106 protein-coding genes, 1 tRNA gene, 2 pseudogenes and 2 riboswitches (2 of these 111 cut by a window edge) are annotated in these 114,158 nt (G+C 63.2%); of the genes and pseudogenes, 43 read left to right on the top strand and 66 right to left on the bottom strand.

Features of this window, described 5'->3' with window-relative positions; all coding sequences use genetic code 11:
* On the bottom strand, positions 1-954 hold the 5' portion of the coding sequence (locus MSTE_RS02605) for an acyl-CoA desaturase (protein WP_231897059.1). Its footprint begins 138 nt before the window's first position; 954 of the gene's 1,092 nt are visible here — the first part of the coding sequence; its start codon is at positions 952-954; its stop codon lies off the left edge, out of view.
* A gap of 172 nt (positions 955-1,126) precedes the next feature.
* A complete protein-coding gene (locus MSTE_RS02600) occupies positions 1,127-2,242 on the bottom strand; it encodes a ferredoxin reductase (RefSeq protein ID WP_096498742.1) in 1,116 nt (371 codons plus the stop codon).
* Positions 2,243-2,637: 395 nt separating this feature from the next.
* Here MSTE_RS02600 and radA point away from each other — a divergent pair, with 395 nt between their 5' ends.
* Entirely contained in the window at positions 2,638-4,059 is a 1,422-nt protein-coding gene (gene radA / locus MSTE_RS02595; RefSeq protein WP_096498740.1) for a DNA repair protein RadA, read from the top strand.
* Here radA and MSTE_RS02590 read toward each other — a convergent pair.
* Entirely contained in the window at positions 4,049-4,564 is a 516-nt protein-coding gene (locus MSTE_RS02590) for a PaaI family thioesterase (RefSeq protein ID WP_096498738.1), read from the bottom strand. The two genes, radA and MSTE_RS02590, sit on opposite strands and share 11 nt — an antisense overlap.
* Positions 4,565-4,614: 50 nt before the next feature.
* Between MSTE_RS02590 and disA the strand changes: the two genes are divergently transcribed.
* Positions 4,615-5,700, top strand: a complete 1,086-nt coding sequence (gene disA, locus MSTE_RS02585) for a DNA integrity scanning diadenylate cyclase DisA (RefSeq protein WP_096498736.1) — start codon at positions 4,615-4,617, stop codon at positions 5,698-5,700.
* On the opposite strand, the gene MSTE_RS02580 is transcribed toward disA, so the two are convergent.
* The 3 genes from MSTE_RS02580 to MSTE_RS02570 all read right to left on the bottom strand — a co-directional run bounded on the left by MSTE_RS02580 (position 5,697) and on the right by MSTE_RS02570 (position 8,865).
* Complete coding sequence (locus tag MSTE_RS02580; RefSeq protein WP_162291541.1) at positions 5,697-6,440, bottom strand: hypothetical protein; 744 nt, start codon at positions 6,438-6,440, stop codon at positions 5,697-5,699. The genes disA and MSTE_RS02580 overlap by 4 nt on opposite strands.
* A 126-nt stretch (positions 6,441-6,566) precedes the next feature.
* Positions 6,567-8,099: an LCP family protein gene (locus MSTE_RS02575; RefSeq protein WP_096498733.1), complete on the bottom strand. Its 1,533-nt coding sequence runs from the start codon at positions 8,097-8,099 to the stop codon at positions 6,567-6,569.
* A 151-nt stretch (positions 8,100-8,250) separates the two neighbouring features.
* Positions 8,251-8,865, bottom strand: coding sequence for a carbonic anhydrase (locus MSTE_RS02570; protein WP_070916726.1), 615 nt, complete (start codon positions 8,863-8,865; stop codon positions 8,251-8,253).
* 26 nt (positions 8,866-8,891) lie between these two features.
* Here MSTE_RS02570 and MSTE_RS02565 point away from each other — a divergent pair, with 26 nt between their 5' ends.
* On the top strand, positions 8,892-9,734 hold the full coding sequence (locus MSTE_RS02565) for an HhH-GPD family protein (protein WP_096498731.1): 843 nt from the start codon (positions 8,892-8,894) through the stop codon (positions 9,732-9,734).
* Here the strand turns inward: MSTE_RS02565 and MSTE_RS02560 are convergent.
* Positions 9,731-10,687 (bottom strand): helix-turn-helix domain-containing protein, encoded by a 957-nt coding sequence (locus MSTE_RS02560; protein WP_096498729.1) that lies wholly within the window; start codon positions 10,685-10,687, stop codon positions 9,731-9,733. The two genes, MSTE_RS02565 and MSTE_RS02560, sit on opposite strands and share 4 nt — an antisense overlap.
* Before the next feature lie 71 nt (positions 10,688-10,758).
* Here MSTE_RS02560 and MSTE_RS02555 point away from each other — a divergent pair, with 71 nt between their 5' ends.
* Positions 10,759-10,962, top strand: a complete 204-nt coding sequence (locus MSTE_RS02555; RefSeq protein WP_046252407.1) for a hypothetical protein — start codon at positions 10,759-10,761, stop codon at positions 10,960-10,962.
* Between the two features lie 4 nt (positions 10,963-10,966).
* Here MSTE_RS02555 and MSTE_RS02550 read toward each other — a convergent pair whose 3' ends face one another.
* Positions 10,967-11,749, bottom strand: a complete 783-nt coding sequence (locus MSTE_RS02550) for an alpha/beta fold hydrolase (protein WP_231896974.1) — start codon at positions 11,747-11,749, stop codon at positions 10,967-10,969.
* 54 nt (positions 11,750-11,803) lie between these two features.
* Between MSTE_RS02550 and mhuD the strand changes: the two genes are divergently transcribed.
* A complete protein-coding gene (gene mhuD / locus MSTE_RS02545; RefSeq protein ID WP_046252406.1) occupies positions 11,804-12,121 on the top strand; it encodes a mycobilin-forming heme oxygenase MhuD in 318 nt (105 codons plus the stop codon).
* 41 nt (positions 12,122-12,162) lie between these two features.
* Positions 12,163-13,458, top strand: a complete 1,296-nt coding sequence (locus tag MSTE_RS02540; RefSeq protein ID WP_162291539.1) for a serine hydrolase — start codon at positions 12,163-12,165, stop codon at positions 13,456-13,458.
* A 95-nt stretch (positions 13,459-13,553) separates the two neighbouring features.
* Here the strand turns inward: MSTE_RS02540 and MSTE_RS02535 are convergent, their stop codons facing one another.
* Complete coding sequence (locus MSTE_RS02535; protein WP_096498723.1) at positions 13,554-14,348, bottom strand: CbtA family protein; 795 nt, start codon at positions 14,346-14,348, stop codon at positions 13,554-13,556.
* A 15-nt stretch (positions 14,349-14,363) separates the two neighbouring features.
* Positions 14,364-14,570 carry a CbtB domain-containing protein gene (locus MSTE_RS02530; protein ID WP_030095805.1) on the bottom strand — a complete coding sequence of 69 codons (207 nt, stop codon included), beginning with the start codon at positions 14,568-14,570 and terminating at the stop codon, positions 14,364-14,366.
* A 172-nt stretch (positions 14,571-14,742) separates the two neighbouring features.
* Positions 14,743-14,968, top strand: a riboswitch (cobalamin riboswitch).
* Between the two features lie 105 nt (positions 14,969-15,073).
* Between MSTE_RS02530 and MSTE_RS02525 the strand changes: the two genes are divergently transcribed.
* From MSTE_RS02525 to MSTE_RS02505, 6 genes are read left to right on the top strand one after another with little or no spacing between them, the layout of a single operon-like run.
* Positions 15,074-16,126 (top strand): FecCD family ABC transporter permease, encoded by a 1,053-nt coding sequence (locus MSTE_RS02525; RefSeq protein WP_096498721.1) that lies wholly within the window; start codon positions 15,074-15,076, stop codon positions 16,124-16,126.
* Positions 16,126-16,911 carry an ABC transporter ATP-binding protein gene (locus MSTE_RS02520; protein ID WP_096498719.1) on the top strand — a complete coding sequence of 262 codons (786 nt, stop codon included), beginning with the start codon at positions 16,126-16,128 and terminating at the stop codon, positions 16,909-16,911. The genes MSTE_RS02525 and MSTE_RS02520 overlap by 1 nt, the downstream gene beginning before the upstream one ends.
* Complete coding sequence (locus MSTE_RS02515) at positions 16,908-17,900, top strand: ABC transporter substrate-binding protein (RefSeq protein WP_096498717.1); 993 nt, start codon at positions 16,908-16,910, stop codon at positions 17,898-17,900. The genes MSTE_RS02520 and MSTE_RS02515 overlap by 4 nt, the downstream gene beginning before the upstream one ends.
* A gap of 32 nt (positions 17,901-17,932) precedes the next feature.
* Positions 17,933-18,658, top strand: a complete 726-nt coding sequence (locus tag MSTE_RS02510) for an LLM class flavin-dependent oxidoreductase (protein ID WP_096498715.1) — start codon at positions 17,933-17,935, stop codon at positions 18,656-18,658.
* A complete protein-coding gene (locus MSTE_RS24885; RefSeq protein WP_157997614.1) occupies positions 18,627-18,794 on the top strand; it encodes a hypothetical protein in 168 nt (55 codons plus the stop codon). Before MSTE_RS02510 ends, MSTE_RS24885 begins: the two co-directional genes overlap by 32 nt.
* A 48-nt stretch (positions 18,795-18,842) precedes the next feature.
* Complete coding sequence (locus MSTE_RS02505) at positions 18,843-19,373, top strand: hypothetical protein (RefSeq protein WP_157997613.1); 531 nt, start codon at positions 18,843-18,845, stop codon at positions 19,371-19,373.
* A gap of 27 nt (positions 19,374-19,400) precedes the next feature.
* Here the strand turns inward: MSTE_RS02505 and MSTE_RS02500 are convergent, their stop codons facing one another.
* The 18 genes from MSTE_RS02500 to MSTE_RS02415 all read right to left on the bottom strand — a co-directional run bounded on the left by MSTE_RS02500 (position 19,401) and on the right by MSTE_RS02415 (position 37,643).
* Positions 19,401-20,576, bottom strand: coding sequence for a DUF2306 domain-containing protein (locus MSTE_RS02500; RefSeq protein ID WP_096498711.1), 1,176 nt, complete (start codon positions 20,574-20,576; stop codon positions 19,401-19,403).
* Positions 20,569-21,081, bottom strand: a complete 513-nt coding sequence (locus MSTE_RS02495; protein ID WP_096498709.1) for a nitroreductase/quinone reductase family protein — start codon at positions 21,079-21,081, stop codon at positions 20,569-20,571. Before MSTE_RS02495 ends, MSTE_RS02500 begins: the two co-directional genes overlap by 8 nt.
* 29 nt (positions 21,082-21,110) lie before the next feature.
* On the bottom strand, positions 21,111-21,743 hold the full coding sequence (locus MSTE_RS02490) for a TetR/AcrR family transcriptional regulator (protein ID WP_096498707.1): 633 nt from the start codon (positions 21,741-21,743) through the stop codon (positions 21,111-21,113).
* Positions 21,744-21,827: 84 nt separating this feature from the next.
* Positions 21,828-24,362: an ATP-dependent protease ATP-binding subunit ClpC gene (gene clpC1 / locus MSTE_RS02485; protein WP_096498705.1), complete on the bottom strand. Its 2,535-nt coding sequence runs from the start codon at positions 24,360-24,362 to the stop codon at positions 21,828-21,830.
* Positions 24,363-24,723: 361 nt separating this feature from the next.
* Positions 24,724-25,068 carry a histone-like nucleoid-structuring protein Lsr2 gene (gene lsr2, locus MSTE_RS02480; protein WP_030095813.1) on the bottom strand — a complete coding sequence of 115 codons (345 nt, stop codon included), beginning with the start codon at positions 25,066-25,068 and terminating at the stop codon, positions 24,724-24,726.
* Positions 25,069-25,242: 174 nt separating this feature from the next.
* Entirely contained in the window at positions 25,243-26,745 is a 1,503-nt protein-coding gene (lysS, locus tag MSTE_RS02475; RefSeq protein ID WP_096498703.1) for a lysine--tRNA ligase, read from the bottom strand.
* Positions 26,746-26,809: 64 nt separating this feature from the next.
* A complete protein-coding gene (locus MSTE_RS02470) occupies positions 26,810-27,625 on the bottom strand; it encodes a type III pantothenate kinase (protein WP_096498701.1) in 816 nt (271 codons plus the stop codon).
* 2 nt (positions 27,626-27,627) lie between these two features.
* Entirely contained in the window at positions 27,628-28,050 is a 423-nt protein-coding gene (panD, locus tag MSTE_RS02465) for an aspartate 1-decarboxylase (RefSeq protein WP_046255464.1), read from the bottom strand.
* Positions 28,051-28,063: 13 nt separating this feature from the next.
* Entirely contained in the window at positions 28,064-29,008 is a 945-nt protein-coding gene (panC, locus tag MSTE_RS02460; protein ID WP_096498697.1) for a pantoate--beta-alanine ligase, read from the bottom strand.
* 9 nt (positions 29,009-29,017) lie between these two features.
* On the bottom strand, positions 29,018-29,971 hold the full coding sequence (locus MSTE_RS02455) for a Rossmann-like and DUF2520 domain-containing protein (RefSeq protein ID WP_096498695.1): 954 nt from the start codon (positions 29,969-29,971) through the stop codon (positions 29,018-29,020).
* 154 nt (positions 29,972-30,125) lie between these two features.
* Positions 30,126-31,664 carry a DUF6779 domain-containing protein gene (locus tag MSTE_RS02450; RefSeq protein WP_096498693.1) on the bottom strand — a complete coding sequence of 513 codons (1,539 nt, stop codon included), beginning with the start codon at positions 31,662-31,664 and terminating at the stop codon, positions 30,126-30,128.
* Between the two features lie 70 nt (positions 31,665-31,734).
* Complete coding sequence (locus tag MSTE_RS02445; RefSeq protein WP_096498691.1) at positions 31,735-32,202, bottom strand: DUF3180 domain-containing protein; 468 nt, start codon at positions 32,200-32,202, stop codon at positions 31,735-31,737.
* Positions 32,202-32,738: a 2-amino-4-hydroxy-6-hydroxymethyldihydropteridine diphosphokinase gene (gene folK / locus MSTE_RS02440; RefSeq protein ID WP_096498689.1), complete on the bottom strand. Its 537-nt coding sequence runs from the start codon at positions 32,736-32,738 to the stop codon at positions 32,202-32,204. The genes MSTE_RS02445 and folK overlap by 1 nt, the downstream gene beginning before the upstream one ends.
* On the bottom strand, positions 32,735-33,121 hold the full coding sequence (gene folB / locus MSTE_RS02435; protein ID WP_096498687.1) for a dihydroneopterin aldolase: 387 nt from the start codon (positions 33,119-33,121) through the stop codon (positions 32,735-32,737). Before folB ends, folK begins: the two co-directional genes overlap by 4 nt.
* Positions 33,118-34,170 carry a dihydropteroate synthase gene (gene folP / locus MSTE_RS02430; RefSeq protein ID WP_096498685.1) on the bottom strand — a complete coding sequence of 351 codons (1,053 nt, stop codon included), beginning with the start codon at positions 34,168-34,170 and terminating at the stop codon, positions 33,118-33,120. The genes folB and folP overlap by 4 nt, the downstream gene beginning before the upstream one ends.
* Complete coding sequence (gene folE / locus MSTE_RS02425) at positions 34,167-34,781, bottom strand: GTP cyclohydrolase I FolE (protein WP_030095824.1); 615 nt, start codon at positions 34,779-34,781, stop codon at positions 34,167-34,169. The genes folP and folE overlap by 4 nt, the downstream gene beginning before the upstream one ends.
* Position 34,782: 1 nt before the next feature.
* The gene (gene ftsH, locus MSTE_RS02420) at positions 34,783-37,053 is read right to left on the bottom strand and encodes an ATP-dependent zinc metalloprotease FtsH (protein WP_096498683.1); all 2,271 of its coding nucleotides are present in this window, start codon (positions 37,051-37,053) and stop codon (positions 34,783-34,785) included.
* Positions 37,054-37,214: 161 nt separating this feature from the next.
* Complete coding sequence (locus tag MSTE_RS02415; RefSeq protein WP_096498681.1) at positions 37,215-37,643, bottom strand: hypothetical protein; 429 nt, start codon at positions 37,641-37,643, stop codon at positions 37,215-37,217.
* Positions 37,644-37,848: 205 nt separating this feature from the next.
* Here MSTE_RS02415 and MSTE_RS02410 point away from each other — a divergent pair, with 205 nt between their 5' ends.
* On the top strand, positions 37,849-39,402 hold the full coding sequence (locus MSTE_RS02410) for a substrate-binding domain-containing protein (RefSeq protein WP_096505351.1): 1,554 nt from the start codon (positions 37,849-37,851) through the stop codon (positions 39,400-39,402).
* Here MSTE_RS02410 and MSTE_RS02405 read toward each other — a convergent pair.
* Complete coding sequence (locus MSTE_RS02405) at positions 39,399-40,061, bottom strand: TetR/AcrR family transcriptional regulator (RefSeq protein ID WP_096498679.1); 663 nt, start codon at positions 40,059-40,061, stop codon at positions 39,399-39,401. The two genes, MSTE_RS02410 and MSTE_RS02405, sit on opposite strands and share 4 nt — an antisense overlap.
* A 62-nt stretch (positions 40,062-40,123) precedes the next feature.
* Here MSTE_RS02405 and MSTE_RS02400 point away from each other — a divergent pair, with 62 nt between their 5' ends.
* From MSTE_RS02400 to MSTE_RS02375, 6 genes are all read left to right on the top strand, one after another.
* On the top strand, positions 40,124-40,942 hold the full coding sequence (locus MSTE_RS02400) for a Coq4 family protein (protein ID WP_096498677.1): 819 nt from the start codon (positions 40,124-40,126) through the stop codon (positions 40,940-40,942).
* A gap of 273 nt (positions 40,943-41,215) precedes the next feature.
* Entirely contained in the window at positions 41,216-42,181 is a 966-nt protein-coding gene (locus tag MSTE_RS02395; protein ID WP_096498675.1) for an alpha/beta fold hydrolase, read from the top strand.
* Positions 42,178-43,380: an LLM class flavin-dependent oxidoreductase gene (locus MSTE_RS02390; RefSeq protein WP_096498673.1), complete on the top strand. Its 1,203-nt coding sequence runs from the start codon at positions 42,178-42,180 to the stop codon at positions 43,378-43,380. Before MSTE_RS02395 ends, MSTE_RS02390 begins: the two co-directional genes overlap by 4 nt.
* A 13-nt stretch (positions 43,381-43,393) precedes the next feature.
* Positions 43,394-44,425, top strand: coding sequence for a zinc-binding dehydrogenase (locus tag MSTE_RS02385; protein WP_096505349.1), 1,032 nt, complete (start codon positions 43,394-43,396; stop codon positions 44,423-44,425).
* 24 nt (positions 44,426-44,449) lie between these two features.
* The gene (locus tag MSTE_RS02380; RefSeq protein ID WP_096498671.1) at positions 44,450-45,199 is read left to right on the top strand and encodes an SIMPL domain-containing protein; all 750 of its coding nucleotides are present in this window, start codon (positions 44,450-44,452) and stop codon (positions 45,197-45,199) included.
* Between the two features lie 3 nt (positions 45,200-45,202).
* Positions 45,203-45,811, top strand: coding sequence for an SIMPL domain-containing protein (locus tag MSTE_RS02375; protein WP_096498669.1), 609 nt, complete (start codon positions 45,203-45,205; stop codon positions 45,809-45,811).
* 28 nt (positions 45,812-45,839) lie between these two features.
* Here MSTE_RS02375 and hpt read toward each other — a convergent pair whose 3' ends face one another.
* Positions 45,840-46,421, bottom strand: a complete 582-nt coding sequence (hpt, locus tag MSTE_RS02370) for a hypoxanthine phosphoribosyltransferase (protein ID WP_096498667.1) — start codon at positions 46,419-46,421, stop codon at positions 45,840-45,842.
* A gap of 122 nt (positions 46,422-46,543) precedes the next feature.
* Between hpt and MSTE_RS02365 the strand changes: the two genes are divergently transcribed.
* A complete protein-coding gene (locus MSTE_RS02365; RefSeq protein WP_096498665.1) occupies positions 46,544-48,040 on the top strand; it encodes a flavin-containing monooxygenase in 1,497 nt (498 codons plus the stop codon).
* Here MSTE_RS02365 and tilS read toward each other — a convergent pair.
* Genes tilS through dacB form a run of 3 tightly spaced genes read right to left on the bottom strand, consistent with a single transcriptional unit; the run spans position 48,037 to position 51,436 of the window.
* Positions 48,037-48,966, bottom strand: coding sequence for a tRNA lysidine(34) synthetase TilS (gene tilS, locus MSTE_RS02360; protein WP_096505347.1), 930 nt, complete (start codon positions 48,964-48,966; stop codon positions 48,037-48,039). The genes MSTE_RS02365 and tilS overlap by 4 nt on opposite strands.
* Before the next feature lie 2 nt (positions 48,967-48,968).
* A complete protein-coding gene (locus tag MSTE_RS02355; protein WP_096498663.1) occupies positions 48,969-50,039 on the bottom strand; it encodes a zinc-dependent metalloprotease in 1,071 nt (356 codons plus the stop codon).
* Complete coding sequence (gene dacB, locus MSTE_RS02350) at positions 50,039-51,436, bottom strand: D-alanyl-D-alanine carboxypeptidase/D-alanyl-D-alanine endopeptidase (protein ID WP_096498661.1); 1,398 nt, start codon at positions 51,434-51,436, stop codon at positions 50,039-50,041. The genes MSTE_RS02355 and dacB overlap by 1 nt, the downstream gene beginning before the upstream one ends.
* A 105-nt stretch (positions 51,437-51,541) precedes the next feature.
* On the opposite strand from dacB, the gene MSTE_RS02345 reads away from it, so the two are divergent.
* Positions 51,542-52,030 (top strand): inorganic diphosphatase, encoded by a 489-nt coding sequence (locus MSTE_RS02345; protein ID WP_096498659.1) that lies wholly within the window; start codon positions 51,542-51,544, stop codon positions 52,028-52,030.
* A 6-nt stretch (positions 52,031-52,036) separates the two neighbouring features.
* Here the strand turns inward: MSTE_RS02345 and MSTE_RS02340 are convergent, their stop codons facing one another.
* Entirely contained in the window at positions 52,037-52,723 is a 687-nt protein-coding gene (locus MSTE_RS02340; RefSeq protein ID WP_096505345.1) for a hypothetical protein, read from the bottom strand.
* Positions 52,724-52,837: 114 nt separating this feature from the next.
* On the opposite strand from MSTE_RS02340, the gene MSTE_RS02335 reads away from it, so the two are divergent.
* Positions 52,838-53,359 carry a 2-oxo-4-hydroxy-4-carboxy-5-ureidoimidazoline decarboxylase gene (locus MSTE_RS02335; RefSeq protein WP_030095842.1) on the top strand — a complete coding sequence of 174 codons (522 nt, stop codon included), beginning with the start codon at positions 52,838-52,840 and terminating at the stop codon, positions 53,357-53,359.
* A gap of 12 nt (positions 53,360-53,371) precedes the next feature.
* Here the strand turns inward: MSTE_RS02335 and MSTE_RS02330 are convergent, their stop codons facing one another.
* The 4 genes from MSTE_RS02330 to MSTE_RS02315 all read right to left on the bottom strand — a co-directional run bounded on the left by MSTE_RS02330 (position 53,372) and on the right by MSTE_RS02315 (position 57,815).
* Positions 53,372-53,809, bottom strand: a complete 438-nt coding sequence (locus MSTE_RS02330; protein WP_193442052.1) for a hypothetical protein — start codon at positions 53,807-53,809, stop codon at positions 53,372-53,374.
* A gap of 51 nt (positions 53,810-53,860) precedes the next feature.
* Positions 53,861-54,820: an SDR family NAD(P)-dependent oxidoreductase gene (locus MSTE_RS02325; protein WP_096498657.1), complete on the bottom strand. Its 960-nt coding sequence runs from the start codon at positions 54,818-54,820 to the stop codon at positions 53,861-53,863.
* The gene (locus MSTE_RS02320) at positions 54,817-56,406 is read right to left on the bottom strand and encodes a flavin-containing monooxygenase (RefSeq protein WP_096498655.1); all 1,590 of its coding nucleotides are present in this window, start codon (positions 56,404-56,406) and stop codon (positions 54,817-54,819) included. The genes MSTE_RS02325 and MSTE_RS02320 overlap by 4 nt, the downstream gene beginning before the upstream one ends.
* A gap of 83 nt (positions 56,407-56,489) precedes the next feature.
* Positions 56,490-57,815 carry an aminotransferase class V-fold PLP-dependent enzyme gene (locus MSTE_RS02315; RefSeq protein ID WP_096505341.1) on the bottom strand — a complete coding sequence of 442 codons (1,326 nt, stop codon included), beginning with the start codon at positions 57,813-57,815 and terminating at the stop codon, positions 56,490-56,492.
* 32 nt (positions 57,816-57,847) lie between these two features.
* A riboswitch (SAM riboswitch) is annotated at positions 57,848-57,960 on the bottom strand.
* A 270-nt stretch (positions 57,961-58,230) separates the two neighbouring features.
* Here MSTE_RS02315 and MSTE_RS02310 point away from each other — a divergent pair.
* The 4 genes from MSTE_RS02310 (at position 58,231) to MSTE_RS02290 (ending at position 65,992) form a co-directional block, all read left to right on the top strand.
* Complete coding sequence (locus MSTE_RS02310) at positions 58,231-59,202, top strand: TerC family protein (protein WP_096498653.1); 972 nt, start codon at positions 58,231-58,233, stop codon at positions 59,200-59,202.
* A 180-nt stretch (positions 59,203-59,382) separates the two neighbouring features.
* The gene (locus MSTE_RS02300; RefSeq protein WP_096498649.1) at positions 59,383-63,387 is read left to right on the top strand and encodes a Pls/PosA family non-ribosomal peptide synthetase; all 4,005 of its coding nucleotides are present in this window, start codon (positions 59,383-59,385) and stop codon (positions 63,385-63,387) included.
* Positions 63,384-64,736, top strand: a complete 1,353-nt coding sequence (locus MSTE_RS02295; protein ID WP_096498647.1) for a M1 family metallopeptidase — start codon at positions 63,384-63,386, stop codon at positions 64,734-64,736. Before MSTE_RS02300 ends, MSTE_RS02295 begins: the two co-directional genes overlap by 4 nt.
* On the top strand, positions 64,733-65,992 hold the full coding sequence (locus MSTE_RS02290) for a polysaccharide biosynthesis protein (protein WP_096498645.1): 1,260 nt from the start codon (positions 64,733-64,735) through the stop codon (positions 65,990-65,992). Before MSTE_RS02295 ends, MSTE_RS02290 begins: the two co-directional genes overlap by 4 nt.
* Before the next feature lie 9 nt (positions 65,993-66,001).
* Here the strand turns inward: MSTE_RS02290 and MSTE_RS02285 are convergent, their stop codons facing one another.
* From MSTE_RS02285 to MSTE_RS02275, 3 genes are all read right to left on the bottom strand, one after another.
* Entirely contained in the window at positions 66,002-67,387 is a 1,386-nt protein-coding gene (locus MSTE_RS02285; RefSeq protein WP_096498643.1) for a WS/DGAT/MGAT family O-acyltransferase, read from the bottom strand.
* 352 nt (positions 67,388-67,739) lie between these two features.
* Entirely contained in the window at positions 67,740-68,375 is a 636-nt protein-coding gene (locus tag MSTE_RS02280) for an LpqN/LpqT family lipoprotein (RefSeq protein ID WP_157997612.1), read from the bottom strand.
* Positions 68,376-68,431: 56 nt separating this feature from the next.
* Positions 68,432-72,049, bottom strand: coding sequence for a hypothetical protein (locus tag MSTE_RS02275; RefSeq protein WP_162291350.1), 3,618 nt, complete (start codon positions 72,047-72,049; stop codon positions 68,432-68,434).
* 207 nt (positions 72,050-72,256) lie between these two features.
* On the opposite strand from MSTE_RS02275, the gene MSTE_RS02270 reads away from it, so the two are divergent.
* Positions 72,257-72,955, top strand: coding sequence for a glycosyltransferase family 2 protein (locus tag MSTE_RS02270; protein ID WP_096498637.1), 699 nt, complete (start codon positions 72,257-72,259; stop codon positions 72,953-72,955).
* The gene (locus MSTE_RS02265) at positions 72,955-73,350 is read left to right on the top strand and encodes a DUF2304 domain-containing protein (RefSeq protein ID WP_331712912.1); all 396 of its coding nucleotides are present in this window, start codon (positions 72,955-72,957) and stop codon (positions 73,348-73,350) included. Before MSTE_RS02270 ends, MSTE_RS02265 begins: the two co-directional genes overlap by 1 nt.
* On the opposite strand, the gene MSTE_RS02260 is transcribed toward MSTE_RS02265, so the two are convergent.
* Positions 73,306-74,238, bottom strand: a complete 933-nt coding sequence (locus MSTE_RS02260; protein ID WP_096498633.1) for an NAD-dependent epimerase/dehydratase family protein — start codon at positions 74,236-74,238, stop codon at positions 73,306-73,308. The two genes, MSTE_RS02265 and MSTE_RS02260, sit on opposite strands and share 45 nt — an antisense overlap.
* A gap of 106 nt (positions 74,239-74,344) precedes the next feature.
* Between MSTE_RS02260 and MSTE_RS02255 the strand changes: the two genes are divergently transcribed.
* From MSTE_RS02255 to MSTE_RS02245, 3 genes are read left to right on the top strand one after another with little or no spacing between them, the layout of a single operon-like run.
* Entirely contained in the window at positions 74,345-76,117 is a 1,773-nt protein-coding gene (locus MSTE_RS02255; protein WP_096505339.1) for a hypothetical protein, read from the top strand.
* 10 nt (positions 76,118-76,127) lie between these two features.
* Positions 76,128-77,774: a CocE/NonD family hydrolase gene (locus MSTE_RS02250; RefSeq protein WP_096505337.1), complete on the top strand. Its 1,647-nt coding sequence runs from the start codon at positions 76,128-76,130 to the stop codon at positions 77,772-77,774.
* On the top strand, positions 77,771-78,334 hold the full coding sequence (locus MSTE_RS02245) for a DUF4352 domain-containing protein (protein ID WP_096498631.1): 564 nt from the start codon (positions 77,771-77,773) through the stop codon (positions 78,332-78,334). Before MSTE_RS02250 ends, MSTE_RS02245 begins: the two co-directional genes overlap by 4 nt.
* Here MSTE_RS02245 and MSTE_RS02240 read toward each other — a convergent pair.
* Positions 78,331-78,891, bottom strand: coding sequence for a TetR/AcrR family transcriptional regulator (locus MSTE_RS02240; protein ID WP_096498629.1), 561 nt, complete (start codon positions 78,889-78,891; stop codon positions 78,331-78,333). The two genes, MSTE_RS02245 and MSTE_RS02240, sit on opposite strands and share 4 nt — an antisense overlap.
* A gap of 82 nt (positions 78,892-78,973) precedes the next feature.
* On the opposite strand from MSTE_RS02240, the gene MSTE_RS02235 reads away from it, so the two are divergent.
* A complete protein-coding gene (locus MSTE_RS02235; protein ID WP_096498627.1) occupies positions 78,974-79,408 on the top strand; it encodes a DoxX family protein in 435 nt (144 codons plus the stop codon).
* Here the strand turns inward: MSTE_RS02235 and MSTE_RS02230 are convergent.
* The gene (locus MSTE_RS02230) at positions 79,405-80,100 is read right to left on the bottom strand and encodes a CPBP family intramembrane glutamic endopeptidase (RefSeq protein ID WP_162291536.1); all 696 of its coding nucleotides are present in this window, start codon (positions 80,098-80,100) and stop codon (positions 79,405-79,407) included. The two genes, MSTE_RS02235 and MSTE_RS02230, sit on opposite strands and share 4 nt — an antisense overlap.
* Positions 80,101-80,303: 203 nt before the next feature.
* Between MSTE_RS02230 and MSTE_RS02225 the strand changes: the two genes are divergently transcribed.
* A complete protein-coding gene (locus MSTE_RS02225) occupies positions 80,304-80,996 on the top strand; it encodes a GAP family protein (protein ID WP_096498623.1) in 693 nt (230 codons plus the stop codon).
* Between the two features lie 263 nt (positions 80,997-81,259).
* Entirely contained in the window at positions 81,260-81,682 is a 423-nt protein-coding gene (locus MSTE_RS02220) for a helix-turn-helix transcriptional regulator (RefSeq protein WP_096498621.1), read from the top strand.
* On the opposite strand, the gene MSTE_RS02215 is transcribed toward MSTE_RS02220, so the two are convergent.
* From MSTE_RS02215 to MSTE_RS02190, 7 genes are all read right to left on the bottom strand, one after another.
* Positions 81,622-82,584, bottom strand: coding sequence for a hypothetical protein (locus MSTE_RS02215; RefSeq protein WP_231896973.1), 963 nt, complete (start codon positions 82,582-82,584; stop codon positions 81,622-81,624). The genes MSTE_RS02220 and MSTE_RS02215 overlap by 61 nt on opposite strands.
* A gap of 191 nt (positions 82,585-82,775) precedes the next feature.
* A complete protein-coding gene (locus MSTE_RS25410; RefSeq protein WP_231896972.1) occupies positions 82,776-83,090 on the bottom strand; it encodes a hypothetical protein in 315 nt (104 codons plus the stop codon).
* Between the two features lie 37 nt (positions 83,091-83,127).
* Complete coding sequence (locus tag MSTE_RS02210) at positions 83,128-83,919, bottom strand: hypothetical protein (protein WP_231896971.1); 792 nt, start codon at positions 83,917-83,919, stop codon at positions 83,128-83,130.
* On the bottom strand, positions 83,916-84,434 hold the full coding sequence (locus tag MSTE_RS02205; RefSeq protein WP_096498617.1) for an ImmA/IrrE family metallo-endopeptidase: 519 nt from the start codon (positions 84,432-84,434) through the stop codon (positions 83,916-83,918). The genes MSTE_RS02210 and MSTE_RS02205 overlap by 4 nt, the downstream gene beginning before the upstream one ends.
* A gap of 62 nt (positions 84,435-84,496) precedes the next feature.
* Positions 84,497-85,255 (bottom strand): alpha/beta fold hydrolase, encoded by a 759-nt coding sequence (locus MSTE_RS02200; RefSeq protein WP_197704794.1) that lies wholly within the window; start codon positions 85,253-85,255, stop codon positions 84,497-84,499.
* A 61-nt stretch (positions 85,256-85,316) separates the two neighbouring features.
* A tRNA-Thr gene (locus MSTE_RS02195) sits at positions 85,317-85,392 on the bottom strand.
* A 57-nt stretch (positions 85,393-85,449) separates the two neighbouring features.
* Positions 85,450-86,655: a DNA polymerase III subunit delta' gene (locus MSTE_RS02190; protein WP_096498615.1), complete on the bottom strand. Its 1,206-nt coding sequence runs from the start codon at positions 86,653-86,655 to the stop codon at positions 85,450-85,452.
* 162 nt (positions 86,656-86,817) lie between these two features.
* Between MSTE_RS02190 and MSTE_RS02185 the strand changes: the two genes are divergently transcribed.
* Positions 86,818-88,308, top strand: a complete 1,491-nt coding sequence (locus tag MSTE_RS02185) for an adenylate/guanylate cyclase domain-containing protein (RefSeq protein WP_046252354.1) — start codon at positions 86,818-86,820, stop codon at positions 88,306-88,308.
* Here MSTE_RS02185 and topA read toward each other — a convergent pair.
* The 3 genes from topA to MSTE_RS02170 all read right to left on the bottom strand — a co-directional run bounded on the left by topA (position 88,305) and on the right by MSTE_RS02170 (position 92,166).
* The gene (topA, locus tag MSTE_RS02180) at positions 88,305-91,082 is read right to left on the bottom strand and encodes a type I DNA topoisomerase (RefSeq protein WP_096498611.1); all 2,778 of its coding nucleotides are present in this window, start codon (positions 91,080-91,082) and stop codon (positions 88,305-88,307) included. The two genes, MSTE_RS02185 and topA, sit on opposite strands and share 4 nt — an antisense overlap.
* A gap of 186 nt (positions 91,083-91,268) precedes the next feature.
* Positions 91,269-91,847 (bottom strand): hypothetical protein, encoded by a 579-nt coding sequence (locus MSTE_RS02175; RefSeq protein WP_096498609.1) that lies wholly within the window; start codon positions 91,845-91,847, stop codon positions 91,269-91,271.
* A 115-nt stretch (positions 91,848-91,962) separates the two neighbouring features.
* Complete coding sequence (locus MSTE_RS02170) at positions 91,963-92,166, bottom strand: cold-shock protein (protein WP_005064941.1); 204 nt, start codon at positions 92,164-92,166, stop codon at positions 91,963-91,965.
* A gap of 341 nt (positions 92,167-92,507) precedes the next feature.
* Here MSTE_RS02170 and MSTE_RS02165 point away from each other — a divergent pair, with 341 nt between their 5' ends.
* Positions 92,508-94,817, top strand: coding sequence for a DEAD/DEAH box helicase (locus tag MSTE_RS02165; RefSeq protein ID WP_096505333.1), 2,310 nt, complete (start codon positions 92,508-92,510; stop codon positions 94,815-94,817).
* Here MSTE_RS02165 and MSTE_RS02160 read toward each other — a convergent pair.
* Together MSTE_RS02160 and MSTE_RS02155 are read right to left on the bottom strand one after the other, a co-directional pair.
* Complete coding sequence (locus MSTE_RS02160; RefSeq protein ID WP_096498607.1) at positions 94,814-95,917, bottom strand: NADH:flavin oxidoreductase/NADH oxidase; 1,104 nt, start codon at positions 95,915-95,917, stop codon at positions 94,814-94,816. The two genes, MSTE_RS02165 and MSTE_RS02160, sit on opposite strands and share 4 nt — an antisense overlap.
* 93 nt (positions 95,918-96,010) lie before the next feature.
* Positions 96,011-96,970, bottom strand: coding sequence for an alpha/beta hydrolase (locus MSTE_RS02155; RefSeq protein WP_096498605.1), 960 nt, complete (start codon positions 96,968-96,970; stop codon positions 96,011-96,013).
* Positions 96,971-97,153: 183 nt separating this feature from the next.
* Between MSTE_RS02155 and MSTE_RS02150 the strand changes: the two genes are divergently transcribed.
* The 4 genes from MSTE_RS02150 (at position 97,154) to MSTE_RS02135 (ending at position 99,555) form a co-directional block, all read left to right on the top strand.
* Positions 97,154-97,510 carry a hypothetical protein gene (locus MSTE_RS02150; protein WP_096498603.1) on the top strand — a complete coding sequence of 119 codons (357 nt, stop codon included), beginning with the start codon at positions 97,154-97,156 and terminating at the stop codon, positions 97,508-97,510.
* A gap of 84 nt (positions 97,511-97,594) precedes the next feature.
* Positions 97,595-98,239, top strand: coding sequence for a TetR/AcrR family transcriptional regulator (locus MSTE_RS02145; RefSeq protein ID WP_096498601.1), 645 nt, complete (start codon positions 97,595-97,597; stop codon positions 98,237-98,239).
* A 30-nt stretch (positions 98,240-98,269) separates the two neighbouring features.
* Positions 98,270-99,190 carry a carbon-nitrogen hydrolase family protein gene (locus MSTE_RS02140; protein ID WP_096498599.1) on the top strand — a complete coding sequence of 307 codons (921 nt, stop codon included), beginning with the start codon at positions 98,270-98,272 and terminating at the stop codon, positions 99,188-99,190.
* Complete coding sequence (locus tag MSTE_RS02135; RefSeq protein WP_096498597.1) at positions 99,187-99,555, top strand: hypothetical protein; 369 nt, start codon at positions 99,187-99,189, stop codon at positions 99,553-99,555. The genes MSTE_RS02140 and MSTE_RS02135 overlap by 4 nt, the downstream gene beginning before the upstream one ends.
* A 21-nt stretch (positions 99,556-99,576) precedes the next feature.
* Here the strand turns inward: MSTE_RS02135 and MSTE_RS02130 are convergent, their stop codons facing one another.
* The 3 genes from MSTE_RS02130 to MSTE_RS02120 form a co-directional block, all read right to left on the bottom strand.
* On the bottom strand, positions 99,577-100,416 hold the full coding sequence (locus tag MSTE_RS02130; RefSeq protein WP_096505331.1) for a class I SAM-dependent methyltransferase: 840 nt from the start codon (positions 100,414-100,416) through the stop codon (positions 99,577-99,579).
* A 66-nt stretch (positions 100,417-100,482) separates the two neighbouring features.
* Complete coding sequence (locus MSTE_RS02125; protein WP_096505329.1) at positions 100,483-103,425, bottom strand: MMPL/RND family transporter; 2,943 nt, start codon at positions 103,423-103,425, stop codon at positions 100,483-100,485.
* Entirely contained in the window at positions 103,422-103,883 is a 462-nt protein-coding gene (locus MSTE_RS02120; RefSeq protein ID WP_096498595.1) for an MmpS family transport accessory protein, read from the bottom strand. Before MSTE_RS02120 ends, MSTE_RS02125 begins: the two co-directional genes overlap by 4 nt.
* 130 nt (positions 103,884-104,013) lie before the next feature.
* Here MSTE_RS02120 and MSTE_RS02115 point away from each other — a divergent pair, with 130 nt between their 5' ends.
* Positions 104,014-104,649: a TetR/AcrR family transcriptional regulator gene (locus MSTE_RS02115; RefSeq protein WP_096498593.1), complete on the top strand. Its 636-nt coding sequence runs from the start codon at positions 104,014-104,016 to the stop codon at positions 104,647-104,649.
* 12 nt (positions 104,650-104,661) lie between these two features.
* On the opposite strand, the gene MSTE_RS02110 is transcribed toward MSTE_RS02115, so the two are convergent.
* From MSTE_RS02110 to MSTE_RS02100, 4 genes and pseudogenes are all read right to left on the bottom strand, one after another.
* Entirely contained in the window at positions 104,662-105,108 is a 447-nt protein-coding gene (locus tag MSTE_RS02110; protein WP_096498591.1) for an Rv3654c family TadE-like protein, read from the bottom strand.
* Positions 105,005-105,289 carry a TadE family type IV pilus minor pilin gene (locus MSTE_RS25405; protein WP_269458240.1) on the bottom strand — a complete coding sequence of 95 codons (285 nt, stop codon included), beginning with the start codon at positions 105,287-105,289 and terminating at the stop codon, positions 105,005-105,007. The genes MSTE_RS02110 and MSTE_RS25405 overlap by 104 nt, the downstream gene beginning before the upstream one ends.
* 41 nt (positions 105,290-105,330) lie before the next feature.
* Positions 105,331-105,399, bottom strand: a pseudogene (locus tag MSTE_RS25400) (DUF4244 domain-containing protein); the annotation flags it as partial.
* Positions 105,400-105,921: 522 nt separating this feature from the next.
* Entirely contained in the window at positions 105,922-108,264 is a 2,343-nt protein-coding gene (locus tag MSTE_RS02100; protein ID WP_157997610.1) for a KAP family P-loop NTPase fold protein, read from the bottom strand.
* Between the two features lie 937 nt (positions 108,265-109,201).
* On the opposite strand from MSTE_RS02100, the gene MSTE_RS02090 reads away from it, so the two are divergent.
* Both MSTE_RS02090 and MSTE_RS02085 read left to right on the top strand, forming a co-directional pair.
* A complete protein-coding gene (locus tag MSTE_RS02090; protein WP_096505325.1) occupies positions 109,202-109,591 on the top strand; it encodes an ArsR/SmtB family transcription factor in 390 nt (129 codons plus the stop codon).
* Positions 109,584-111,685: pseudogene (locus MSTE_RS02085) on the top strand (heavy metal translocating P-type ATPase). The gene MSTE_RS02090 and the pseudogene MSTE_RS02085 overlap by 8 nt, the downstream one beginning before the upstream one ends.
* 154 nt (positions 111,686-111,839) lie before the next feature.
* Here MSTE_RS02085 and MSTE_RS02080 read toward each other — a convergent pair.
* From MSTE_RS02080 to MSTE_RS02070, 3 genes are all read right to left on the bottom strand, one after another.
* Positions 111,840-113,084 (bottom strand): IS256 family transposase, encoded by a 1,245-nt coding sequence (locus tag MSTE_RS02080; protein WP_408645843.1) that lies wholly within the window; start codon positions 113,082-113,084, stop codon positions 111,840-111,842.
* 134 nt (positions 113,085-113,218) lie between these two features.
* Positions 113,219-113,500 carry a glutaredoxin domain-containing protein gene (locus MSTE_RS02075; RefSeq protein ID WP_096498583.1) on the bottom strand — a complete coding sequence of 94 codons (282 nt, stop codon included), beginning with the start codon at positions 113,498-113,500 and terminating at the stop codon, positions 113,219-113,221.
* Positions 113,501-113,540: 40 nt separating this feature from the next.
* Positions 113,541-114,158 carry the 3' portion of an MMPL family transporter gene (locus tag MSTE_RS02070; RefSeq protein ID WP_408645842.1) on the bottom strand. Its footprint extends 2,478 nt past the window's final position, so only the last 618 of its 3,096 coding nucleotides appear in the window; the start codon falls outside the window, past its right edge — the gene reads right to left on this strand; its stop codon occupies positions 113,541-113,543.

Here is a 114,158-nt window from a genome sequence, read left to right as displayed (position 1 = left end):
CTTCGCCATCGAAGCCTCGTGGTACGCGATGCCGTACTTGTCGCACATCTTGCGAACCTCGACCGCAATCTCTGCATAGCGGTACGCAGGGAGGTCGGGGAACAGATGATGCTCGATCTGGTAGCTCAGATTGCCCGACAGAATGTCGATGCCCTTCCAACCGGTGAAGTTGGCCGAGCCGAGGATCTGGCGATAGTACCAGGCGGCGTGGCTCTCGTCCTCGGTCTCTTCGATCGAGAAGGTCTGGACCCCTTCGGGGAAGTGGCCGCACCAGATCACCGACGATGCCCACAGGTTGCGGACCAGATTGGCGGCGACGTTTCCAGCGAACGTGAACGGCGCCCCCGGGCCCGACAGCAAAGGGAAGATGACGTAATCCTTGAGCGCCTGCTTACCGGCCTTCGCGCGGAATCGGGCGATACCCGATCGCATGTCGGACCATGACTTCTCGCCGCGGATGAACTTCTCCGTTTCGAGCTCCTGAATCGCGGTTCCCCACTGGAAGAAGATCTGGAGGGTGGCACAGAAGACGGGATTAAGCAGCCAGATCGGGTGCCATGGCTGCTCCTCGGTCATGCGCATCACACCGTAGCCCTCGGCGTCGTGGTCTTTGCCGACGATGTTGGTAAAGGTGTGATGCACGTAGTTGTGCGTGTACAGCCAGCTGTCAGCGGCGATGGTGTTGTCCCAGTCGAAGTTCTTCGACGTGTAAGCCGGGTCCTGCATCCAGTCGTACTGGCCGTGCATGACGTTGTGCCCGATCTCCATGTTGTCGATGATCTTCGATAACGACAGAGCGGCAACACCGGCGAGCCAGGCCGGCGGGAACCAGCCAGCCCACAACAGCACGCGGCCGGCGAGTTCGAGCTTCTTCTGCTTGTTCACGATGCCGCGGATGTACGAGGCATCCTTCTCACCAAGGTCTGCGACGATGCGTGCCCGCAGGGCGTCCATTTCCTTGCCGAACTCCTCGATCTGCTCGGGCGACAGTTTCTTGAGGTCGTTCGGCCTGGCCGGGGGTGCGTAAGTAGTCGGCTTCTTTTGGTTCCTCTGCTTGGCCGCGGGTGCGAAAGTAGTCATTTTCGTGTCTCCTTCAGGGCTGTGGTTGAGGCTGGCTCAGCGTTGATCAGAGGGCGATGACGACATCGCCGACGGGCTTGTTGATGCAGAGCTTGACGTTGGTGTCACCGTCGCTGCAGAGGTCGCCGTTGAGCACGTTCTGGGTCGTTCCGCTGTCCTTCTTGCGAACACACGTGAAGCAGATGCCGATGCGACAGCCGTACTCCGGGGTCAGGCCCGCGGCCTCGGCCTGCTCGAGGATCGTCTGGCCGTTGTTGGCGACGGCCAGATTCGACTCGGAGAAGGTGAGGTCGCCCTCGGCGTCGTCTGTGCCGACGGTGTGGATCGGAGCGGCGAACTGCTCGAGATGAAGCTTGTCAGAGAGACCCTCCGCATCGAAGATCTCGCGGACCGCATTCATGAGCGGCATCGGACCGCACAGATACGTCTCGGCTTCTGCGTAGTGGCGGTCAACGGCGAGCAGGTGCTCCTTGCTGAAGTAGCCCTCGAGGTCTCCGTCGGACGCTTCGGTATACGCACGAAAGATCCTGACGCCTTCGTACTTGGCCTTGATCTCATCGATTTCAGCCTGGTAGATCACGTCGTCCTTGGTGAACGCGTAGTGCAGGAAGGTGATCTTTCCGATGTACGCCTTGTCGGTGAGCGTGCGCAGCATCGACATCACCGGCGTGATTCCCGAACCACCGCTGATCAGCAGGATGCTTCGCGGGTGCGGCAGCGGCAGATAGAACTCGCCTTGCGCGGCGGAGATCTGTACGACCAAGCCAGGCTCGGCGTTGGCCAGCACCCAGGGCGAGACAAGCCCGTTCGGATCTACTTTGATCGTGAGCTCGATCTGGCCGTCACGGCGGAACTGCGAATTCGCCGGCGAGTAGCAACGGGTGCGGCGGATGCCGTCGATCTCAACCGAGAGCTTGACGAACTGTCCGGCCCGGAAGCCTTTCCAGTTGGCGTTGGGCCGCAAAGTCAGAGTGACGCTGTCCTTGGTCTTCCGGACGACGTCGGTCACCTCGGCGCGGATCTCAGTCGTGGACCACAACGGGTCGAGCATTTCGAAGTAGCGGTCAACACCGTGAGGGGTCGTGGCCGCCTTGACGAACGAGGAGGTCAACACCCGACGTGCAAGCCGAGAAGAAGTCCAAGTCTGAATTTTGAGAGACATGCTTGGCTCCATTTCAGTTAACAGTTGTACACCAGTAACAGTATGGCAGGATGCCTTCGGTCGCAAGTTGTGCTGCTGCGACGCTCACGAACTGAGGATATTACGCCCAGTTCAGGGCATATATTTGTCGTAGTTGTGCACTACATTTTCCACTCGGAGCATCGCGGCTTCCCGATCCGCTCGAAGCTCTCTGAAAAAGTGCACAGTTGCATGCAAATCACAGAAACAGCAGGAAACATACGCATCACAAATGCTCGACCAACGCGAAGCACGGGGCGTGACTGACACGGAACCGCGCAGATATCTACCGCGCCCGATTCCGACAGATACAACCGTTCGCCACCCCTGGGCTGTGTTGACTCGGTCTTGTCACACCCGGAGGCTAACGTCGCGGTGTGGCCAAACCCCGCGCGCAGTACCGCTGTTCGGAATGCCAGCACACCACCGCCAAATGGGTGGGCCGCTGCCCCGATTGCGGCACCTGGGGCAGCGTGAGCGAAACCGCCGTGCTGTCGTCCATCGGCGGGCTCGGCGCGGTGCGAGCGGTGGCTCCGGCCTCGGCAGCAGTGCCCATCACCAGCATCCCCACCGACACCACCAAGCACCAGCCCACGGGTGTCTCCGAGCTCGACAGGGTGCTGGGCGGCGGCGTCATCCCGGGCTCGGTCAATCTGCTCGCCGGCGAGCCGGGCGTCGGCAAGTCGACGCTGCTACTGAAGGTTGTCCACCAGTGGGCGGCCTCTGGCAGGCGCGCGCTGTATATCAGCGGCGAGGAGTCGGCGGCCCAGGTTCGGCTTCGGGCCGAACGCACCGGTTGTGCGCACGACGAGGTGTATCTGGCCTCCGAATCTGACCTACACAGCGTGCTGGGGCATATCGAGGCGGTCAAACCCACACTGGCGATTATCGATTCGGTGCAGACCATGTCCACGACCGATGCCGACGGCGTGACCGGCGGTGTCACCCAGGTGCGTGCGGTCACGACGGCGCTGACCATGGCGGCGAAGTCCTCGGGGGTGGCGATGGTGCTGGTCGGCCATGTCACCAAGGACGGCGCGATCGCCGGGCCACGGTCCCTGGAACACCTGGTAGACGTGGTGTTGCACTTCGAGGGCGACAAGCACACGGCGTTGCGCATGGTGCGTGGAGTCAAGAACCGATTCGGCTCCGCCGACGAGGTCGGATGTTTTCAGTTGCGCGACAAAGGGATCGAGTGCGTATCCGATCCGTCCGGGTTGTTCTTGGAACATCGCGAGAAGGCCGCTCCCGGAACGGCGGTGACGGTCACCCTCGACGGTAAGCGCCCCCTACTCGGCGAGGTGCAGTCTCTCGTCACCACTTCGACCAACCCGTCACCGCGGCGCGCAGTGAGCGGGCTCGATCACGCACGTTCGGCGATGGTCACCGCGGTCCTGGAACGCCACGGACGAATTCCATTGGGTAACAACGATATTTACATGGCAACGGTGGGCGGCATGCGGATGACCGACCCGTCGTCGGATTTGGCCATCCTGATGGCGGTGGCCTCGGCCTACACCGACATCGCACTGCCCGCGAACATGGTGTTCATCGGTGAGGTGGGACTGGCGGGCGATATCCGGCGCACCGCCGCCGTGGGCAAGCGCATCGCCGAAGCCGCGCGGCTCGGCTACACCCATGCGGTCATTCCCCCCGAGGGGGACGACCTACATCCGGCCGGTATGCACCTGCTGCGCTGCCCCACGGTCGGCAGGGCCCTTGAAGTACTCTCCGAGGCGCGCCGAATCGAGCCGGAAAAGCGTCCGAGCCTCCGTCTGGCACAAGGACTTACGGACTGATGCCGAGCGTCCGCGAGGCACCTTCACCGTAGTGCGCATCCGGGTCGATGATCACGAAGATGCCCTGCGAACTGGCCACCAGCTCACCGTCGATTCGCGCACCGGCCGTCGTGTACAGCTTGCGTCCGACCCTGCCCTCGACGGCGGCGGCCAGATCTACCGTTGCTCCGACGGGAATGGGCCTGCGATAGTCGACCTCCAAATGCGCCGTGACGGCGATCAACTGCGTCACGATGCCCAAAACACCCTGTAGCTCATCGAAAATGGCCGCCATGACGCCACCGTGGATGACGCCGGGTCCACCCTCGAGCTCGGGGAGAACCTCGAACTGGCCGGTGACGCCGGCGCCCTCACCGGCGAAGAACCGCGTGCCCCACAGGTCCTCCTCGGATCCGGGGTAACTAAATCTCCGGGGCCAACCCGGGTTCAGTGCCGCCCCCGGAGCGGGGGCTTCCGGGCCGCGGCTAACCGGCTCTAGCCCCTCGGGCAACGTCCACGTCGACATGACCACGTAATCTAACTGCGGCGAACCGAGCCTGGAGAGGGAGGGGCGCGATGGACAACGCGGAAGCCAACGCACGAATGCGGGAGACCCTGGCCCGGCTAGCGCCGGGCACACCTCTGCGCGACGGCCTGGAGCGCATTCTTCGTGGTCGCACCGGGGCACTGATAGTCCTAGGCTACGACGACAAGGTCGAGAGCATCTGCGACGGCGGTTTCTCGCTCGATGTCGCTTTCGCCCCGACCCGACTTCGCGAGCTGTCCAAGATGGACGGTGCCGTGGTGCTGTCCACGGACGGATCGCGCATCGTTCGCGCCAATGTGCAACTGGTCCCCGACCCGTCCATCCCGACCGAAGAATCCGGTACCCGGCACCGCTCCGCCGAGCGAACGGCCATTCAGACAGATTATCCCGTTGTGTCGGTGAGCCACTCAATGAACATCGTGAGCGTGTACACCGCCGGCATCCGGCATGTGGTCATGGATTCGGCGACCGTCATGTCCCGGGTCAATCAGGCGGTATCCACCCTCGAGCGCTACAAGACACGACTGGACGAGGTGACCTCGTCGCTGTCCACCGCGGAGATCGAGGACTTCGTGACCCTGCGCGAGGTCATGACCGTGGCGCAGCGGCTGGAACTGGTGCGCCGGATCAGCCAGGACATCGAACTCGATGTCATCGAGCTCGGCACCGATGGACGACAGCTCAAACTGCAGATCGGCGAGCTGGTCGGCGATAACGACACCGAACGCGAACTGCTGGTGCGGGATTATCACGCCAACCCCGAGCCACCGACACAGGCGCAGATCGCGTCGACGCTGGAAGATCTGGACACGCTCTCGGACACCGATCTTCTGGACCTGACGGTGCTGTCACGCACATTCGGGTACCCATCGACCGTCGAAGCCCAGGACACCGCGATGAGTTCCCGCGGTTACCGGGCCATGACGCACATCCCCCGACTTCAGTTCGCACACATCGACAGGCTGGTCAGAGCCTTCGGGTCCCTACAGGGGCTCCTGGCCGCCAGCGCGACAGATCTGCAGTCGGTGGAGGGAATCGGGGCCATGTGGGCCCGGCACATCCGTGAAGGGCTGTCCCGCCTGGCCGAATCGACGCTTACCGAACAAACCGGCTAGGCCGGTGGTCCTGGTGGCGGCGGCGCGTCGGCGGGCTTCTCACCGATGATGAAAGGCACTGGCGCGCTGCGCAGATCTCCCAGCTGAACCACCAGCGAGTAGGTTCCCGGGCCGATGGCCGGGCGAGGCAGTGGGCAGTTGGGCGCGGAACCCATTCCGGTCCAGGTGACCTCGGTGGTCACCTGCTCGCCGGGGTTGAAGGTCTTGATGGAGTTCTCTTGCGACGGAGCGCAATCCAGATTGGCCCAGATCCGCTTGTTGTCGACACTGAACACCGAAGCGGCCAGCACAGCGGCACCCACGTCTCGCTTGCACTGCACCAGGCCGATATTGGTGACCACCATGGTGAACTTGGGCTGCTCGCCGGCCAGATAGCTGGGCTTATCGGTGGAGGCTTTCACCGCGAGCGTCGCATCGGGGCAATCATCGCCGGGGTTCAACGCCACCGGCGGCACCAATTCGGGCTTCGCGATGGGCGGTCCGTCATGAACGGGCGCATCCACGGGCTTGTCGGTCGGCTTCTGGATCTCGTTGGGCGGCAGGATGACCGGCTTACCGGCGGATGCCGCCGCCTCAGCAGGCTGATCCGCGGCCTTGGTGTCGGCTCCTGCACTGCCACCGACCAGCGCAAAGATCACCGCGGCGACGATGGCGACCACAACCACCGCCACACCGATCGCGAGGGCGCGGCGCCGCCAATAGATCTCCGAAGGCAGCGGGCCTGAGGGGTGCATGTCAATCACGATTCAACGGTAAGCGCAGGTCACTACAGGATGGCCGACCTCGCTCGGCGTGTCGGCGAGCTACACAGACTTCACAGTGCTAATTGAGGGCGATTCGGCAGCGCCGTTGCGGCACACCGAGCGCTAGTTGACGCAGGGAATGCCACTGCTGCCAACAACGGGCTTACCCGAGTCCGGTGGTGCGTAGTCCTCCGAACTCAGCGGGCCGGCCATCGAGCTCGCGGTGCCGCTGTCTTCGGCACTCAAGACATCGGACGGCGCAGAGTATCCGTCGCCCAGCATGACCCGAATTCGCCCGGGCGCCAATGTGGGATCCGCGCTGGGCTTCGCATCGATACCCAACATGGCGGACATCGTCTTGGCATCGGCATCAGCGCCCGCACCGTAATCGATGGTGGTACTGGTCGATTCGCCGCTTTCCGGATCCCGTACGTCACCTTTGGTGTAGCCGCGGCTCACCAGTGCCGACGAAATCGTTGATGCCAGACCGGACGTCGAGGTGGCATTCACGACATCGACAGTGCTCGTGGGCGTCGCGGGAGCAGACGCAGGCGCCGAATCCTCTCCCTTGAATGCGGCAGCCACCTTGGCCCGGATCGCCACCGGGTCGACGATGTTCACGTCGGCACCGTTGATGGTGTCGTACCGCACCACGGGCAGCGTCTGAAAGTTCACGTTGCCGTCAGCGATCTGTCCGATGCGCTGGAATTGCTTCTCGGTCCAGCCCTTTGACAGCACAACGTCCTTGTGGACGACATTCATCAGGCCGTTCAGTTTCGTGATGTCGGTGAGGGTCCCGGCATTGCGCAGCTGCTGCATCACCGAGATCAGGAAGGCCTGCTGGCGGTGGGTTCGATCCAGGTCACCGTTCTCCAGGCCATGACGTTGACGCACGAACGCCAAGGCCTGTGAGGCGTTGAGTGTTTGTTCTCCGGCCTGGAAGTTCGCACCCGAATAGCTGTCGTAGACGGCATTGTTCAGGCAGACGGTGACCCCACCCAGCTCGGAGGCCAAGTCGTAGAAGCCGACCAGGTTGACCTCGGCGAAGTAGTCGATGGGCTGACCGGTAAGCCGGTGGACGGCATTGAGGGTGGCACGCCGACCGGCCTCGCGGCTCTGCTGCTCCAGCGTCGCCTGATCGGTAACGCCTTCGTTGACGAGCTTGTCCGCCTCATTGGCCTTGGTCAGGCCATAGGCTTCCTTGATCTTGATGTGCTTGTAACCGGGTATGCCCTCGGCGGGGACCCAGTCGTCACGGGGGATCGAGAACGCGGTGACCTTGTTGTCGGCGCCGACGTGCACGAGGATCAGGGTGTTGGTGTTGTAGCCGCCAGCGTCCGAATCACCGGCATGCAGCTGGCTCAGCACCGCCTTCGGCAGGTCGTTTCCGTCCTGATCCTTCCGCGAGTCCAGACCGATGAGCAGCATGTTCATCGAGCCGTCGCTGGACTTACCGCCTTCGGCCTCGGCGCCGGAGGTGGGTACATGGCTGAACGCCTTGTAAAACACCTGCCAACCGGCGCCGGTTACCACCAGACTGGCGCAGGCCAGCAGGGCGAAGACTACTCGGCCGGCCGCGGTTTTGCTTACTGACCAGCGGTTATTTGATTTGGGTAGTGCGTGCTTTGGCCGCCTGCGACCAGTGTCGCGGCTCATCGGTCGCCACCCCCGTGTGGCAGCAACGTACACACTGAACTACCCATCCCTCCCCCAGAGAAATCTGCATTCCGTCTAATTCTCCCATCACGGGCACCGAGATGCCATGTGACGTTTACCGAATGCACGTTTACCTGGGGTTTTGAGATCTTTACTCGCCGATGTCGCCGACGTGGCCGTGTAAAACGATGCGTCCGTCGGCCAGTTTGTAGGTCAGGTACACGATGGCGAGCTTGTTGGCCTTGACCGCGTCGGCGACCACCTGTGAGCGCTGCAGGAGTTTGGTGCCGGTCTCTTCGACGTGGCGGGCCTCGAATTCATCGATGCGCGACAGTCCGTCCTTGCGGCCCCCCAGGATCGAGGGCATCACCCGCACCACCAGGTCCCGGATGTACCCGCCTGGCACCTCTCCGGTGTCCAGAGCGGCCACCGTGGCCCCCACCGCGCCACAGGAGTCGTGGCCCAGGATCGCGATCAACGGCACACCCAGCACCGCCACCGCGTACTCGATGGAGCCCAGGACAGCCGAGTCGATCACCTGACCGGCGGTGCGCACGATGAACATATCGCCCAGGCCCTGATCGAAAATGATCTCCGCCGCCACCCGACTATCCGAACACCCGAACAACAACACATTGGGGTTCTGGCCATTGGCCAGCTCGGCCCGACGCGTAATGCTCTGACTCGGATGCTGCGGAAAGCCACCCACAAAACGCTGGTTACCCTCTTTGAGTGCCTTCCAGGCGGACCTCGGATCAGCTGTCATACCCGTCATTGTGCCCTGACGAACTTTTGAGCTGGTTTGATGTCGCCGAACGAGACCTTCCGTGGCGCCATCCGGAGGCGACGCCGTGGCACATCCTCATCAGCGAGGTGATGCTCCAGCAGACCCCGGTGTCCCGGGTGGAACCGGTGTGGCGGGAATGGGTAGCACGCTGGCCGGTTCCGTCCGCGATGGCGAAAACCTCTGTGGCAGAAGTGCTACGCGCTTGGGGAAAGCTGGGATACCCGCGCCGCGCCATGCGCTTACACGAGTGCGCCACGGTGCTGGCTCGCGACTATGGCGACCAGGTACCCGACGACGTGGAGACATTGCTGACACTGCCCGGAGTCGGGGCGTACACCGCGCGGGCCATTGCCTGCTTCGGCTATGGACAGCGAGTTCCGGTGGTGGACACCAACGTTCGCCGTGTGATCGCGCGGGTGGTCCACGGCGTCGCCGACTCCGCACCATCGGTGCGAGACCTGCGAGACGCCGAGGCATTACTCCCCGTCGACAACGGGGCACGGTTCTCGGCGGCACTCATGGAGTTGGGCGCGCTGGTGTGCACCGCCCGTGCACCGCAGTGCCCGCTGTGTCCGCTCAGTTCCTGCACGTGGCACGAGGCGGGCCGACCCGAATTGGATACACCCGCGCGGCCGGTGCAGAAATTCGCCGGTACGGATCGCCAGGTACGGGGCCGATTGCTGGATGTGTTACGCGGCAGCAGTATTCCTGTGACGCGGGCACAGCTCGACGTGGTGTGGCTGTCTGACATAGCCCAACGCGACCGCGCGCTGGACTCCTTGCTGGTCGACGGATTGGTTGAGCAGACAACGGACGGTCGCTTCGCCCTGGCCGGCGAGGGCGGCTAGCCGACCGCCACCGCGAAGGTCTTGCGGTAATCGGTGGGTGTGATCCCGACACCGCGGCGGAAATGATGGCGCAACAGGATCGCCGTACCGAAACCGCTGCGCGCCGCGACGGCATCGATATCAAGATCCGTCTCCTCCAACAGTCGCCGGGCCAGGAGTACCCGCTGGTCGATGATCCAGCGCAGCGGCGTCACCCCGGTCTGATCGGTGAACTTTCGGGCGAACGTGCGGGTCGACATATGTACGCGCGCGGCAAGATCGGCGACCGTATGCGTCTGGTCGATGTTTTCGATGAGCCAATCGAACAGTCCGCCAAAGCCGTTGGTATCCACGTCGGGTACTGGCTGGGGGATGAACTGACGCTGACCACCCGCGCGCTGCGGCGGCACCACCATGCGTCGCGCGATCTTGTTGGTGATCTCGCTGCCCAGCTCGCGGCGGACCAGATGCAGGCAGGCATCGATGCCCGCGGCGGTCCCCGCGCTGGTGATCAGGTCACCGTCATCGACGAACAACACATCGCGGTCCACCGTCGCCGTTGGATGCCGGCGGGCCAGCTCATCGGTGTACATCCAGTGCGTGGTGCAGCGACGACCATCCAACAGCCCTGCCGCACCCGCGATAAAGACGCCTGAGCAGACGGTGAGCACTGTGGCGCCGCGGTCTGCCGCGGCGCGCACCGCCTCCAGCGCCTCCGGCGGGTACCCCTCGGTGTAGGTACGCGCCGGCAGTGCCACTAGATCGGCATCGGCGAGCCCGTCGAGCCCGCAATCGGGAATCAGTGAGGCCCCGACCGTCGTGCGCAGCGGAACACCGGGTTCCACGCCGCACACCCGAAAGTCGAAATTGGGAACGCCGTCACTGGTGCGGTCGAGCCCGAAGACCTCGCACAGAACACCGAACTCGAAAACGGCGACCCGATCGAGGACCAGCGTCGCCACCGAACGCAACATGGCTGAATATTATCGAAGGCCGTCAATTCCGCCACTGTTGGCGCGATATTTATCAGAACACAATTATTGCCATGACCATCTTCGCCGCCATTCTCGTCCTGCTATCCCCATTCGCCCTGGCGGTCGCACTGAGCTGGATCGCCCGCCGAAACAAGACGTTCCGAATCCACCTCGATCAGTTCCGGGTCGCCGCACCTCTGGGCGGAACCTTCGCCGACGATCGTGACCTGCAACGGCAGCTGCACGAGATGGAAGTGATCCACTCCCGGCGATAGCGGGTTACCCGGCCGCGATTGTGGCGACGAACTCGCAAACGGCAGCCCGATAGTGCTCGGGCGCGTCGTCGTGAATCAGATGCCCGGCCCCCTCAACCTTCACATAGGTTGATTTCCAGCCTATTTCGGCCATCTTGGTCATCTGCCCGGGCGGCGCCACGGTCACTGACGCCTCCATCAGTAGCGACGGACAACGCACCTGCCGCCACTGATCCCAGAAGTCACGCACTCCCCATTCCGCAGCCGTGGCTATCCATTTGTCGATGGGGCCGTGCAAGCGCCAGCCGCCGGGCACCCGGTCAAACGCCTCCAGGAAATACTGTCCCGCAACGGCTCCGAACCTTTCGGTGACATCCGCGGCCGACGTGAAGACGTCCGGCCAGGAGTACAGCCAGGGTTCCCACGGCCCCGTGGTGCCCCCGACGAAATCGGGGGCCATGTCCTCCACGACCAGTCCCGACACCAGCTCCGGATGCTCGGCGGCCAGGCACCACGAATGCAACCCGCCCATGGAGTGCCCGACGAGCAGAGCCGGACCGTCAAGCTCGCGCACCGCCTTCGCGAGCGCCTGGACATAACGCTCAGTTGAAATCGGTTGGGCATCAACGACGTCCCGCCCTCGATGCCACGGTGCGTCATAGGTGTACACCCGGCCCAGCTCTCGCAGCCAGGGCAATTGCCGCGACCAGGTGCTCCCGCGTCCCATCAGACCGTGCACGAGCACGATCGACGGTGCCCCCGCAGCTCTAGACAGACCGCCTTGATCGAACAGGCGGTCGTGGTCCATGTCTCTCATCATCGCCCTGTCAACATAAGCCCCGCTGCCGGGTAGCCTGAACCCATGTCCGTGGTGAAGATCAACGCAATCGAGATCCCCGAGGGTGCAGGTCCGGAGCTGGAGAAGCGGTTCGCTCACCGCGCCGGAGCAGTGGAGAACCAGCCGGGATTCCTGGGCTTTCAGCTGCTGCGCCCCGTCAAGGGCGAAGACCGCTACTTCGTGGTCACCCAGTGGGAATCCGAAGAGGCCTTCCAGGCCTGGGCCACCGGTCCGGCGGTCGAAGCACATGCCGGCCAGCAGGCCAAGCCCGTGGCCAAGGGCGCCCACCTGTTGGAGTTCGAGGTTGTGCTCGACGTGACCGGGGCCGCCGCCAAGGCGTGAACGGGGGTTTGCTGCGCACGCGCGTGACGCGCGCCGTTTCAGTGTGCACGGTGGCCGTGGTGGCGTTGTCGGTGGGCAGCACAGCGGGGTGTGGCATCAAACTGCGACAGGTGCCGCACGGTGATGTCGATACAAGCACGCCTCCGGGGCTGCGCTCGCAACAGCTCATCGACATGTTGAATTCGAACTGGCCGATCGGCAAGCAAGGCGTGGCGACATTGGCCGCCGCCAACAAGGTCGACGACTACACCGAGATCATGACCAAGCTGTGGGTGGACCGGCCGTACAAGGTGAGCTCGGTGGATCTCGCCGCGAACAGCTCCACCGTCCATCTGATCGCTCCATACGGCGCCAATGTGGACATCGGGCTGCGTACCAATGACAAGGGAGATGTCGACAGGCTGGTCCCGTACCAGCAGCCCCCGACGATCGCCGACTGGTCCGATATCGACACCGCGCTGTCCGCGTCGGGCGGGCGGTACTCCTACCGGGCCTCCAAGATCGTCAACGGACAGTGCGAGCAGGTCGCCGGAACCAACACCTCCGAATCTATGCCACTGGCTTCGGTTTTCAAGCTCTACGTGCTGTTGGCCACCGGTACCGCGATCAACGCGGGCACCCTCACATGGGATGAGCAACTCACCGTCACCGATCGCGGCAAGGCACTCGGAAGCTCGATGGACAAGCTGCCGACGGGCTCGACGGTCTCGGTGCGCACCGCCGCTCAGAAAATGATTTCGGTGAGCGACAACATGGGCACCGACATGCTGATCAACCGCCTGGGTCGCCAAGCGATCGAAAAGGCCCTCGCCGACGGCGGACATCATGACCCGGCGTCGATGACCCCCTTCCCCACCATGCACGAGCTGTTCAACATCGGCTGGGGCATACCGGATGTCCGTCAGCAATGGAAGGACGCCACCACACCCGCACAGCGCGGTCAGATGCTCGCCGAGGCGGACACCCACGACTACAAGCTGGATCCGGACCGGACCACCACGCCCGCATCGAAATTCGGTATCGAGTGGTACGGCAGCGCCGAGGACATCTGCCGTGTGCACGCGGCACTGCAGAAGGTCGCCGTGGGCGCGGCGGCCCCGGTCCGCGACATTCTGTCCGCAGAACCCGGTATCGACCTACACAGCGAGAACTGGCGCTACATCGGCGCCAAGGGCGGCAATCTGCCCGGTGACCTTACGTTCAGCTGGTACGCCGAGGATCGCCACCATCAGCCGTATGTGGTGAGCTTCCAACTCAATTGGGATCGCGCATTCGGTCCTGGCGCGGCCGGGTGGGTGATCGGCCTGGCCAAGGGCGTCTTCAAGAAGCTGGGATGAGCGCCCGCGCGAAGACCGTCACGCTCCGATGAGCGCCCGCGCGAAGACCGTCACGCTCCGATGAGCGCCCGCGCGAAGACCATCGGTTCGGCTGGCTAGCCGGTGACGGCCGCCTCGGCGTTGACGGGCTTGCGCCCGATCACCGTGGCGAATCCGATACCGATCGTCGCCCACATGATGGCCTGCGTCGTGAACGAGTACAGCCTGAACAGATACAGGTCATGCGCCGGGAACCCCGGATAGACGATCTTCCCGTCGGCATCGAGCAGCGGTTGCGGCGCCTCGACAAATCCGGGCGTAACTGCGATGACGAGCCCGACCAGCACGACGAACACCGCGGCGGCGGCGAGCGTGGCCGTCCAGGTATCCACGCGCTGGGAGAGCTTTCGGCCCACCCATAGCGCCACCGCGAGTGCGATCGCCGCGACCACGATCATCAGCACGAAGTACCCGGTGCGCTCCTTGATGGTGCCCTCGGCGCTTGCCGCAGGCGGATTGGCCGGGAACTTCAGGAACGGCACCACATACAACACCAGGAACAGACCACCGGCGACGGCTAGCGCCTGCGCACGCGGACTGAGGTTGCCGACGCGCCCGATCGCCACCACATAGGCCACCGCGAACAGTGCGCCCATCGCGATTCCGAATCCGATGACACCGAGTGCCAAGCCCGCATTTGCCTGCGCGAGACGGCTGAACAGTTCCGCACCCTCATGACGGGCGTGGACACCGGCCGCCTCGTCGAGTGCGGACTGCGCCTCGCCTCGGCCCTCCTCGTAGGAGATGGCCCTGTTGATGACGGGCTCGACGAAGATCCATCCGAAGATGAAGGACAGCAATCCACCCCATGCGCCGAAGCCTAAGCCGCGCAGAATTATTGACTTTTCCATGTATTCGGCCCGCTGCTAGTGGCAGGGGAAGCCGAGCAGATGGCGGGCGTCATGCACGAACTCGTGAACGTGCATATCGCTACCGAAGATCGACACCGCACCCTGGTCGATGCCGATGAAGTAATAGGCGAGCAGCCCGAAGAGGGTGGTCACGCTCAACCACAGCGCAGCCTGGGGAATCGACACCGCAACCGGATGGCTGGCGGACGTTGTGTGTGCCATGTTGCTCCTTTTCGGGATACCGCGTCCCGGGTCCGATCGTCGTCTTCTGGAATCGACAGGTCGGGGTCTGACTTTTACAGTGGCGCGACCGTCCTGGGATCACACCAGGTTCCCGTCCTGTCGAAGGACGAACTGAGCTTAGTCGACGCGGCTGGTCTGCGCGTTCGAGTGATAGTTTTGGCCTCGCGTTGGTTTCTCCACGAGCACAAAGAAGCGCTCCTGGAGATCGCAAGAGGGAATCCGGTGTGAATCCGGAACTGCCCCGCAGCGGTATGTGGAAACGACAGCGGCACTAGAAGCACTGGGTTAAGCCCCGGGAAGCGGCCGCCGGTAGGTGAGGCTCGTAGATGAGCCTCGAGTCCACGAGTCCGAAGACCTGCCAACGCGGCCGCACCTCCTGGTGCGGTCATTCGCCAGTGCCGAGGGCCCGCCTGGTGGGTAATGCCTACGTGGCGTATCCGTCATGCCCGAAGTGTCGGCGACCCGACGACACAGGAAGATCGATGCTCGCAGCACAGCGCGGACGGCCGGTGTTCCTGGCTGCGGTCGGCGGTCTGGCAGCGCTACTGCTGCTGTCGGTGACGGCACTCGCCTTCGGCACCGCCGACGTGCCATGGCGCGACTGTCTGCATTTCCTCTGGGCGGGTGCGACCGGCGGCTCGGTGCCGGCCGCCGACGCCGCGAACTACCGAATCGTTGTCGAGTCCCGGCTGCCGCGGGTGATTCTCGCGATCCTCGTCGGTGCGGGGCTGGCCGTGGTGGGTGTGCTCGTGCAGGCCATGGTCCGCAACGCACTGGCCGATCCGTACGTTCTGGGCATCTCCTCGGGCGCCTCGGTGGGGGCCACCGCGGTCGTGGTCTACGGAGTACTCGGCACCCTCGGCGTGTACGCACTCTCACTTTCGGCCTCATTGGGGGCGCTCGCAGCAACCGCGCTTGTCTACCAAATCGCCCGTACCCCACAGGGTCTGATACCTCTGCGGCTGGTACTGGTGGGCACTGCGGTGGGGTATGGCCTGTCCGCGGTGACAACCGTGCTGGTGTTCTTGGCGCCGAACGGCGAAGCGGCGCGCAGTGTGATGTTCTGGCTGCTCGGCAGCTTGGGGGCGTCGTCATGGGACAAGGTGCCGGTAGCGCTCGCGGCGACCGTGATCGGCTTCCTGTGCGTTGCAGGGCTCGCACGCCAGCTCAACGCCCTCGCCATGGGTGACGAGGTGAGCGCGTCGCTGGGTTTGCACGCCGGCCGCTTCAGGGTGGCGCTGTTCGTGCTGTCCGCCGCCATGACCGGATGTTTTGTATCCATCTGCGGAGCAATCGGATTCGTGGGGCTGGTCATTCCACACGCGGCGCGGTTGCTGGTCGGGGCGGATCATCGGCGGGTCTTGATCGTGGCTCCGGTGCTGGGCGCATGCTTCCTTGTGGCCGCCGACCTCGTTGCACGGACCGCGATTCCGCCGCAAGAACTGCCCCTGGGGGCGATCACGGCGGCAGTCGGAGTACCCGTCTTCGTCGGGTTGATGCGTCGCCGTGCGATGTCCGCAGGAGCGGTGGGCTGATGGACGTCACCTACCGGAATGTCTCGGTCGATATCGGGGGTACTCGGATCGTTTCCGACATCGACCTCGAGATCGGGGCCGGTGGATTTGTCGGCATCGTCGGCCCCAACGGCAGTGGTAAGTCGACGACCCTGCGCTGCCTCTATCGCGCCCTTGCCCCGGCCACCGGTGACGTCACGGTCAGTGGCGTGTCGGTGCGGGCAATCAGCATGCGGGAGAACGCTCGTCAGGTGGCGGCACTCACCCAGGACATGTCCTTGGACTTTGATTTCACGTCCGCCGAAGTCATCGCCACCGGCCGGCTACCGCACGGCACGTCCCTGCGCGGCACCTCCGAACTGGACCGCCGCATCTGCGCGGAGGCCACCGAGACGGCGGACGTGACGGCCCTCGCCCACCGCAAGTTCAGTTCCCTCTCGGGTGGCGAACGTCAGCGAGTTCTCATAGCCCGTGCTCTCGCACAACAGCCGCGCGTCCTGGTGCTAGACGAGCCGACGAATCATCTGGATGTGCGCCATCAATACTCGATACTCAGTTCGGCTCGGACACTGGGTATTACCGTCATCGCCGCACTACACGATCTCAATCTCGCGGCACAGTACTGCGACACGATCCACATCATGGCCAAGGGACACGTGGTGCTGTCGGGATCACCCGACGAGGTGATCACCACCGAGTCCATCGGCCGCTGGTTCGGCATCGGTTGCCACGTCATCGCCCATCCACGAAGCGGCGTCCCACAGATCATCTTCGATGCTCAGCCAGAGAGGCAGGATAAGGAATGAAGGCACTCACCGGTTTGGCGGTCGCGATGTCGTTACTGTCGGCAAGCTGCGCGACCATCGAGGCACAAAGCCCCGGAACGGCGCGGGTGGCCGTCGAGAACTGCGGTGCACCACTGGACGTTTCGGTGCCAGTCACCCGAGCCGTCAGCAATGACACCGGGGTTACCGAACTCCTGTTCGCGCTCGGCCTGCAGGACCGGATGGCCGGCTACTTCATCGACGCCGGACAGGATCGAGACGTCGAAAGCTCGCCATGGAAGGCACAGTTCGAATCCACCACAAATCTGGGCCAAGGATTCACCCGTGAAGCCGTGCAAGCCGCCCGCCCCGACCTCGTGTTCGCCGGGTGGAGCTACGGATTCAACGAAACCTCCGGCCTCACCCCCGATTGGGTGCGTTCCATCGGGTCGGTGCCCTATCAGTTGACCGAGGCATGCCGCCAGCCCGGAACCGTGCGGCGCGGTATCAAGCCTCCCCTCGATGCCCTCTATGAGGACCTGACCAATCTGGGGGTCATCTTCGGGGTACAGGACCGCGCCGCATCGCTGATCACCAACTACCGCAAGAACATCGACGACGTACAGTCCCGTGTTCCGCACGGCCGGCCACCCGCACGCGTCTTTCTGTATGACAGCGGCGAGGCAGAGCCATTCACCTCGGGCAAGAACGCCGCGCCACAACAGATCATCGAGAAGGCCGGCGGTCGCAACGTCTTCGCAGACCTCAACGACAGCTGGACTACCTCCGCGTGGGAAACCGCCGCCCAGCGCGATCCGCAGGTGATCATCATCTGCGACTACGGGGTGGGCCCGAACAACACGGCGAACGCAAAGATCAACCTGCTCAAGACGCAGCCCCTCATGAAGCACACCCAAGCGGTCCGCGACGGGAACTTCCTCGTGCTGCCGTACGCCGCGCTGGTCGAGGGGCCGCGTAACCCGGACGCCATCGTCACTCTTGCGAACTATCTGCGCGACAAGGGATTCTGACGAACGTCGACGGCTGCGGCTGGGGTGACTTCATGAGCTCGCTAGCCTCTCTAGGCCTGATGGTGCCGCCATCGCTCCCACCGGAGCGACTCCCTGACATCGCGCGTGCCGCCGATGCCGCCGGACTCGACCAGCTGTGGGTCTGCGAGGACTGCTTCGCCACCACATCGATCGCATACGCCGCCCTGGCGCTGGCAGCCACCGATCGAATAAGTGTGGGTACCGGCTTCCTGTCGGCGCCGGTGCGCAACGTCGTGACGGCGGCGATGGACTACAGCATCCTGGCCCGCAACTTCCCCGGCAGAGTGTTACCGGGGATCGGGCACGGCTGGCAGCCACATATGGCACAGATCGGCGCCAAGGTCGACTCGCCCCTGACCTTGCTCGAGGAGTACGTGGTCGCATTGCGAGATCTTTTGGCAGGCAAGGAGGTCAATTCCTCCGGACGGTATGTGCGGCTGAATCAGGTCCGGCTGGACTGGCCGCCCGCGGAACCATTGCCCATCATGATCGGCGCGAACGGTCCCCGCTCGCTGCGGCTGGCCAGCCGTCTGGGCGATGGCACGTTGTTGACCAGCATGGTTCCCGCCGAGAGCATCGCCGCGCACCGCGCTCTCATCGATCCCGGCCCAGATCACCGAATCTTTCTGAGCCGCACCATCAGTGTCGGCCCCGGAGCCGCCCAGCTCATCGCCAGCGACCCGGGCCATTATCCCGGGATATCCTTTGACTCCGGGTATCGGCGGCAACGCCGATGAGGTCGCCGGACAGCTGCTCGCGTTACGCGACCTAGGGGTCACAGACTTCATCGCATCCCCCACCGGAAACGAGCCCGATCTTCTCGGATACATCCACAGCCTGGGGCAAGAACTAAGGCCCCTGCTGCGAAACTGATACGTCGAGCAACAGCTTTGCCGAGAGCCTGCATGGGATCGTTGAGGTGTGATGCACATTCATATCGATCGTCAGAGTGTCGCGATGGGCGATGACGTCGAATCACATGCTGAAGTGTGGAAGTTCGGAGACGACGCGCGGCTTGGGGATGTACTGGTTCGCATCATCGATCAACATTTCCTCGCCTCTGTTGCAGGCGAGGTGGCATGGAAGGTATTCGCTCAGAACGGTTCCGCCACCGACTCATTCGACAAGGAGAAGCTGCGACGCCTCGGCTACCGGGCCGGAAAACCGGCCGAGATGGCGATGTTGTTTGTCGCCGAATCTCGCTCGGTTCAAGTCAGCTGGACCAATCACATGACTGGTGCGCGCGCTCTCATCGCCGACGAGGTGATCCCGCATAGTCCCGGCGAATATCACTTCTACGTCGACTATGTGTCGGGAGGGCGGGCCGTTCCCTTCGTGGAGTTCCGCGACTGGATACAGCTGTCCGATGACGAGTACTGGGCCCAGATAAAAGCCACACGGGCGCGGTTGTACCCGCAGTTCTACGACGAGAACGGAGAGCCGCGACAGTGAGGCTGAGCCTGACAGCGCCAGCTGAGGTCACCGCGAGACGGGCTCCCGTACCGATGGAACCGAGTCTTGTGGTTGGGCGGTCGGTCGTGATACCCGGCGCGCGGCGACGTAGACAATGAGCGCGAAGGCGACGGCTATCGGTCCGGGTGCACCCACCATCCCACCCGCGATGACTGCGTCCGGTGCCGTGTACACCGGCGCACTGACCAGGACAGTCAGGCAGGCCGCGACGGGAGCGCTCGCCACACCGCACAGCAGCCAACGCCAGCGCTGTTCGCGCGCACCGTCATCGCGCACGCGAGCGTGCCACACACCGGTAAGAGTGATCACGATGGCGATCCACACCGGTACCACGTGGTAGGCAGCCAGCGAGCGCGGAATGGAATCGGGCAGGCGCGACGCCAGCGCGGCGTAGCCGGCCGACCCCAGTACTGCCACTCCCACGATCCATGCGTATGTCGAAGACGCGGAACTCGGCACACAAACCCTCGCCCTGACAGGCTGCGTCAACACGAAGGCGGCTGCGGCGCCGAAAGGGGCTGCGACGCCAAGCACTATGGCGCTGGCACCGAGGTTGGTCAGCAGATCATGCTGGGGGACGATCGGCTGCAGACCGATCCACAGCACCCTGAGCAGTGGTGCCGTCATCATCAACGCGATGCCGTAACCCATCCACGCGCGGTGGGTGATCACGTCGCGATTCCGGATCGCGTACAACGCGAACCACGAACTACCCAAGGTGCCCAGCGCCAATGCCCACAGCTGCAGATCGAAGGCCCGGCCGATGAAGTGTCCGACATACGGTGCTGCCACCAGGAAGATGATCGCCGTCAACATGCTGACGCTCATCAACGCCAGGTAGGCCCTACCCATCCATCGATGCGCGGCCGGATACCGGGAACGCAGTCCAGTAGAGAATTGAAACATCGCCAACCCCAAGGCGATAGCGCCCAGGGTGGTGTGCACCGCCATCACGGTTCGATGCTGGGCGTAGTCGACGTGGCGGACTGCCTCAACCGAGCCCTCTCCCACGGCGTAGGCGTGGCCATTGATCAGGGTGTTCAACCCGTCCTGCAGCCGGGGCGCCCCGGGAAAAAACAGCGGCCAGGTGTAATTGACGGCCAGCGGGATGTACAGGATGGCCACCGCCGCCGTCGCGACGTAGAACACTCGCGATATCGAGAGCTCTTTTGTTTCAGGCATTTTCACTCAGTCGGATAATCGGGATGGTGCGGCCAGACGCCGCGGCGCGCACCCGGTAGTCGGCGAACAGAGGGTAGATCCGGTCGGCCAAGCTCCACAACCGGATTCGCTCAGACTCCTCCGCTACCTCAGTTGCCGTCATGGACTGCCCATCGCCGACTGTGACCGCCGGGTGCGTCGTGAGGTTGTAGTACCAGGACGGATTGCTCTCCCTGCCGTAACTGGAGGCAATCACGATGACATCCGCGCCGTCGTTGAAATACAGCACCGCGTTGCTCCGCGCCCGCCCAGTCTTAGCTCCCCTGGTGGTGAGCAGTGTGGACGGCAGTATCAAGGCCATACCCACACGTCCACCCGAGATCGTCAGCAGCCACGGGTCCGCCTTCGGTGCGATGTTGATCGCAGTCCAGCGCCCCACACGAGTCCCCAGGAAGGCGACGTAAGCACGCCGCGCCGGCGCGGCGCGTTCGGTGGGATCAACCCGCCGGAGCGTTGTGGACGTCATGGGCGAGAAGTTTAGAGTCAGACTCTAAATTAAGCAATGGGGGCAACACCCCAGGTCAGTAGCTCACGCGCTTGCACCAGACAGTCCTCCACCTCCTGCGCGGTGAGCCGAGCACCGTCCTCTCGCAGCGCCAGCGCGGCCACCCCGTTCCATGCGCCAAACAGAAAGTACGAGAGCAATCGGCTGTCCAGCGGGCGGATCTCACCACTGTCCACCGCAGCTTGGATGCGCTCCTCGAAGGCCGTCCGCAGCGCGGCGACAGGCTCGGCGACCTCCTCGTCGAAGGGGTTGGCCGGTCCACCGATCGCGTTCAAAGACAGATACCGCGTCAAGGCCGGGTGATCGATCAGGAGTCGCATATAGGCCAGCCCTGCCTGCCGCACCTGTTCGAATGCCGTTCCCTCACTTGAGTAAGCGGCGGTTAGCTCAGCCATCGACATCTCGAGCAGGCGCTGTATGACCGCCGACACCAGCGCATCCTTCGTACCGAAATGGACGTATACCGAAGCCGGAGAGATGCCCGCCACCTCGGCAACGTCCTCCATGCGCACAGCATCGGCCGAACGCTGTGACAACAGGCTCTCCGCAGCATTCAACAACGCTGTGCGAGTGCGTATCCGACGACGCTCACCCCGCGCCGACGGCTCAGAACTGATGTCCATTCCCCGACCCTACGCAGCTCACCCGGAAACGCCGAACGCCCGGCCGCCGCGTGATGCGGCAACCGGGCGTTCGAACAGAACCGACTACTCCGAGGCGGAGGCCGCCAAGTCTGCGGCGGGCTCTTCGCCGGTGACCAGTGCGGGCTTCGGACGGCCGACGAAGGTGAACTTCGCGTCCTCGCCGGCACCCTCGCCGTCCCAGCCTTCGACGTCGACCGTGACCAGCTCGCCGGGACCGACCTCGTTGAAGAGGATCTTCTCCGAAAGGGTGTCCTCGATCTCGCGCTGGATGGTCCGACGCAGCGGCCGCGCACCCAACACCGGATCGAACCCACGCTTGGCCAGCAGCGCCTTGGCCTTGTCGGAGAGCTCCATCGCCATGTCCTTGGCCTTGAGCTGCTTGCCCACCCGTCCGATCATCAGATCGACCATCTCGATGATCTGTTCCTGCGTCAGCTGCTCGAAGACGATGATGTCATCGATGCGGTTCAGGAACTCAGGCCGGAAGTGCTTCTTGAGCTCGTCGTTGACCTTCTGCTTCATCCGCTCGTAGTTCGAGCCACCGCCGCCCTCGGAGAACCCGAGACCCACGGCCTTCGAGATGTCCGAAGTGCCCAGGTTAGAGGTGAAGATCAGCACCGTGTTCTTGAAATCGACTGTGCGACCCTGGCCGTCGGTAAGACGTCCGTCCTCGAGGACCTGCAACAGGGTGTTGTAGATCTCCTGGTGAGCCTTCTCGATCTCGTCGAACAGCACGACGCTGAACGGCTTGCGACGCACCTTCTCGGTGAGCTGGCCACCCTCCTCGTATCCGACGTATCCCGGAGGAGCACCGAAAAGCCTTGAAGCGGTGAAACGGTCGTGGAACTCACCCATGTCGATCTGGATGAGCGCGTCGTCGTCGCCGAACAGGAAGTTGGCCAGCGCCTTGGACAGTTCGGTCTTGCCGACACCGGACGGGCCGGCGAAGATGAACGAACCCGAGGGGCGCCGCGGGTCCTTCAGACCTGCACGCGTACGGCGGATAGCCTTCGAGACAGCCTTGACGGCGTCTTCCTGGCCGATGATCCGCTTGTGCAGTTCATCCTCCATGCGCAGCAGCCGAGTGGTTTCCTCCTCGGTCAACTTGAACACCGGGATACCGGTCCAGTTACCCAGCACCTCGGCGATCTGCTCATCATCGACCTCGGCCACAACATCCAGATCACCTGAACGCCACTGCTTTTCGCGATCTGCCCGCTGCGCGACCAGTTGCTTCTCGGAGTCGCGCAGTCGCGCGGCCTTCTCGAAATCCTGGGCGTCGATCGCCGACTCCTTCTCCCGGCGCGCATCGGCGATCTTCTCGTCGAACTCGCGCAGGTCTGGCGGAGCGGTCATCCGGCGGATGCGCATGCGAGCACCGGCCTCATCGATCAGGTCGATCGCCTTGTCCGGCAAGAACCGGTCGTTGATGTACCGGTCGGCCAGAGTGGCCGCCGCGACCAGCGCGCCGTCGGTGATGGACACCCGGTGGTGCGCCTCATAGCGGTCACGCAGACCCTTGAGGATCTCGATGGTGTGCTCAACGGTCGGCTCACCCACCTGCACCGGTTGGAAACGGCGCTCCAGTGCGGCGTCCTTCTCGATGTACTTGCGGTACTCGTCGAGGGTGGTCGCACCGATCGTCTGCAGCTCGCCACGGGCCAGCTTGGGCTTGAGGATGGAGGCCGCATCGATCGCGCCCTCGGCCGCGCCCGCCCCGACCAGCGTGTGCAGCTCATCGATGAACAGGATGATGTCGCCGCGGGTGTTGATCTCCTTGAGCACCTTCTTGAGGCGTTCCTCGAAGTCACCGCGATAGCGGCTGCCGGCCACCAGGGACCCGAGGTCCAGGGTGTACAGCTGCTTGTTCTTCAGGGTCTCGGGCACCTCACCGTGCACGATGGCCTGTGCCAGGCCCTCGACAACGGCGGTCTTGCCGACACCGGGCTCACCGATAAGCACCGGGTTGTTCTTGGTGCGCCGGCTCAGCACCTGCATGACCCGCTCGATTTCCTTTTCCCGGCCGATGACCGGGTCAAGCTTGCCTTCCATGGCGGCGGCGGTCAGGTTGCGGCCGAACTGGTCGAGAACCAGGGAGGTCGACGGAGTTCCAGCCTCGCCACCACGGCCGCCGGTACCGGATTCGGTGGTCTCCTTACCCTGGTAGCCGCTCAGCAACTGGATGACCTGCTGACGCACCCGGGTCAGCTCGGCACCCAGCTTGACGAGCACCTGAGCCGCGACGCCTTCACCTTCACGGATGAGGCCCAGCAGGATGTGCTCGGTGCCGATGTAGTTGTGGCCGAGCTGCAGCGCCTCGCGCAGGCTCAGTTCCAGCACCTTCTTGGCGCGCGGCGTGAAGGGGATGTGCCCGGACGGTGCCTGCTGCCCCTGGCCGATGATTTCCTCGACCTGGCTGCGCACCCCTTCCAGGGAAATACCCAGCGACTCCAGCGACTTGGCGGCGACGCCCTCGCCCTCGTGAATCAGACCCAGCAGGATGTGCTCGGTGCCGATGTAGTTGTGATTGAGCATGCGGGCCTCTTCTTGGGCCAGCACGACCACCCGCCGTGCGCGGTCAGTGAATCTCTCGAACATCGGTCTCCCTCGCTTCCTCGTCCGGCCTTTGCGCAAGCGGTTCATCGTGCCGCTCGGGGCTCCCCCCAAACGGCTCATCCCCGCTGGCACTAGGACCTAATCGCCACTCTAGTGGTCGGCCGTAGTCGGCGCGGTGCTCGCATACCTGGAGATGGCTCCCGGGTACTCAGCGGAACCCGTCGGAACCCGGAGGAACCGTCCCCAAAAATGCGAATCACCGCACCCGGCGGTGCTTGTTAGGCAACCGAACAACGCCAGATGCGGTGAAAACGTTTCCGATTTTGATCCGACTTCGCCGTAAGCGAAATTCCCGGGGGACCCGCAAGTCGACGGGTTTAGGCGGAGGTCTTAGTTGGCGGCCTTAGTTGGCGGCGTTGAACGCGTCGACAACTTCGGCGGGAATGCGGCCACGTGAGGACACATTGTGACCGTTCTTGCGCGCCCACTCACGGATCGCGGCACTCTGCTCACGATCGATGCTCGCGCGACCGCGACCCGACCCCGAACTCCCCCGGCCACGACGGCGCCCACTGACGCGACGAGCATGTTCGACCCATGTAGTGAGCTGATTACGCAGCTTCTCTGCATTCTTAGAAGAAAGGTCGATCTCGTAAGTCACGCCGTCAATACCGAATTCAACGGTCTCGTCGGCTGGCGCCTCGCCATCGACGTCATCGACAAGCGTAACCGTGACCTTCTTAGCCATTCCCTTTGTCCTTCCAAAAGCGGAACCCCCGTTGGTCCACTTCAAACATGCCACGGATTGCCGCAAAGTTCAACATACGCGCAAGGCTGCGCGTGTTCCACTCAAGGCAAGCGATTCACTACACGCATAGTTGACTCATAGTTGAAAAGCGAGACAAAAATTCGAACGTGTAGATCAAAGCGTAGGTCGGACGATCGGAAACAAGATCGTCTCGCGAATTCCCAGTCCGGTAAGTGCCATCAACAACCGGTCGATACCCATGCCGGTTCCCGCCGCCGGAGGCATTGCGTGTTCCATCGCACTGAGGAAATCCTCGTCGAGGCTCATCGCCTCATCATCACCAGCTGCGGCCAAACGAGCCTGGTCAACGAACCTTTCACGCTGAATCACGGGATCGATCAACTCCGAGTATCCAGTTGCCAATTCGAAGCCTCGAACATACAAATCCCACTTCTCGGTCACGCCGGAGATGCTTCGGTGCTGACGAGTCAGTGGCGACGTCTCAACTGGGAAATCTCTGACAAACGTCGGTGCGTACATTTTGTCACCGACCTGGTGCTCCCACAGTTCTTCGATGAGTTTTCCGTGGCCGTAGCCGCGGTCGGTGGGAATCTCTGCGCCCACTCGCTCCGCGATCTTCCATAGCGTGGCAATCGGCGTATCAGGGGTGATCTCCTCGCCAAGAGCTTCCGACAACGACGGATACATTTCCATCGTCGTCCACTCACCGTCCAAGTCGTAGGTCGACCCGTCGGGCAACGCCACCTGCCTGGTACCCATTGCGTCGTCCGCTACCTCCTGTATGAGCTCGCGAATCATTGTTGCAGCGGTGTCGTATGTGCCGTACGTCTCATATGTTTCCAGCATCACGAATTCGGGAGAATGCGTCGAATCTGATCCCTCATTTCGAAAAACTCTGTTGAGCTCAAAAATCTTGTCGAAGCCGCCGACGAGCGCTCTTTTCAGGAAAAGTTCCGGTGCAATACGCAGATACAGGTCGATATCGAGCGCGTTGGAATGCGTAATGAACGGTCGGGCCGCAGCACCTCCGGCGAGGGTCTGCAGGATCGGCGTCTCCAACTCCAGGAATTCCCGTCGGTGCAGAGCATCACGAACGGCGCGCATCACCGCGACACGCTGCCGCGCAATCTGACGCGCCTCGGGCCGCACGATGAGATCCACATATCGCTGGCGCACTCTGGTCTCTTCGGACATCTCCTTGTGAGCAACGGGAAGCGGACGCAACGACTTGGAAGCCATCTGCCAGCTGTCCGCCAAGACGCTCAGTTCGCCTCGGCGTGAGCTGATGACCTCTCCTTGTACGAACACGATGTCGCCGAGGTCCACGTCGGTCTTCCAGTCGGCCAGAGCCTGCTCACCGACGCCGGCGAGGCTGATCATCACCTGCAATGAGGTGCCCTCGCCCTCCTGCAGCGTCGCGAAACACAGCTTGCCGGTATTGCGGGAGAAGATGACACGACCCGACACACCCACCTGATCACCCGTGCTGGTGTCCGTCTCCAGGTCCACGTACGCATCGCGAACCTGCTTGAGGCTGTGGGTTCGGGGTACCTCCACCGGATACGGTTGAACACCCTCGGCGAGCAGCTTCTCGCGCTTGGCCTGCCGGATGCGAAATTGTTCCGGCAAGCTGGTCTGCGCGTCAGGATCAGTCACGTCTCGGCAGCTTAGCGGTAGTGCTTCTCCGAGACTGTTTCGCCGATTCTGACGTCTGAGAATTCTATTTCGCCGAGCGGGGCTTACCGCGCTGGTCAGCCCGGTTGCGCTCGTACACCAGTCGCAAACCGTCGAGGGTGAGGTGCGCCTCGTAGCGGTCGACGGTATGGGTCTCGGGGAGGATCAACGGGGCCGTGTGACCGGTGGCCACCACCGTGGCACCGGCGCCGCCAAAGCCTTCGATATCCCGACGCACCCGCTCGACGAGCCCGTCCACCAACCCCGCGAATCCGAAAACCGCCCCCGCCTGCATGCACTCGACTGTGTTCTTGCCGACGACGGAACGCGGCCGCGTCAGCTCCACCCGCCGCAGGGCCGCACTGCGGGCGGCTGCGGCATCGGAGGACACCTGCACACCCGGCGCGATGGCCCCTCCCAGGAATTCACCCTTGGCCGACACCACATCCACACAGATCGAGGATCCAAAGTCCACCACGATGCATGCCGAACCAAATCTATTGTGTGCGGCAAGGCAATTCACTATTCGGTCGGCGCCGACTTCTTTCGGGTTGTCGACGAGCAGCGGCAGGCCCGTACGCACGCCCGGCTCGATGAGGACCTGCGGAACAGCCGACCAGTACTGATCGAACATTCCCCGCATTTCGTGCAACACAGAGGGCACGGTGGACAGTGCCGCGACGCCGGTCAGCGTCTCGCTGTCATCGCCGATCAGTCCGTCGATGGTGAGGGCCAGCTCATCAGCGGTGATCTCGGGTTCCGTGCGAATCCGCCAGTGCTGAACGACCTTGGCATGCTCGCCGGTGCCCGATACCAACCCGAGGACGGTATGGGTGTTACGTACGTCGATGGCCAGCAGCACGGCTACACCAGACCGCGGGGCGATACCAGACCGAAGTTCTCGGGTACGTAGGCCGGGTCGCCGGAGTGCTCGCCCAGCTCAACCTGCTTGTTGTCCGAGTCGACGAACACCACGCGCGGCGTGAAGGCGCGTGCCTCCTCATCACTCATCACACCGTAGGCGATGATGATCACGAGATCCCCAGGATGTACCAGATGTGCTGCGGCACCGTTGATCCCGATGACGCCACTGCCACGCGTGCCGGTGATCGCGTACGTCTCCAGCCGAGCACCGTTGTCGATATCGACGATGGTGACCTGCTCGCCCTCGAGCAAGTCGGCGGCCTCCATGAGATCGGGATCGATGGTGACCGAACCTACGTAATGCAGATCGGCATGCGTCACCGTGGCGCGATGGATCTTCGATTTCATCATCGTGCGGAACATCATTGTCCTCCAGTCAGTTTCGCCAGGGCAGTGCGTGATCGGGGTCCGCAGGTCCGGAGGAGTCGATTCCGCCGCCCAATTCCAACGGAACGTTGTCCAGTAACCGGGTGGTACCGAGCTTGGCAGCCACCAGCATGCGGCCGGGTCCTTGTGCGGGTGCGGGGCCCAGATCGGCGCCGCGCACCTCCAGGTAATCCACCTCGATCGCCGGCACCGCATCGAGTACCGCGCGGGCCGCGTCCAGTGCGGATTCCGAACCGGCCGGGGCTGAATAGATTCCGGCAAGTAAAGCAGCCGACAGCGCGCCGGCCTGCTCGCGGTGCTCCTCGCTCAGGTAGACATTCCGCGAGGACATCGCCAGCCCGTCCGCCTCACGGACAATCGGTATCGGAACGATGCGCGTCTTGAGGTTGAGATCGGCGACCATTTGCCTTATGAGCACCAGCTGCTGGTAGTCCTTCTCACCGAAGTACGCCTGGTCGGGAGCAACGATCTGCAGCAGCTTGAGCACAACCGTCAGCATCCCAGCGAAATGCGTTGGACGCGAGGCGCCCTCAAGTTCGGTACCAAGCGGTCCCGGCTGGACGGTGGTGCGCTGCCCATGGGGATACATCGCCTCCGCATTCGGAGCGAACACCAGCTCGACACCCTCGCCACGTAGCTTTTCGACATCCGATTCCAGGGTACGTGGGTAAGCATCGAGATCCTCACCGGCGCCGAACTGTAAGGGGTTGACAAAGATCGACACCACGACCACCGCACCGGGCACCTTCCGGGCATGCCGAACCAGCGTCAGATGGCCCTCATGCAGCGCACCCATGGTCGGCACCAACATGATCCGGCGTCCGGTATGCCGCAATGCTTTCGACACGTCATACATTGTGTCGGGATCATGGTGAACGGTCAGTTCTCCACTGAGGTAGCCCTTCGGCCCCTTCGGTCCATACAAACTCGTCATCAAGCAGCCCTACCTAGTCCGGGGTTCCAGTGCGGCGAAAACCGATTGGGGCGCGTGCGCCCGCTGCGCAGTACGTCGAGCATCGGCGCGGTAGGCCTCGGCCAGCGCCGGATCCGCCTCGGTAAGCGCATCGAGGTGGCGCTCGATGGCGGCGCCGTCTCCCCGCGCCACCGGGCCCGTCAGAGCCGACTGCCCGCGGTCCAGCGCATTGGTGACGGCGGCACGTATCAAAGGCGCCAGCATCCGTTCGGGCAACCCGCCTGGTCCATCACCAATGATCTCCTGCCCCAACAGTTCCTGACCCCACAGCGCCGATCGCAGCGCCTCAACCGCATCCAGCACCAGCGTCATCACGTGGTTGCTTCCGTGCGCCAGGGCGGCGTGATAGAGAGTGCGGGCGTCCTCGCGCACTCGCACCGGCTCCCCGCCTATCTCCAGCACCAGCGCCGTACCGATCGCGTAGCCGATCTCGTCGGCCGCGGTAATTCCAAAGCAGGCATTGGGAAGTCGTTCAATGTCCTCATCACCGCCCGCGAAGGTCATGGCCGGATGGATGGCCAGCGGCACACACCCGAGGGCAGTCAACGGCTCAAGGATCGCGATGCCGTTGGCGCCCGAGGTATGCACCACAATGGTTCCGGGCCGTACCGAACCGGTAGTGGCGAGCCCCGAGACCAAGGCCCCCAGTTCGTGATCCGGTACCGCAAGGATCAAGAGCTCGGCACGCGGAGCGACCTCTTGGGCGGACAGGACCTGACTTTCCGGCAGGCGTTCCTCGGCACGCCGACGCGAGGCATCAGACACCGCACTGCATGCGACAACGAAATGGCCCGCCGCCTCCAGCGCGACACCGATGGCGGTACCCACTCGGCCTGCCGAGATGATCCCGACAGCCAGACGCGCGGGCCGCAAGCCATCGAGTGGCCCATCGGCTTGGCCATCGACATTGAAAGCCTCAGACATGCTGAACGAGACACCTCGCAGACTAGATACGTTCCAGTCCTGCCTGGCAGGTACCGGACGGTCATCAGCAGGCTAATCCCACCGAGGCGCTACCGGCAGGGCTCTGAGCCGTTAGATTGCTCACTTTCGCGCACGGTGACGAAATCCGCCGAAGTCAGTCCTCGCGGCGCCGACGTCGGCCGCCACCGGACTCTGAGGACTCCGAGGGATCTTCTTGGAGACGTCCCAGCAGGTCGGCGACCGAGAAGCCGCCCGTTTCCTCGACCCGGCGCCGGCCGCGCGACTCTTCCGATTCCTCGGGTTCCGGGGCCCGCCGTCGACCGCGCGGCTCGTCGGATTCCTCGGGTTCTGGGGCCCGGCGGCGTCCGCGCTTCTCCTCAGGTTCTGGCGCCCGGTGACCCCCGGAGCTCTCCGGATAATTCGACGGTTCCGGGGCGGGCGGAGGCGGCGGGTAGGACGGCTCGGGCGCCCAGTGCCCACCACCGGCATTCTCGGGCGCGGCCGGGGCCTGGTGCCGTGACGGCGATCCAGAATGACGCCCTACGACGGGCTCTGCCTGGTAAGGACCTGGAGCGGGTACGGGTTCGTTGGAGGCCCAATTGCTTCCGGTGGTGCCGGGGGGCAACCACTGGCCTTCGGCGGGTGCCGGAGACCAGACACTCGGAGGCGGCGGAGGCGGGGCGTTCCACTCCGGGGCGGGCGCGTTCCACACGGGCTGGGGGGCAGCCTGCGCTGGAGGCACGATGGGCTGGGGCGTCGGATCCCAATCCTCACCGTCGGCGGCAGCATCCCAATCCTCTTGTTTGGCAGCCCAATACGCTTGCTGCACAGATTCCGCGGCGGGCGGTGCGGCCGAAACCGCAGGTTCATGCTCCGGCGCCGGGGGCTGGGCAACATGCGGCTCTGGCTGCGGGCGCCAATGCGTACCGGATGAGACCGGCTGTTGATACGGCTCGGGCTCGTGAGGTTGCGCGGCACCGTAATACGGAGGCGCCGGATACGGCGGCGTGGGAGGTGCTTCCTGCTCATCGACATGATGAGGATCTTCGGCGACATCGATGATCGGGTACTCCGATGTCCGGTTGTCCTCTTCGACCGCCGTCACGTCCTGGTACTCGGCGGTCGGCGCGGGTTGCGGCTCGCGGACTGAGTGAGTGAATGCGGCAGCCGGTGCGCCTACATTCGGTGCGGGCTCGGGCTCGGCTCCCGGCCAGGGCCCCAACGCGCGAATCGGGTCATGCTCGATCGCCGGACGCTCACTGAGCTCGGTGTTGAAAAGGATCTCCAGATTGGTGCGCAGCGCGGCGAGCTCAGCGCGCAGGGTGGCGATCTCGTCGGTAGCCTGCGCCTCGATCTCCCCTGCCAGCTGCTGGCGCAATCTGCTCTCAACCGTCAGCTCGTACTCGCGGCGCGCCGAAATCTCCCGCTCCAACTGCAGGTCGTACACGAGTTTCTGGTCGCGCACCTTCGCCTGGTCGGTATCGCTCTGCCGACGGTAGGTCAGCGCGGCGAATGACGCGATGACCGCAGCCCACAACGCCAGCAACAAGCCGACGCGTAAATAGATGGCCTTATCGGTGAAAACCAGGGCAATCCCGGACCCGATCGCCAGCACCAGCAACGCGGTCAGCAACGCCCACCCGGGGCGACGGCTGCCACGCCGAGGCTTCGCCGCTCGGGTCGGAATCGTCATGGGGGTGACTGTACCCGGACAGTGCAGTGTGCTGGCCGACCTCGAATCGGCGATTCGACATGGGCGGGTGCTATCGGGCGGGGCTCGCGGGCGGGTCGGGTGGCGACTTACAGCAATGCTGTAGCCACAGCCCCGCGACCACGAGCGCCAGCGCACAACCGGTGGCGATCAACACGCCGAGTGTGTCCGCCGCCGCCGCGGCCAGTTGCGCGCGCCGCGGCAGGATGTAGACCAGCATCGCCAGCCACCATCCCGTCATCAGCGTGCCGAGCCATGCCGAGGCCTTCGCGACCACCACCGAACGTGCCACCACAAGCGCCGGCAAACGTCCCGTGCCAACCCCGATCTCACCGTCGGTGACCTTGTTGCGGATATAGAACGCCCAGCCGCCCTCGGCGATCGCGAGAACCAGCAGCGAAACACCCGCAAGCAGGGGGATCGGCGGCAAGGAACCGTAGGCCGCCGAAACAAAGAAGAAGCCGAGGACGGCTGTGGCGGCGCCGCCCAGCAGTAGCTCACGGATGCGAGTGGGCCCCATTACGCCGCCGGACCAGTCAGGGTGTCATCCACGCGTCGGACGCCATCGCGTTCGGCTTCGGCTAGACCTTCCACCAGATCGGCAACCGGACGGAGCCGCCCCTCGACGGTCAGTACAGCCTCCGGATCAAGCGCCAGCCACGGCACCAGTACGAAGGCGCGCTCGTGCGCGCGGGGATGCGGCAGTGTGAGCTCCACATCCTCGGAGAGAATCTCGATGGCCGCCGCGGTGTCGTCGACATCCTGTCTGCAGCTGATCACGTCAACGTCGAGAGTTCGCGGGCCCCAACGTTCCACACGTACTCGCTGCGCAGACTGCTCTAGGCGATGCGCCACCTCGAGCCACTCCCTCGGCTCACGCCCCCGCGCGATGACCACGGCATTGAAGTAGTCAGACTGCGGAACCGGTCCCCACGGTGCGGTTTGATACACCGGGGAGACCCCGATCACATCCGCGCCCAGCGCGTCGACAACCAATTGCAGGTGCGCGAGCCTGTCACCGAGATTGGATCCGATAGACAGCACCGCGCGGGTCACTGCGGCGATCCCCCGGGCCGCGATCTCCGGGAACGGCGGGCCACCACCGCAACATCACTGAACGTCAACGGAATTGGCGCATCGGGTTTGTGCACCACCGCTTCCACAGCATGCACCCTGGCATCGGTCATCACATCGTCGGCGATCGCACCGGCAACCGATTCGATGAGATTGCGCGGCGGACCGGACACGATCGCGGCCGCCCGCTGAGCCAGTTCCCCGTAGTCGAGCGTGTCGGTCAGCTGATCCGTGGCCGCCGCGGTATCAAGGTCCAGCCAGACGGTGATGTCTACCGAGAACTCTTGGCCGTCGCGGCGCTCATGCTCGAAAACTCCGTGGTATCCAAATACTTTCAGGCCGCGCAACTCGATGCGGTCGGTCATTTCGAGCCACCCTTGGTACCGCGCTGGGCAACCTCACGACGCCACTTACCGCCCGCGGTCTTACTGGGTTCGGGCCGAACGGTCCGCACGGTCACCTCCATGGTCACCTCGTCCTGGGCGATATCGGCGGCGGGAGTGGGTTCGGGCTCGATCTGCTGCTCCGGCAGGTGTTCGCGACCCTCTTCCTCGTCCTCTTCGATGGTCTCTACACCGCCGGTCTCCCAGGCGCGCACCACCTTCAGTGCGTCCATGGATGCTGTGACGTCGTGAACACGTACACCCCATACCTCATGAAGCGCACCGAGCGCGGTGATGACGGCGGTTGCGGTTTCACGCCCATCGGCCGGACGCTCCACGCCCTTGAGGTCGGTGAGTAAAGAACCCAGGAATCGTTTCCGGGAGGCGCCGATGAGAATCGGGTAACCCAGCTCCTGTAGGTCCGGAATCGCTTGGAGTAAAAGCCAATTGTGACGGGCTGTCTTGGCGAAGCCAAGACCCGGGTCAAGGATCAGCTTGTCCTGAGAAACCCCAGCCTTGAGCGCGACCTCTACCGACTCCATGAGCTCTCGCGATACATCGACAACCACGTCGCCGTAGTTTTTCGCACTCGGCGTGTGTATGAAATCTTTTGAGCGCCAATGCATCAGAATCCATGGCAAGCCCAGACTCGCCATCAGAGGGGCCATCTCCGGATCTGCCCGGCCGCCCGAGACATCGTTGACCATATTCGCGCCCGCCTCCACCGCGGCCGCCACGACCTCAGCGCGCATGGTGTCAACACTGACGTTGATCCCATGGCTGGCAAGCTCTTTGATCACCGGGATGACCCGCTGCATTTCAATCTTCTGCCTGATCGGCGTCGCACCCGGCCGCGTCGACTGTCCACCGACGTCGATAATGTCGGCGCCGGCAGACGCAAGCGCCAGCCCGTGCGCCACCGCGTCCGATTGCTTGACGAATTGCCCACCGTCAGAGAAGGAGTCGTCGGTGACGTTGACGACTCCCAGAATATGGGTCAGTGCGGGGGTGTCCGTCACGCCGGCGATCATGCCCTCATCATCAGGTCGAGAACCTCGGCCCGCGAGGCGGCGTCACTCTTGAACTGGCCCCGCACCGCGGAGGTGGTTGTTGTCGCCCCGGGCTTGCGCACACCACGCATGGCCATACACAAATGCTCGGCTTCGACCACGACGATCACGCCGCGCGGCTCCAACTTGCGCACCAGCGCGTCGGCGATCTGCGCCGTCAACCGCTCCTGCACCTGAGGTCGTTTTGCGTAAAGATCAACCAGCCGAGCAATTTTCGATAGTCCGGTAACCCGGCCATGCTTGCCGGGGATGTACCCGACGTGTGCAACACCGTGAAACGACACCAGGTGATGTTCACATGTCGAATACATCGGTATCGATTTCACCAGCACCAACTCGTCGTGCTGTTCGTCAAAGGTGGTGTTCAACACCGTGTCCGGGTCGGTGTAGAGACCGGCGAATATCTCCTTGTATGCGCGCGCCACACGGGCGGGCGTGTCCACCAGCCCATGCCGGTCGGGGTCCTCACCAACCGCTAAGAGCAGCTCACGGACCGCCGCCTCGGCACGCGCCTGGTCGAAGACGTGACCTGCCGGCTGGCCGTTACGCTCGGCCGTCTCGGGCGAGTTCATATCAGCTCTTGCTCTCGCTGCCCTCATCCGGAGCCGGCTGCTGATGCGGAGTCGGCACCGGATACGGGTAGGGCTGCGGGACATGCGGTGGGTATGGAGCGTGTCCCTGCGGCGGATAACCCGGCTGCGGGTACGGAGGCTGCCCCTGGGGAGGCCAGCCGGGTGCGTACCAGCCCGCGGGTGCGCCGTAGTTGGTACCCGACGGTTGACCCGGATGGCTTCCTGGCGGAACCGGTTGACCGCCTTGACCATTCGGTACAGACGGCGCGCCATTCGTGGGCACCGCAGCGGCCGCTTGCTCGGCGATGGCCTTCTTGAACGCGGGCTCGGGGACCGGAGGAGGCCAGGGTTCACCACGTTCGATGGCGAGCTCACCCGGAGTCTTGATGGGGGGCTTATCGGACGGAATCCGGCCTCCGAAGTCGTCGAACATGGTCAATCGTGGACGACGCTGCACGTCCTTGAAGATCTCCTCCAGATCCTTGCGGACCACGGTTTCCTTCTCCAGCAGCTCACCGGCCAACGTGTCCAGCACATCTCGGTACTCGGTGAGGATGGCCCACGCCTCGGTATGCGCGGCTTCGATGAGATTGCGCACCTCCTCATCGATTTCGCGAGCAACCTCATGGGAGTAGTCCGGCTGCGTGCCCATGGTTCGTCCCAGGAAAGGGTCGCCGTGTTCGGTGCCGTAGCGCACGGCGCCGAGCTTGGCGCTCATGCCGAACTCCGTGACCATGGCGCGAGCCTTCTTGGTGGCCTGCTCGATATCGGACACCGCGCCGGTGGTCGGCTCGCGGAACACGAGTTCCTCGGCGGCACGGCCGCCCATGGCGAACACCAGCTGCGCAATCATCTCGGACCTGGTGGCCAGACCCTTGTCGTCCTCGGGTACCGCGATGGCATGCCCGCCCGTGCGCCCGCGCGCCAGGATGGTGACCTTGTACACCCGCTCGATATCCGGCATCGCCCACGCCGCCAGGGTGTGCCCGGCCTCGTGATAGGCGGTGATTTTCTTTTCGTGCTCGCTGATGATGCGCCCCTTGCGGCGCGGACCGCCGACAACCCGGTCGACGGATTCCTCCAGCGCCGCGGCAGTGATGACGGTGCCGTTCTCACGTGCGGTGAGCAGCGCGGCCTCGTTGATGACATTGGCCAGGTCGGCACCGGACATGCCCACGGTGCGCTTGGCCAACCCGTCGAAGTCGACGTCCGGACCGAACGGCTTGCCCGCAGAATGGACCTTGAGCACGGCCTTGCGACCGGCCAGATCGGGGCTCGACACCGGGATCTGCCGGTCAAAACGACCGGGGCGCAGTAGCGCCGGGTCAAGGATGTCGGGACGGTTGGTCGCGGCGATGAGGATGACGCCCTGCCGGTCGCCGAAGCCGTCCATCTCGACCAACAGCTGGTTGAGGGTCTGCTCGCGCTCGTCGTGCCCGCCTCCCAGACCCGCACCGCGCTGCCGGCCCACGGCGTCGATCTCGTCGACGAAGATGATGCAGGGGCTGTTCTGCTTGGCCTGCTCAAACAGGTCACGTACGCGCGAAGCACCCACGCCCACAAACATTTCCACGAAATCCGAACCGGAGATGGTGAAGAACGGCACTCCGGCCTCGCCGGAGACCGCGCGGGCCAGCAGCGTCTTACCGGTACCCGGCGGGCCATAGAGCAGCACACCGCGCGGGATCTTCGCCCCGAGCGCCTGATACCGCGACGGGTTCTGCAGGAAATCCTTGATCTCGTAGAGCTCTTCCACAGCCTCGTCGACCCCGGCCACGTCGGCGAAGGTCGTCTTCGGCATGTCTTTGGACAGCTGCTTGGCCCGTGACTTACCGAAACCGAAGCCCATGCCACGTCCACCGGACTGCATGCGGCTGAACGCGAAGAACAGCACCACCAGCAGGATCACCGGCAGTAGGTACAGCAGCAGCGATCCCAGGATGCTGCCCTGGTTCACCGTCGTACTGACGGCCGCGCCCTTGCCGTTCAGCTTCTCCAGCAGCGGCACTCCGTACCCGGTCGGGTACTTGGTGATGACCTTGTCCTTGCCCTCGGTATCACCGTTGCCGGACTTGAGGTCCAGTCGCAGCTGCTGCTCACGGTCGTCGATGCGAGCGCTCTTGACGTTGTCGGTGTCGATCTGCTTGATCGCGACCGTGGTGTCCACGGGTTTGTAACCTCGGGTGTCGTCGCCGAAGTAGAAGAACGACCACCCCAGCAGCAGCACCACCACGATGACGCCCAGGGTGCGAAACACGTTTGTCCGGTTCATACAGCGTCGGCCGCGGTCAGCGGCCCGGTCCTTCCGTCGTCATGGGGCAGGCCATAGGCATACGTAATGAACTCTCAGGCTACCTCACCTGCATGTTCGCATCTCTGGCGCGCACTACGCCGAGGGAGAAAACGGAGGTAGTCCCCAGGCTCACTAGAGGGCTAGGTGTTGAACAGGCTGATATGCAGGTGGACCTCATCGGGTGACCTGACGTCTTGGACAATGTTGCGATAAACCCACGGCTTCTCCACATGGTCTTGGGCCTCTTTGACGTTCGTGGCGCTGGACAACGGAGGACCCGCGATCGCACTGAGGGTCGCCGGGTCCTGCACGGGGCGGAACGGCTCGGTGAACTTCGAATTCCGCAGCATCATCTCCGCCTCCCGTGACGTGGCCCGCAAGGCCACCGCGTAGAGCGTGTCCTGGAAGTGCGTCCGCATCACCTTCAGCACCGCAACGCCGTCCGGGACGTCAATCCGCCCGAAATCCTCGGCCTCGGCGAGCGGTACCTCGACCGGGTCGTCACCGAATGTGAATGCCGAACACCCAGCTAACAGGGCACAGCACATCACCCCCACCAATACCCGCATATTCCCCCTTCCGTACCCGTCAAGTGCCTGCTCAGGCCACCAGAGCGTGATCTTGTTCACGGTACTATCACCCGAGCCTCACGACGCGGGCACCAGGTCTGCGTGCGGCCGAGAACGAAGAGGTCCAGTCATGCCCGGTCGCCACAGTGAACGCAATCGCAGAAGACAACAGTCGGGCCGTACGAGTCTGCCCAAGTGGATCGCACTGGCGGCAATTGCCATCCTGCTCGGCGGTATCGGGTTCTTCGCATACAAGAAGTTCTCCGGACGATGTACAGACATCGCAGCCTTCGCGGTGGCCGCCGACCCGGCCATCGCGCCGGCCGTCTCGAAGGCGCTTGACGGCGCGAGCGCCAAAGAACTCGGCTGCACAAAACTCACCGTGGACGCGAAACCCTCCGCGGCAACAGCAGCGACGCTCGGCAAGCCCGGGGGTGCGCCCGCGTTGTGGCTCCCAGATTCGTCTATCTGGTTGGCGAGACAGATGCGGGCCACCGGGTCCGCCTTGGATTCGGCGAGCCAGTCGGTGGCCAGAACCCCCATTGTGGTGGCCGCCAAACAGGGCGAGACACCGACATTCGACTCCTGGCTGAGCGTGTTGAAGCAGCCCGCACTGCGGATCGGTAATCCACTCGACGACGCCGTGGTGGGCGCGCTCGCCGAGGCCGAACAGGGAAAGAGTGATCCCAATGCCATCACCGCGGCACTCGTTCCCATCGCGCAGTCACAGCTGACCAATACCAAGCAGAGCAGCGCCGAGGAACGGCTGAGCGAGGTGGCCAAGACAGGCGGCCTGGCAGTCTCCACCGAACAACAACTCATCGACTTCAACGCCAAACATCCCGACACAAAGCTCACCGCCGTCGTTCCCACGACGGGCGCTCCGGCCCTGAACTATCCGATAGCGGTGACCGAGGCCGCCAATGATCGACATGCGAAGGCCAAGCAGGCAGGGGAAGCTCTTGCAGAGCGACTGACCGGCGGCAACGGTGCAGATGCCTTGACGAGTGCGGGATTCCGCGGACCGGACTTCGCGCCGCCGGGGGGCAAGGGGTTGGGCAGGATCGAGACACTGACCGTGAACGACCTGACCGCGCTCGACACCGCGATGCGCCGATACGCGATGCTGGCCTTGCCTTCTCGAATGCTTGCCGTTCTCGATGTCTCCGGCTCGATGAAGTTCTCCGCCGGGCAGACCACCCGTGTCGGTCTGTTGAGCCAGGCGATCGACAACGGGCTTCCGCTGTTCCCCGAGAACGCACAGATCGGGCTGTGGGCCTTCTCGATCGACAAGGGCGGGCCGGGACAGGACTGGAAAGACCTGCTACCCATCCGCACGCTCGACGAGAAGGTGGGCGATAGGTCCCAACGTCAGCTCCTCGCGGACGAGGGCCACGGCCTGGACGCCCTCGTCGGCGGTGGAACCGGCTTGTACGACACCACACTCGCGGCGTTCCGCAAGGTCCAGTCGACATACGACCCGCACTACGTCAACAGCGTGGTGATCATCACCGACGGCGCGAACGAGGATCCGAACGGCATTTCCTTGGACCGATTGCTCGCGACATTGAAGAAAGAGCAAGACGCCGCACGGCCCGTTGTGCTCATCACCCTCGGCATCACAGAGGATGCCGATGCCGCTGTGCTTAAACAGATTTCGGATGCCACCCCGGGTGGCGGCAGTCGCGTCGCACGCAGCGCGGATGAGATCCCCAACATTGTCATCGATCTCATCAGGGCTCGGACCGCCGCCCGCTAGACGAACACGGCCTCCGGCGCCGGTGGGTTGGCGAGCAACGTGGGCAACACGAAAACCCTGACATAGCGCCGAACCTGCTCCGGATTATCGGTTCCCGGGATGAGCCCGAGGAGCAGGGAAAGCGCCACCGACAGCACGTACCGCGCGGCGTCCTCGGGCCGTACACCTTGCCGCACCTCCGCCATCCGGGTGCTGAACACACCTGCGTACAACGAGGTCAACAGGTCGATGAGATGGGGCGCGTTGACAATCAACGAGGCGACCGTGCCGCGATCATCGCGGTCCGCCAGCACGCGCAGTAGCGGATTGGCGCCGACCTCCACGGAAACGATCACCATCGATTCCGGAATGATCTCGGCCAGGTCCTTGAGCACGATAAGTCGACCGATCATGTTGGTGATCTCACTCATCGTCGCGCGGACCACCAGGGCATCCATCAGATCGTCCCGGTTCCGGAAATGCCGATACACCACCGCTCGGCTGTATCCGGCTTCCCGCGCAATGGCTTCCATCGTGGATGCGCCGTATCCGCGCTCGATGAACAGCCGCTCCGCAGCATCAAGAAGCTGCGCCTGCGCCTGCTGGGCGGTGTTACCACCGCCCGGCGGTCTGCCGCGTCCACGTGAAACCTTGCTCTCGCCCTCACTCTTACGAACCACCCCGCAGCCACCTCCTCAGGTAATATATTGACACTTTTATAGATTTGCCTATTATCAATTGCATGCAAACCGACCTGGCCAAATACTCTAATCCCGGCGGTGTCGTACCAGACCGCACGACGTGGACGCCCTGGCTGAGGGCTTGGCGCATGCTGATTGATGCCAAGTACCACGGCGACATCTATGAGGCGTTCCTCGGCATGGAGGCGCCCGTCTTCGCACGTTCCTACTATCAGGTGCGGGCCCATCCGAATGGCCGAAAGCTGTTCAAGCACAAACCAGACCTGCTAGCCGTACTCAACGATGTGGAGTATCTGAATTCCCTGCCATTCGGCAGCCTGGGGCACGCCTACCTGTCGTTCCTGAACACCAACAAACTCGACGCAGGCGTCTTCGGCGAAGCGAACATCATCAGGCCGATCGCCGAGAAGAACAACTGGGACGAGGACTTCTACTACATGATCATCAGGGGCACTGCCCTTCATGACATGTTCCACACCATCGGCGGCTACGGTCCCGACATCGCCGGCGAAATGGCCAACATCGGATTCCATTGCGGACAAATGGAACCCGCAGGCCCACTGGAGAAGCTCGGGATGTTCGGCGCCCTCACCCTGCCGGGCGCTTCAGCGCCGTTCAAACTCCGCTACTACCGCCAGGCGGTGGAGCGCGGCCGTCGTGCCGACCTGCTGATGGCCGCGCCCTGGGAGGAGCTACTCGAACTGCCCTATCGCGAGGCCCAGTCGGTGCTGGGGGTGAGCCCGGTCGAGGTGGCGCATCCGCAGGGTAGGTGGACCACCGAATGGACACCGCCTTCAATCAACCCGCCGACCCCCTGGAACTACGAGCACATCCTCTCCGCAGGCCCTATCGCGGCCTGAATCGCCACCGAATCAACACGATTCGCCCCATGCACGATCCTCGGTGATTCATTCACCGACAAGATCGCCAGAATGTCTAATATTCCGAACACCCGCGTGCACAACATGGGTTCGGAGCCGAGCGCCTTCGGCCGCTCCGGTGTGAACGGCAATCGGCGTGCTGGTCGCCGATTACGTGTTGTGGTTTAGTGGCAATCACAACGCTGATGAGCCTGCCCGGCGAAGAAGCGACAACAACGCTGTTGACCACCCTCAGAAGGTGAGAATGCGCTGATGACCGATGCCGCTGTGGATATCCGGGAACGTGACATCGCCACGAACGGGGTGCACCTGCGCATCGTCGAGGCGGGTGAGCAGGGCCAGCCGGTAGTCCTTCTGGCCCATGGCTTCCCCGAGTTGGCCTACTCCTGGCGCCACCAGATTCGGGCACTCGCCGCCGCCGGATATCACGTGATCGCCCCCGACCAGCGGGGTTACGGCAGGTCGAGTTCACCGGCGCACATCGATGACTACAACATCGAAGCGTTGTCCGATGACCTGCTGGGCATCCTGGACGAGGTGGGCGCCGGCAAGGCGACCTTCATCGGGCACGACTGGGGCGCCGTCGTCACCTGGCATACCGCACTCGCAGTCCCCGAACGCGTCGAAGGTGTCGCCGGGCTGTCGGTTCCCTTCACCCAGCGTAGCCAGGTGGCTCCCACCCAGGCGTGGAAAAAGCTGTTCGGCGACAACTTCTTCTACATCCTGTACTTCCAGGAGCCGGGGGTCGCAGACGCCGATCTCAACCGTGATCCCACCGCCACGATGCGCCGCATGCTGGCAGGCATGGCCCATACCGACGGCGCCCAAATGATCGCACCCGGCCCTGCCGGATTCATCGAGCGCATGTCCGATCCCGGCGAGCTTCCCGAGTGGCTGAGCCAGACCGAACTGGACCACTACATCGCGGAATTCACCCGCACGGGGTTCACTGGAGGACTGAACTGGTACCGGAATTTCGATCGCAACTGGGCGCTGACCGAGCGCTTAGCCGGAGCCAATGTCGTTGTGCCCTCTTTATTCATCGCGGGCGCGGCCGACCCCGTTCTCGGTTTCACCGACCACGCGGGGAGTCTGAAATACCGTACCGATAACCGCGGTGACATCCTGATCGAGGGCGCTGGACACTGGATTCAGCAGGAACGGCCCGACGAAGTCAATGCCGCGCTGCTGGAATTCCTGCAGCAGGTTGCACGATGAGCACCCCATTGCGATTCGGCGCCTTCATCACCCCGTTTCATCCTGTCGGCCAAAACCCCACCACCGCACTGGAGTACGACCTGGACCGGGTGGTGGCCCTGGACCGGCTGGGTTATGACGAGGCCTGGTTTGGTGAGCATCACTCCGGCGGCTACGAGTTGATCTCCTGTCCCGAGGTCTTCATTGCCACCGCGTCCGAGCGCACCAAACACATCAGACTGGGCACCGGGGTGGTGTCTCTGCCCTACCACCACCCGTTGATGGTGGTAGATCGCTGGATTCTGTTGGACCACATCACCCGGGGCCGCGTCATATTCGGTACCGGCCCAGGAGCGCTGCCCACCGACGCGTACATGATGGGCATCGACCCGCTCGACCAGCGCCAGATGCAGGAGGAGTCGCTGGAGGCGATCCTGGCGCTGCTGCGCGCCGCGCCCGAGGAGCGCATCACCCGCGAAACATCCTGGTTCACTTTACGGGACGCGCAGCTGCAACTGCGTCCCTATACCCACCCCTATCCGGAAATCCTTACCGCGGCAATGTTTTCCCCTTCAGGGCCACGGCTGGCCGGGAAGCTCGGCGCCGGGCTGCTGTCCTTGTCGGCATCGATCCCCGGTGGATTCGCGGCATTGGAAAATGCCTGGGAGGTGGTGCGTGAGCAGGCGACCACCCACGGGCATCCCGAACCAGATCGGTCCAGTTGGCGGGTGCTCGGCATCATGCACCTCGCCGAAACACGCGAGCAGGCCATCGAGGACTGCACGTACGGTCTGCCGGACTACGCGCACTACTTCGGTGCCGTCGGGGTCCTGCCCCTTGCGAATGAAGTAGACGGCGCCCAGGCGGACCCGCGCGAGTTCGTCAAGGCTTATGTGGACGAAGGGAACTGCTGCATCGGGACGCCCGAGGATGCCATCGACTACATTCAGGGCCTGCTCGACAAGTCGGGCGGTTTCGGCACATTCCTGATGCTAGGGCACGACTGGGCGTCGCCAGAAGCCACGTTCAAATCCTATGAACTGTTCGCCCGCAAGGTGATTCCACATTTTACGGGACAGCTCACCGCCGCCAAGATCTCGCACGACTGGGCGCAGGCCAAGCGCGGCGAGCTACTGGGCCGCGCCGGCGAAGCCGTCGCCAAGGCCATCGGCGAGCACGTCAGCGATGAGCGGCTCCGCGAAGAGCAGACAACACGGTGAAAGGTTCAATCTGATGCGAGCATCGGTGCTGCGCAACGGCGCGATGGTCTATCGAGACGATGTGGCCGACCCCGTGCCCGGAGAAGGACAAGTACTCGTCAAAGTCACCGCATGCGGAATCTGCGGATCGGACCTTCATTTCGCACGGCACGGCGCACAAGCGATCGAACTGTCCAAGCAAATGGCCGGCATGCCCAGCCTTACCGACGGCATCGACCTGGGGGCCGACGTCTTCATGGGCCATGAGTTCGCCGCGGAAGTGATCGAGGCCGGACCGGGGACGCAGGCACCCGCGCCTGGCACCGCCGTGACGTCGATTCCAATCTTGCTATCTGCCAAGGGGATCGAACCGATCGTCTATAGCAACAGCACACTCGGCGGCTACGCCGAGCAGATGCTGTTGAGCGCTCCACTGCTGCTACCCATCCCCAACGGCCTCGACCCACGGCACGCCGCGCTCACCGAACCGATGGCGGTCGGTCTGCATGCCGTCAACAAATCGGGCATCCAGCCGGGTAGCGGAGCGATCGTCATCGGATGTGGCCCGGTCGGAATAGCAGTGATAGCCGCCCTGCATAACCTGGGCATCGAGCCGATTGTCGCCGCGGACTACTCCCCCGCCCGGCGTGATCTGGCACAGCTCATGGGAGCACACGAGGTCGTCGACCCCGGTGTCGAGCCCACCTTCGAGGCCTGGTCCAGAGTCGGCAAGGGCGCGCCGGTGATCTTCGAGGCCGTCGGGGTGCCGGGCATCCTCAACGATGTGCTGAGGGATGCGCCGCACAGCTCCCGGGTGGTGGTTGTGGGCGTCTGCATGGAGCCCGATGCCATCACCCCGTACTTCGGGATCGCCAAGGAAGTTGCGCTTCAATTCGTGCTCGCCTACGACCCGACGGAGTTCTCCGAAACGCTGCGGCGAATCGCACACGGCGAGATCGATGTTGCGCACCTCGTCACAGGTGAGGTAGGTCTGGAAGATGTCGGATCGGCATTTACCGATCTCGGCGATCCGGGGCATCACTGCAAGATTTTGGTGGTGCCGTAAAGGTTGGGGAGGACAGGAAGTGATATGCGGGTACGACGACGGACAGCACTGACTCGGACGGCCGCTGTGGCTGCCACCGCAGCGATGGCGGTGCTTGTCGCCGGCTGCGGTGACGATTCCACCGGCAGCCCGGAGTCCACGCGGAATGTGACGGTGATCGGCAAGGGCGAGGTCAAGGGCGCACCCGATGTCCTGCGCGCCGATGTGGGCGTATCGGTGACCGCCAAGGACGTCTCCGGGGCACTGTCTCAGGCCGGCGAGAAGGCTCAGGCCGTCATCGACGCCGTGGTCGGTGCCGGGGTGGCCCGCGAGGACGTCCAGACCAACGAGCTGTCCATCCAGCCCGAACAGACATACCCCCAGGGCGGTCCCGCACGTATTACCGGGTACAACGCCACCAACTCCGTGCGTATCCACGTCCGCGATCTCAAGAAGGCATCCGAAGTCCTGGACAAGGCCGTGCAGGCGGGCGGCGACGCGGCACGGCTGTCCGGCGTCAGCTTCGATCTCGACAACGACGCCGACCTGGTGAAGGGTGCGCGGGAGCGTGCCTTCAATGACGCCAAGGCCCGTGCCGAGCAGTACGCGGGCCTATCGGGCTCCACACTGGGCAAGGTGCTGCGCATCGACGAATCCCACGGATCGGTGCCTCCCCCTGCGCCGATGATGGGTAAGCGGGCACCCATGCAGGCCGACGCGTCATTCGCGCCACCGCTGGAACCCGGCCAGCAGACGGTGACATTCGAGGTAAGCGTCATCTGGGAGCTGAATTAGGCGATGGGTGATATCACGGTTGTGGGCCATGGCGAGGCCAGCGGTAGTCCCGACGTGTTCATGGCCACGGTCGGTGTGTCGGTGCGCTCACGGCGTATCGCCGGGGTGATGGCCGACGTGAAGGCCAAGGCTCGTGCGGTGATCGATGCGGTGCTCGACTCGGGTGTGGCCGCCGAGGACGTGAGAACCGCATGGATGTCGGTGCACCCGCAATTCGACGGCAACAAAATCACCGGATACTCGGCCGACAACTCGGTGCGGATCACCGTCCGCGATCTATCGAAGGTCTCCGATGTGCTGGACAAGGCCGTCACTGCGGGAGGTGAGGCCGCACAGCTGTCCGGGGTCAGCTTCGATTTGCAGGACAGCACCGATCTCGCTACCCAGGCACGTGAACGAGCATTCTCCGATGCCAGGGCCCGGGCCGAACAGTACGCAACCCTATCCGGGGGGAACCTGGGCAAGGTGCTACGCATCGACGAGACCGGGGGCCATTCGAGCCCGTCCCCGCGCGCCGAGTTCGCGATGCTGCGTGCGGCGAGCGGGCCGCCGGTGGAGGCGGGTCAGCAGACCGTCAGCGCCGCCATCACCGTGACGTGGGAGCTGACATGAACGCCGACAAGAGGACCGTCGACAACAGTTAGCCGGTATAGACGCGCGGGTGCAACGTGCCGATGAAAGGCAGATCGCGGTAGCGCTCGCCGTAGTCGAGTCCGTAACCGACCACGAACTCGTTGGGGATCTCGAAGCCGACGAGAGCCACGTCTACGTCGACTTTCTTAGCTTCAGGCTTGCGCAGCAGCGAGACCACGTTCAGTGACCGTGGGCCGCGCGAGGCGAGGTTCCGCATGAGCCAGCTCAGCGTCAGCCCGGAATCGATGATGTCTTCGACGATCAGGACATCGAGGTTCTGGATGTCCCGATCCAGATCCTTGAGGATGCGCACCACACCGGAGGACGAGGTCGCCGAGCCATACGAGCTGACGGCCATGAACTCCATCTGGGTCGGGATGGGGATGGCCCTGGCCAAATCCGAGACAAACATGACGGCGCCCTTGAGCACGGTCACCAGCAGCAGGTCGCCCTCGATGTCGCGATACTTCTCGCCGATGGCAGCGCCGAGCTCCTGAGTCCGGGCACGAATCTGCTCCTCGGTGAGGAGCACCGATTTCACGTCGCCGCTGTATTGCTCGCCGCATGACTGTTGCTGTTCGCAGGTCACGACCGACAGCGTGCCATGGAGGACGCTTGCTCTCCAAGCCGACCTCCCCGGACGGTCTTCCCGCAAGCGGCTCATCCCAATTGGCTAGTGACTTTGTTTACGAAATAGGCCACTATGGAAACGTGAGCAATGGCGCTTACGGGGCAGGCGAAAAGTTGCCGTCCCGCGATATCCGCGTGGTGGTAATCGGGGCCGGCATGTCCGGCTTGTGCATGGCCTCGACCCTCCGGCACCGGGGCATCACCAACTTCACCGTCTACGAGAAGGCCGACGAGGTCGGCGGAACCTGGCGGGATAACACCTACCCGGGTCTGCAGTGTGATGTGCCGTCGCGCTACTACTCCTACTCTTTTGCCCCGAATCCCGCGTGGAGCAAAGGCTTCTCACCAGGCGCAGAGATCCACCAATACTTCGTGAGATTCGCCGACGAGCAGGGTCTGCGCAAGAACATCCGATTCGGCGCAGCCGTCACCCGAGCCGAATGGGTAGATGGGCCGGGCCAGTCCCACTGGGAGTTGGAAGTTTCCGACGGCAGCCGCGACACCGCTGATGTCGTGGTGAGTGCCACCGGAGTGCTACACCTCCCCCGCCTTCCCGATATCGACGGGCTGCGAACATTCGCCGGTCCATGCTTTCACTCGGCGCGGTGGGATCACTCGGTACCGTATGCGGGGAAACGGGTCGGGCTTATCGGTACCGGGTCCTCGGGAGTCCAGATCATCAGCGCACTCGCCGACGAGGTGCAGAGCCTCTCGGTGTTCCAGCGCTCGGCGCAGTGGGTCGCACCTGTGCCCAACTTCACCTACTCATCCATGTCGAAGTCGATGTGGTCCCGGGTTCCGATACTGAACAGATTCTCTTACCGCTTGTGGCGCTTCTATTTCGAGCGCGGCGTGGGTGGATCTGTGGTCAGTCCCGGCGTGCGGCGGCGACTCATCCAGGGGTTCGTGCGGGCATCGCATCGGCTCCTCATCCACGATCGCGCACTACGCGACAAGCTGCATCCCGATTACGAGCCGCTGTGCCGACGATTGGTGATGTCGGTGCCGTTCTTCAAGGCGGTGCAACGCCCCAATGTCGCGGTACTCACCGAGGGCATTGAACGCATCGTGCCAGAGGGCGTCATCACAAACGATGAAGTTCTGCACGAGCTCGACATCTTGGTATGCGCCACAGGCTTTGACGCTCATTCCTACTTGCGGCCGATGGAGGTTATCGGCCGCAACGGGGTCAAGCTCAGCGAGGTGTGGAGTGATGGGCCGCGTGCATACCGCGCCGTGGGTCTGGCCGGGTTCCCGAACTTCTTTCTCTTGATCGGACCGAACAGTCCGATCGGAAACAACTCGCTCATCTCGATCGCCGAGACGCAGGTGAAGTTCGCGATGCATTGGATCGACGAAATCCGTTACGGCCGAGTTCAATCGGTGGCACCGACCGCGCATGCCGCAGATGCATTCAACGCCGAGGTGCGCCGGGCGATGCCCAACACCGTGTGGTCCTCGGGATGCGACAGCTGGTATCTGGGAGCCGACGGCGTACCAGAGCTGTGGCCCTGGCCTCCCGTCGACTACCGCCGCACGCTCACCTCCCCGAATCGCGAGGACTTCGCAATCACTTAGACGTCGTGGATCGACAGCACCAGCCGGTCACCCGATCGCGAGGCCACCAGACGCTGGTACGGCAAGTCTGCGCCCACCGCAACCCCGCCCTGCCCGTGCCACTGCGCGACGAGCCCATCCACCGCGCGAATCTGGTTGTCGTTCAGATCCTGCGCGCCACCGGCCAACAGCCACAGTCTGATCACCCGCCGCCGCACAGCGGGCGCCAGGTCGTGCAGACCCGAAACCTCCAGGGAATCCTCACCGCAGAAAGCCACCCGTGCTTGTTCGTCGAGTGCATCCCCATCATCGCGTAGCGAGGCCGCGGTTCGGGCAAGGGCCTCGGCGACACCGCCTCCGAGAACCTGCTCCAGTAACGGCAGCACCTCATGACGCAGGCGGACCCGGACGAAGCGCGGATCGACATTGTGCGGGTCTTCCCATGGGGTAAGGCCATATTCGGCGCAGGCCGCACGCGTCTCGGTGCGGCGAATATCGAGGAACGGGCGCCCCCAGGGGGCATCCCACGGGCGCATTCCGGCGATGGAACGCCCTCCGGATCCTCGCCCGAGTCCGAGCAGCACCGTTTCGGCTTGGTCATCGAGGGTATGGGCGAGAAGCACGGGCAGCCCGTCACTGGCCGTACGCAGCGCGGCATACCGGGCAGCCCTGGCAGCCGCTTCCAGACCGCCAGGGCCGTCAACGATCACCGAAAAAACCAATGCGTCACGACATCCCAGAGCCAGCGCCTGATTCCGCGCCTGGGCCGCGACCTCGGCCGAGCCGTGCTGCAGCCCATGGTCGACGATCAGCGCGGTCACCGTCCAGCCCTGCCCGACGGCCGCCGCCACGAGAGCCAACGAATCAGCGCCACCCGAGAGCGCCACGGCTACTTCTGTTGCATTCGGGAGGTACTGCGCACCAAAGGCTTTGACAGCCCGCCGCAGCTCTAGAGAACTCGGGCGATCCACAGGTCCGGGTCCTCGATTTCGGCGGGCTTGGGTAACGTCTCGGGGTCTTGCCAGATGGTATTGAAGCGCTCCATCCCCACCGTTCCCACCACGTGGTCGACAAACCTCTTGCCACGGGTGTACTGACGCATCTTGGCATCCATGCCGATGAGCGCACGGATGACCCGTTGCAGCGGTGGCTGCTTGCGTGAACGCCGTGCCTCGAAGCGCGACCTTATGGATGACACCGAGGGGACTACGGCCGGGCCCACCGCATCCATGACATGGTCGGCATGTCCTTCGAGAAGGGTGCCCAGCACCAGCAGACGATCCAGCGCGTCCCTGCCACTCTCGGATTGCATGGCGCGCAGAAGGTCGACAATCCCGTTCTCGCCCTGCCCCTTCGGAGATCGGACAAACTCGGCCAGCCTGCCGAGCATGCCGGCCACATCCTCTTCTTGTTCATGTGCGAGTGTCGCCAAGGTGCCCGACATGTAGTCCGCCAGCCACGGGTTGGCCGAGAACTGCACACGGTGCGTCACTTCATGCAGACACACCCACATCCGGAAATCGCTTGGCATCACCCGAAGTTGGCGTTCCACTGCGATGATGTTCGGATACACCAGCAGTAATGCGCCCGCCCCCTCCGCGGTGAACGGGTCGTACTGCCCGAGAATGCCCGACGAGACGAAAGCCAGCACGGCGCCGGTTTGTGCTCCGGCGACGCGGCCGGACAAAAACCCCGAGGCGCCGCCGTCACCGCCTGCCATCACCCGCATGGACTCGGCCGCAGCCGCAATCCAGCTAGGGCGATCAATGACCCGCGCCTCCGGAACCATCAGCCCATCGGCCAGGCCGGTGAGCTCACGCACCGGGGCCTCCGCACGCCGCGCCGCATCCGATAGCTCGGCGATGGCCTGCTGGCGCGTGTATTCGGTGGTGGGTGGCGCGGGTCGTGCCAGCTTGGCGCCCACGGTGGCGGCGAACTCCCAATTGACCATGCGGCCAACCGTCAACTCGGGACGCTCGGTTCCGGCTCCGCGCTTCACGACGCGATCCGGCGTGGCCATCAGCTACATCCGCATGACCGCAGCACCGCCGCGGTGTTATCCACCGCGTTGCGCGCGGTCGGGGCAGTGGCCTGGTTCTGCATCAACGTGAAGGTGAGCACCCGACCGCTGATGTCGGTGACCACACCCGCAAGTGTGTTCACCCCGGTGAGAGACCCGGTTTTGGCGCGCAACCAGCCCGCTGAGGTTTGGTTTTGGAGGACGAAGCGTTCCGACAGCGTGCCGCTGCCGCCGGCGATGGGCAGCACATCCAGCAGCGGTCGCAGCTTCGGCTGATCGGGACCGGCGGCGGCTCCGATGACCTCGTCAAGGGTGCGTGCCGTCACCCTGTCATCCACCGACAACCCACTGGAATCACGCAACGTCAGGCCCGTGAGATCGATTCCTGCGCTGCGTAACTGGCTCGTGACCGCATCGACGGTTCCGTAGAAGGTCTGCGGACGGCCCGAGGCGAGCGCCACCTCACGGCCGATTGTCTCTGCCATGACGTTGTCGGAGGCGTTCATCATCTCCCGCAGCCGCTCCATCAGCGGTGCCGACTGCACGGAGGCAATGGATTTCGCCGTTGGGGGCGCAGTATCCAATCGCACGGTATCCGGGTCGGCCCCCAGCGCGGTGGCGAGTGCACGCCCGGCGTCCAATGCGGGAGTGGTGGAACGGCGTGAGTCATAGTCGGTCGGTTGTGTGCGTCCGGCATCGAGCATCACGGCCTGGATCGGCGCGACGTCGCCGCCGTCGATATCTGCCGGGTCCCACCCGGGTGCCATCGAGGGTCCACCAAATCGGCTGATATCCACGGTGATTGAGGTGACGGTGACGCCCGACTTACGCACCTGGTCGGCAAGATCACTGATGCGGGCGGCGTCGCGGTACCAGGTGTCGGTACCCACTGGAGCCGCACTGAGGATCGGATCCCCGCCACCGACCAATGTCACCAATCCACGCTGGCCCGCAGTATCGGCCACTACCGACGTGGTGAGTTTGGCATCCCGCTCAAGGGAGATCAGCGCCGCCGCCGCAGTCAGCACCTTGTTGGTGGACGCGGGCACCATCGGCACGGTCGAACCCTGTTGCCACAACTCGCGGCCCGTCAGCGCATCGGTGACCCGGCCGGTGAACATGGCGAGCGCCGGATCGGCCAGCGCCTTGTCCAGGGCCTGCGCCAAACCGTCCGCCGTAGGAACCGGCGCGGAATCGGAAACCGGAACAACCCCCGGCTTGGGGGTGACCAGTACGGGCTCCGGATCGGCGCCCTGCAATTGACGGGAGGTAGCAGCTCCGGTGGTCAGCGAGGCCACGAGCACCAACGCGGCAATCGCCAGTACTACGGCGACGGCAAGCAGGACATGGGTAGAGCGCCGCCAGCGACGCGGATCAAGTGCCCTGGCGGTGACCATGCTCTGCAGGGTATCGCTATCCTGGTGCCCGCTGGACGAGCGCTTGCGCGAAGACTGACAGGCAGACTTGACAGGCTAAGTACCACCGACATTCAAGGAGCGGGTGTGGAGTTCGACGTCACCATCGAGATCCCCAAGGGTCAGCGCAACAAGTACGAGGTCGATCACGTGACCGGCCGGGTGCGCCTGGACCGCTACCTCTACACGCCCATGGCCTACCCCACCGATTACGGGTTCATCGAGAACACGCTCGGCGAGGACGGCGATCCGCTGGATGCCCTGCTGCTACTGCCCGAGCCCGTCTTCCCGGGCGTGATCGTCGAGGCACGGCCCGTCGGCATGTTCAAGATGGTCGACGACGGCGGCGGCGACGACAAGGTGCTGTGCGTGCCCGCGGGCGACCCTCGCTGGGATCATATCCAGGACATCGGTGACGTGTCGAGCTTCGAACTGGATGCCATCAAGCACTTCTTCGTGCACTACAAGGACCTGGAGCCCGGCAAGTTCGTCGAGGCCGCCGACTGGGTGGGCCGCGCCGAGGCCGAGGCCGAGGTCATCGCGTCGTTCGAGCGCCTCAAAACTCAGGGCCACTGACTCGGGTCAGGGCGCCACGCATACGGCGCCCATCGGGCCGCTGTTACTGACGACGACGACGCCGTCGACGGTGATCGAGCAACTGGCCTCACCCCAGTCGACAATCATGCGCGGTGACGCCGCAGAGTTGGTGATCGTCACCGAGACACCCCAGGGAAGCTTGATGTCTTGGATCGTCACCAGCTCGGTGCCGGTCCAGTAACTGACCTTCAACCCGAAATGCGGTGGCAGCGGGTCGACGCCCGAGCCCCACGCGCTGTAGGTGACGCTCTTGCCTCCTCGGCCCGAACCGCCCGGGCCTTCTCCGGTGGTGGGCACCGGCGTGGGCGCCTCGGTCGTGGTGGGCACCGGAGGTGCTTCGGTGGTCGTTGGCGTGGTTTCGACACCCGTGCTGGGGTTCGGCGGGGGTGGTGACGGCGGAGGTGGCTCGGTCGTTGTTATCGATGGCAGGGGGACGTCGTTGGGCCCCGTCCAGGTCGTCGATGGGGTGACGGTGACCGTCGTGGGTGTTGCCACCTCGGTTCGACGGGTGATGACCAGAATCGCGGTCAGCGCTATCGCCAGCACCGCCAGGATGCTGACGCCGGCGACTATCCACGGCCACTTCGGAGGTTTCGGATCCTCGGGATAGGGAATCGGCTCGCCGGGTGGCCACGGCTCCTGCGGGTACGCCTGCCAGGCCGGATCCGTCACTGTCCCCCACTCCTTCCCCAGCACTACCGGGTGCAATGTTACGTCGCGTTAAGCTCCTGCAAAATGCACGGTCCCCCTCTAGCGAACAGCGGCGCCCCGTCGAATCATGGTTCTATGTTGATGCATCAGGGCATCGGCCGCGACACGTTCAATGAGATGCCCGACACCAAAGCGGTCCACGCGCTGTACGAGTGCGGTGGCAGCGTGACCTGGGCGCGGAAAATCGCCGCCGCCCGGCCGTTCGCCGATCACGATGCCCTATTCCGATACGCCGACAACGAGCTATTCGCCCTGTCGGAGGAATCACTGGACGAGGTACTGATCGCCTACCCGCCGCTGGGCAGACGTCCGGGAAGTGCGCGTTCACATGCCGAGCAGTGCGCGATCCGCGATGAGACCCCGGGAATGATGGCCGCGTTGCGGGCCGCTGCCCACCGGTACGAGCACCACTTCGGCCACCGCTTCGTCATGCACCTGTGTGGACAGGACGGGGCCTCCGTGCTGCGTGCGATCTCCGACCGCATGCACCACGACGTGGACACCGAGCGCAAGGTGACCCGTAACGAGCTCGCAAAGATCAACCGCACCCGTCTGGAGCGCATGCTCGGCCCCGAGGGCGGTTACGACAACTGGTGAGCTAGCCGCGCACTACGCCGCCAGCGGTATTCGCTGCGGCAGCAACGCCAATACGCGGCGTGCGGCACAACCGATGTCCGTGGTGGGCGACGCCGGGATCAGGGTCACGCCGTCGGCGACACCCGCCAGGTAGATATCGGCGATCAGACCCGCCAGCCCTTCCGGCGTACCCGCATACGACACCGCCGAGGGAACTCGCAGGCTCGCAAAATGCTTACGCGCCGATCGGGAATCGGCCTCGATGTGCACGTAAACATACAGGATGACCGCGGGTGCGTCCTTGCGTGCCGCGCGCAGCGCGTGCCTGGCCCGCTGCGCCTGCTTGAGATCGGCGGCGTTGACGCGTGCGGTAACACCCGTTCCGTTGGTCAGCTCGTGCCAGCCGGCCGCGTCGTCGGTGAAGACCCGAAACGTTTGATGTTGTGTCGCCACAGACGCCACGGTACCCACGAGGCCGCAGTAGATCCATCGTTCAATTCCGGGTGAGCGGATCAGCCCCGATCACACCGACGACTGCTCGGAGATAGGCGGCGTCGGTGCGCGTTCGGTCAGGTTGTCGATGACGCGTTGCACCCTCGGCATGAGCGAGTCGATATCCAATCCGAGCCAGTACGGAATCGGATACATGAAATGTCGATTGAGACCCGGCAGGAGCCTGCTCAAGAAGTAACCCAGCCACGCTTCGGGACGCACCGGAGCCACCGCAAAGTTGTAGCGCGCCGCGCGGACCGTGGCCCGCGCAACCTGCGGGGGACCGATCAACTGATCCAGCACTCTCATCGGGGCAGAGGACTGGAAGGCCCTCATCACGTTGTTCGCACGCTCACGCACATCGTCGGGCAGGTCCACACCGGCCACGGTGGCGTTTACGCCGATGTTGGTGTTGATGAAGCCCGGACATACCGCGGACACCCCGATTCCCTTGGGTCCCAGTTCCATCCGCATACACTCGCTCAACATCTTCACCGCAGCCTTCGAGGCAGAGTAGGCGGGGAAGATCGGCGTCGGAGTGATGGCCCCCGCCGAGGCGATGTTGACGATCTGACCACCCCGACCGCGTTCGGCCATCTGCTTACCAAAGACGCGCCCGCCATATGCGACACCAAAAACGTTGACCCGGAACTGCTTTTCCCAGTGCTCCTGCTCGAGGTCGAAGAAGCGTCCGCCAACCATGATGCCCGCGTTGTTCACCAGCACATCGGGGACACCGTATTCGGCCCGCACCTGATCGGCGAACCGCTCCCAGGCTGCCGGATCTGTGACATCGAGCTGGAACGCGACGGCACGCAGTCCCTTGTTGTGAATGATCTCCGCCGTTTCCTGGGCGGTCGTCAGATCCAGATCCGATGCCACCACCTCCGCACCGCTCTTGGCGAATTGGATGGCAATGGCCCGCCCGATGCCGCTGCCGGCGCCGGTCACCACAACAAGATCTGGTTTACGTGCGGGTAGCAGCCTCATCCCACGACCTCCTTGTTGCGCTTGCGCCTCGATGCCACCTTCACCACGGGCGCCACCGTCTCGCTGCCGTAGCGATAGTTGTCCAACCGGAAGTACTTGTTGTGGAAATACATCTCGCCGAAACCGCCTGGCCGGAACGGCGAGTCACCGTGATTGTCGATGTAGTAGGTGTTGGCGGTCGAACATGCCGGGGAGAGCCACAGGTGATTCTTGTTGCGCTGGTGCATCTTGTCGAAGTAGGCCTGGTGCACGTCCTGCTTGACCTCCGCGGTGGTGGCACCGCGTTTCTTGGTCTCCGCGATGACCCGGGCCGCGTGCGCGGTCGTCGACTCGATCAGCATGTGATACGGCCCGAACACGTATCCGTACGGCCCGAGAACGAGGAAGAAGTTGGGGTACTCGGGAATCGAAACACCCTGGTACGCCTGATAACGACTCTCCTGGAAGAACCGCTTCAAGTCCTTGCCGCCTCGCCCGGCGGTCGGGAAGGCCGGCATGTGATCCCAGATCGCAAATCCGGTGGCACAGATCAATACATCTACTTCATGCTCGACGCCGTCCGCGGTCAGCAGACCTTTCTCGGTGATCCGCTGAATCGGCTCGGTCACCAAGTCCACGTTGGGCCGGTTGAACGTCTTGAGGTAGGTGTTGGAGAACGACGGACGTTTACAACCAAATCCGTAGTAGGGCAGCAGCTTCTCGCGGGTCACCGGATCATCGACCTGTGTACGCATCCAGGAACGAATTCTGTTGGCCATTGCCATCGACGCCGATTCGACATACTTGGAGTCGAGGTTGAAAACAGCGTCCGGGATGTATGCGGTGCCGAGGTTGATCGCGTGTCGAATACCCTTGGCAACACCGGGGAATCCGAACAGTGCCCGCCAGAACGCGTTGTACTTCAAGTCGGGCTTGGGCCCGACATAGATCGGTGTGCGCTGAAAGACGGTGAGATGGCCAACCTCCGGAGCGATCTCGGGAACCAGCTGCAGCGAGGTCGCCCCGGTTCCGATGACCGCCACCCTCTTGCCGGCAAGCTGAACATCCTTGTCCCACAGCGCGGTATGCATCAACACTCCCTGATAGGAATCGATGCCGTCTATTTCCGGGAGCTTGGGTTGCTCAAGCCCGCCTGTCGCGGCGATCACATGCCGAGTGGTGATGACAGTGTCATCGTCCAGGGTAAGAGCCCAGATGTTTTGTGACTCATCAAATTCCTGACGAACGACGCGTGTATTGAAGCGGATCTTGCGGCGCAGGTCATGCTTGTCGACGAGCTCGTTGGCGTACTCCTCAAGTTCATCACCCGGGGTGAAGAACTTCGACCAGGTGGTCTTCTGGTCGTAGGAAAAACTGTAGATAACGGTCGGGATATCAACGGCCACGCCCGGATACTTGTTCGCGTGCCAGGTTCCGCCGGCGGCCCCCCACTTCTCCAAGATCACGAAATCGTGGACTCCCCTTTTGGTGAGCTCAACACCTGCTCCGATACCGCCGAAGCCGGCTCCGATGATCACGACTTCATGGTCGGGAACAACCCGTTCCCGATCGTTCACTTCGCTACCCCGCACACGTGTACTAGTCATTCGACGTCCTTGTCGGTCCGACCCTGTGATGTGTCGGACTGAAAGTATCACATATTATAAGTTACGGATACTGCGATTCGGCGTCAGACCACCAGGAAATCCGGCAGGGGTCGCGGGTCGTCAACGGGCCCCACCTGTCCGTCCCGCTCGACATAGGTCAGGGTCGGGCCATGGCGAACAAGCTGGCCGATCGCATCGACGAGGCGCGTGATGTCACCCGCACTAGTTCCCAGCCCGACGCTTGCGCGTAGCGCCCCACCCGGAGCACCCAATCTGGCCAGTAGCGGATGCGCGCAGAACCTGCCGTCGCGCACTCCGATTCCGTGCTCGGCGGACAGATACGCGGCGGCCACCGACGGCGTGTATCCGGCGACCGTGAAGGACACAATGCCCAGCACGTCTCGACCGCCATCCCAGATACGAAGGGTGTCAACGCCTTCGATCGCCTCGAGCCCCTCTCGGAGTTGAACGGTGAGCGCCCCCTCGAGGCGGCTTATCTCTCCCAGCGCGGCCAATGCCTCACATGCCGCCGCCACGGCGGCAACGCCGACCACATTGGGAGTGCCCGCCTCATGCCGCTGCGGTCCGACGAGCCACTCGGCCCCATCGATACCGACATTGCGCACCGCACCCCCGCCTGCCAGATAGGGTCGCGCGGCGTCGAGCCAGTCACTTTGTCCGACAAGGACTCCGGCACCAAACGGGGCATACAGCTTGTGCCCGGAGAACGCGAGGTAGTCGATTCCGGTTGCCGCCAGGTCGACGCGACGATGTGGAACCAACTGCGCACCGTCAACGGCGATCCTCGCGCCGTGCCGGTGGGCAACGGCAGCGAGTTCAGCCAATGGCAGCACCTCGCCGGTGACATTCGATGCGCCGGCAACGGCCAGCAGCGCGGCGGGCCTCCGGGCGAGTTCCTCATCCAGCGCAGCGACGGTGTCCGCGACGGTGGCTCGATGCGCTACCACTCGGGCGCCATATCGCTGCCAGGTCAACAGGTTTGCATGATGTTCGATATCAAGCACCACCACATTTGGGTGCCTCCGGCCTTCAGACTCCGCCGCACAGGGCACCGCCGAAGCGAGCAGATTGAGAGAGTCGGTGGTGTTGCGGGTAAAGATCACATGGTGGTCGGGGGCTGCCCCCACGAAACGCCCCACCGTTTCCCGGGTGCCCTCATACACCGCGGTGCACACGCGCGAGGCGTATCCGGCGCCGCGGTGGACGCTGGCGTAGTACGGGAGCAACTCGTTGACGCGGTCCGCGACATCGCCGAGCGCGGGTGCGCTCGCCGCGTAGTCGAAATTGGCGTATCTGATCCAACCACCTTGTGCCAGAGGAACTTTGATATCTGCTCCGACGACACGCGCGACCGGTCGCTCAGATCCAGATTGTGTGGACACTGACATGTGACATCCCATCTCACCGGACCCGCCCGGCGAGTCCACGCTTGCCACACTCGGTTGAGCGCGGCCAGGTCGTCACCTGGAGCACCCCACCGTGGAGGAGGGTTGCCGACCAGCTAGCCAGGGCTTGTCGCTGGTTCTCATGACCTGAGGGCAGTGTGCCCACCGGCCGCGGCCATCGTCAAGCGCATTGCGCAGGGTGATTTCAAATGCGCGGTGTCACATCGCCGACGTCACGTCGTGATCCGGCCCGATTTTCCGATCCCCGCGCAGTAGGGCACACTGACTGGTGGAGGGGAGTATTCCTTTCGCTGCGGTGTCGTCATCACATCGGCCATTGTCGGACCGGTCGGTGCCGCGGGCCGGTCACGTATCGGCGGAAGAGACCTCCGGCGTTTTGGCGACCGGAGGTTATTCAATGCAGGTATCCCAGCTCGAGTGGATCATCACGCTGGCCGTCACGGTCGCGATCTTGTTGGTCGACGTCGTCGTAATCGGTAGGCGCCCCCATGAGCCCTCCGTTCGCGAGACCGCCACCGCCCTGAGCATCTACATAGGGCTCGCGGTGGCATTCGGTCTGTGGGTGTGGTTCTTCCACGGCAGCCAGTTCGGGCTGGAGTTCTTCGCGGGCTGGCTCACCGAGTACAGCCTGTCGGTGGACAACCTGTTCATCTTCCTGATCATCATGGCCAGCTTCAAAGTTCCCCGTGTCTATCAGCAGGAGGCGCTGCTGATCGGCATCATCCTGGCGCTGATCTTCCGCGGCATCTTCATCGCGCTGGGCGCGGTGGCCATCGAGCAGTTCTCCTGGATCTTCTACCTTTTCGGCGCGTTCCTGGTGTACACCGCCATCAACCTGGCCCGGGACACCGAGCACGACGACGACGCCGATAACGCCGTGGTGCAGTTCGCCCGCAAGCACCTGCGGACCACCGACACATGGGACGGTCTGCGACTGTGGGTCCGGGAAAACGGCACGCGACTGATGACGCCGATGTTCCTGGTGATCGTCGCCCTCGGCACCACCGATCTTCTCTTCGCCCTCGACTCGATCCCCGCGATCTACGGGCTCACCAAGGAGCCCTATCTGGTGTTCACGGCCAACGTGTTCGCCCTCATGGGTCTGCGTCAGCTGTACTTCCTGCTCGGCGACATGCTCAAGCGTCTGGTGTACCTGTCGCAGGGACTGGCCTTCATCCTGCTCTTCATCGGCGTCAAACTGATCCTGCACGCGCTACACGAGAACGAGCTGCCCTTCATCAACGGCGGCGAGCCGGTGCACGTGCCCGAGATCCCCACGCTGGCAAGCCTTGCTGTGATCATCGTGACGCTGCTCATCACCACCGTCGCCAGCCTGTACAAGACCCGGCGTACTGCCAAAGAAAGCTAGGGCCCAACGCCTGAGTGATGGACGGCGCGGTCCACCGTGGCAAACTTGGCGGCGATGGGCTCACCGTGCCCGCGGGAGCGCTTCCGCGCGGCGGCGAGCCCAGCTGCAGCCGGACCGATAGGCTCGCTGCGGTACCCCTCCAGGCCCATAGATCCGACGCGGAAATCAACGAGGAGCAGCGTGACCGGCCCCGACGAGTCACCCACTAACCGCGCGGGCGACGAGGCCCCCGAGCCCGCCGTTCAGGAAGCCCCGGCTCACCCGGTGCCCCCGCAGTATCTGCTCGGTCGGTCGGCCCCTCCGGCCCGGACGCTGATCGACATCCTCTACTCAACCGCTGCGGAGCACCCCGATGCTCCCGCCATCGATGACGGCACCATCCAGCTCACGTACTCCGAGCTGATCGTCGACGTCGAGGCCAGTGTCGAATGGCTCGGGACCCGGGGAATCGGGCGCGGTGATCGCGTCGGTATCCGGATGCCCTCCGGCAGCTACTCGCTCTATGTGGCGATCCTGGCCACGCTGGCCGCAGGCGCCGCGTACGTTCCGGTGGACGCCGACGATCCGGACGAACGTGCCGCGCTGGTTTTCGGCGAGGCACAAGTGGCCGCGGTGATCACCCCCGACGGACTCGTTCGTGGACCCGGATCGTCACGGGGCTGGCGCGCCACCAAACCCACACCGCGCGACGACGCCTGGATCATCTTCACCTCGGGGTCCACCGGCACCCCCAAGGGTGTGGCGGTGACACATCGCAACGCGGCAGCCTTCGTCGACGCGGAAGCGCAGATGTTCTTGCCGGACAATCCGATTGGTCCGGATGATCGGGTACTCGCCGGGCTCTCCGTGGCCTTCGACGCCTCCTGCGAGGAAATGTGGCTCGCATGGCGCTACGGCGCCTGCCTGGTACCCGCGCCGCGTTCGCTGGTCCGCAGTGGCATGGATCTGGGCCCGTGGCTGGTGTCCCGCGATGTCACCGTGGTGTCAACGGTGCCCACCCTGGCCGCATTGTGGCCGGCCGAAGCGCTGGAGGCGGTGCGGCTGCTGATTTTCGGCGGCGAGGCCTGCCCACCGGATCTGGCCGAGCGGCTGGCCACCGGTGAGGACGGCGCCGCACGCGAAGTGTGGAACACCTACGGCCCCACCGAGGCGACCGTGGTGGCCTGCGCCGCACGGCTCGACGGAGTGAGCCCCGTCAGCATCGGGTTACCTCTTCCGGGTTGGGATCTGGCCGTTGTCGATCCGAAGGGCAACCAAGTCGGCTACGGCGAGGTCGGTGAACTCGTCATTGGTGGCGTCGGCCTGGCCAAATATCTCGATCCCGAAAAGGACGCCGAAAAGTACGCTCCGCTCCAGACTCTGGGGTGGTCGCGGGCCTATCGCAGCGGTGATCTCGTGCGCCTGGAGCCCGACGGTCTGTACTTCCAGGGCCGTGCCGACGACCAGGTGAAGGTCGGCGGCCGCCGTATCGAACTCGGTGAGGTGGATGCGGCACTGGTCAATCTGCCCGGCGTGAGTGGTGGCGCTGCCGCGGTACGCAAAACCGCCAGCGGCACCCCGCTGTTGGTCGGATACATCGCCAGCGCCGATCCCAACTTCGATATCGCCGCGGCCCGTGCCAGCCTGGCCGAATCACTTCCCGCCGCGCTGGTGCCGCGACTGGTCAAACTTGACGAGCTGCCCACGCGCACATCGGGGAAGGTCGATCGCAACGCACTGCCCTGGCCACCGCCGGGCGCGGATACCGACGACGACGCAACCGAACTGGGCGGCACCATGGGCTGGCTTGCCGGACTGTGGCGCGACATCCTGGCCGCCTCGGTCGACGGGCCCGAAGCCGATTTCTTCGCTCTCGGCGGCGGATCTCTGTCGGCCGCACAGCTGGTCGCGGCGTTGCGGCAGCGCTATCCACAGGTGACCGTTGCGAACCTGTACGACCAGCCGCGACTCGGATCACTGGCCACTTATCTGGATGAACTCGCCCCGCCGATCGAGGTCGAACCCCGGATCGTGAAGCCGGTGCCTCGGCTCACCGAGCTGGCGCAGTTGGTGGCGACCATTCCGTTGACCACCCTCACCGGCCTGCAATGGGCGACGTGGCTCGCCCTGGCCAACAACGTGTTCGCAACATTCAGCAATGTGCCCTGGCTGGTCACGGTCAACTGGTGGGTGCTGCTGGCAGCCTTCCTGCTCTTCATCACTCCCCTGGGTCGCATGAGTATCACCGTCATCGGGGCGCGACTACTGCTCTCTGGGGTCAAGCCGGGGACGTACGAGCGCGGCGGAAGCGAGCACCTGCGAGTCTGGATCGCCGATCGCCTCGCCACCGCAAGTGGTGCCGAAAACCTTTCCGGCGCACCGTGGATGGTGTACTACGCCAGGGCTCTGGGCGCTCGGGTAGGCAATGGGGTCGACCTGCATTCGTCACCGCCGGTGACGGGCTGGCTGGAACTCGGCGACCGCAGTTCCGTCGAACCCGAGGTCGATTTGTCCGGGCATTGGGTTGACGGCGACAAGTTCCATGTCGGACCCATCGTCATCGGCGAGGATGCCACTGTCGGGGCCCGCACCACCCTGTTGCCGGGCGCGGTCATCGGCAAGAACGCTGATGTGGCACCGGCTTCCGGTGTCGTCGGCAGAGTCAAGAACGGCCAATACTGGAAGGGCTCACCGGCCGTGAAGTCGGGCAAGGCGCGCCATCCCTGGCCTGATTACCGTCCGCCCCGCGCCGGCCAATGGGTACCCATCTACGGAGTGACGTCGATTCTGCTGGGCGGACTGCCCCTACTTGCCCTGGCCGCCGGGCTAGGTGTGGTGGCCTTCGGCATCAGGAATACGGCAACGATCTGCCAGGCCGTGGTTCCCGCACTCATCTGGACGCCGGGCGCAGCGCTGGTCAGCGTCGTCGTGTACGCCGCCATCACCGTCGTGTTGGTACGGCTGCTGTCGATCGGGGTGCACGAGGGGTATCACCCCGTCCGCAGCCGACAGGGCTGGCAACTGTGGGCCACCGAACGCCTCATGGACGCGGCCCGTAACTATCTGTTCCCCATCTACGCCAGCCAACTGACCCCATGGTGGCTGCGCATCCTGGGCGCGAAAATCGGCAAGGACACCGAGATTTCGACGGCCCTGCTGGTCCCTAAGTTCACCGAGGTCGACGACGGTGCGTTTCTCGCCGACGACACCATGGTCGCGTCGTACGAGTTGGGTGGCGGCTGGATCCACATCGCCAAGGCCCGAATCGGCAAGCGCGCATTCCTGGGGAACTCGGGGATTACCCAACCGGGCCGCAAGGTACCCAATGACGCACTGGTCGCCGTGCTGTCCGCCACTCCACACAAGGCGAAGTCGGGCTCGTCGTGGATCGGTAGTCCGCCAAAGCGGTTGCGACGAAAGGCCGATGGTGCGGACTCCGCGCTTACTTTCGAACCGCCGTTCCGCCTCAAGGTGATGCGGGGAATCGTGGAGACCTGCCGCATCATCCCGATCATCGTGACGTTCGGGATCGGTGTCGGGGTACTTCTGAGCCTGCAGACGATCGCCATCCGGTTCAACTTCTGGGTTGCCGGCGCACTGAGCGGTGCGGTGCTGCTGGTCGCGGGCGCCGTGGCTGGTGTGGTGAGCGTCGTGGCCAAGTGGGTCGTGGTCGGGCGCACCAAGGCCGTGGAAAAGCCGCTCTGGTCCTCGTTCGTCTGGCGTAACGAGGTCGCCGACACCTTCGTGGAAACCGTTGCCGCCGTGTGGTTCGCACGTGCCGCGTCGGGAACGGTGATGCAGAACTGGTGGCTACGCGGCCTGGGCGCCAAGATCGGCCGCGGAGTGTGGTGCGAGACGTACTGGCTGCCCGAGGCCGATCTGGTGACCCTGGGACGGGGGGCTACCGTGAACCGCGGCTGCGTGGTACAGACGCATCTCTTCCACGACCGGATCATGCGGATGGACACTGTGACCCTCGGTGAGGGGGCCACCCTCGGCCCGCACTGCGTGGCGCTTCCCGCCGCCGAGCTGGGCGCCGGCGCCACCGTCGGTCCGGCATCACTGGTTGTCCGCGGTGACGTCGTACCCCCGTCAACCAGGTGGCAGGGCAACCCCATTTCTCCATGGGGCAAACTGGATCCGATGGCACCGAAGAAACCCAAGGGCGGCAAGGTTTCCCCAAACAAGAATTCCGGGGCCGCATGACCAAACCAGGCAAGAAGGCGGCCAAGCGGCTACCCCCACGGCCTCCCGTCATCGATCCCTATCTGCCACAAAACGGCAACTACGGATATCGGGTGTCACGCTACGAGCTGGAGCTGGAATACAAGGTCGCCATCAACCGGCTGACCGGCACCGCGACGATCACGGCGGTCACCCTTGCCACCCTCAAAGAATTCACCCTCGACCTCGCCGATGCCCTCGGCGTCTCAAAGGTGACCGTGAACGGCAGGCGTCCAGAACATTTCGGGCATCGCGCCGGAAAGATCACCATCAAGCTGGTGACCGCCATCCCGGCGGGTGCTGCCATGACCATCGTCATTCGGTACGGCGGATCACCTCGGGCCATCAACAGCATGTGGGGCGACGTCGGGTTCGAGGAGCTGTCCAACGGGGTGCTGGTGGCTGGACAGCCTAACGGCGCGGCGTCCTGGTTCCCCTGTGACGACCATCCCAGTTCCAAGGCGAGCTATCGGTTCGTCATCAGCAGCGACAGTCCGTACTGCGTTGTCTCCAACGGGGAGTTGGTATCCCGACGAGTCCGGGCCGCGCACACAACCTGGACATACGAGCAGCCCGAGCCGATGGCGCCGTATTTGGCGACACTACAGATCGGCGACTACCAGACGATCAAGCTCGCGAAGAACCCGATCTCGATGAATGCCGCGCTGCCCTCACGGCTGCGTGAACGGTTCGAGCATGATTTCGGCCGACAGCCCCAGATGATGAAGCTGTTCATCAAACAGTTCGGTCCTTACCCGTTCGCGGCCGGGTACACCGTGGTGGTCACCGACGATGATCTCGACATTCCCCTGGAGGCGCAAGGGATTTCGGTGTTCGGGGCAAACCATTGTGACGGCGAGCGGCACTCCGAGCGCCTGGTGGCGCACGAGTTGGCGCATCAGTGGTTCGGCAACAGCGTTACTGCCCGCCGCTGGCGCGATATCTGGCTCCACGAAGGGTTTGCCTGTTACGCCGAATGGCTCTGGTCCGAGGAGTCCGGGGGGCCGTCCGCCGATGCCCGCGCCCGCCATTACCACCAAAAACTGAAGGATCTACCCCAAGATTTAGTTCTGGCCGATCCCGGCCCACAGCTGATGTTCGATGATCGCGTATACAAACGTGGAGCACTGACGTTGCACGCGTTGCGATTACGGATCGGAGACACAAAATTCTTTGCGCTGCTGCAGGACTGGACCACCCGTTACCGACACAGCACCGTCATCACCGACGACTTCACCGGCCTAGCGGCAGCCTACTCGGACGAATCACTGCGGCCACTGTGGACAGCGTGGCTATACGAGAAGCAGCTCCCGCCCTTGGACCGGAAGTGACCGACGCCGGCCCCAGCACCCGCTCCAGCGTCGCACGGATTGGCGTGGCCACGGCTATCAGCGCTATCTGCGGCTACACGGTGCTATATCTTGCTGCGCGCGAGCTGGGCCCCTCCTTGTTTTCGGTGTTCGGAGTCTTCTGGGGCGCATTCGGTTTGGTGACCGGCGCCGCGAACGGGCTGCTACAGGAGACCACTCGCGAAGTGCGGCTATCACTGGCGCAGCGCGAACGTTCTCCGCTGGACACCACCCTGCCGATCAGGATCGCCTTCGCCTTCGCCATCGCGTCCGCCGTGGGGGTCGTCGGCACCGCACCACTGTGGGCATCGCATGTGTTCACCGAGTTCCGTTGGCTCAGTGTGGCATTGCTTGCCGGCGGACTCGCCGGATTCTGCATGCACGCGACCACCCTGGGTGCCCTGGCGGGGTCGAGCCGCTGGACTCAGTACGGCGTTCTCATGGTGACCGATGCCGGAATCCGCCTGGTGGTAGCGGTTGTCACGTTCGTGGCCACCCTCGGTCTCATCGGGTATCTCTGGGCGACGGTGGCCGGATCGATGTCGTGGTTACTACTCACCGTGATCTCCAAACCGACCAGGGAGGCGCTTAAGGTACCCGCACTGGTCGACACCATGGAATTCCTGCGCGGGGCCCGGCATTCGATCGCCGCGGCCGCCGCCAGTGCGGTGTTGGTGATGGGTTTCCCCGTGCTATTGCAGTCGACCGCAGGCGATCTGGGCCCCACCGGTGGGGTGGTGATCCTGGCCGTCACACTGACCCGCGCACCGCTACTGGTGCCGCTGACGGCACTGCAGGGCAACCTCATCGCCCACTTCGTCGATGAGCGGGACCGACGCCTCACCGCACTCATCACCCCGGCCGTCATCATCATCGGCGTCGGAGCGGTGGGTATTGCACTCGCGGCATCCGTCGGCCCGTGGCTACTGCGGACGGTGTTCGATCCGGCGTATCAGGCGGGCGGCCCGCTCCTGGGCTGGCTTACCGCCGGCGCGGTGATGATCGCACTGTTGACGTTGACCGGGGCTGCCACCGTGGCACATGCCCGGCACCTAGCCTATTCGGCGGGATGGGTTGGCGCGACAGTGGTCTCGGCGCTGCTGTTGCTGTTGCCTCTGGAGCTGGAAGAGCGGACGGTGATCGCATTGATCGGCGGGCCCGTCGTCGGAATCGTCGTGCATCTGGCCGCGCTCGCATTCTGGCGAGACCCGAACACCGACGAAGAGATCATCGACTGAACAGCCCCGTCAGATCCCGGCGGCGTGCTCCAATTCCCCCAGCGCAGCCTCGAGACCGTCGGCCATCTCGTCGATATCAGCGGCCACCTCCGGTGTGGTGACGAACCCGAAATCCAGATGCTCCAGATAGGAAAAGCAGGTGATGTTGAGGGCCACGTCCATGACGGGCGGGCCCAGTGGAATCAACGACTCCAGTCGGGCGCCGGCCATATACAGCGGGAACGACGGACCCGGGACGTTGGACAACACCAGGTTGATGGGCGCCAGATTCCGGGATAGCCCGCTGGCGGTGTAAGCCCGCGCGGCCAGCTGCAGCAGCCCGGGCGGCGTCGTGTCCGTCAACCCCATGATCTGGTGGGCCGACATCGCCCGCGCCATTTCCTTGGCGCCCTGTGTCCCCTCGTAGATGGCCCTGATCCGCTCGGCCGGGTCATCGATATCGGTCGCCAGCGTCACGGTCATCGAACTGATCTGATTGCCCACCTCACCATCGGTTTCCTCGGTGCGCACCGACACCGGAATCTGCACGATCAATGGCTTGTCCGGCAGCTCGTCACGCTTGACCAGATAGTTGCGAACCGCGCCGGCAACGATGGCCACCACCACATCGTTGACCTTGACCCCGAACGCGTCCTTGAGCGCCTTGACCCGCGCCAATTCGAGGCGTGCCCCGGAGACCCGGCGATGCGGTGACACCGGCGCATTGAACCGGGTGTGCGGCGCCTCGAAGTATCCGGGAGATTTGCGTTCCATACCGAAAACCGCCAGCTGCTGGCGGAGCGTCTGCTGAACCAGCCGGACCACCCGATAGGGCGTCTTGACACCCACGTTGACCAGGGCGCTCAGCAAGATGCGCTCGCGACTGGGCAGGCCCAGCCCGACCAACGATCCCACGGTGTCGTCCGGCGCCGGTCGCGGCTCCGGCGCGATATCAAGCAGAATCTCGCCCAAACCCGCGCCCGAGACGCCATCGACGATGGCGTGATGCATCTTGGTCAGCGTGGCAACGCGGCCGCCCTCAACCCCTTCGATGACCCAGAGCTCCCACAGTGGCCGCGACCGGTCGAGCTTGTACGACATCAGCCTGCCGACCAGTTCTTCGAGCTCCTTGCGGCCGCCGGGGGCGGGGACGCCGATGCGGCGGATGTGGAAATCAGGATCGAGTTCCTCGTCCTCCACGAACCACGGCCGGTCCAAACCCAGCGGGACATCGGTGACCCGCCATCGCAACTGCGGCATCGACGGCAGCCGCTCCACGATGAGACCGCGCACCCGCTCGAAGCTGTAATCGGGGGCATCACTGGGGTCGAAGATCGACAGTCCCCCGATGTGCATATGCCAACCCGACGTTTCGGCGTGCCAGAACGCCGCATCTACCCCAGATAGCCGCTGCATCCGGACAACTTAACCTCGCGAAGCGGGCCATCCGACGGAATCGGCCGGATGGGTACAAGTCCGCGACACACAGCTCCAGCTGATACCTTCGAAAAGACCCCATGATTGGCTGCGCATCACATAGTGCAGATAGAACGCAGTAGGCCACGATGCCTATTTGCAGCACTGGATAACCGATGTTGGCACCAGTAGTGACAGTATCCGGGCACAATGAACCGCGCGGAAGGCGAGGCATTACCCGAAGGCCGGTCCGGAATGGCTAGGCCTTGAACCGAAAAACCATCTGTGCCAAATCTCTAACGATTAATGCTGTCAGGCCATTGCACATAATCAATGCGGCCGTGCGAGAGCCTTAGGTGGTGATGTTGAGTCCGCCGTCGAGAGTTCTTACATCATTCTCAAGCGCACCCGCTTGCGCAGCGGTCGTGGTCACGCTCAGCAGAACAACGAAATTCTGCTCTTCGACGGATACCATCACATAGCGATTCAAGACTTGCAAAGACTGTCCCGACTCGTTTTCGAATGTACCCTCGATCACGGCGGACGGACGGTCCTTGTAATCAGCCATCGAAGCGCTCTTCTGTTTAAAATTCTTGAACCGTTGCGTGTCTACATAGCCGCGACGGATCACCTCCCGCGCGTCCAGCTTGCCGACGAGCTTATGGATAATTACGACTGCATTCGGCGCAAATCCATCATCGATCGCACCCGTGTCGGTGATAACCAAGTACGTGTTCGGGATCTGGAAGTTCATGTTCACAAGCCAACCCACAGGTTGCTGCACGCCAATTTTGACAACCTTCAGCGTTTCTTGAGTCTGCGGCTCGACCCTGACTCCTTGATTTTTCAAGTATTCGTCCAATGTCACATCGGTCGCAGGAGAAACAAGGGTGGAATCCATTTCTACAGAATTCTTCTGAGTGCCGCACCCCCCCACGAAGAGTCCCAGCACTACGACCAGGGCAGCTGTAAATCGCACAGTACTCACGAGAGCTCCTTCAAAAATAGTTCTTGAATCGGGAAATAGGACTCACGCTGCTTGTCCTAAGCAGCGTGGGCGACGGCCGCGTCAGCAGCGACCGTCCCCAATGCGCTACCGATGCCGCGACTATCAGCACTTCCCCAGTCACCTTCTACGCCTGCAGGAACAGATACCAACGCCCTGCCGACTGCCGTACCGACTTTCGTCCCGGCTTCGGCGGGGCGAGGAGCGCTCACCAAAACACCGATAAGCGTTGTCGCGGACCACCCGACGACCCGGCCAACAAAAGTACCTATCGGGTTAGCTCCGAAGAGCGACCCGAACCCTAGACCCACAGCCGTCCCCACAGCTGCTTGGACAGACCTGTCCTGAACGATTCCCTGAATTGCTACGTCCAGCGATTTCTCAGGGGAAGCGCCCGCGACAATCTCATTGACTACCTGTCCTGCAGCCTGACTTGCAGCGCTCCGTACGGCCGGGTTGGACAAAAGAGCTGTGACCATGTTCGTAGTCACCTTCCCCGCAACCCAGGAGACCAGCGGGTTGCCCACCGCGAAGCCCACCACCAGGCCGGCAGCCTGGCCGATGAAGTTGCCGATCACGTTCTCCCCGAGAACAGAGGTGACTGCGGTAGCTACCGCGTCCTTGATACCCGGGTCTCTCAGCATGCTTGTCACCGCCGCACCGGCCGCGACACCAACTGAGTTTTGCACTGAGGCGTTACCTAGCACGGAGCCAACAGCACCGCTGCCCGCATCCTGGAGTGCCGTCCGGAAATCCGCGTTCTTTCGCAGCGACTGCACCGCCAGGTTCATGGCGGCCCTGGGGTCTGCCCCACCAAGGATCGCCGCTGCCGCTTTGCCTGCGATCATGCTCAAGGACGCACTTGCCCGGGGGTCCCGGATGAGACTGCTCACTACATCCCCTGCCGAATTACCCAGCGCTGAGGAAACTTCCGGGTCCGAGAGGAGGCTATGTGCCGCCTGCGCAACCCCATCCCCAACAACACGACCCAAGGGTGAGTTGCTAAGTGCCGCGCTGACCGTCCTCGCGACTTCCTGCCTCAAGAGCCCATGCACTTCAGTAGACACCACAGGATCGTCAATGAACTGCTTGACAAGTGTGCTAACAACCGGACCAGCCGCATCCTGCAATGCAGGGTTACTCAACAGCGAGCGGACCGTACCGGACACCACGTTGGCAATCGAATCCGTCACATCGTCGTCGGCCTGCAATCTCTTGACTTCAGAGTCCAAAACCTGCATGAGATCGGCATCGCTTAAGGCCGCAGTTGCCACACGACCCGCCAGCTCACTCAACGGCGCAATCAGTTTGGGTTCCTTAAGTAGACCTGTCACAGCGTCACCCGCAACGGTGCCCAACGCGGACGTCACACCCTGATTGGCTAGCAACGTGCCCAGTGCAGTGCCGATGGCATCACCGACGACTCGCCCCAACTCCGAGTTGTTCAATGCAGGCCCGATTAACTGAGACACCTGCCCACTAACCAGACCCGCCAGTTCCTCGCCCTTCGCACCGTTTGCTAAGAACTCCCTGGCACCTAGACCGACAGCTGTGCCGACCGCATTTTGAACTGTCGAGTCACTCAAGACCGAGTTGAGCAAGTTACTTACCGTGTGGTTCAGGGCCTCCTGGACGCCCGCATCTGATCGCAACGACCGGATGGCCCACCTATCTACAGAATCAGGGCCGTCAACACCCGGGGTTATGCCAGCCGCAAGCCTATCCCGATCTACACCGTACTTGAGGTAGAACGGCAGCTCACCAGCAATCCAGGTTATCCGCGAGGTCAGTCCGGGATCTTGCATCAGGGTGACCACCCCGTCACCCAATCTCTCGCCGAGAACACTACCGACTCGAGAATCTGACAGCATAGAATCAATTGCTTTGCTCACGGCATCGCCTAGGGCTCCGTTGAGCGTGGAATCTTTCCCCAACACCGAACTAGCGACATGGGCAACATGCATCCTGAGGAACTTATCGAGTTCACTCCTGACTGCACCGTCCTGACTCAGATCGCTGACAGCAGCACTCGCAGCGGTACCGATAGCAGCCTGCACTGCGGGATTACCAACTAGAGAACTGATCGCTTGCTTAGTCACGGTATTGCTCTCCGCAGATGGCAAGTGATCAAGGAGTTTCTGCGTAAAACTCGTCTCAAACGACGCCTTTCCAAAAAAACTGCCAAGATATGAGTTAAAAGCGCCGCTCCGAACAGTCGCAAGTAAATCGTTCTTAATGACAAAAGTATCAATGGCGGTGGTAATACCATCGGTAGCCTTTGCGTCACCAAATACCGACTTCACCGCGTTTCCTACCGCTGTGCCAATAGCAGTACTTGCCTTCGCGCTCTGCCCACCCGCGCTGACGATCCTGGTCGTCTGATCCGAAATAAAACTGCCAACGGCGGGGTCTCGAAGAAATTTGCTGACTAGCGCGTTGTTCCACTTACCATGGTCTTCAGGTTGACCCCTCAGCCAATTCTCTGCTAACTGGGTGCCGACCTCTCCTACCGCGTCAGCAAGCTCAGGAGAGGCGCCTGCTGCCTTAATGTTCTCACTAATCACATTCCGAATTTTTGAGGTGAAACCGGAAAAAACCCAACCGACAAACTTGTTGTCTGCATCAGGAGCCTCATAAGGGCGTGCCGAAGCTGCAATCTCTTTGGCACGTTCAAGGGCACCCTTGAACGCCAGGTCCAGGGTTTCGTGGTTTAAACCAATTGCCTGCCTCGGAAGCCGGATTAGGCTTTCAGCAGGATTGCTTGACTTGTCTTCGATCTGGTTGGGAGTGCTCTTCGTTAGGGGCGAAGTAACGTCGTCGGTACCTCCACGCACACCCAGCCTGGGAGTGATCGACTCACTATTCGCAACCTTCGCATCACCACCAGCTTCAGGCTTTACCTTCGCATCACCACCAGCTTCAGGCTTTACCTTCGCATCACCACCAGCTTCAGGCTTTACCTTCGCATCACCACCAGCTTCAGGCTTTACCTTCGCATCACCACCAGCACCAGGCTTTACCTTCGCATCACCACCAGCACCAGGCTTTACCTTCGCATCACCACCAGCACCAGGCTTTACCTTCGCATCACCACCAGCACCAGGCTTTACCTTCGCATCACCACCAGCACCAGGCTTTACCTTCGCATCACCACCAGCACCAGGCTTTACCTTCGCATCACCACCAGCACCAGGCTTTACCTTCGCATCACCACCAGCACCAGGCTTTACCTTCGCATCACCACCAGCACCACTCGAGTGCGCACCACCACCAGCACCACTCGAGTGCGCACCACCACCAGCACCACTCGAGTGCGCACCACCACTACCCGAGTGCCCACCACCAGAATCGCCATCGTTTGATGTCAGGACATAACTCTCGGTAAACGAGGGCGGCATAGCCTGCTGATCATGAAACGCGGGAGTGTCAACCTGATGGAGAAGCAGTAGAGCAACAACGCAGTAAACGCTGCGGCCCAGAATCGGGCTTAAAAATAGCCAGCCCCCATGGCGAGTCCGTGGGACCGAGCCTTTCCTTTTCACCAAAACAGTAAACGGTCGCTTCTGAACACGGCGGTCGATCAACGTGGAGCATCCTTCTCTTTGGAGCAATGTTGTGAACTGAATCTGATCCCAGGTGAATCTGATTTGAGTCATCCCGATCAGCCTTAAAATTCATACAGGCAGGATTACTTATCGTCAATACTTCCCCTATCGGGATAATCTTGCGCTAAAGTCCATGAATCTCGAAAATAGGCATGTTACGGAGGAGCGGAGGCATCACGGTTTTATGCTCGCCACTCAAAATTGACTCTCGTTGGGGGCACAGACCCTCCGTACGCGGCCGGTGCTACCTTGATCCCAGTGAGCAACACCGGTAACAGCGACGTCTGGCTGGTCATCCCCGCCTATAACGAGGGGCCAGTCATCGCCGACGTCATCGCCGCGGCGCTCGGCACCTTTCCCAACATCGTCTGCGTGGACGACGGCAGCGCGGATCGCAGCGCCGCACTCGCACACGGCGCCGGGGCGCATGTGGTCCGCCACCCCGTCAATCTCGGCCAGGGCGCGGCGATACAGACCGGGGTCGAATACGCGCGTGCACAGCCCGGAGCTCAGATCTTTGTCACATTCGATGCCGACGGCCAGCATCAGGTCAAGGATGTGGTGGCCATGGTAGACAGGCTGCGACTGGAACCCCTCGACATCATCGTCGGCACCCGCTTCGGCGCCGGATCGGCACCGGGCCACGTACCCCTCATCAAACGCATCGTGCTGAAAACCGTTGTGCTGCTGAGCCCGCGCACCCGCCGCCTCAACCTGACAGACGCTCACAACGGACTGCGCGTCTTCAACCGGACCGTCGCCAACAGACTCAACATCACCATGAACGGCATGGGCCACGCCAGCGAGTTCATCGCGATGATCGCCGAAAATCATTGGCGGGTGGCAGAACAGCCGGTCGATATTCTGTACACCGAGTATTCGATGGCCAAGGGCCAATCGCTGATCAACGGGGTCAACATCATGTTCGACACCGCGTTCCGCCGGAGGTTGCCGTGATCACCTGGATTCAGCCGCTGCTGATCGTCGCGGTCCTGCTGTTGTTGGTGTATCTACTGCGTTCGCGCAGCACCGCGCAGGCCAAGGCCTGGGTAAAGCTCGGGTTCGTGGTCTTCGTGGTCGCAGGTATCTACGCCATCCTGCGGCCCAATGACACCACCACGCTGGCACATTGGCTCGGCCTGGGCCGCGGCACCGACCTGATGCTCTACGCGCTGATCATCGCGTTCGCGTTCACGACACTCAGCACCTATCTGCGCTTCAAGGATTTGGAGCTGCGGTATTCGCGGCTCGCGCGCGCCGTCGCGTTACACGGCGCCGAGACCCCGACGGGCGACGTTGCTCCGGAGCTAGCTCCGGAAAAAGTCGACGGTCCTTCCGATTCCGTCCGTTAGCGCCATCTTCGGCTCCCAGCCCAGCACGCTCTTGGCCAGGCGGACGTCCAGGCAAGACTGACGCAGATCGCCCAGCCGGGGCGGATGAAACTCCGGATCGTCCGGTGCGCCGGCGGCCGCAGCCACCAGCGAATGCAGCTGCCGGTCACTGGTTTCGACTCCGGTACCGACATTGAAACGCTGTCCCCCGCCGTCCGGACCGGAGGCGCGTACGAAGGCGTCCACCACGTCGTCGACGAATACGTAGTCCCGGGTGTTTCCGCCGTCACCGAACACCTTGGTGACGCGGCCCGACAGCAGCGCCTGCGCGAAAATAGCGACGACACCCGCCTCACCGTGCGGATCCTGGCGCGGCCCATACACATTGGCCGGAGCGATATGTGAGCACTCCAGTCCGTACAGATGCCGGAAGGTGTTGAGGTAGATCTCTCCGGCCACCTTGCCTGCCGCGTATGGCGAATGCGGATCGGTGGGGACGGATTCGCCGGTGGGGATCTGCTCGGGAGTGCCGTAGATCGAGCCACCCGATGAGGTGTGCACGATCTTGCGCACTCCTGCCTTGCGGGCGGCGTCGGCCAGCCGCACCGTACCGACGACATTGACCGAGGAGTCGAACTGCGGATCGGCGACAGAGTGGCGCACATCGATCTGCGCGGCCAGATGGAAGATCACCTCGGGTGAGAACTCAGCCACGACGGCGTCCAGATCTGCCTCGACGATGTCGTCCTTGACGAACGTGAAGGCGGAATGCGCCTCGGCGGCCTCCAGATTCGACACCTTGCCGGTCGCCAGATTGTCCAGACCCGTTACCTCGTGCCCGTCCGCCAACAGCCGGTCGACCAGTGTCGATCCAATAAATCCTGCGGCTCCGGTAACCATTGCCCGCACGTGGCGACTCCCTCTTTATTCACATAGCTCGCGGCATTCGGCCCCACCCTACCGACCGTGCCTGATGTTCTTCCTGCAAGCGTTCATCGCTAGTCTCGGGGCCCTGATGCCTTTCGCCAGAACCAACCGCGTTGCCGTTGCCGCAGCGGCTCTCATAGTGGTGCACCTTGTGGTGCGCGGTGTGCTGGCGTTCGGGGGCGATTTCTATTGGGATGACCTGATCCTGGTGGGCCGCGCCGGTACGCAGGGCCTGTTCTCGCCGTCGTATCTGTTCGATGACCATGATGGGCACGTCATGCCCGCGGCGTTCCTGCTGGCGGGCATCCTCACCAAACTCGCACCGTTGAATTGGTTCTGGCCCGCGCTGAGCCTGGTGATCCTGCAGGCATTGGCGTCCCTGTCGCTGCTGCGGACGCTGTGGGTGATTCTGGGCTGGCGACCGGTGTTGCTTGTTCCGCTCACGTTCGCACTGTTCACGCCGTTGGCGATCCCGGGTTTCACCTGGTGGTCGGCCGCGCTGAATTCCCTGCCGATGCTGACCGCGATGTGTTGGTTCGTGGCCGACGCGGTGCTGCTGGATCGCACGGGAAACCGCCGGTTCGCCGTCACGGCAATGTGCGCATTCCTCGGGGGGCTTCTGTTCTTCGAGAAGTCAGTGGTCATTCCCTTTGTCGCGTTCGCCGTGCTGGCACTGCTGGCCTACCTGCGTGGCGACGGATTGTCGGCGCTAACGCGGACATGGCGTCGGGATGCGGTGCTGTGGGTTCCGGCAATCGCACTCACCGCGGCATGGATCGCGCTGTATCTGGTGGTGGTGGACCAGAAGCGTTGGAGCACCGATCTGTCGATGACGTGGTCGCTGCTCCAACGCTCGTTCACGCATGGGGTGCTTCCCGGGTTGGTGGGTGGGCCGTGGCACTGGGACCGTTGGGTGCCCAGCTCCCCGTGGGCCGAGCCATCGTCATTCGTGATCTGGCTGGGGGCATTGGCGCTCGCCGCGACCGTGGCGCTGACCTGTTTCCGTAAGCAGCGGCTTGGGCTGGTCTGGCTGACGCTGTCGGGGTATCTGGCGGCCAGTGAGGTGCCGATTTATCTCATGCGCTCATCGGCGTTCACGGCGCTGCTGCTCGCGCAGACCTTGCGGTATCTGCCAGATTTGGTGGTCGTCGCGACGCTGCTGGCGGCGGTGGGGCTCACCGCCTCGAACCGGGCGGGCAGTACGAGCCTGGGCAGTTCTGCCCGACGCACCGCCGTCGTCGCGCTGACACTGGCGTTGTTCGTGGGGAGCAGCCTGGTGTCTACGGCCAACTATTTACGCAGCTGGCGCAACAATCCCGCCTCGCCGTATATCGCCACTGTCAAGGAATCCCTGGCGGCGGTCGCGGACGGGCCGGCGGTGCTCGATCAGGAAGTTGATCCGCTGGTGCTGCAGAATGTGGTGCGACCGGAGAATCTGTTGAGTCACATGTTCGCCTTGGTGCGCCCGCGACCAGAGATCGGTTCCACCACAACGCAGTTGCGGATGCTCGATCGCTACGGCCATCTACTCGATGCGCAGGTGACGTGGGTGCGGGCCCTCACCGAAGGCCCGGTTTCCGGATGCGGGTACCTGGTGCAGTCCACGCAGACCATGCCGCTGACGGGGCCGCTGCTCCCCGCAGATTGGATCGCCGAATTGAACTATCTGGCCAATACCGAGGGTGCCGTGTGGGCATCGTTCACCAACGGGCCCCGGGTCAAGGTTCCCGTTCGGCCGGGACTCAATCGGGTGTTCATCAGACTCCCAGGTTCGGGTAATTCACTTACCCTGCAACCGATTACCCAGTCATTGTCATTGTGCGTCGCCGTCGGGCCGGTGGGGGCGCTCGCTCCCCGGTAGATTGGGTGCCATGCTCGGAGAACTGGCTTTGACCTGGACCGGACGGCTCTCAGCACCCGTCCTGGAAAAGCTGCTCGATCTGCCCGAACCCCAGTTCACTCAGGTACAGACGCGCCGCGACATCCCGGTGAGGATGCCCGACGGCGTCAAGCTCGCTACCGACCACTTCCGCCCGCCGGGGCAGGATCCCATGCCTGCCGTCATCTTCCGCACTCCGTACGACAAGCAGGGCATCATCAGCCAACTCTGGGCAACATTGTTGGCCCGTCAAGGGTTTCAGGTGGTAGTACAAGACACCCGGGGCCAATTCGGATCCCAGGGCAAATTCGATGCGTTTCGGCAGGAACGGGCGGACGGTCTTGCTACCGCCGCCTGGGTCCGTGAACAGCCGTGGTGCGATGGCACACTCGCTACCGCCGGACCGTCGTACCTCGGGCATACGCAGTGGGCGGTGGCACCGTACATCGAGCCACCCTTGGCCGCCATGTGCCCGGCAATCACCACCAGCAACTTCACCGAGCTCTTCTATCCGGGTGGGTCGTTCAACCTGCACAACCTGCTGACGTGGTCCGCGGCGGTCGGTTCACCGGAGATCCCGCAGGCGGTCCGCCTGCTGCGGGCGAACGCACACGGCAAGCGGGTGCGCCGAGCGATGGATCATCTACCTCTCGGCAACGCCGACAATGTCGCGATCGGAAAGCCAGAACCCTTCTGGCGCACCGTGACCGATCACAACGACGACGACTATTGGGATGAGATCAACCACACCGCCCAGCTCGCGACGCTGGGCACACCCGTGAGCATGGTGACCGGCTGGTGGGATCTGCTTCTGGTAGGTCAGCTCCGCGATTACGAGGAGCTGCAGAAGGCCGACTGCCCGCGGCGCATCACCATCGGCTCTTGGGACCACGCGAAGTCGATCAAGACGGCGATAGCCGACAGCTTTTCCTGGCTGGCGGCACATCTCCACGGCGACACCTCATCAACGCATCGCGCGCCGGTACGGGTCTACCTACAGAAGGCCGGTCAATGGCTGGACTTCGATCATTGGCCGCCGAAGAGTTCGACGCCCACACCGTTGTATCTACAGGCCGATCGCGGGCTTGATTGGCAAGCACCACAAGGCGATAGCGCCGTCGACACCTTCACGTACGACCCAAAGGATCCCACCCCCGTGGTGGGCGGGCCGCTGCTTGATGCCAGGGTATCGGGGCAGCGCGACAACGCGTCCATCGAAAGACGCTCCGATGTGCTGGTCTTCACCACCGAGCCGCTGACAAAAGATCTTGACCTGGTCGGCCCGGTTTCGGCATCGGTGTACGCGACAACCGACAGTGGTCGGGGCGATTTGTTCGTGAGGCTCTGCGACGTTGATCGGAAGGGATTTTCCCGCAACGTGACTGATGGAATCGTCAAGCTAGACGGCGCCGCCAAGTCACCGGTCCAGGTGACCATGCATCCCACCGGTTACCGTTTCGCGCGGGGGCATCGGCTGCGAGTCCAGGTCAGTGGGGGCGCGTTTCCGAACCATGCCCGCAACACCGGGTCCGGTGAGCCGTTGGCGACCGCCAGCCGTATTGTTCCGATCCACTTCGAGATCCGGCACGACGAGGAACATCCCTCGGCCGTGACCTTGCCGGTGCTGCACACTTCATGATCGCGAAATGCTTTTGCGCTCTTGGTCTTATCGGAATCTTCCTCACCGCATGCGGAGGCGGTGAGGCCTCGGAGAGCCACCCGACCCTGATCCACGTCGGACCTACCGGCGGAGGGGCGGAGACCAAGGTGGTCACGGCGGAAGAAGGCAAGCCCGGAGCTCTTGGACAGCAGGTGCGCGATGGCGACCTCGCGTTTGTGGTCACCCGGGTCAGTGATGCCGGGACCGTCGGCGACGTGGCGAATCCTGCCCTGCAGGCGACCGCCACCGGTACCTTCGTCGTGGTCCACGTCGAGGTTCTCAACCTCGGACAGACCACGCACTCCTTCCTCGGCGATGAACAAAAGCTCAAGGACGCCGCGGGCAAGGAGTACACGCCCGACAGCATGGCAAATATCTTGGCGCGCAATGCCGAACAGCTCGAACCCGGCGCAGAACTGGGACCCGGCGCACAGAAGCGGTCGGTGCTCGTCTACGACGTACCGGCCGGCACGGTGCCCAAGGAGATCGACCTGCACACCGACTACCGATCCAAGGGCGCAAAGGTTCTGCTCGGCTAGCCGGTGGGCGGGAACAGCGCATAGGCGATCTGCGAGGCGATCGCTCTCGGATCGGCTTCATCGCGTGAATCAGCCAGTGCCCCAGTGGACCATAGCGAGACAAAACCGTGCACCAATGACCACGCAGCGCGAGCCGCGGTGAGCTTGTCGGCTGACGTCTGCCGTGGCGTCAACGTCTCGACTCCGGCATCCAGCGCGGCCCCGGCCCGGTCACGCGCCGCGGTCAATTGCGCGTCGGTGGAATCCAACAGCGCGGGTTCGAACATCACCGAGTAGTGGCCCGGATGACTCAAGGCGAAGTCCACGTACGCCAGCGCCGCAGCATGGAAGTCCGGGTGCGCGTTGTGCAGTGTCTCGGCCAGTTTGGTGAATCCGTCGGCGGCCAACGCGGTGAACAGTCCGCGACGATCGCCGAAATGGTGGGCGGGTGCGGCGTGCGAGACACCGGCCTCCCGAGCCAGTTCCCGTAATGACAGCTCGGTGGCGCCGCGGCGGGCCACCATATCGGCCGCGCTGGCCAGGATCGCCGCCCGCAGATCGCCATGGTGATACGCCATCGCATCAGCATAGCGCGGATCTTGACAGTGACAAGTTTAGCGGTATCGTCTATCTAGTCGCTGTCAAGATTGGAGAACGGTCATGGCCCCACTCATTGCCCTCCTCGCGGGAACGCTGCTGGCACGTCTGGCCGGCGCCCAGGGGTTGGCCCTTGTCGGTTCGTGGCCGGCCGCCGTGGGGGTCGGTCTCGCCGCGATGTTCACGTTGACCGGCATCGCACATTTCGTCCCGAAGATGCGTGACGCGATGATCGCGATCGTTCCGCCACGGATTCCGGCGCCCGGGTTCCTGGTGGCGCTCACCGGGGTCCTCGAGTTGCTCGGCGCGATCGGTGTCCTGATTCCCTCGACGAGGGTGATGGCGGCCGCGTGCTTGGGAGCGCTGCTGGTGGTGATGTTTCCGGCCAACGTGTATGCCGCGAGTCAGCGGTCGAATCCGCTGTCCACTCCCCTTGGTTGGCGCACCACCGAACAGCTGCTGTTTCTCGCGGCGACCGCGATCGTCGTTTGGGGCTAAACGAGGTGCCAGACCAAGACGGCGGCCAGCACTCCCATCCCATTGAGCGACCAATGCAACGCGATAGGCGCCAAGAGGCTGCCGCTACGACGCCGCAGCCAGGTAAAGACGAATCCGGCAAGGGCGGTGGCCACCACCGCGCCGGCCACCCCGGCGATCTGTGCCCACAGGCCGACGCCGAGCAGCTTGGTCAGGCCGACGTTGCCGGTCGTCAATCCCAACGACGTGGCGACGTGCCAGAAGCCGAACAGCAGTGACCCGACGGCCGCGACTCCCCGAAAGCCCCAGGCTCGAGCCATCGTGCCATGCAGAACGCCCCGGAAAGCGAGCTCCTCGGGAATCACGGTCTGCAGCGGGATCAAGACGAAGGAAGCGAGCAACGCGCCCGAGACGGTCGTGGCGTAGCTGCTGTTGAGGAACATCGGCCGGGTGACCGGCAGCAAGAGACCGATACCGATCACCGCGCCGACGATGACAACCGCGACCGCTGCGTACTTGGCGCCCGAACGCCAGTGGTCCCGGCCCAACCCCAGCTCAGCCCACGAATGGCCGCGGTAGCGGATCAGAGCCAGCAGCCCGATCGCGGCGATCGGCACCACCACGAAATTGGCCCATGGCGTGGTGAAGTGCGCGATCAGATTCGTGGCCACGAGAACTGCGACCACGACGGCGATATCGATATACGTGCGCACGTCCCGCAATCCGTGCAGGGGCGTAACAGCGGCCGAGGTCTGAGTAGGCATCCGGTTCAGAGTACCGGCGGTGGCGTTGGCCCAGGTCAGAGTGTGATCCAGTCGTGACTACCGTCTCGGGGGTCAGTGAGCGATCGACTGTGGCAGTCCCCACAACCCGGCCGTAGCCGGAACACGATCTGGCTCACGTAAGTTCTGGAATCGTGCTCACCCTGTTGCTGGCGTTCGCAGGATTCGCCTGCCTGGATGCCCTCAACGTACTCAACATCGGTGTCGCTACGACAATCGTCTATGTGACCCGGCTGGAACGCCGATCAGCCTTTCCCGGCGGCCTCAGCTTCGTCACCGGTCTATTTGTGGCGCTGTTCACCTTCGGACTGGCGACCGTGCTCGGTGTGCGCTCGCTGACCGACGTAGCCGGCGGTTCAGACATCACCCCGTCTACCCGATACTGGGCGCAACTGATCATCGGCATTCTTTTGATCGCCGTTGCGGCACTGACCTGGTTCACCGAGCCGGTGACGCCACCATGGATACTTACTGTTGCGCGACGCCATCCATGGCTCCTCGCGCTTGTGGGTCTCGCCTTGGGCTACGCAGAGGCACCCACATCTGTTCCGTATCTGAGTGCGCTGGCGATGCTCGCCTCACGTCACCCGCTGCCGTCGATGTGGCCGCTGCTGTTGGTCGGCTATGGCTTAGTCGCCGTTCTTCCCAGTCTGCTGATTCTCGTACTGTCGACGCGGCGATCCCCTCGCGCGCGGCGGGTGCAGCGAGGGCTGGTGCGATCGGTGACGCGACACGGCCCCACCGCGATTCGGGTCATATTCCTGGGCCTCGGAGTCGTCCTGATTACCGGTGCACTGGTGCATCACAGCGCACTGGGTCTCCGCTGAGCAGCAGCAGGGTTCATACGAAAATCGGCTGACCATTCGCTGTGCTCAACCCCACGATGAGCACAGCGATTGACCAGCCGAGCCCGATCGACCTTGGTTAGCCGAACGAACACCCCGGACATTACTGTCAGTAAATATTCCTTGTCAATCACTTACCCTTCCGATAAGTTGCATATCGCTCAGACACCCGCAGACCTACGATGAGCAGCACAGCATGTGCGTGTATCGTTGGGCTGCGAAGTGAAAGTATGTGAGGGGGTGCTGTGCCAGACTTTTCGCAGCGCTTGAGCCATTTGTTTGCCACTGTGCATCCGGCCGGGCGTGGACCTTATTCCCTCAACGAGGTAGTCACCGCGCTGGGCGAGCGCGGCGTCGAGGTGTCCTCGCCCTATCTGTCACTCCTGCGCAAGGGCGAACGATCGAACCCGGCGCCGGACATCGTCACAGCACTGGCCGAGTTCTTTCAGGTGAGCCCTGCGTATTTCTATGACGCCGACTACGCCGCATCGGTGAATCGCGATCTGGATTGGCTTGTGCAGCTGCGTGACTCGAAGGTTCGTGAGATCGCGCAGCGCAGCTACGCGCTCTCCGAGAACAGTCGACAGGCGATCGCCGACATGGTCGATCACTTACGCAAGGTTGAGGGCATACCCGACAAGGAAGCCGGCGCCTCCAAGTCTTCCTGACGTTCCCGGTAGGCGTCCACTATCTCGAGTACCCATTCTTCATCACTCACCCCGCCAGGAGTTCGGAGCCATTCCGCACTGAATCCCGGGACTGGTTTGCCGGTAAGCCAATTCGTCACATCATCGATACGGTCGATTCGGCTTCCCGGCATCGGATGATCCGTTTTCGGCGGCACCTCGCGCCTCTGCGCAAGCAGGGTAAGGCCGTCCTGAATCTGCGTCGACCATTCAAAAGCTAAGTCAGATAATCGTATTCGCGACTGCTTCGGCGGAAACAGTCCTGGAAAGAGACCTGCCAGGCCGTCGTGAAGCGGCCTCAGGCGCTCCACGACACGATACGCTTGAACGCGCAGCATCAGCGGCGGCCAGACAAATCCCGCCACCATCAGTATCGCCGCAATACAACCGGGCCAGGTCTGCAGCCACCGCCCAAATGTGCTGCCCACAAGCCCCTCCCCACGGGCCAAGGGAGCCCAGACTCCTCCGAACAACGTCGCAACGAACTGAAATATCCCCGCCGCTGCCATCAACCCCAGGCCTACGCCAACGGGAGTGGAGTCCGCGTGTCGAAACCCGACCCACACGAGTTGAACCTCCACGTACATGAGGTACACACAACTCATGACCAGAGCGGCGACGGCCCAAGGGTCGCCGCCCGAATATAGCTCCGCGGCAAGTTCATATACGTCCCCGGTGCTCATGAGAACCCGGCTACGACTCACCAACACTGCAACCAAGACGAGCGCGATGACCGCCACCAGTGAGGTGATCCGCAACCCTCGCCGGATCCGCGCGGGGGATGTATCGCCAGAAACACCGATGACAAAGACCTGCAAACAAGCGCCAATCGAGATGGCCGCCCAACCGCCGATGGTGACTGCATGCGCAATCGGCGGCAGCACTGCCCACACCTCGTCAGTGAAGACCAGAAACCAAAGCCACCACGAGACACCGAAAGCTATTGCCGCTATAGCCGGAACAGATGTCGGCTGTCGCACCACCCGCCAGACTCGATACAGCAAGATCGGCAGGAAACAAGCCAGAATCACTGGACGCACAGCTTGCAGGCTCTCCCAGGCAGACACGTCTGCACTCACCGGCAGACACTCACGTTCACTTCCGGATGCAACCGCACTTCTGTGTGATTGCGGTACGCGTCGGCAATTGCCAGTACCCAAGCCTCATCACTCACCCCACTCGGAGCGTGCAGCCATTCGCCACCGAATCCTGAATCAGCTTGACCAACAATCCAATTTGCTACAGCAAGAGCGCGTGCTGACCCGTCTTTGGGAGCTGGGGTATCGGTTCCGAGGGGAAGCTCACGACTTTGCGCCAAAAGCGTCAGGCCGTCCTGAATATGCGTGGACCATTCAAATACTTTGTCCGACAGTCGGATTTGCGATTCCATGGGAGGGAACAGCTGGGGGAACAAATGGGCAAACTCATCATGGAGCGGCCGCAGACGTCGCTCCTGGCGCCGCGCCTGAATACGCAGCACTACGGGGGGGCCAGAGAAAGCCCACGGCCATCAAGGTTATGCCGACGCCGCCGCTCACGCTCTGCAACACCATCCCGTACCTGGCCGAGATCACGTCGTGTCCGCCGGTTAGAGGACGCCAGATGCCCCCGACAAAGACACAAACAACTTCAAACGAGGACGCAACCGCCAGCAGTCCCAGGCCGGTGCCGACTGGTGTCGAATCGGCATGACGATACCCAGCCCATATCAGCTGGACCAGAGTCGCCGTTAGGTAACCATTACTGACCAAAGACGCGACAACGGCCCCACTATCCGCGCCATCGAGAAGCGCGTTGGTGAGTTCTTTCAGGTCTTCCGTGGCCAGCAGGGCTTGGCTGTGTTGCACGGCTACGGCGACCACCACCAGAACGACAGCGGTTACCCCGAGAACGACTCGCCAAGCGCGTCTCATCCGCGCTGGGGAAACGGAACCGCTAATGCCGAGAACAAAAATCTGCACACAGGCAGCCACCGTGGTGACAAACCACCCGGCCATGCTTGCGGCACGTATTTGCACCGGCAGCACGGACCATAAGAAGTCCGATAGCAGAAGCAGCCAAAACCACATGACCACCCCGAAGGCGGTGATCGCGATGACCGGGGCAGATGCCGGGTACCGCCAGAGCCGCCAGATCCTGTACAGCAGAACCGGCAGGAAGCAGAGCAGAAAAACGATGCGCACAATCTGCATGACCTGCCATGCCGAGGGGTCGATCACCCCAGTGCGTCGTCCAGGTACGGACTCCACCGCGTGCGAACTGCGCGCCCCGCCCGCATCCGGCGGATGAGCAGGCCGGCAAAACGTTCGGCCGCCAGTTCATCCTCGGGCCAGCAGTCGGCATGAGCTAAGTCATCAGTCCCGCAGCTACGTTGCAGCATGCGGGCCACCAGCTCCGGTGGCACCGCGCGTACATGTTCTGCCGCAAAATCAACAACTGGCTGCCCCCGGTGACCCAACACCATGTGCCCCAGTTCGTGAGCAATCGTGCGATCGCGACCCACGACACCTTGCCCCACTTGCACCAGATCCCGGTCCGGGAACGATATCCACTGTCCGAACACACCAGCAGAGAGCGGCACGTCTTCGATATCCATCACTCGGCCGTTTGCCCGAGCCCAGGTCCGAGCAACATCCTCGATTGAAGCCCGCCCCGCGGCAGTGACCGCCAGCACCTGGTCCACCGCAGCAACAACCGGCCCGTAACGGCCGGCATCGCGCTGTGCAAACCACATGAGCAATGATGCTAGCGGTCCCGCGGTGTGCCCACAGCAGAAGTACCCGGCAGCGAAGTGATTTACGTCAAGTACCGGAGAAAGGCGACGAGCGCCGCATTGACAGGTTCGGGGGCATCCAACGTAACTACATGACCGGCATCGGGAATTACCACCTCGGCGACGCCATCTGCGATTGCCCACTGCGACATTGATGTCGCGATGTTTCCGGTGCGATCCTTTTCTCCACGCATCAGCAGCAGTGGCAACTGTGTGCGGTAATCGCTATCCGGCTTAACGAACTCGGTGGTCGCGCGCCATATCTCGAGAAACTCGGCCTTCGATATCGCCGCGAAGGCCCGGAGCAGGTCGGCACGCGCGCTCTCGGTAACCGCCGAGGCATCCGCCATGACACCTGGCAAGGACCGGGCAGGTATGAACCGCAGCAGCGGAGCAGAGAGTCGCAATGACGACCTTTCGAGCCAGGACAACGGACCGGTGTTCCAGGTTGAGTCGAAAACGCCCAGCGCGCGGTAGCCCTGCGGCGCTTGCCTGACAAGGCGCTGTCCGATGTTGCCGCCTAGAGAAAGTCCGATGAGGATTGGGCGGTCCAGATCGAGGTGGGCGATCAACGCTTCCACGTCTGTTACCAGTACGTCCGCTGTGATGGCGGTGGTATTAGGTCTGGAGACTCCGTGTCCGCGCAAATCGAAGAGCACGACGCGAAATCCGGCGGCCCGGAGGACATCACGCTGGGATTCGAACATGGCATGGTCGGCGCCCGCTCCATGGATGAATACGACCGGAATGCCCGAACCAGCGGTATCGGAGTACCTCAGCACACAACCATCTCGACGAAGACGTCCGTCTAATTCCATGTGCTTCCGAACCATGTAATCCGCATGGAGCTGCCCGGGGGAATCGAACCCCCGACCTATTCATTACGAGTGAATTGCTCTACCGACTGAGCTAGGGCAGCACGCCGGGCGAACCCAGCGACCGAGAGTCTACGGCACCCCTGCCACGACGCCCAATCTCATTCCGTGGGGCGAAGAGCCTGCCCCGCCGTCGCGACCAGGGCATCGATCGCGAACTTGGGTTTCACATTGACCGCCAGCGCCTCTCGGCACACCAGAACGGCCTCGATGCATCGCAGAAGCTGTTCGGGGGGCACCCGGTCCACCATCGGCCCGAGCCGGTCGGCCATATCGGGGTGATGCAGCGCCACCCGGCCCTCCTCGGCGGCGCCCACCGACAGCACCAGGGCGTCTCGGAAGTAGGTGGCCAAATCGATGAGCGTGCGGTCCAGCGCATCACGCGATGCCCTGGTCTGACGCGATTTTTGTTTACGCTCCAAGTCCTTCAGGACACCCGCTGCTCCGCGCAGCGCTGTCGCCGCACCCTTGCCGGTGCCCCCGGCCCCCAGCGCCGTCCTCAGCTCTTCCTCTTCGGCCTCATTGCGGGCGGCCGTCTGTTCCTTCGCCTCGGTGTCGGCGCTGGTCACCAACTCCTCGGCCGCCGCATACGCTCGCGTAGGGGTCGCGGCCTCCCTGGCCAGCCCCAATGCTCGGAGCCGCCGGGCACGGGCCTGCTCATCAGTGGCGAGCCTGCGCGCACGGCCGACATGACCACCGCTCACCGATGCGGCCCACTGCGCCTGCTCGGGATCGATCCCGTCGCGGTCCGTCAACACCTGTGCGATAGCAGTCACCGAGGGGGTGACAAGCGCCACATGACGGCAGCGTGATCGCAAGGTGATCGAGATGTCTTCCGGGTCCACCGAGGGGGCGCACAGCAAGAACACCGTTCGCGGCGGCGGCTCCTCCACAACCTTCAACAGCACGTTGCCGGCGCCCTCGGTCAACCGGTCGGCGTCCTCGATCAGCACCACCAGCCAGCGCCCGGTACTCGGCCGACGCCAGGCCGCCTGCACGATCGCGCGCATCTCGTCCACACCGATCGACAATCCCTCGGGAACAACTCTGCGCACGTCAGCATGGGTGCCGGCCATCGTGGTGGTGCAGGCACGGCATTCCCCACAGCCCGCAGCCCCCTCCGATTCACACTGGAGGGCGGCGGCAAAACACAAAGCGGCCACCGATCGGCCCGACCCCGGCGGTCCGGTGAACAACCACGCGTGGGTCATCCGGCCCACGTCATCCCCACGCGCAGCCAATGCCGCAGATGAGAGCGTGGAAACCACCGCTCCCTGATCCACCAGGCGACCGAAAACCCTGCTCATCGCCACCAACCCTAGCCGCCGGATCCGACTCCCCGAACAGGCCGCATAGGCGTGTGAAACGCTGTCGTCACCGCCGACAGCTACGGTTAACGAGTGACTGGCGCGGAAGGAAGGGCAGACCAGCGCCCACTTGCACGCGCAGCCCGGTATTCGCGATGGGTCATGCGCACCCCATGGCCGCTTTTCATCATGGGTATCGCACAGTCGAACCTGGTCGGGGCCTTGTTCGTCTTGGGCTTCCTGCGCTTCGGACTGCCGCCGAGCGACAGGGTGGAACTGTCTGAGCTCGGCACCGCGCGGCTCATCATCCTCGGCGTCTCGCTGTTCATCCTGTTCATTGCCGGCGCCATCGTCAGCACCTACCTGCTGTTACCGGTTCTGCGCTGGCAGTACAGCTCCCCGGACTTCGAATCCGAAGGATCGGAGTCTGTCCGTGTCCGTGCCCTGCAGATGCCCTTCTATCGCACCGTCATCAGCGTCGCGACCTGGCTCGTGGGTGGTGCGATCTTCGTCGCCGTCACCTGGTCCTCCACCCATAGCTCGGTACTGGTCGCCGCATTCGCGACCGTGCTGGGTGCCACCACCACCAGCATCATCGGCTACCTGCAGTCCGAGCGGGTCCTGCGCCCGGTAGCCATTCAGGCACTGCGCCGTGGTGTGCCGGAAAATGTCACCGCCCCAGGCGTTATCGTGCGCCAGATCCTCACCTGGGCGTTGAGCACCGGCGTGCCGATCCTGGCCATCGTGCTCACCGTCGTGGGCCAACGCGCGGGATATCTGAAGTCCAATGCCGACAACCTCACCGGCTCCATCCTGATCCTGGCGATCATCGCGCTGGCGATCGGGCTGATGGGCACGCTGCTGGTGGCCACCTCGATCGCCGATCCGCTACGCCAATTGCGGTGGGCGCTCAGCGAGGTGCAGCGCGGCAACTACAACGCCCACGTCCCCATCTACGACGCCAGCGAGCTCGGACTGCTCCAAGCCGGGTTCAACGACATGGTGCGCGATCTCGGTGAACGTCAACGCCTGCGCGACCTCTTCGGCCGCTACGTCGGTGAAGATGTCGCACGCCGGGCACTCGAGTACGGCACCGAACTCGGCGGTCAAGAGCGCAGTGTCGCTGTGCTTTTCGTCGACCTGGTGGGGTCCACCCAGTTGGCGTCGACACGCGGGCCGGCGGTGGTCGTCAGGGTCCTCAACGAGTTCTTCCGGGTCATCGTCGATACCGTCAACAAGCACGGCGGCTTCGTCAACAAGTTCCAGGGTGATGCGGCGCTGGCCATCTTCGGTGCACCCATCGACCACCCCGATGGCGCCGCAGCCGCGCTCGCGGCCGCCCGCGAGCTGGCCCATGAACTCACCAACGTGTTGGGCTCCAACGACTTTGGAATCGGGGTATCGGCGGGACGCGCCATCGCCGGACACATCGGGGCGCAAGCGCGTTTCGAGTACACCGTCATCGGCGATCCCGTGAACGAGGCGGCCCGGTTGACCGAGCTGGCCAAGAACGAACCCGGAAACGTGCTGGCATCTGCCTCCGCGGTCATGGAGGCACGCGACCAAGAGGCCCTGCGCTGGGACGTCGGTGAGACCGTCGAACTGCGCGGCCGTAACGTGTCCACTCAGGTGGCACGCCCGCGTCGCGTCTAGGTCGCCTTCTTGGCGGCCTTCTTCGCCGGGGCCTTCTTGGCGGGAGCCTTCTTTGCCGCCTTCGCAGGCGCCTTCTTGACGCGCTTCACAGGCCCACGGGCCCGACGGTCGGCAAGCAACTCCGAGGCACGCTCATCGGTGATCGACAGCACGTCATCACCCTTACGCAGGCTGGCGTTGGTCTCACCGTCGGTGACGTACGGGCCGAAGCGGCCGTCCTTGATCACCATCGGTTTGCCGGTCGCCGAATCCGCACCAAGCTCACGTAGCGGAGCCGCCGAAGCCGCCTGACCGCCACGACGTTTGGGCTCGGAGTAGATCTTCAGCGCCTCATCGAGGGTGATGGTGAACATCTGATCCTCGGTGGCAAGCGATCGAGAATCGGTGCCGCGCTTGAGGTATGGGCCGTAACGCCCGTTCTGCGCGGTGATCTCTTCTCCGTTGGCCGGATCGACACCGACCACGCGCGGCAATGACAGCAGCTTGAGCGCGTCCTCGAGCGTCACCGTCTCCAACGTCATGGACTTCAGCAGTGAGCCGGTACGCGGCTTGGGCCCTTCTACCTTCTTGGCGCCCCGCTTGGGCTTCACCTCGGCCTCGGCGGCGTCCAGCTGCTCCGGCGGTGCAGGCAGCACCTCGGTGACGTAAGGGCCGAAACGTCCATCCTTGGCGACGATTTCGTGTCCGGACTCCGGGTCAACACCCAGCGTCCGGCCCTCCTGTGGGATCGCGAACAGCTGCTCAGCCATCTCGACGGTCAGCTCATCGGGGGTGACGCCGTCCTTGACGTTGGCGCGCTGCGGGGTCGGTTCCCCGTCGTCGCCGGTGATCATCCGTTCCAGGTACGGGCCGTTCTTTCCGACCCGCACGTAGATGGGGCGACCCTGGTCATCGTCGAACAGCTTGATCGAGTTGACCTCGCGGGCATCGATCTCCTCGAGGTTCACCCCCACCAGGCGCTTGAGTCCGCCGGCGCGGGCTACTGAACCCTCGACACCGTGCTCGCCACCAAAATAGAAGGCGTTCAACCAGTTTGTGCGCCGTTCGTTGCCGGAGGCGATCTCGTCGAGGTCATCCTCCATCGCGGCGGTGAAGTCGTAGTCGACCAGCCGGCCGAAGTGTTGCTCCAGCAGACCGATCACCGCGAACGCGGTCCATGAGGGCACCAGCGCACTGCCGCGCTTGTGCACGTAGCCGCGGTCCTGGATGGTCCGGATGATCGAGGAGTAGGTCGACGGACGCCCAATCCCCAACTCTTCCAATGCCTTGATGAGCGAGGCTTCGGTGTATCGGGCAGGCGGATTGGTGGTGTGGCCGTCTGCGGACAGCTCCGCGACCGTGACGGTCTGGCCCTGCTTGAGCTGTGGCAGACGACGCTCCTCGTCGTCTGCCTCGCCACCGGCCAGCTCATCCACGGTCTCGACGTACGCCGACAAGAAGCCGGGGAAGGTGATGGTGCGGCCGCTGGCGGTGAACACCACCTGCTCACCCGAGGTGGCGGTGCCGGCCAATCGCAGGCTCAGCGTGGTCCCGCGTGCATCGGCCATCTGCGAGGCAACCGTGCGTTGCCAGATCAGCTCGTACAGACGGAATTCGTCATTGTCGATCAGTGAATGCAATTGTCCCGGAGTTTTGAAAGTCTCGCCTGCGGGACGAATAGCCTCGTGCGCTTCCTGCGCATTTTTCACCTTGCGCGTGTATTGCCGTGGCGAGGGATGCACATATTCGCTTCCGTACAACTCCGCGGCCTGGCTGCGCGCGGCAGTCAATGCCGATTCGGACAGCGTCGTGGAATCGGTACGCATATAGGTGATGTAGCCGTTTTCATACAGCCGCTGCGCAATGCTCATGGTGCGCTCGGAGGAGAACCGCAGCTTGCGCCCGGCTTCCTGCTGCAGCGTCGATGTCATGAACGGCGGGTAGGGCTTACGGGTGTATGGCTTTTCCTCGGCCGAGGCGACTGTCAGGGTGGCATGAGCCAGCCCGGCGACCAGAGCGTTGGCCCGCACCTCGTCGAGAACCAGCACATCGTCGGCCTTCTTGACCTGGCCCAGCGAGTCGAAGTCGCGACCGGAAGCCACGCGCAGCGCGTCAACGCTCAGCAGGCGGGCGTTGAAACGCGGAGGCTTGGCCTCGCTGCCGGCGTCCAGTTCGGCGCCCAGATCCCAGTATCCGGCGCTGCGGAACGCCATGCGATCGCGTTCGCGCTGGACGATGATCCGGGTCGCCACCGATTGCACGCGCCCGGCGGACAGATTCCGGCCGACCTTCTTCCACAGCACGGGACTGACCTCGTAGCCGTAGAGCCGGTCCAGGATGCGGCGGGTCTCCTGTGCGTCGACGAGGTTGTTGTCGAGGTCACGGGGGTCCTGAGCGGCCGCCAGGATGGCTTGCTCGGTGATCTCGTGGAAGACCATGCGCCTGACGGGCACCTTGGGCTTGAGAGTCTCGAGCAGGTGCCAGGCGATGGCCTCACCCTCGCGGTCACCGTCCGTTGCGAGATAGAGCTCGTCAACGTCCTTCAGCAGGCCCTTCAGCTCGGTGACGGTGCCCTTCTTGTCGGGGCTGACGATGTAGAGCGGCTCGAAGTCTTCGTCGACGTTCACTCCGAGTCGAGCCCAGGGTTCGGACTTGTACTTGGCCGGAACGTCGGCAGCGGCACGGGGCAGGTCCCGGATGTGGCCACGCGAGGACTCGACGACGTATCCGTCGCCGAGGTAGCCAGCGATCTTGCGGGCCTTCGTCGGTGATTCGACGATGACGAGCCGTCGCACTGCTTCGTCTCCTTACCTGCGCATTCAGCCGCATATGTACGGTGTAGGGGCGGTCCACCGTGGTCACAAGATGACACCCCCGCGCCAATTGCGCAAACCTAGCCTTTCATATCGGCTTCGGTATTCCCGATGTCAGGGTGGCTAAAAGTGTGTCCGTGTCGCAGTTAAACCGCTGATAAAACCTGGTTATACCCTCGGCCAAACACGAAATGCATCGGTATCGCCCGGTGGTTCCCCGATGTTTTCGAGCAGCCGTCCCAGTCTGCGTCGCCCACTGATTCGTAACGCGGGATTGGCGCCCCGTGTTCCGATCAGGGTTGGGGCAATGCCGACGCGCATCAGCGCGGCCGCCAGCGCCGAATGCGTATCGGGGGCGTGCGGGTCCAGTCCGAGGAGGTATCGATCGGCTTCTGGCGAGCCCGCCGCGAGCACCCAGGCCCGCAATTCACGAGCACCCGGTAACCATTGCGCGGGCACGGTTTTCACCGCACCCCGAGTCCACTCGCGCGCGATCGGGAGCACCGCGGGATCGATGGCTGTTCGCACCAGCGGATGGTTCTCGTCGGTGTGACCGACCTCGGCTTGCAGGCCGGTTTCGGTGATCATTTCGGCCAGCGCCAGCGCACGCCACGGCTGGTCCACGACCACCGAGATCCGGGCGCCCGCGCCACTGACCACGACCTGGCCCGGTCCGGCCAGCAGCCCCGCCAGATCGGCGACCTCGGGAGGCACCGATTCGGCGGAAAAGAAGGACAGCTGGCTCACAGTCACCGACAGTACTTTCTCCGCGCGCCAGGGGGCTCTACCCGCGCGCGGAGAGATTCTTGGAACGAGAAACGCCCCCAGCCATGGCCAGGGGCGTTCCTTCGACGGATGTGGGTCAGACGGCGCGGACGCCGGTAGCCTGGGGGCCCTTGGGGCTCTGGCCTACCTCGAACTCAACCTTCTGGTTCTCTTCCAGGGTACGGAATCCGTTGCCCTGAATCTCCGTGTAGTGGACGAAGACGTCGGCGGAGCCGTCCTCGGGAGCAATGAACCCGAAGCCCTTTTCCGCGTTGAACCACTTCACAGTTCCCTGTGGCATTTCTTGATTTTCCTTCTCTTACACCGGGTGCGACGCGCCGTTCGGTACGTCGGGCCCCGTTCCGACCGCCATACCCCGTGAAGAAGACCCTCGCAGGAACCGCGACCGCAACGTCGATCCTGCGAGTGCAAAACACGAACACAGAAGCTGCGACCGCCCTAAGTAGAGCATGTTTAGAGCGTTGGCGATAGCGGTGAGCCAGATAATTGATAGGAAGTTCGGTGAACAGTGGCGAAACTTCGGCCACCTTTTGGCCTGCCTTACCCTGGCATTATGGCCATATGCGGTAGCGAACTCGACACCGTTTTGGCACAAGTGTGCAGGTCACGAGGGGTTTTGCGGTGACCGTAGGCTATGGCCGCGAACTGCTGGATCTCATCGTGGCCGGTACGCCCAGCGGCGAAACTCCGGTGCGGCATATTTGCGATATTCCTGCCCGAAATGCCGAGGTCGCGATGTGGCCGCGGTGGGCACACCACGATGCGATCACTGCTTTTGCCGCCCAAGGAGTGACCGATCCGTGGTCGCACCAGGTCGCCGCCGCCTCGCTGGCGTTCGCGGGCCGCCATGTGGTGGTAGCCACCGGCACCGCATCCGGGAAGTCGGTGGCCTATCAATTGCCGATTCTGACCGCGTTGGCCGCAGAGCCGCGGGCCCGTGCGCTCTATCTGGCACCCACCAAGGCACTCGGCCACGACCAGTTGCGCTCGATACGCGAATTGATTACGGGGATCAACAGTTTCGATCGAGTGCTGCCCTGCGCGTATGACGGCGACAGCTCCAACGAGTTGCGGCGGTTCGCGCGCGAGAGCTCGCGGTGGATCTTCACCAATCCCGACATGATGCACGTGTCACTGCTGCACAACCACACCCGCTGGTCGGCATTCCTGCGCGGATTGCGCTATCTGGTGGTGGACGAATGCCATTACTACCGTGGAGTTTTCGGGTCAAATGTGGCTCTTGTGCTGCAGCGACTGCTGCGCTTGTGCGCACGCTATGGTTCGCGTCCGACGGTGGTATTCGCCAGCGCCACGACCTCCAATCCTGGCGCTGCGGCGCAGGCATTGATCGGTCAGCCGGTCGAAGAAGTCATCGCAGATGGTTCTCCGCACGGGATGCGCACGGTGGCGCTCTGGGAACCGCCGCTGCTTCCGATCACCGGAGAGAACGGGGCACCGGTGCGACGCCCGGTAAGCACCGAGGCATCCCGGCTCCTGGCCGATTTGGTCCAGGAGGGAGCGCGGACGTTGACCTTCGTCCGATCGCGGCGCGGCGCGGAGATGACAGCGCTCGGCGCCGCCCATCGGCTCGCGGAGGTCGATCCGGCACTGGCGTCGCAAGTGGCGGCGTACCGGGCGGGCTATCTGCCGGAGGACCGCCGGGCGCTGGAACAGGCGTTGTCGACGGGCACGTTGACTGGTGCGGCGACCACGAACGCTCTTGAGTTGGGCGTCGATATAGCCGGTTTGGATGCCGTTGTGGTGGCGGGCTTCCCGGGCACCGTGGCCTCATTCTGGCAGCAGGCGGGACGCTCCGGGCGCCGGGGGCAGGGGTCATTGGTGGTATTGGTCGCTCGCGACGATCCGCTGGACACCTACTTGGTTCACCATCCGGGCGCGCTGTTGGATAAGCCGATCGAGGCGGTGGTGATCGATCCGACTAATCCACATGTGCTGCGCCCCCATCTGCTTTGTGCGGCAACCGAATTACCGTTGAGCGAGGACGACGTGCGATCCCTGGATGCCGGGGATGTGGTCGCCCAGCTCGTTGACGACGGGCTGCTACGCAAGCGGCCCGGCGGATACTTTGCGGCCCCCGGCCTCAATCCGTATGCGGCGGTGGATATCCGTGGATCTATCGGCGGGCAGGTGATGATCCTGGAGGCCGATACCGGGCGCGTGTTGGGAACTGTCGATTCCGGGCGAGCCCCCGCGACGGTGCATCCGGGTGCAGTCTATTTGCATTCCGGCGAGACCTATCTGGTCGATTCGCTCGATTTCGGCGATGGAATCGCTTTGGTGCACAACGCCACTCCCGACTATTCGACGTTCGCCCGGTCGACCATCGATATCGCGATCACCGGCGAGGGCGAGCGGATCGATCTGGGTGACGTCCAGATAGGGCTGGTGCCGGTGGACGTTACCCACCAGGTGATCGGCTATCTACGCAAGCTGGCGACCGGCGAGATCCTGGACTTCGTCGAACTCGACATGCCCTCCTCTACGCTGAGCACCAAGGCGGTGATGTACACCATCACCCCGGAAGCGTTGGCGGGCATCGATATCGAGGCACTAGCCACACCCGGTGCCTTGCATGCGGCAGAGCATGCCGCGATCGGCCTGCTGCCATTGGTGGCCAGCTGCGATCGTGGCGACATCGGCGGGGTGTCGACTGCGCTGCAAGCAGAGACCGGGCTACCAACGGTGTTCGTGTACGACGGCCACCCCGGCGGTGCGGGTTTTGCCGCCCGCGGATATCAGCAGCTCGCGATCTGGCTGGGTGCCACGGCCGACGCCATCGAGTCGTGTGAATGTGAGGCGGGGTGCCCGTCCTGTGTGCAATCGCCCAAGTGCGGCAATGGAAACTCCCCGCTGGACAAGACCGCGGCCATCAAGGTGCTGCGGTTGGTGTTGTCCCGACTACCCGGCTAGAAGGCGCGGGCGTACTGCTTGGGTACCGTCGGCCTCAGCTCGGCGCCCAGTTCCCGGGCGGCGCGCCGTGGCCAATACGGGTCGCGCAGCAGTTCGCGGCCAAGCAGCACCGCCGAGGCATCGCCCGCAGCGAGGATCGATTCGGCTTGGTGTGGCTCGGTGATCATGCCGACTGCGGCTGCGGGAAGAGCTGTTTCGGCCTGGACACGTCGGGCGAATCGCACCTGATATCCGGGCCCCGTGGGAATCCGGACATGTGGCACATTTCCGCCCGTCGACACGTCGACGAGATCCACCCCACGCGCCTGCAGCAGCCTGGCCAGCTCGACGGTCTGATCGGGTGTCCAGCTGTCTGCCTCCAGCCCGGGCTCCTCGGACACCCAGTCGGTGGCCGACACTCTGACGAAAAGCGGCAGGTGTTCGGGCCAGACCGTACGTACCGCCGCGACGGTGTCCAGGGTGAGCTTCACCCGACCGGCAAAAGACCCGCCGTACTCGTCGGTGCGGGTATTGCTTGCCGGAGAGAGGAATTGGTGCTGAATGTAGCCGTGGGCGGCGTGCACCTCAAGCACCTGGAAACCCGCCCGCAACGCGCGCTGCGCGGCAACCACGTAGTCATCGATGATCGCGTTGAGATCAGCCGACGTGGCTGCTGCCGGCGGCTCGAAGTCACCATACGGCGCGTTGGTTGGTCCAATTGTCTCCCAGCTCAATGGATCTGAGGGATTCAGTGAGAGATGCCCGTCCCACGGTGCAACGGTAGACGCCTTACGTCCGGCATGCCCGAGCTGCACCGCGGGAATGGAACCAAAATCCTTGATGACGTCCACGATGGCGGCCCAGGCCTGCTCTTGGGTGTCGTTCCACAGCCCGGTGTCGTACGGGGAGAGTCGCCCTCGCGCATTGACGGCAGTTGCCTCGGTGAACACCAGCCCAGCACCACCGACCGCTCGACTGATCAAGTGAGTTCGGTGCCAATCGTTGGGTGTACCAGTCAAGGGACCGGTGGGGTCTGCCGAGTACTGGCACATCGGCGACATCCAGATCCTGTTGGGAATGGTGATATCGCGCAGCCAGTACGGCTCGAACAGCAGGCTCATGGTGCGAAGACTCCTCGCGTCGGGTCGGCGGCCAGCCCGGCTGGCCCGGCACAATCCAACGCAGATGGGCGCGGGATGCTTCCCGCGCCCTATTTAGCCTGCCTGTTCGGTTGCCGGCCCCTGCTCGACCGCGGAGAGCGCCTCCCGCACGAAGTCGGCGGACAGCACGACCGCCTCGGCGGTGTCGCGTGAGACGGCAATGGCCGGGAAAGCATGCAGCTGCCACGAGTAGCTGTGCACCTTGGCCACCACACCTGCGGTGGTGAGCTTCTCGGCAAGCTCCAGCGCATCCGGCTCTAGGAACTCGTCCTGCGCGGTGATGAGCAGCGTGGGCGGAAACGCCTCGACAGGCACCGAAATCACCCGCCGTTCGCCAGTGAATTCCACTGGGCCCCTATAGAATTTAGGTGCCAACTTGGCGAGCTTACCCTTGGGTAAATACGCGTCATGACGGCTGGTACTGGACGGATTGGAGGCCAGGTCCAGGTCCAGCAGCGGCGAATACCCCACATAGGCAACAGGTTTCGGCAATCCATGGGTGTGCGCATACTCAATGACCTTGCCGCTCAGGTACCCACCCGCCGAGTCACCGACGATGATCACCCGTGCGTAGTCCTGCAGTAGCTCGCGGTAGGCCTGCACAGCATCTGCCACCGAGGTGCCTACCCCGGCTACCGGCAGCTGCCGGTAATCGAGCACGTACACGGGGATCTGAAGCTGGCGCGCCAACAATCCGGTGATCTTGCGGTGGGTGGCGGGCCCGCACGCAATGAAGGCACCACCGTGCAGGTAGAGGATGGCGGTGTCGGAATCACTGGCCTGCGTCCCGGCCGGCACCATCAGATCCGTGGGTCGGTCGGCCAGTGCGATCCGCGTCCGCTGGATGCCGGGTGCATCGGGTCCACGTTGGGCCCCCTGGTCCAGCCACTTGAGCTGCCGAAGACCGGCGTCGAGGATCGGAAACAGGATCAACAGCGGCTTGACGAAGATCAGCACGAACAGAAACGGCAACCGAGCCTTGAGACCCGACTTGGGGTGCAGGGTGACGACCATCCGCTAACGCTACCGCCAGCGATTTGGCCGTCGCCGCGGAAGGGTATTCAAGACGAAGCCGCAAACACCTGAAAGGCGATTTACCTTAGTGTTTAGAAGCCCGCAATGGTTGTGAAGGTTCATGGCAGGAGTTGCGAACAGATCGAATCCATCACCAGTCGAGAATGTGCCGGAAAGAGGTGAATGGTGACGATCTTTCGTCTCGGTCCGTCCAGTTACTTTGGCAACCCAGCCACGCTCGTGGAAGGGGACCAAGAAGGCATGCGATTGTTCGCATGCGCCCTCCACTCAGCGCTCGAAAACGGCCGTGCAACCTTAGAAGGCGAAGGAGGTCTCCAACACCTGATAGAGGAGCGAAACGGCCCTGCAACCATCACGCTCGGCCAATACGGCGTCGTATGGCAACTAGACAGATCCAAATTGGATGAACTTCTCGCGCTGGTCGATCCACTCATCGCGGATAACACATCAGGACATCAATACCTGGACATCAGAAGCCCAACAGAAACCCTGGTCATCTCCGTCAACGAGTTCTCCTAGATACCGAGACATCGCCCTCGCCACTGCAGCCGTTGATCGAATGGCGTGCCATCGAGCAGCGTTCAAAACCCGTAACCTCGGTGGGTGCCTGAGACCAAGGGTCGACGTCAAGACCGTCGCACCGCTGTAACGACTGCGGCAATCCTCGACGCGGCGGAGGGGCTTTTTGTGGAGCGTGGGTTCCACGCGGTCACCATGGACGCGATCGCCGACTCCGCCGATCTCGCGGTTGGTTCGATCTATCACCACTTCAAGAACAAAGAGCGTCTCTATCTCGCACTGGTCGAGCGCGCGCTGCTGGTCAACGAGGAGGCGATGGCCAGGGCCTTTGGTGAAGGCCGCACGCCGATGGAGGAACTGCGGGCGGCCAGTGACGCCTACTGCGATTTCCATCTGCAGAATCCGGGGTACTTCCGCATGATCGCCCTGCGCACCCTCGACGTCCCCCCCGGGGATATGGCCGACGAAGTCGAACGCCGGATCGCCGACAAGGTCGAGTCGCTGGTCGGCGATATCGCTGATGTGCTCCGCCGCGCCGACGCCGCGGGTGAGCTGCACTGCACAGATCCGGTCCGGACATCCATCTTTTTGTGGGGCGCCTGGAATGGCGTGCTATCGCTCAATCTGCGCCCTGACCGGCTGCGACTTGAGCCGGCCGAGATGCAACGCGTACTGGAATTGGGGCGCGAGATCATCGAGCGCGGCCTCGTTCGCAATAAAGTCTTGTAGTAGCGTTCAGTTTTGTAGTAGCGTTCGGTTATGGTGCTGGCGGCGGCGATTCAACTCGAAGCAGTCATCGGCGATGTCGCCGCGAACCTGGACAAGTACTCCAGGCTCGCCGATAAGGCCGGCCAATCCGGAGCGCGCATCATCGCGTTACCTGAGTTCTTCACCAGCGGGATCGCCTTCGACCCCTCCTTGAAAAATGCCACCCTGCCCTTCTCGGGAGAGGCCACCGAACTGCTGTGCGCGCTGGCTCGTCGCTACGACGCGCTCGTCGGCGGCTCGTTCCTGTGCCGGGACGAGGATAGCCACGTCCGCAACGCCTACGTCGCGGCCGACGCGACCGGGGTGGTCGGGCGCCACGACAAGGACCTGCCGACCATGTGGGCGAACTCCTTCTACATCGGCGGCCAGGACGACGGGGTGTTCCGCGCGGGCACGTATGACGTTGGGGCTGCCGTGTGTTGGGAGCTGATGCGCACCCGCACCGCACAACGCATGCGTTCACGGGTCGACCTGGTCATGACGGGTTCCGGCTGGTGGTCAGTACCTCCATGGCATCCGCGCGCGACCTTCGAGGGGATGGAACGTCGCAACCACGAGACCGCCCGGGCCGCGGCGGGTACCTTCGCCAAATACGTTGGAGCACCGGTCGTTCATGCCGCGCACGTCGGCGATTTCCGCTGCGCCATGCCCTGGATACCCCTCGGGTATCGGGGACACTTTGAAGGTTCCACCCTGATCACCGACGGTGCCGGGCACGTCATCGCCGAGCGTCGCCCAGAGCAGGGCCAGGGAATCCTCCTCGGCGAGATCGACCTCGGACGCCAGGCACCCACGGCTGAGATTCCCGACCGCTTCTGGCTGCATCCCCGCGGCGCACTGCCCACCGCCGCATGGCATTACCAACGGTGGCATGGCCGGCGATGGTATCGCAGAAACATGGTCAGCGCATGAACCTCGTCGTCCGCATCGGCCTCCTCGAGCTGGCATTCGGGGCAATGATGGGGTGGGCGGTGGCCGCCAACTTCCTTGCCCCGCGACTGCTCAAGCGCATCGGCGTGACGAACGGCCGCAGGTTCCTCCAGGCCCACCTGGACTACATCATGATGGGAATACTCCTGATCGCGGTGGGTCTCGCCGTGCCGGGAATGCCCGGCTGGCTGGCCGCCGTCGTGGTCTTTGGCGCGCTGCTAAACCCAACCCTGTTTCTGCCGATGGCGTTCAAGGAGAACGTCGCGTCCACCGCAGTTTTCAAGGCCGTCACGTTCGCCTCATTCGTGGCAACCAGTGGCGGTCTGGCTTTGGTTGCAGTCCAATAGGATTGGCAGCCGCAGCCCGCTTCAGGCCGTCTTCGTGGCCCTGATCGTGTACGTCAGGGGCATGACACCCGACCGCTCGCTCAGCGCCCATTCACCTCCGGGCCGCGGCGCCATATGGCCGGGAAGGGCCTCCCAAGGAACACTATCGTGCTCGATCAGGAGATCGATGCGCAGACCGCTCGTGATCAGAGCCGTCACGATCTCCCCGAGAGAGTGATTCCATTCATAGGTCGTCGAAGCCTGAATGACCTTGTCCGTAGGGACGTATGTTTGACCGTCGTCCCATTCCAACGGTTCGTCATGCTCGAAGTACGGGTATCGCAGACGCAACTCATCGCCAACGGAATCATCCATCGACCACAAGATCGGATGACCTTCGCGGATCACTAGAGCCCCACCGGGAGCAAGGAGCGCCGAGACCACCTCCGCCCATGCGTCAACGCGAGGAAGCCAGCACAGCGCCCCAATTCCGGTGTAGACAAGGTCGAAGCTATTGCACGGCAGTACTTTTGCTGCGTCGTGAACGTCTGCCTCTACGAAGGTCACGACATCACCCGTCTCGGCGGCCAGTGTCCGAGCCTCCCGGATAGCGTCCTGTGAGAAATCCAGGCCCGTCACAACGGCCCCCAAGCGGGCCAACGAAATCGTGTCTGTCCCAATATGACACTGCAGGTGCACGGTGTTCTTGCCTGCGATGTCACCGAGCACCGGCAGGTCGAAACTGACGACATCCGAGAGCAACGAGCCGTTGTCGATGAAGTTCTGCACCTGATACCCCGAGCCATCGCGTGCCGCGTGAATTGCGGCCCGCTCGTTCCAGTTGGCCCGATTCGCACCCAACCAACCAGCTCTGTCACTCATGGCTGCCATCCTATTGGCGCGTACAACCTATTTAGCTGTACGGACAATGATCAGGTCATGGTTCTGTTAAACCGTTGCGGTAGTGGGCTCGTCCGGTTGCGGTCCGGGGCTCGGTGCATCTCTGAACGTTGCACGTTTCCGGGCGGGGAGTTTCTGTGGCCACCAGAACCACGGCCCCAGGAGCCTGGCCAGTGGCATGACCAGGAACAGCCGAACGATCATCATGTCGAAGATCAAGCCGATGCAGATGGTGGACCCTGCCTGGCCGATGTTGACCACATCGCTGGAGAGCATCGCCAGCATGGTTCCGGCGAGCACGAATGCCGCGGTGACGGCAACGTTGCCCGAGCCTGCGATGGTCCGAATCAGACCCGTGCGTATTCCGGCGGACAGTTCTTCGCGGTATCGGGAGAGCAATAGCAGGTTGTAGTCGCAACCCACCCCAACAAGCACGATGAATGCAATAGGCAGTGTCAGCCAATGTAATTCGATACCTATCAAGGTTTCCCAGATGAATGCGGCCAAGCCGAGGGAGCCCAGGAAAGACAGCACCACGGTGATCAGGACAATCACCGAACCGGCCAGGGTGCGGGTGATCACCATGACGATCAGGAACACCAGCCCGAATGTCGCCAACATCATCGTCAAGATGTCGTTCATGGAAAATGCCTGTACATCACGATAATTCGCGGATGCACCGGCTACCAGCAGATCGACATTGGACAGCGATGTCCCCTTGATCGCCTCGTGGGCGGCGGACTCGGCGCGCTGAATCTGATCAATGCCCTGGGGGCTCATCGCTTCGCCCTGGTGGTAGATCAGAATCCGTGCGCCCTTGCCGTCAGGGGTCATCATGAACTTCAACCCGGTCTGAAAGTCCTTAGTTTTGAACGACTCCGGCGGCATGAAGAAGAAGTCGTCATTCTTGGCGTTGTCGAAGGCCTTACCCATATCGACCATCGGGTCGATCATGGGCTCGAGCTGGGCGATGGTGGCGTGGAAGAGGCTTTGCATGGTCAAGGTCAGCTGCTGCATGACAGCCATGTTCTGCACCATGGCATTGAGCTGAGTAATCATCTGCGGAGTGGCCGCATCAACCATGCTCAGCCCGTCCACCATCGGGCCCAGTTGCGAGGTCGCTTCGTCGATGTTGTCGACCGATTCATTTAACGAGCGCATGGCCCAACAAATCGGAATGTCGAAACAGTGAGGTTCCCAATACAAATAGTTACGTATCGGGCGGAAGAAGTCATCGAAGTTGGACAGGTTGTCGCGGGTCTTCTCCATCGCAGCCTTCAGACCCCGGGAAGCCTCCACGGACATCTGCGTACCCGCGGACAGCTGGCCGGTGATGTTCGCCATGTTCTTGCTCAGCTCCATCATGTCCCCCATCCGGGCGGCCATGGTGTCGATGTCGGTTACGCGGTCTTTCAGGAACCCCAGATTCTGACCGATCTTGGTCCCCATCGAGCCCATCGCATACGGCAGTGAGGCGTGTTCCAGCGGCCGGCCATTGGGCCGGGTAATGCTTTGCACCATCGAAATGCCTGGCGTACGAACAATGTTCTTCGCGATCCGGTCCAGACTGATCATGTCGGTGGTGTTGCGCATGTCGTGATCTGCCTTGATGTACAAGGTGTCGATCGAGAGCTGACTCGGCTGGAAATGCCGGTCCGCGGCGTCATAGCCGCGAGATGACTCAACGCTCTTGGGCGCGTAATCGCGATCGTTGTAGCTCACCGTGTAGTTGGCCAAATTCGCGATACACAATGGAATCACCAGCGCTGCAACCGCAATCATCGCGACAGGCCACTTGGCGATCGCCGTGCCCAGCTTGCGCCAGACCGGACTGGTCTTGGCCGGCTCGGAGAGCCAGGGGATCTTGCTACCCAGTGTCAACAGGGCCGGCCCCAGCGTGAGCGCCGCGATAACGGCGACGACCATTGCCACAAAACACGGTGGCCCCAACGTCCGGAAGTAGTCGAGGGTCGTCAGGCTCAGGCACAGGCACGCACCCGATATGGCAATGCCCGATCCCAGAACAACGTGGGCCACGCTGCGCACCGAGGTGTAGTAGGCGGACTCCCGGTCCTCCCCCGCGCGCCGGGCCTCCTGAAAACGGCCCAGGTAGAAGATCCCGTAATCGGTGGCGACACCGAGAACTAATGACACGGCCATGTTCATCGCGAACGACGAGATCCCGATGACGTGGTTTTCGACCAGCAGCGAGACCACGCCACGGGCCGTGGCCAGTGTGATCAACACTCCGATCAACGGGATGATCGCCCGAGTGAACGAGCGGTAGGCGATGAGCAGCATCGCGATGATGACCACGATGGTGACGATCGTCAGCGTGACCATGCTCTCGTCGGCGGCATTGAGAGTGTCCGAGGCCAGGGGTGCCGGCCCACTCACGTAGACCGTGAGCCCCTCGGGCTTGTCCTTGTCCAGCTTTTCGATGATGCCGCGGATGGCCTTGATCGACCTGTTCGAGTCGGCATCACCCAAATCTCCGGCAGGGCGCACCGTCAGCGTGGCGGCCTGCGCGTCGGCGCTCTGCTGACCCGACCTGGTGACAGGGTCGCCCCACAGGTTCATGAGCGACTGCACGTGCTCTTTGTCGTCGAGTAGACGGCGAACCATCTCGTCGTAGTACCGGTGGTCCTGCTCGCCGAGCGTGCGGCCCTGAGTCTCCAGGACGACTACCGCCATGCTGGTGTAGTCGGACTCTTCAAAGTCCTGTCCCTGCGTGATGGCAGCGGCTGACGAGGGTGCGTCACGGGGAATCATCGCCTTGGCATTGGCCGCGGTCGTTTCTTCCAGGGTGGGCACGAAAATGTTGAGGGCTGCGGCAGCCAGCACCCAGAAGATCACCACCGGAATCGCCAGCACGCGGAGCAATCGCGCAGGCCCAGGGCGCTTCTCGGGTTCCTTCGCCACCGGCGGTGCGGGCGCTACCAGTACCGGACCGGTGTTCGCGTCCTCCGGCGGCTGCTGACCCGATGTCATGCTGCCGTCACCGTGCATGCGACCGCGGCACTGGCATGGTTGACGACCTGTTCCTCGCGGACCTCGCCGTTGACGCGAATACGGCAGCCCAGCGAGTCCCCGTCCACCTGGGCGACCAGGCTCAGCGACGCGGCCGACGACATCGTGGTTTCAGAGACCGACCACGGCAGCGCTGTCAGCACGACGTCGACGGGTTCGCTGTTGAGGTTGGCATAGGACACCTTCCCGCTGGTTCCCAAATTGCCGAACACCTCGTAGGTGACGTTCTTGGGATTGATCTGAACAACCGTGGCCGGGATCGGACGGGTAATCGGCGGATGGCTGATTGCCTGCGACTTCTCCCGAATCCGATTGACTCCGAAGCCAACGACCACGATGACGATGAGCGCCACCAAAGGCATCCACAACGTGCCGAGGATTCGACCGGCACGGCCCCGCGACTGTTTGTGTCTACTCATAGCTGAGCACTCCTGGCCTGGACGGGATGGATAGCGGACATACGATCCTCCTTGCCGCCCGTCGTCGTTGTTACCTTTGGTAACATAGCTCTTGTTACCGAGAGTAACAAGTCGGCTAGACTGTCGAGTCATGGAGGCAGCCTCAACGTCCGGCGTGAGCTCGCGTCGGCCGTGGGCGGAGCGCCGCGAGCACCTGCTGGACACCGCCGAGCAGTTGTTCTTCGAGCGCGGTTTCGCCGCCGTGTCATTGGGTGATATCGCCCAGGCAGCGGGCGTCACCAAGCCGATCGCCTACCGTCACTTCACAACCAAAGACGGCGCATATCTGGCGTGCGCGCGGCGCGCACAGGCGGACTTCGCGCAGACGCTGATACAGCAGGTAGATCCCACGCTGACCGTGCGCGAGCAGTTCGCCACTGCCGCCGACGTGTTCTTTGAGCTCTTGGAGACTCATCCCGAGCGGTGGGAGCTCATTTACGGCAGCGCCGCGGTGCTGCCCGCCGAGTCGCGAGAAGAACTCTCCGCCTTGCGGTTGGACAACATCGAGACGACCTACACGCTGATCACCAAGGATCATCCCGACGTACCCAAGCTTTTCGCCGAAGGACTCTCACACGCCATGTCCGGTGCAGCAGAGCGTCTCGGACATTGGTGGCAGTCCCGCCCCGACCTGGACCGCCAACACATGATCGACATCTACGTCGAAATCTTCTACGCCGCAGTGGCTCCGTATCTCGATTCACCGCAATCGACAAGCAAACGCTGATCAGCACCACCGTCATCCGCCGTCGGTGACCGGTCCCGCACGGGCCGCCGCCCGGGCTGGACCCACACCGAACCGGCCCAATATCACCGGAACACTCACCCCCACAACAATATCCAGATCCTCAACTACGCAGCTGTTGACGGTTGCACCCATCCTCCGGGCAACAACGGCCACCTTCGCGCAGGCGGAAGGCGTGCCGTACAGCGCACGCTGTGCACCGGCCAGCGCAGATAGGTCAGCGGCGGCCTGCGCGCGATGCCGCGCCACCACCGCCGAGCCCACCGCGACGCCCCCTGCGGTCAGCGCCAACAGCACTGCCATCATCGCCGCCGCGACGATGGACGCCGAGCCTTCCTCAGCCCTCGGGTTCCATCGCCGAAACCGATTCGGCGGCAATCGTAATGGCAGGCAGTATCCGACTTCTCGCGGTAACCCGCGCCACCACGTAGTCACCGTCATGCCGAATCTCGACCACCGCACCTCGGGGAGCAAGGCGGCGCGCGACCCCTCGCCCACCACTTTCGTCACCCCGTGCGACCAACCGTGCCGCCTCACGAGAGGCGTCCACACAGCGCACCTGCATCGAAACTGCCTGAATACCCGCAGAACACAACACGAGTACCGCCACCAATGCCGCGATGCCGAATGCGGCCTCGACGGTAACGGCTCCGGTGTCGTCGGCTAAACAGCGGTGTTGAGCGCGCGCGTGATGATATTGGTGAGCGCACTGACAATCGAGTCCCCGGTAACCCACCTTTCGTAGGGGTCAGAGTCCGTCTTATGTGCTCAGCGACATAATCCATGTGTCAGGCAGTGCACCGCACAGTGCCACGAAGTTCGGGGATCTGCCTTCGTTCACCGGTCTGCCCGATGCCGGTCCGGTGTCGAAGTGGAGCTCGACCATCAGACGGCCCTGAACATGTGCCGCTGCAGCCACAACTGGAGGGTGAGCTTGGATCGGCCGCCCGCGGTCTCAACTTCGGCGAAGACGAGCGCGAGCCACTCCAATGTGTAGAGACGGACCCAGGCCGCCTGGCGGCCAGGCTGCCGCGATTCGATCCGCGAGCCAGACCTGGTGCGTGTAGATCACGACCGGGCGGTCCACCCGGTGTAGAACCTTCACCCCTGGCGGATCCGACGAGTCATCAACATACGTTCGATGACTCGTCCGGGGTTGATCACACAAAAGAGCCCGCCCAACAATGCGACAGGTTCTATGAAGTTCGGGCAGCAGTCCACTATTTGGGTGCGGTGGCCTGGCTACTGTAAGTCTTACTCGGTGACTAGCTGGTTGTTGGGTTGATCGGTGATAGCAGGTGCGGGCCCAAGCTCGGCCGCCTTGGCATTCATTACATTTGCCGCGTAGGCGATCCGCTCCGCTAGATCTTCTTCGGGTGTCTGTGTCGTACCCGTAGCGGAGGTGTCGTCGGGTGGGCCAATCGGCGGGATGGTGCAGTTCTGCCAATCGACAAAAGGGACAACACGCTCGAAGATGTTCCAGAACAGGGCATGGGCTTCATCCAGGTGCGGGGATGGACCGACGAACCGGCCGGCTAGCTCCCATGGTGTGGCACCGTCGGCGATCAGTTGCTTTGCTGTACTGGCCAACTCATCCCATTGCTCGTTGTCCAGGAAGCCTGCTATCCGCATGATCGTCACTGCTGCGAGGTCGTTGAGGTCAATCGTGCTCGACAGATCGGCAATACAGGCCGCGGTGATTCGATCTCGCAAACCTGCACGAGCCGCGACAACTTGTTCGTAGTTGGCACGTCCGACCTCGGTCTCCAAGTCTTGTCTCGTACCAGTCAATACCGCTGCGGTATAACGGATTCCGTAATCATCTGTGTACATATCCACAAACTGACGCGCTTCCAGTGGAGTGGGCGCGGCCAGGATCGCCTGTTCAACCAGAACATTGAGCATGTAGGCGTACCCCATTGAGGGCCGAACCACCGGCCCATTGCGACGACTTAACGTGCTCAGATGCCGGGCCGCTTGGGCTGCCTGGGTCCATGCAGTTTTGGCTACCGCGTCAAGACAGGTGTTGAACTTACGGATAAGCAGCCCCTGCGATGAGTCGCTGGCCAGCATGGCGGCGATTAGCGATGAGGCGGGGAGCTCCCCGCGCCGACAGAGGCAATCCACTTCCTCGCGGATGTCGGCATCGGCCACATCGCCCACCGGAATGGTGAACGCCAGGTACCGGGCGAAGTAGTCAGGGCCGCTGGCGGGACACGACTTGAGAGTCGTGGCGCTCAAACGTAGCCCCACGCGGGGGAATATCTCAGTGAGCAGTCTGACCAGTGACTTCACTTCCTCTGAGTTGGCTTTTTCGCCGAGTACATCGGAAATACGTTGCGTCCAATTGACTTTCTCATCCCTGCCCGAGAAGTAGACAGTCTGCTGCGGCGAGGAGACCAGGTCAGCACGCCAACGCGGAAGCCGTTCATAGATCGCACGATGGTGGAGCCGCAGGTACGTGATCAAGACCGCGTCGATGAAGTCGATCTCGCCGGCATCAACGAGGTTGAGCAAGACATCGGCTTGACTGGTGAGCCTGTTGATCGTGCGCAAGGTAAAGCGGCGTCGATACATCTCGGGGATGCCGTCGATCGCGATCTCTACCGGGTGAGTCCACGCCGAGGCGTCGTCAGTGAGGCGAATTCTGTGTGTCTGCGCCAGCCCAGTTAGGGATTTTCGTAGCGCGGCGTCGATCTGCGCTTCCTGCAGCGGCGGCAACATGTACGGGTACTGAACGATTTTCTCCAGGTAGGCGTTCGCACGACCCCGTTCTCCATGGGCGATATCGGAGGCCTCAAGGACATCTAGGAGCGTTTCCTCGTCATACGCCAGCAGGTAGTGCACACAGTCAAAGCGCCCGAGCAGCCGTACCGCTTTGAGTACCGTCAGCAGTTCGTCGGCATGCAGCCGATCTACGTCATCAACGACGACGAGCACGTTCCGGCCTGCCGCTTTTATCGCGTCGGAGGCCTTGTCGAATCGGGCCATGAACGGGTCCGGATCGAATTTCAGTTCACCGGCGCTCTCGGCCACTGCGTCAGTGAACGCGCCGCCGATGTCGGCGGTTGCGCCTTCACCCATGTACCGGTCAATTAGTGCACGGAATCCAGCCTTGAGGACCGCGCCGGCTACTGCCGGTGCCATCGCTATCAAGTGTTCGCGCGCTTTGCCACCGTCCTCGGTTGCAGGCATCGCTGAGGCGACCGACCGATAGAACTCGTCGGTCAGTGAATCCACGGTGGAGGTTGACCAGGGCGTGAACCACGCGACCGACCATTGCTCCGAATGCTCTTGTTGCAGAATATGACTGATCATGTAGACCACCGAGGTCTTGCCTGATCCCCACGGGCCAGCGAGCCCGAAGACCACGCTGGGTTCACCGGCGGCCGACACAATCCGCTTGGTGATGCGGCGCGCGAACGCTGCCCGACCCAGCGTGTCCTCCTCGATGAGCCGGATCTCCCGGTCAGTATTCAGCGGGACATGGCCAGGCGGTGCAGTCGCACTCGTATTATGCGAATCTTCGAACTCGGAGCTGCCCTGTGCCGCCTTCACGGCCCCTGCTCGCCGCTGAGCCTTCCATATCTTGGCCATCACACCCTCCCCTAGCTGGCGTCTCAGAATAGTCGTCAGATCCGACATCGCGGGGAAGGATGATCGCGTTTGACGTCCGATTCGAACGTTCCACTCTCGCTACCGACATGGCATGTAACGTCATATCCCAGCATCGCAAGGGATTTGGAGGTGGCCTGTGGCAGATACAGATGACCACTCTCGACGGCACGAGACCAGCCATCGTGACGATCGTTTAGATCCCCCCGGCCGCGAGGTGGGTGGTCAGCAGACGACTTCACGTCAACGAGTCGATGCTGCGCTGGCAGGCAGGCTGAGCCTACAAAACCTCAACTCTGAGGAAGGTGCGATTTTCAACGCTGAGACTGAGGTTGAACTCGATCGTCGGATTGCAGCCATGAACTTGCAGGATGAGCTACGGAAAGAAGGGCTTCGGGTCGCGGTTCTCAACGAGGATGGCGAGATCGTGACGCACCCGCCGGCATGAAAGCCGGTATCAGGCTTCTCAAGTTTCGGTCCGCGACAGCCAAACCAAATCACCCTCGATGCAAGGCCGTTGACGGTAGCCAGGCCTCGGACAACAGTTTTGATGGTCGGGCAGTCAGTCCGGTGGCAGGTCCTGTATCGGGGCCATCCCAGTCAAAATGAACGTCCGTCCAGGTCCGCGGCCCACGACCTGGACTCGGACCTCACCAACGACAGGGTGGCCCACCATGCTCCATATGGGACGCCGACGACCACCCGCCTCCAGCGCAATTTATCTGTAATGGCTCATGGGGTGTATCCCACTGTTACTGAGGTATTTTCGAGGCACGGTATCCGTCGTCGGGGTCAGTGTTATCTGTAGCTATGTTCCCCACGAGGCTCGGGCGTGGACTCGGGCCGGCCGAATTGAGGGCATTCGTTGGGTGACGAGCGGGCCTTTCATCTTTATATCGACATTCGTTAGTATATGAGTATGAAAGAGTCCACCGTTGATTCGTGTGACCTGTTGTGCCTGGATCTTCCCCAAGCTGAATCGATCCGTGAGTCGTTGCCGCGGCCTGAGTGGATGGAGTCAGCTGCGGCCGGTGCGCGGGCATTGGGTGATCCGACGCGGTTAATGATCGCGATGGCGCTGCTGCGTGGTGAGGAGTTGTGTGTCTGCGATATGGCTTGGGTCGTTGGGCAAGGCCAGGGTCTGGTGTCTCATCATCTTCGTCAGCTCAAGACTGCGGGGATGGTGTTCTCGCGTCGGCAGGGCCGGTTAGTGATCTATCGGCTCACTGAGCGGGGCCGGGTCCTCACTGAGACGGTTGTTGCGTCGGTTGGTACTGCGGCCTCAGGTAAAGGGGACAGGCATGTCTGATACGTGCTGCGACCCCGGCGGCGGTGCTGTTGTTGCCGAACCAGATTCAGGTCCGCGTCAACTGTGGCAGGTGCGTGAACTGCAGCTGGCGGCGCTGGCCGCTGTGTTGCTGATGACCGGATGGGGGCTCGGCCGGTCCGGTTATGGGACCGCCTCACAGGTGCTCGAATTGGTTGCGGCTCTTGTCGGTGCGGCCACGTTTGTCCCCGGTGCGCTGCGGAGTCTGCGGCACCGTCGAATCGGGGTGGGGACACTGATGACGATCGCGGCGATCGGTGCGGTGGCCCTCGGGCAGATCGCCGAGGCCGCGATGCTGGGCATCTTGTTCTCGATTGCGGAGGGTCTTGAGCACTACGCGGTGACCCGGACCCGCCGTGGCTTGCGCTCGCTGCTTTCCCTGGTGCCCCCGGCGGTGTCGGTGCGGCGCGGCGACCGCGAAATCACAGTGGTACCAGATGATCTGGTGGTTGGTGAGACGATGATCTTGCGCCCAGGAGAGCGGGCGGCTACCGATGGGGTGATCAGGTCCGGCCGCACTAGCCTGGATTTGTCGGCGATCACCGGTGAGTCGGTTCCGGTGGAAGCCGGACCAGGATCAGATGTATACGCCGGCGCGATCAATGGCGGTGGGGCGATCGAGGTGGAAGTAACGTCCCGGGCCGGTGAGAGCTCATTGGCCCGCATCGTGCACATCGTGGAGGAAGCCCAAGAACGCAAGGGTGCTGGGCAGCGCTTGGCCGACCGCATCGCACGCCCCTTAGTTCCGGCAATCATGATCCTGGCGGTGGCAGTGGCCGGAATCGGTGCTCTGTTGGGGGATCCGATGCTATGGCTCGAACGTGCCCTGGTGGTGCTTGTGGCCGCATCGCCGTGTGCGCTGGCCATCGCCGTGCCGTTGACCGTGGTCGCCGCGATCGGCGCCGCTAGCCGCCAGGGCGCCCTGGTCAAGGGTGGGGCGGCAGTCGAGGAACTGGGCCGCGTCAAAGTGATCGCTCTCGACAAGACGGGAACCTTGACCCGCAATGAGCCCCAGGTCGTCGATACAGTCACCACCGAAGGCGTTACGCCGGTCGAGGCGCTGCACAGTGCAGCGGCGCTGGAAATGCGCAGTGAACATCCCTTGGCTCAGGCCATCCTGGCTGCTGCGGGGCCGGGCGTGCGCCCTGCCGAAGATGTTGTGGCTGTAGCCGGACATGGCATCAGTGGACGCCTGGGGAACTCGATGTTGCGACTGGGCAAGCCCGGCTGGATTTCGGCGGGCCCGCTGGCGCAGCACGTCGATCGCCTCCAGAATTCCGGCGCGACGGTGGTCCTGCTAGAACGTGACACAAAGCTGCTGGCAGCCATCGCAGTTCGTGACGAGCTCAGGCCCGAGGCGGCCGAGGCAGTTGCACTGCTGCGCCGCATCGGTATTGAACCGGCCATGCTCACCGGAGACAACCAACGCACAGCCCAGAGTCTGGCCGCCGCCGCAGGCATCGACATTGTCCACGCCGAGCTGCTACCCGAGGACAAGGCACGGCTGCTGCCCGAGCTTGCCCGTGGCCGAGCGATCGCCATGGTCGGCGACGGTGTCAACGATGCGCCCGCGCTGGCCACCGCAGACATCGGAATCGCCATGGGTGCCATGGGCACCGATGTCGCTATCGAAACCGCCGATGTCGCGTTGATGGGCAACGACCTGCGCCACCTACCCCAGGTGCTGGCTCATTCTCGGCGGGCCCGCCGCATCATGGTGCAAAACATTGGGCTCTCCCTTGCGATCATCGCTATCCTCATTCCCCTGGCCGCATTCGGCGTATTGGGGCTGGCCACTGTGGTTTTCATCCACGAATCCGCCGAAGTGCTTGTCATCCTCAACGCAATCCGCGCCGCCCGCACCCGCCCCCTGCCCGGTCTGACCCAGCCGCCGCCGGTAACCCCGGGGCACATCACGTCGCCGTCGAGGCGCCGGCAGCACCGACGGACTCGTGCTGCGCGCCCCCCGCCCGAACACCGGCCGCGGCGCCCCTGCCGGCACTCACATTGCTGCCCGCCGCCGAGCTGAGCCCCGCAAGCAGTAGTAACTGCTCATGCTGTCAGTATCCTGACTGACTGCCGCCCAGATAGTCGGCAAGGCCCTCTCGCGTGACTTGCACGTGAAAGCGCCCGCGCCGCAACAATTCAGACCGGCACCGCAGCGCCCCACGAAATTGGACGGTCGCTCTATGGGGGTCTGTCAGATTAACGGTGGATCTGCTTGGCATGGTTAGTTATTCGCTGCCGGGGTAATCCGGCCTTCGAACGCGATAGCGAATGCGTTCAAAGCTGGTTTCCGCCGCATGGCCCATCGTGCCCTACCTTTGCCGGTGGGGTCTAGTGATCGGGTGACCAGATACAGGCACTTGAGAGCTGCTTGCTCGGTGGGGAAATGACCGCGGGCGCGGATTGCCCGGCGGTAGCGGGCGTTGACCGATTCGATAGCGTTCGTGGAGCAGATGACTCGCCGGATCTCGGTGTCGTAGTCCAGGAACGGCACGAACTCGCTCCAGGCGTTCTCCCAGAGTCGCATGATCGCCGGATAGCGTTGGCCCCATTTGCCGCTGAACTCGACGAAGCGTTCTTTGGCCGCGGCCTCGGTCGCTGCGGTGTAGACCGGCCGCAGATCGCGGGCCATCTCGTCCCAGTATTTGCGGGATGCGTAGCGAAAGGTATTGCGGATCAAATGGATAACGCAGGTCTGGATCACAGCAGCGGGCCAGACAGTGTTGATCGACTCGGGTAAGCCTTTGAGTCCGTCACAGACCACGATGCACACATCGGCGGTGCCACGGTTCTTGATCTCGGTCAAGACAGCAAGCCAGTATTTGGCGCCTTCACCGCCGTCCCCGGCCCACAAGCCCAGGATGTCCCGTTCACCTGCGGTGGTGACGCCGATGGCGACATAGACCGGCCGGTTGGCGACCTGGCCGTCGCGGATCTTGACGTGGATAGCGTCGATGAACATCACCGGATACACCGAATCTAGTGGCCGCCCTGCCCATTCGGCCATTTCTCCGACCACCTTATCGGTGATCTTCGAGATCGTGTCCTTCGAGACGTCAGCACCATAGACCTCACCGAAATAAGCGGCGACTTCGCCGGTGGTCAGCCCTTTGGCGGTCAGGGACAAGATGATCTGATCGATCCCGGTCAGCCGGCGCTGGCGTTTCCGGACGATCTTCGGATCAAAGCGGGCGTCGGTATCGCGGGGCACCTCGATTTGCACCGGCCCGATCTCGGTCAGCACCGTTTTCTCGCGGACCCCGTTGCGGGAGTTCCCGCCATTACGGCCCGCCACCTGGTGTTTTTCATAGCCCAGGTGTTCATCCATCTCCGCTTGCAGCGCGGACTCCAACACCTGTTTGGTGAGCGCATTGAGCAACCCGTCCGGGCCGACCAGCTCCACACCCTGCTCGCTGGCTTGGGCCAGCAACTGCGCGGCCACCGCCGCGGTATCAATCTGATTCGCCATGTCATCCATGGTTTCGGTCATCATCAGTCCTTCCCGCCAAGCAACGCCCGGCGTGTTGAACCAAGTCAGATCCACCGTTTTTCAGACAGTCCCACCAGGGGTGGTCTGCGTAGTCGATAGGAATGTCCGAAAAGTTAGCGCCTGAGTGCATGCGGTGCGTGTTCACGTACCGCCGATAGCAGTTGGCGCAGTGACGGGTTGACCATGGGATGGCCTGCCACGTCGACTGTCGGTACTGTCTCGTTGCCGTCGGCAACTGAGCGTACGTATGCTGCCGCGTCCGGTGATTCCCAGATATTGACCTCGGTGTAGTCCAGCCGGGTCAGGCGCAGCTGAGTTCGTAGCTTGATCGTGTACGGGCATCCGGGCCGCCAATAGACAACGATGCCGTTCGCTTGTGCAGATGGATTCGTCATGCTGCCCTTCGTCCAATCAGTGTTGACCGAGTAGCGGTCCTTACCTCTGAGCTGGCGCTTGCGTCGTGTTGGGCCACCAGATGTGGTTTCCGATGAGGGTCATGGCTGCGGGTACGAGGATTGTTCGCACGATGGTGATGTCTAGGAGCAGGCCGATGCCGACGGTGAATCCGATTTGGAGCAGGTGGATGACGCTTCCGCTCATGAGGGCGAACATGGTGAGCGCGAAGACGATTCCGGCGGTGGTGATGACCGAGCCGGTGCTGGCGAAGCCTCGCAGGATTCCGCGGACCATGCCGTCTTGGGATTCTTCGCGGATCCGGGAGGCGAACAGCATGCTGTAGTCGGCTCCGACTGCCACCAGTGCCATGAATGACACGGGCAGGACGGTGAAGTCGAGGTCGATTCCGATGAGGTGCTGCCAGATCAGCACGCTGACGCCTGCGGCTGCGGCGAAGGAGAGCGTGACCATCGCAACCATGAAGGCGGGGGCCAGGATGCTGCGCAGCAGGAGTGCCATGACGAGCAGGATGCCCAGGACCGCGACGGTGCTGAAGGTGAAGAAGTCGCGCCAGACTTGGGTTTGCATATCGGTTGATATGGATGCGATGCCGGTGGTGGCGATGTGCGCGTTCTGCAGTGTGGTTCCGGTTGCGGC

Source organism: [Mycobacterium] stephanolepidis (assembly GCF_002356335.1).
Classification (GTDB): Bacteria; Actinomycetota; Actinomycetes; order Mycobacteriales; family Mycobacteriaceae; genus Mycobacterium; species Mycobacterium stephanolepidis.
The sequence above is the reverse complement of the archived record's forward strand: the minus strand, read 5'-3'. Positions and strand labels throughout refer to the sequence as shown.

What these genes read in the sequence shown, in the direction of transcription:
- MSTE_RS02600 (WP_096498742.1), bottom strand. Translation starts at nt 2,242, where the DNA reads ATGTCTCTCAAAATTCAGACTTGGACTTCTTCTCGGCTTGCACGTCGG.
- MSTE_RS02590 (WP_096498738.1), bottom strand. Translation starts at nt 4,564, where the DNA reads ATGTCGACGTGGACGTTGCCCGAGGGGCTAGAGCCGGTTAGCCGCGGC.
- disA (WP_096498736.1), top strand. Translation starts at nt 4,615, where the DNA reads ATGGACAACGCGGAAGCCAACGCACGAATGCGGGAGACCCTGGCCCGG.
- MSTE_RS02575 (WP_096498733.1), bottom strand. Translation starts at nt 8,099, where the DNA reads ATGAGCCGCGACACTGGTCGCAGGCGGCCAAAGCACGCACTACCCAAA.
- MSTE_RS02570 (WP_070916726.1), bottom strand. Translation starts at nt 8,865, where the DNA reads ATGACAGCTGATCCGAGGTCCGCCTGGAAGGCACTCAAAGAGGGTAAC.
- MSTE_RS02560 (WP_096498729.1), bottom strand. Translation starts at nt 10,687, where the DNA reads ATGTTGCGTTCGGTGGCGACGCTGGTCCTCGATCGGGTCGCCGTTTTC.
- MSTE_RS02555 (WP_046252407.1), top strand. Translation starts at nt 10,759, where the DNA reads ATGACCATCTTCGCCGCCATTCTCGTCCTGCTATCCCCATTCGCCCTG.
- MSTE_RS02550 (WP_231896974.1), bottom strand. Translation starts at nt 11,749, where the DNA reads ATGGACCACGACCGCCTGTTCGATCAAGGCGGTCTGTCTAGAGCTGCG.
- mhuD (WP_046252406.1), top strand. Translation starts at nt 11,804, where the DNA reads ATGTCCGTGGTGAAGATCAACGCAATCGAGATCCCCGAGGGTGCAGGT.
- MSTE_RS02535 (WP_096498723.1), bottom strand. Translation starts at nt 14,348, where the DNA reads ATGGAAAAGTCAATAATTCTGCGCGGCTTAGGCTTCGGCGCATGGGGT.
- MSTE_RS02530 (WP_030095805.1), bottom strand. Translation starts at nt 14,570, where the DNA reads ATGGCACACACAACGTCCGCCAGCCATCCGGTTGCGGTGTCGATTCCC.
- MSTE_RS02525 (WP_096498721.1), top strand. Translation starts at nt 15,074, where the DNA reads ATGCTCGCAGCACAGCGCGGACGGCCGGTGTTCCTGGCTGCGGTCGGC.
- MSTE_RS02520 (WP_096498719.1), top strand. Translation starts at nt 16,126, where the DNA reads ATGGACGTCACCTACCGGAATGTCTCGGTCGATATCGGGGGTACTCGG.
- MSTE_RS02515 (WP_096498717.1), top strand. Translation starts at nt 16,908, where the DNA reads ATGAAGGCACTCACCGGTTTGGCGGTCGCGATGTCGTTACTGTCGGCA.
- MSTE_RS02510 (WP_096498715.1), top strand. Translation starts at nt 17,933, where the DNA reads ATGAGCTCGCTAGCCTCTCTAGGCCTGATGGTGCCGCCATCGCTCCCA.
- MSTE_RS02500 (WP_096498711.1), bottom strand. Translation starts at nt 20,576, where the DNA reads ATGCCTGAAACAAAAGAGCTCTCGATATCGCGAGTGTTCTACGTCGCG.
- MSTE_RS02495 (WP_096498709.1), bottom strand. Translation starts at nt 21,081, where the DNA reads ATGACGTCCACAACGCTCCGGCGGGTTGATCCCACCGAACGCGCCGCG.
- MSTE_RS02490 (WP_096498707.1), bottom strand. Translation starts at nt 21,743, where the DNA reads ATGGACATCAGTTCTGAGCCGTCGGCGCGGGGTGAGCGTCGTCGGATA.
- clpC1 (WP_096498705.1), bottom strand. Translation starts at nt 24,362, where the DNA reads ATGTTCGAGAGATTCACTGACCGCGCACGGCGGGTGGTCGTGCTGGCC.
- lsr2 (WP_030095813.1), bottom strand. Translation starts at nt 25,068, where the DNA reads ATGGCTAAGAAGGTCACGGTTACGCTTGTCGATGACGTCGATGGCGAG.
- panD (WP_046255464.1), bottom strand. Translation starts at nt 28,050, where the DNA reads ATGTTCCGCACGATGATGAAATCGAAGATCCATCGCGCCACGGTGACG.
- panC (WP_096498697.1), bottom strand. Translation starts at nt 29,008, where the DNA reads ATGACGAGTTTGTATGGACCGAAGGGGCCGAAGGGCTACCTCAGTGGA.
- MSTE_RS02455 (WP_096498695.1), bottom strand. Translation starts at nt 29,971, where the DNA reads ATGTCTGAGGCTTTCAATGTCGATGGCCAAGCCGATGGGCCACTCGAT.
- MSTE_RS02450 (WP_096498693.1), bottom strand. Translation starts at nt 31,664, where the DNA reads ATGACGATTCCGACCCGAGCGGCGAAGCCTCGGCGTGGCAGCCGTCGC.
- MSTE_RS02445 (WP_096498691.1), bottom strand. Translation starts at nt 32,202, where the DNA reads ATGGGGCCCACTCGCATCCGTGAGCTACTGCTGGGCGGCGCCGCCACA.
- folB (WP_096498687.1), bottom strand. Translation starts at nt 33,121, where the DNA reads ATGACCGACCGCATCGAGTTGCGCGGCCTGAAAGTATTTGGATACCAC.
- folP (WP_096498685.1), bottom strand. Translation starts at nt 34,170, where the DNA reads ATGATCGCCGGCGTGACGGACACCCCCGCACTGACCCATATTCTGGGA.
- folE (WP_030095824.1), bottom strand. Translation starts at nt 34,781, where the DNA reads ATGAACTCGCCCGAGACGGCCGAGCGTAACGGCCAGCCGGCAGGTCAC.
- ftsH (WP_096498683.1), bottom strand. Translation starts at nt 37,053, where the DNA reads ATGAACCGGACAAACGTGTTTCGCACCCTGGGCGTCATCGTGGTGGTG.
- MSTE_RS02415 (WP_096498681.1), bottom strand. Translation starts at nt 37,643, where the DNA reads ATGCGGGTATTGGTGGGGGTGATGTGCTGTGCCCTGTTAGCTGGGTGT.
- MSTE_RS02400 (WP_096498677.1), top strand. Translation starts at nt 40,124, where the DNA reads ATGCAAACCGACCTGGCCAAATACTCTAATCCCGGCGGTGTCGTACCA.
- MSTE_RS02395 (WP_096498675.1), top strand. Translation starts at nt 41,216, where the DNA reads ATGACCGATGCCGCTGTGGATATCCGGGAACGTGACATCGCCACGAAC.
- MSTE_RS02390 (WP_096498673.1), top strand. Translation starts at nt 42,178, where the DNA reads ATGAGCACCCCATTGCGATTCGGCGCCTTCATCACCCCGTTTCATCCT.
- MSTE_RS02385 (WP_096505349.1), top strand. Translation starts at nt 43,394, where the DNA reads ATGCGAGCATCGGTGCTGCGCAACGGCGCGATGGTCTATCGAGACGAT.
- MSTE_RS02380 (WP_096498671.1), top strand. Translation starts at nt 44,450, where the DNA reads ATGCGGGTACGACGACGGACAGCACTGACTCGGACGGCCGCTGTGGCT.
- MSTE_RS02375 (WP_096498669.1), top strand. Translation starts at nt 45,203, where the DNA reads ATGGGTGATATCACGGTTGTGGGCCATGGCGAGGCCAGCGGTAGTCCC.
- MSTE_RS02355 (WP_096498663.1), bottom strand. Translation starts at nt 50,039, where the DNA reads ATGGCCACGCCGGATCGCGTCGTGAAGCGCGGAGCCGGAACCGAGCGT.
- dacB (WP_096498661.1), bottom strand. Translation starts at nt 51,436, where the DNA reads ATGGTCACCGCCAGGGCACTTGATCCGCGTCGCTGGCGGCGCTCTACC.
- MSTE_RS02335 (WP_030095842.1), top strand. Translation starts at nt 52,838, where the DNA reads ATGTTGATGCATCAGGGCATCGGCCGCGACACGTTCAATGAGATGCCC.
- MSTE_RS02325 (WP_096498657.1), bottom strand. Translation starts at nt 54,820, where the DNA reads ATGAGGCTGCTACCCGCACGTAAACCAGATCTTGTTGTGGTGACCGGC.
- MSTE_RS02320 (WP_096498655.1), bottom strand. Translation starts at nt 56,406, where the DNA reads ATGACTAGTACACGTGTGCGGGGTAGCGAAGTGAACGATCGGGAACGG.
- MSTE_RS02315 (WP_096505341.1), bottom strand. Translation starts at nt 57,815, where the DNA reads ATGTCAGTGTCCACACAATCTGGATCTGAGCGACCGGTCGCGCGTGTC.
- MSTE_RS02310 (WP_096498653.1), top strand. Translation starts at nt 58,231, where the DNA reads ATGCAGGTATCCCAGCTCGAGTGGATCATCACGCTGGCCGTCACGGTC.
- MSTE_RS02295 (WP_096498647.1), top strand. Translation starts at nt 63,384, where the DNA reads ATGACCAAACCAGGCAAGAAGGCGGCCAAGCGGCTACCCCCACGGCCT.
- MSTE_RS02285 (WP_096498643.1), bottom strand. Translation starts at nt 67,387, where the DNA reads ATGCAGCGGCTATCTGGGGTAGATGCGGCGTTCTGGCACGCCGAAACG.
- MSTE_RS02275 (WP_162291350.1), bottom strand. Translation starts at nt 72,049, where the DNA reads ATGACTCAAATCAGATTCACCTGGGATCAGATTCAGTTCACAACATTG.
- MSTE_RS02255 (WP_096505339.1), top strand. Translation starts at nt 74,345, where the DNA reads ATGCCTTTCGCCAGAACCAACCGCGTTGCCGTTGCCGCAGCGGCTCTC.
- MSTE_RS02250 (WP_096505337.1), top strand. Translation starts at nt 76,128, where the DNA reads ATGCTCGGAGAACTGGCTTTGACCTGGACCGGACGGCTCTCAGCACCC.
- MSTE_RS02245 (WP_096498631.1), top strand. Translation starts at nt 77,771, where the DNA reads ATGATCGCGAAATGCTTTTGCGCTCTTGGTCTTATCGGAATCTTCCTC.
- MSTE_RS02240 (WP_096498629.1), bottom strand. Translation starts at nt 78,891, where the DNA reads ATGGCGTATCACCATGGCGATCTGCGGGCGGCGATCCTGGCCAGCGCG.
- MSTE_RS02235 (WP_096498627.1), top strand. Translation starts at nt 78,974, where the DNA reads ATGGCCCCACTCATTGCCCTCCTCGCGGGAACGCTGCTGGCACGTCTG.
- MSTE_RS25410 (WP_231896972.1), bottom strand. Translation starts at nt 83,090, where the DNA reads ATGGAATCGCAAATCCGACTGTCGGACAAAGTATTTGAATGGTCCACG.
- MSTE_RS02205 (WP_096498617.1), bottom strand. Translation starts at nt 84,434, where the DNA reads ATGTGGTTTGCACAGCGCGATGCCGGCCGTTACGGGCCGGTTGTTGCT.
- MSTE_RS02190 (WP_096498615.1), bottom strand. Translation starts at nt 86,655, where the DNA reads ATGAGCAGGGTTTTCGGTCGCCTGGTGGATCAGGGAGCGGTGGTTTCC.
- MSTE_RS02185 (WP_046252354.1), top strand. Translation starts at nt 86,818, where the DNA reads ATGCGCACCCCATGGCCGCTTTTCATCATGGGTATCGCACAGTCGAAC.
- MSTE_RS02170 (WP_005064941.1), bottom strand. Translation starts at nt 92,166, where the DNA reads ATGCCACAGGGAACTGTGAAGTGGTTCAACGCGGAAAAGGGCTTCGGG.
- MSTE_RS02160 (WP_096498607.1), bottom strand. Translation starts at nt 95,917, where the DNA reads ATGAGCCTGCTGTTCGAGCCGTACTGGCTGCGCGATATCACCATTCCC.
- MSTE_RS02155 (WP_096498605.1), bottom strand. Translation starts at nt 96,970, where the DNA reads ATGGTCGTCACCCTGCACCCCAAGTCGGGTCTCAAGGCTCGGTTGCCG.
- MSTE_RS02150 (WP_096498603.1), top strand. Translation starts at nt 97,154, where the DNA reads ATGGTGACGATCTTTCGTCTCGGTCCGTCCAGTTACTTTGGCAACCCA.
- MSTE_RS02140 (WP_096498599.1), top strand. Translation starts at nt 98,270, where the DNA reads ATGGTGCTGGCGGCGGCGATTCAACTCGAAGCAGTCATCGGCGATGTC.
- MSTE_RS02135 (WP_096498597.1), top strand. Translation starts at nt 99,187, where the DNA reads ATGAACCTCGTCGTCCGCATCGGCCTCCTCGAGCTGGCATTCGGGGCA.
- MSTE_RS02130 (WP_096505331.1), bottom strand. Translation starts at nt 100,416, where the DNA reads ATGAGTGACAGAGCTGGTTGGTTGGGTGCGAATCGGGCCAACTGGAAC.
- MSTE_RS02125 (WP_096505329.1), bottom strand. Translation starts at nt 103,425, where the DNA reads ATGACATCGGGTCAGCAGCCGCCGGAGGACGCGAACACCGGTCCGGTA.
- MSTE_RS02120 (WP_096498595.1), bottom strand. Translation starts at nt 103,883, where the DNA reads ATGAGTAGACACAAACAGTCGCGGGGCCGTGCCGGTCGAATCCTCGGC.
- MSTE_RS02115 (WP_096498593.1), top strand. Translation starts at nt 104,014, where the DNA reads ATGGAGGCAGCCTCAACGTCCGGCGTGAGCTCGCGTCGGCCGTGGGCG.
- MSTE_RS02110 (WP_096498591.1), bottom strand. Translation starts at nt 105,108, where the DNA reads ATGACGGTGACTACGTGGTGGCGCGGGTTACCGCGAGAAGTCGGATAC.
- MSTE_RS02100 (WP_157997610.1), bottom strand. Translation starts at nt 108,264, where the DNA reads ATGGCCAAGATATGGAAGGCTCAGCGGCGAGCAGGGGCCGTGAAGGCG.
- MSTE_RS02090 (WP_096505325.1), top strand. Translation starts at nt 109,202, where the DNA reads ATGAAAGAGTCCACCGTTGATTCGTGTGACCTGTTGTGCCTGGATCTT.
- MSTE_RS02080 (WP_408645843.1), bottom strand. Translation starts at nt 113,084, where the DNA reads ATGGCGAATCAGATTGATACCGCGGCGGTGGCCGCGCAGTTGCTGGCC.
- MSTE_RS02075 (WP_096498583.1), bottom strand. Translation starts at nt 113,500, where the DNA reads ATGACGAATCCATCTGCACAAGCGAACGGCATCGTTGTCTATTGGCGG.